The 113,834-nt window shown below is 66.6% G+C and carries 104 protein-coding genes, 1 tRNA gene and 2 pseudogenes (1 of these 107 running past the window's edge); 34 read left to right on the top strand and 73 right to left on the bottom strand.

The features are described 5' to 3' along the window. The 3 genes from carB to dapB form a co-directional block, all read right to left on the bottom strand. A protein-coding gene (gene carB / locus DFO63_RS00545; RefSeq protein ID WP_049444856.1) for a carbamoyl-phosphate synthase large subunit crosses the window boundary here: on the bottom strand, positions 1 to 2,104 show its 5' portion. The gene continues 1,139 nt to the left of window position 1, outside the view; 2,104 of the gene's 3,243 nt are visible here — the first part of the coding sequence; the start codon lies at positions 2,102 to 2,104; its stop codon lies beyond the left edge, outside the window. 148 nt (positions 2,105 to 2,252) lie between these two features. Then, positions 2,253 to 3,380, bottom strand: a complete 1,128-nt coding sequence (gene carA, locus DFO63_RS00540; RefSeq protein ID WP_042358678.1) for a glutamine-hydrolyzing carbamoyl-phosphate synthase small subunit — start codon at positions 3,378 to 3,380, stop codon at positions 2,253 to 2,255. Between the two features lie 335 nt (positions 3,381 to 3,715). Further along, a complete protein-coding gene (gene dapB / locus DFO63_RS00535) occupies positions 3,716 to 4,435 on the bottom strand; it encodes a 4-hydroxy-tetrahydrodipicolinate reductase (RefSeq protein ID WP_119006195.1) in 720 nt (239 codons plus the stop codon). 72 nt (positions 4,436 to 4,507) lie between these two features. Between dapB and DFO63_RS00530 the strand changes: the two genes are divergently transcribed. The 4 genes from DFO63_RS00530 to DFO63_RS00515 all read left to right on the top strand — a co-directional run bounded on the left by DFO63_RS00530 (position 4,508) and on the right by DFO63_RS00515 (position 6,901). Next, positions 4,508 to 5,287 carry a 3-oxoacyl-ACP reductase gene (locus DFO63_RS00530; protein WP_014037054.1) on the top strand — a complete coding sequence of 260 codons (780 nt, stop codon included), beginning with the start codon at positions 4,508 to 4,510 and terminating at the stop codon, positions 5,285 to 5,287. 4 nt (positions 5,288 to 5,291) lie between these two features. Continuing rightward, complete coding sequence (locus tag DFO63_RS00525; protein ID WP_119006194.1) at positions 5,292 to 5,687, top strand: MerR family transcriptional regulator; 396 nt, start codon at positions 5,292 to 5,294, stop codon at positions 5,685 to 5,687. A 55-nt stretch (positions 5,688 to 5,742) separates the two neighbouring features. Further along, positions 5,743 to 6,324 carry an NAD(P)H-dependent oxidoreductase gene (locus DFO63_RS00520; protein ID WP_049444870.1) on the top strand — a complete coding sequence of 194 codons (582 nt, stop codon included), beginning with the start codon at positions 5,743 to 5,745 and terminating at the stop codon, positions 6,322 to 6,324. 115 nt (positions 6,325 to 6,439) lie between these two features. Continuing rightward, positions 6,440 to 6,901 carry a DUF4304 domain-containing protein gene (locus DFO63_RS00515; RefSeq protein WP_049444848.1) on the top strand — a complete coding sequence of 154 codons (462 nt, stop codon included), beginning with the start codon at positions 6,440 to 6,442 and terminating at the stop codon, positions 6,899 to 6,901. Between the two features lie 64 nt (positions 6,902 to 6,965). On the opposite strand, the gene DFO63_RS00510 is transcribed toward DFO63_RS00515, so the two are convergent. Genes DFO63_RS00510 through DFO63_RS00500 form a run of 3 tightly spaced genes read right to left on the bottom strand, consistent with a single transcriptional unit; the run spans position 6,966 to position 9,336 of the window. Beyond that, positions 6,966 to 7,220 (bottom strand): DUF6587 family protein, encoded by a 255-nt coding sequence (locus tag DFO63_RS00510; RefSeq protein WP_101765381.1) that lies wholly within the window; start codon positions 7,218 to 7,220, stop codon positions 6,966 to 6,968. Further along, entirely contained in the window at positions 7,220 to 9,085 is a 1,866-nt protein-coding gene (feoB, locus tag DFO63_RS00505; protein ID WP_049444844.1) for a ferrous iron transport protein B, read from the bottom strand. The genes DFO63_RS00510 and feoB overlap by 1 nt, the downstream gene beginning before the upstream one ends. Continuing rightward, the gene (locus DFO63_RS00500; protein ID WP_005409473.1) at positions 9,082 to 9,336 is read right to left on the bottom strand and encodes a FeoA family protein; all 255 of its coding nucleotides are present in this window, start codon (positions 9,334 to 9,336) and stop codon (positions 9,082 to 9,084) included. Before DFO63_RS00500 ends, feoB begins: the two co-directional genes overlap by 4 nt. Positions 9,337 to 9,455: 119 nt before the next feature. Between DFO63_RS00500 and DFO63_RS00495 the strand changes: the two genes are divergently transcribed. From DFO63_RS00495 to DFO63_RS00470, 6 genes are all read left to right on the top strand, one after another. Then, positions 9,456 to 10,244, top strand: a complete 789-nt coding sequence (locus DFO63_RS00495; RefSeq protein ID WP_049444841.1) for an enoyl-CoA hydratase/isomerase family protein — start codon at positions 9,456 to 9,458, stop codon at positions 10,242 to 10,244. A gap of 2 nt (positions 10,245 to 10,246) precedes the next feature. After that, entirely contained in the window at positions 10,247 to 10,648 is a 402-nt protein-coding gene (locus DFO63_RS00490; RefSeq protein ID WP_101765378.1) for a VOC family protein, read from the top strand. Then, complete coding sequence (locus DFO63_RS00485) at positions 10,645 to 11,541, top strand: hydroxymethylglutaryl-CoA lyase (RefSeq protein WP_049444837.1); 897 nt, start codon at positions 10,645 to 10,647, stop codon at positions 11,539 to 11,541. Before DFO63_RS00490 ends, DFO63_RS00485 begins: the two co-directional genes overlap by 4 nt. 100 nt (positions 11,542 to 11,641) lie before the next feature. Continuing rightward, positions 11,642 to 12,412, top strand: coding sequence for an SDR family oxidoreductase (locus DFO63_RS00480; RefSeq protein WP_119006193.1), 771 nt, complete (start codon positions 11,642 to 11,644; stop codon positions 12,410 to 12,412). Positions 12,413 to 12,461: 49 nt separating this feature from the next. After that, positions 12,462 to 13,028 carry an elongation factor P-like protein YeiP gene (gene yeiP, locus DFO63_RS00475; RefSeq protein WP_005409468.1) on the top strand — a complete coding sequence of 189 codons (567 nt, stop codon included), beginning with the start codon at positions 12,462 to 12,464 and terminating at the stop codon, positions 13,026 to 13,028. Next, positions 13,018 to 13,554, top strand: a complete 537-nt coding sequence (locus DFO63_RS00470) for a hypothetical protein (RefSeq protein WP_101765377.1) — start codon at positions 13,018 to 13,020, stop codon at positions 13,552 to 13,554. The genes yeiP and DFO63_RS00470 overlap by 11 nt, the downstream gene beginning before the upstream one ends. A gap of 47 nt (positions 13,555 to 13,601) precedes the next feature. Here DFO63_RS00470 and DFO63_RS00465 read toward each other — a convergent pair whose 3' ends face one another. The 4 genes from DFO63_RS00465 to DFO63_RS00450 all read right to left on the bottom strand — a co-directional run bounded on the left by DFO63_RS00465 (position 13,602) and on the right by DFO63_RS00450 (position 19,088). Continuing rightward, a complete protein-coding gene (locus DFO63_RS00465; protein WP_119006192.1) occupies positions 13,602 to 14,297 on the bottom strand; it encodes an MliC family protein in 696 nt (231 codons plus the stop codon). An 83-nt stretch (positions 14,298 to 14,380) separates the two neighbouring features. Continuing rightward, on the bottom strand, positions 14,381 to 14,773 hold the full coding sequence (locus DFO63_RS00460; protein ID WP_119006191.1) for a nuclear transport factor 2 family protein: 393 nt from the start codon (positions 14,771 to 14,773) through the stop codon (positions 14,381 to 14,383). Continuing rightward, a complete protein-coding gene (locus DFO63_RS00455) occupies positions 14,754 to 17,903 on the bottom strand; it encodes a multidrug efflux RND transporter permease subunit (RefSeq protein ID WP_119006190.1) in 3,150 nt (1,049 codons plus the stop codon). Before DFO63_RS00455 ends, DFO63_RS00460 begins: the two co-directional genes overlap by 20 nt. 36 nt (positions 17,904 to 17,939) lie before the next feature. After that, a complete protein-coding gene (locus DFO63_RS00450) occupies positions 17,940 to 19,088 on the bottom strand; it encodes an efflux RND transporter periplasmic adaptor subunit (RefSeq protein ID WP_119006189.1) in 1,149 nt (382 codons plus the stop codon). Positions 19,089 to 19,217: 129 nt separating this feature from the next. Here DFO63_RS00450 and DFO63_RS00445 point away from each other — a divergent pair, with 129 nt between their 5' ends. Further along, on the top strand, positions 19,218 to 19,934 hold the full coding sequence (locus DFO63_RS00445) for a response regulator (protein WP_170871718.1): 717 nt from the start codon (positions 19,218 to 19,220) through the stop codon (positions 19,932 to 19,934). Then, the gene (locus DFO63_RS00440) at positions 19,934 to 21,010 is read left to right on the top strand and encodes an ATP-binding protein (RefSeq protein WP_075674586.1); all 1,077 of its coding nucleotides are present in this window, start codon (positions 19,934 to 19,936) and stop codon (positions 21,008 to 21,010) included. The genes DFO63_RS00445 and DFO63_RS00440 overlap by 1 nt, the downstream gene beginning before the upstream one ends. Here DFO63_RS00440 and DFO63_RS00435 read toward each other — a convergent pair. From DFO63_RS00435 to DFO63_RS00425, 3 genes are all read right to left on the bottom strand, one after another. Further along, the gene (locus DFO63_RS00435; RefSeq protein WP_119006188.1) at positions 20,988 to 22,784 is read right to left on the bottom strand and encodes a DUF4105 domain-containing protein; all 1,797 of its coding nucleotides are present in this window, start codon (positions 22,782 to 22,784) and stop codon (positions 20,988 to 20,990) included. The two genes, DFO63_RS00440 and DFO63_RS00435, sit on opposite strands and share 23 nt — an antisense overlap. A gap of 40 nt (positions 22,785 to 22,824) precedes the next feature. Beyond that, entirely contained in the window at positions 22,825 to 23,124 is a 300-nt protein-coding gene (locus DFO63_RS00430; RefSeq protein ID WP_049408767.1) for a DUF2388 domain-containing protein, read from the bottom strand. 62 nt (positions 23,125 to 23,186) lie between these two features. Next, the gene (locus tag DFO63_RS00425; protein ID WP_119006187.1) at positions 23,187 to 24,575 is read right to left on the bottom strand and encodes an FAD-binding oxidoreductase; all 1,389 of its coding nucleotides are present in this window, start codon (positions 24,573 to 24,575) and stop codon (positions 23,187 to 23,189) included. A gap of 176 nt (positions 24,576 to 24,751) precedes the next feature. Between DFO63_RS00425 and serA the strand changes: the two genes are divergently transcribed. Then, the gene (gene serA, locus DFO63_RS00420; protein ID WP_049444818.1) at positions 24,752 to 25,993 is read left to right on the top strand and encodes a phosphoglycerate dehydrogenase; all 1,242 of its coding nucleotides are present in this window, start codon (positions 24,752 to 24,754) and stop codon (positions 25,991 to 25,993) included. Positions 25,994 to 26,071: 78 nt separating this feature from the next. Here serA and DFO63_RS00415 read toward each other — a convergent pair whose 3' ends face one another. Beyond that, on the bottom strand, positions 26,072 to 26,686 hold the full coding sequence (locus DFO63_RS00415) for an NUDIX hydrolase (protein ID WP_024958329.1): 615 nt from the start codon (positions 26,684 to 26,686) through the stop codon (positions 26,072 to 26,074). Positions 26,687 to 26,819: 133 nt separating this feature from the next. On the opposite strand from DFO63_RS00415, the gene DFO63_RS00410 reads away from it, so the two are divergent. From DFO63_RS00410 to mtnC, 5 genes are all read left to right on the top strand, one after another. Beyond that, positions 26,820 to 28,295: an amino acid permease gene (locus tag DFO63_RS00410; protein WP_119006186.1), complete on the top strand. Its 1,476-nt coding sequence runs from the start codon at positions 26,820 to 26,822 to the stop codon at positions 28,293 to 28,295. An 82-nt stretch (positions 28,296 to 28,377) separates the two neighbouring features. Next, positions 28,378 to 29,805, top strand: coding sequence for an amino acid permease (locus tag DFO63_RS00405; protein WP_119006185.1), 1,428 nt, complete (start codon positions 28,378 to 28,380; stop codon positions 29,803 to 29,805). Positions 29,806 to 30,435: 630 nt separating this feature from the next. Further along, complete coding sequence (locus DFO63_RS00400; RefSeq protein ID WP_119006184.1) at positions 30,436 to 31,077, top strand: methylthioribulose 1-phosphate dehydratase; 642 nt, start codon at positions 30,436 to 30,438, stop codon at positions 31,075 to 31,077. Positions 31,078 to 31,169: 92 nt separating this feature from the next. Then, positions 31,170 to 31,727, top strand: a complete 558-nt coding sequence (locus DFO63_RS00395; RefSeq protein ID WP_005409451.1) for an acireductone dioxygenase — start codon at positions 31,170 to 31,172, stop codon at positions 31,725 to 31,727. A 3-nt stretch (positions 31,728 to 31,730) separates the two neighbouring features. Continuing rightward, entirely contained in the window at positions 31,731 to 32,426 is a 696-nt protein-coding gene (gene mtnC / locus DFO63_RS00390; protein WP_049444925.1) for an acireductone synthase, read from the top strand. 86 nt (positions 32,427 to 32,512) lie between these two features. On the opposite strand, the gene DFO63_RS00385 is transcribed toward mtnC, so the two are convergent. From DFO63_RS00385 to DFO63_RS00360, 6 genes are all read right to left on the bottom strand, one after another. After that, positions 32,513 to 35,131: a glycoside hydrolase family 2 protein gene (locus DFO63_RS00385; protein WP_119006183.1), complete on the bottom strand. Its 2,619-nt coding sequence runs from the start codon at positions 35,129 to 35,131 to the stop codon at positions 32,513 to 32,515. A gap of 91 nt (positions 35,132 to 35,222) precedes the next feature. Then, positions 35,223 to 36,449, bottom strand: a complete 1,227-nt coding sequence (locus DFO63_RS00380; protein WP_049444923.1) for an AGE family epimerase/isomerase — start codon at positions 36,447 to 36,449, stop codon at positions 35,223 to 35,225. Next, positions 36,446 to 37,441, bottom strand: a complete 996-nt coding sequence (locus DFO63_RS00375; protein ID WP_049444921.1) for a carbohydrate kinase — start codon at positions 37,439 to 37,441, stop codon at positions 36,446 to 36,448. Before DFO63_RS00375 ends, DFO63_RS00380 begins: the two co-directional genes overlap by 4 nt. A gap of 7 nt (positions 37,442 to 37,448) precedes the next feature. Continuing rightward, the gene (gene fucP, locus DFO63_RS00370) at positions 37,449 to 38,762 is read right to left on the bottom strand and encodes an L-fucose:H+ symporter permease (protein ID WP_049444919.1); all 1,314 of its coding nucleotides are present in this window, start codon (positions 38,760 to 38,762) and stop codon (positions 37,449 to 37,451) included. 60 nt (positions 38,763 to 38,822) lie between these two features. Further along, entirely contained in the window at positions 38,823 to 39,872 is a 1,050-nt protein-coding gene (locus tag DFO63_RS00365) for a LacI family DNA-binding transcriptional regulator (RefSeq protein WP_014037023.1), read from the bottom strand. Between the two features lie 96 nt (positions 39,873 to 39,968). After that, the gene (locus DFO63_RS00360) at positions 39,969 to 42,350 is read right to left on the bottom strand and encodes a GH92 family glycosyl hydrolase (RefSeq protein WP_259337421.1); all 2,382 of its coding nucleotides are present in this window, start codon (positions 42,348 to 42,350) and stop codon (positions 39,969 to 39,971) included. Positions 42,351 to 43,464: 1,114 nt separating this feature from the next. Here DFO63_RS00360 and DFO63_RS00350 point away from each other — a divergent pair. Next, positions 43,465 to 46,539: a TonB-dependent receptor gene (locus DFO63_RS00350; protein WP_049444913.1), complete on the top strand. Its 3,075-nt coding sequence runs from the start codon at positions 43,465 to 43,467 to the stop codon at positions 46,537 to 46,539. 201 nt (positions 46,540 to 46,740) lie between these two features. Continuing rightward, positions 46,741 to 46,935, top strand: a complete 195-nt coding sequence (locus DFO63_RS00345) for a heavy-metal-associated domain-containing protein (protein ID WP_049444910.1) — start codon at positions 46,741 to 46,743, stop codon at positions 46,933 to 46,935. Positions 46,936 to 47,013: 78 nt separating this feature from the next. Here DFO63_RS00345 and cueR read toward each other — a convergent pair whose 3' ends face one another. The 5 genes and pseudogenes from cueR to DFO63_RS22410 all read right to left on the bottom strand — a co-directional run. Beyond that, on the bottom strand, positions 47,014 to 47,469 hold the full coding sequence (gene cueR / locus DFO63_RS00340) for a Cu(I)-responsive transcriptional regulator (RefSeq protein ID WP_049444908.1): 456 nt from the start codon (positions 47,467 to 47,469) through the stop codon (positions 47,014 to 47,016). Positions 47,470 to 47,480: 11 nt separating this feature from the next. Next, positions 47,481 to 49,982 carry a heavy metal translocating P-type ATPase gene (locus tag DFO63_RS00335; RefSeq protein ID WP_119006181.1) on the bottom strand — a complete coding sequence of 834 codons (2,502 nt, stop codon included), beginning with the start codon at positions 49,980 to 49,982 and terminating at the stop codon, positions 47,481 to 47,483. Positions 49,983 to 50,133: 151 nt separating this feature from the next. Further along, a complete protein-coding gene (locus DFO63_RS00330; protein ID WP_119006180.1) occupies positions 50,134 to 53,091 on the bottom strand; it encodes a TonB-dependent receptor in 2,958 nt (985 codons plus the stop codon). Between the two features lie 296 nt (positions 53,092 to 53,387). Next, positions 53,388 to 53,855 carry a hypothetical protein gene (locus DFO63_RS00325; RefSeq protein WP_119006962.1) on the bottom strand — a complete coding sequence of 156 codons (468 nt, stop codon included), beginning with the start codon at positions 53,853 to 53,855 and terminating at the stop codon, positions 53,388 to 53,390. Between the two features lie 287 nt (positions 53,856 to 54,142). After that, positions 54,143 to 54,241, bottom strand: a pseudogene (locus DFO63_RS22410) (copper homeostasis protein CutC); the annotation flags it as partial. A 251-nt stretch (positions 54,242 to 54,492) separates the two neighbouring features. Here DFO63_RS22410 and DFO63_RS00315 point away from each other — a divergent pair. Beyond that, entirely contained in the window at positions 54,493 to 54,702 is a 210-nt protein-coding gene (locus DFO63_RS00315) for a hypothetical protein (protein WP_197621925.1), read from the top strand. Positions 54,703 to 54,829: 127 nt separating this feature from the next. Here the strand turns inward: DFO63_RS00315 and DFO63_RS00310 are convergent, their stop codons facing one another. The 16 genes from DFO63_RS00310 to hisS all read right to left on the bottom strand — a co-directional run bounded on the left by DFO63_RS00310 (position 54,830) and on the right by hisS (position 69,247). After that, a complete protein-coding gene (locus tag DFO63_RS00310) occupies positions 54,830 to 55,567 on the bottom strand; it encodes a copper homeostasis protein CutC (RefSeq protein WP_119006179.1) in 738 nt (245 codons plus the stop codon). Beyond that, positions 55,564 to 56,562 (bottom strand): N(4)-(beta-N-acetylglucosaminyl)-L-asparaginase, encoded by a 999-nt coding sequence (locus tag DFO63_RS00305; protein ID WP_119006178.1) that lies wholly within the window; start codon positions 56,560 to 56,562, stop codon positions 55,564 to 55,566. The genes DFO63_RS00310 and DFO63_RS00305 overlap by 4 nt, the downstream gene beginning before the upstream one ends. A 51-nt stretch (positions 56,563 to 56,613) precedes the next feature. Beyond that, positions 56,614 to 57,636, bottom strand: a complete 1,023-nt coding sequence (locus tag DFO63_RS00300; protein WP_049444897.1) for a glucokinase — start codon at positions 57,634 to 57,636, stop codon at positions 56,614 to 56,616. An 84-nt stretch (positions 57,637 to 57,720) separates the two neighbouring features. Continuing rightward, entirely contained in the window at positions 57,721 to 58,005 is a 285-nt protein-coding gene (locus DFO63_RS00295) for a hypothetical protein (RefSeq protein WP_005409434.1), read from the bottom strand. Between the two features lie 35 nt (positions 58,006 to 58,040). Then, positions 58,041 to 59,630 (bottom strand): calcineurin-like phosphoesterase family protein, encoded by a 1,590-nt coding sequence (locus tag DFO63_RS00290; protein ID WP_119006177.1) that lies wholly within the window; start codon positions 59,628 to 59,630, stop codon positions 58,041 to 58,043. 98 nt (positions 59,631 to 59,728) lie between these two features. Beyond that, positions 59,729 to 60,349: a bifunctional phosphoribosyl-AMP cyclohydrolase/phosphoribosyl-ATP diphosphatase HisIE gene (gene hisIE, locus DFO63_RS00285; RefSeq protein WP_119006176.1), complete on the bottom strand. Its 621-nt coding sequence runs from the start codon at positions 60,347 to 60,349 to the stop codon at positions 59,729 to 59,731. Continuing rightward, positions 60,339 to 61,115 carry an imidazole glycerol phosphate synthase subunit HisF gene (gene hisF / locus DFO63_RS00280; protein WP_119006175.1) on the bottom strand — a complete coding sequence of 259 codons (777 nt, stop codon included), beginning with the start codon at positions 61,113 to 61,115 and terminating at the stop codon, positions 60,339 to 60,341. Before hisF ends, hisIE begins: the two co-directional genes overlap by 11 nt. After that, positions 61,109 to 61,843 carry a 1-(5-phosphoribosyl)-5-[(5-phosphoribosylamino)methylideneamino]imidazole-4-carboxamide isomerase gene (gene hisA, locus DFO63_RS00275; RefSeq protein ID WP_119006174.1) on the bottom strand — a complete coding sequence of 245 codons (735 nt, stop codon included), beginning with the start codon at positions 61,841 to 61,843 and terminating at the stop codon, positions 61,109 to 61,111. Before hisA ends, hisF begins: the two co-directional genes overlap by 7 nt. Further along, the gene (gene hisH, locus DFO63_RS00270) at positions 61,840 to 62,442 is read right to left on the bottom strand and encodes an imidazole glycerol phosphate synthase subunit HisH (RefSeq protein WP_024956882.1); all 603 of its coding nucleotides are present in this window, start codon (positions 62,440 to 62,442) and stop codon (positions 61,840 to 61,842) included. Before hisH ends, hisA begins: the two co-directional genes overlap by 4 nt. After that, on the bottom strand, positions 62,439 to 63,512 hold the full coding sequence (gene hisB, locus DFO63_RS00265) for a bifunctional histidinol-phosphatase/imidazoleglycerol-phosphate dehydratase HisB (protein ID WP_119006173.1): 1,074 nt from the start codon (positions 63,510 to 63,512) through the stop codon (positions 62,439 to 62,441). The genes hisH and hisB overlap by 4 nt, the downstream gene beginning before the upstream one ends. Continuing rightward, on the bottom strand, positions 63,509 to 64,603 hold the full coding sequence (hisC, locus tag DFO63_RS00260; RefSeq protein ID WP_119006172.1) for a histidinol-phosphate transaminase: 1,095 nt from the start codon (positions 64,601 to 64,603) through the stop codon (positions 63,509 to 63,511). Before hisC ends, hisB begins: the two co-directional genes overlap by 4 nt. Then, positions 64,600 to 65,895, bottom strand: coding sequence for a histidinol dehydrogenase (gene hisD / locus DFO63_RS00255; protein ID WP_119006171.1), 1,296 nt, complete (start codon positions 65,893 to 65,895; stop codon positions 64,600 to 64,602). The genes hisC and hisD overlap by 4 nt, the downstream gene beginning before the upstream one ends. Then, positions 65,892 to 66,803, bottom strand: coding sequence for an ATP phosphoribosyltransferase (hisG, locus tag DFO63_RS00250; protein ID WP_010482592.1), 912 nt, complete (start codon positions 66,801 to 66,803; stop codon positions 65,892 to 65,894). Before hisG ends, hisD begins: the two co-directional genes overlap by 4 nt. Before the next feature lie 34 nt (positions 66,804 to 66,837). Continuing rightward, positions 66,838 to 67,146 carry a YerC/YecD family TrpR-related protein gene (locus DFO63_RS00245; RefSeq protein ID WP_005416326.1) on the bottom strand — a complete coding sequence of 103 codons (309 nt, stop codon included), beginning with the start codon at positions 67,144 to 67,146 and terminating at the stop codon, positions 66,838 to 66,840. A gap of 410 nt (positions 67,147 to 67,556) precedes the next feature. After that, entirely contained in the window at positions 67,557 to 67,853 is a 297-nt protein-coding gene (locus DFO63_RS00240) for a hypothetical protein (protein ID WP_049444884.1), read from the bottom strand. After that, a complete protein-coding gene (gene hisS / locus DFO63_RS00235) occupies positions 67,850 to 69,247 on the bottom strand; it encodes a histidine--tRNA ligase (RefSeq protein ID WP_032958002.1) in 1,398 nt (465 codons plus the stop codon). The genes DFO63_RS00240 and hisS overlap by 4 nt, the downstream gene beginning before the upstream one ends. Positions 69,248 to 69,374: 127 nt before the next feature. Between hisS and DFO63_RS00230 the strand changes: the two genes are divergently transcribed. Further along, positions 69,375 to 70,127, top strand: coding sequence for a helix-turn-helix domain-containing protein (locus DFO63_RS00230; protein WP_010482595.1), 753 nt, complete (start codon positions 69,375 to 69,377; stop codon positions 70,125 to 70,127). Positions 70,128 to 70,228: 101 nt separating this feature from the next. Here the strand turns inward: DFO63_RS00230 and thrC are convergent, their stop codons facing one another. The 6 genes from thrC to DFO63_RS00205 form a co-directional block, all read right to left on the bottom strand. After that, complete coding sequence (gene thrC / locus DFO63_RS00225) at positions 70,229 to 71,515, bottom strand: threonine synthase (RefSeq protein ID WP_119006170.1); 1,287 nt, start codon at positions 71,513 to 71,515, stop codon at positions 70,229 to 70,231. 29 nt (positions 71,516 to 71,544) lie between these two features. Then, complete coding sequence (locus tag DFO63_RS00220) at positions 71,545 to 72,459, bottom strand: homoserine kinase (RefSeq protein WP_049445881.1); 915 nt, start codon at positions 72,457 to 72,459, stop codon at positions 71,545 to 71,547. Then, positions 72,456 to 74,960 carry a bifunctional aspartate kinase/homoserine dehydrogenase I gene (gene thrA, locus DFO63_RS00215; RefSeq protein ID WP_119006169.1) on the bottom strand — a complete coding sequence of 835 codons (2,505 nt, stop codon included), beginning with the start codon at positions 74,958 to 74,960 and terminating at the stop codon, positions 72,456 to 72,458. Before thrA ends, DFO63_RS00220 begins: the two co-directional genes overlap by 4 nt. An 84-nt stretch (positions 74,961 to 75,044) precedes the next feature. Then, a complete protein-coding gene (locus tag DFO63_RS22245; protein ID WP_005413160.1) occupies positions 75,045 to 75,179 on the bottom strand; it encodes a hypothetical protein in 135 nt (44 codons plus the stop codon). Between the two features lie 138 nt (positions 75,180 to 75,317). Continuing rightward, entirely contained in the window at positions 75,318 to 76,268 is a 951-nt protein-coding gene (locus DFO63_RS00210) for a DMT family transporter (protein ID WP_014036998.1), read from the bottom strand. Positions 76,269 to 76,429: 161 nt separating this feature from the next. Beyond that, positions 76,430 to 77,128, bottom strand: coding sequence for an AraC family transcriptional regulator (locus DFO63_RS00205; RefSeq protein WP_014036997.1), 699 nt, complete (start codon positions 77,126 to 77,128; stop codon positions 76,430 to 76,432). Positions 77,129 to 77,231: 103 nt separating this feature from the next. Between DFO63_RS00205 and DFO63_RS00200 the strand changes: the two genes are divergently transcribed. Continuing rightward, positions 77,232 to 78,038: a DUF6491 family protein gene (locus DFO63_RS00200; protein ID WP_259337329.1), complete on the top strand. Its 807-nt coding sequence runs from the start codon at positions 77,232 to 77,234 to the stop codon at positions 78,036 to 78,038. On the opposite strand, the gene DFO63_RS00195 is transcribed toward DFO63_RS00200, so the two are convergent. From DFO63_RS00195 to DFO63_RS00185, 3 genes are all read right to left on the bottom strand, one after another. Then, positions 78,035 to 79,087 (bottom strand): linear amide C-N hydrolase, encoded by a 1,053-nt coding sequence (locus DFO63_RS00195; protein WP_119006167.1) that lies wholly within the window; start codon positions 79,085 to 79,087, stop codon positions 78,035 to 78,037. The two genes, DFO63_RS00200 and DFO63_RS00195, sit on opposite strands and share 4 nt — an antisense overlap. Positions 79,088 to 79,154: 67 nt before the next feature. After that, positions 79,155 to 79,568: a DUF6691 family protein gene (locus tag DFO63_RS00190; protein WP_119006166.1), complete on the bottom strand. Its 414-nt coding sequence runs from the start codon at positions 79,566 to 79,568 to the stop codon at positions 79,155 to 79,157. Then, complete coding sequence (locus DFO63_RS00185; RefSeq protein WP_049445875.1) at positions 79,565 to 80,002, bottom strand: YeeE/YedE thiosulfate transporter family protein; 438 nt, start codon at positions 80,000 to 80,002, stop codon at positions 79,565 to 79,567. Before DFO63_RS00185 ends, DFO63_RS00190 begins: the two co-directional genes overlap by 4 nt. Before the next feature lie 86 nt (positions 80,003 to 80,088). Between DFO63_RS00185 and DFO63_RS00180 the strand changes: the two genes are divergently transcribed. Then, a complete protein-coding gene (locus DFO63_RS00180; RefSeq protein WP_049445873.1) occupies positions 80,089 to 80,412 on the top strand; it encodes a metalloregulator ArsR/SmtB family transcription factor in 324 nt (107 codons plus the stop codon). A 3-nt stretch (positions 80,413 to 80,415) separates the two neighbouring features. On the opposite strand, the gene DFO63_RS00175 is transcribed toward DFO63_RS00180, so the two are convergent. From DFO63_RS00175 to DFO63_RS00155, 5 genes are all read right to left on the bottom strand, one after another. Beyond that, the gene (locus DFO63_RS00175) at positions 80,416 to 80,844 is read right to left on the bottom strand and encodes a BLUF domain-containing protein (RefSeq protein WP_049445870.1); all 429 of its coding nucleotides are present in this window, start codon (positions 80,842 to 80,844) and stop codon (positions 80,416 to 80,418) included. Positions 80,845 to 80,927: 83 nt separating this feature from the next. After that, positions 80,928 to 82,061, bottom strand: coding sequence for a hybrid sensor histidine kinase/response regulator (locus DFO63_RS00170; protein WP_049445868.1), 1,134 nt, complete (start codon positions 82,059 to 82,061; stop codon positions 80,928 to 80,930). Further along, the gene (locus DFO63_RS00165; protein ID WP_119006165.1) at positions 82,058 to 82,633 is read right to left on the bottom strand and encodes a chemotaxis protein CheB; all 576 of its coding nucleotides are present in this window, start codon (positions 82,631 to 82,633) and stop codon (positions 82,058 to 82,060) included. Before DFO63_RS00165 ends, DFO63_RS00170 begins: the two co-directional genes overlap by 4 nt. Continuing rightward, on the bottom strand, positions 82,633 to 83,457 hold the full coding sequence (locus DFO63_RS00160; protein ID WP_119006164.1) for a CheR family methyltransferase: 825 nt from the start codon (positions 83,455 to 83,457) through the stop codon (positions 82,633 to 82,635). Before DFO63_RS00160 ends, DFO63_RS00165 begins: the two co-directional genes overlap by 1 nt. Continuing rightward, positions 83,454 to 86,558, bottom strand: coding sequence for a response regulator (locus DFO63_RS00155; RefSeq protein ID WP_119006163.1), 3,105 nt, complete (start codon positions 86,556 to 86,558; stop codon positions 83,454 to 83,456). The genes DFO63_RS00160 and DFO63_RS00155 overlap by 4 nt, the downstream gene beginning before the upstream one ends. A 178-nt stretch (positions 86,559 to 86,736) precedes the next feature. Here DFO63_RS00155 and DFO63_RS00150 point away from each other — a divergent pair, with 178 nt between their 5' ends. Together DFO63_RS00150 and DFO63_RS00145 are read left to right on the top strand one after the other, a co-directional pair. Continuing rightward, positions 86,737 to 87,873 (top strand): PAS domain-containing sensor histidine kinase, encoded by a 1,137-nt coding sequence (locus DFO63_RS00150; RefSeq protein ID WP_049445863.1) that lies wholly within the window; start codon positions 86,737 to 86,739, stop codon positions 87,871 to 87,873. Then, complete coding sequence (locus tag DFO63_RS00145; RefSeq protein ID WP_014036985.1) at positions 87,863 to 88,222, top strand: response regulator; 360 nt, start codon at positions 87,863 to 87,865, stop codon at positions 88,220 to 88,222. The genes DFO63_RS00150 and DFO63_RS00145 overlap by 11 nt, the downstream gene beginning before the upstream one ends. A 66-nt stretch (positions 88,223 to 88,288) precedes the next feature. Here DFO63_RS00145 and DFO63_RS00140 read toward each other — a convergent pair whose 3' ends face one another. The 4 genes from DFO63_RS00140 to DFO63_RS00130 all read right to left on the bottom strand — a co-directional run bounded on the left by DFO63_RS00140 (position 88,289) and on the right by DFO63_RS00130 (position 99,086). Then, positions 88,289 to 91,978: a TonB-dependent receptor gene (locus tag DFO63_RS00140; protein ID WP_119006162.1), complete on the bottom strand. Its 3,690-nt coding sequence runs from the start codon at positions 91,976 to 91,978 to the stop codon at positions 88,289 to 88,291. Continuing rightward, positions 91,975 to 93,429: an OmpA family protein gene (locus DFO63_RS22240; RefSeq protein ID WP_259337328.1), complete on the bottom strand. Its 1,455-nt coding sequence runs from the start codon at positions 93,427 to 93,429 to the stop codon at positions 91,975 to 91,977. Before DFO63_RS22240 ends, DFO63_RS00140 begins: the two co-directional genes overlap by 4 nt. After that, positions 93,408 to 98,057, bottom strand: coding sequence for a CshA/CshB family fibrillar adhesin-related protein (locus tag DFO63_RS00135; RefSeq protein ID WP_259337327.1), 4,650 nt, complete (start codon positions 98,055 to 98,057; stop codon positions 93,408 to 93,410). The genes DFO63_RS22240 and DFO63_RS00135 overlap by 22 nt, the downstream gene beginning before the upstream one ends. A gap of 462 nt (positions 98,058 to 98,519) precedes the next feature. Then, complete coding sequence (locus DFO63_RS00130) at positions 98,520 to 99,086, bottom strand: transcriptional regulator (protein WP_101765357.1); 567 nt, start codon at positions 99,084 to 99,086, stop codon at positions 98,520 to 98,522. Positions 99,087 to 99,256: 170 nt separating this feature from the next. On the opposite strand from DFO63_RS00130, the gene DFO63_RS00125 reads away from it, so the two are divergent. Beyond that, entirely contained in the window at positions 99,257 to 100,087 is an 831-nt protein-coding gene (locus DFO63_RS00125; protein WP_119006961.1) for a universal stress protein, read from the top strand. Here the strand turns inward: DFO63_RS00125 and DFO63_RS00120 are convergent. Next, the gene (locus tag DFO63_RS00120; RefSeq protein WP_119006161.1) at positions 100,035 to 100,928 is read right to left on the bottom strand and encodes a helix-turn-helix domain-containing protein; all 894 of its coding nucleotides are present in this window, start codon (positions 100,926 to 100,928) and stop codon (positions 100,035 to 100,037) included. The genes DFO63_RS00125 and DFO63_RS00120 overlap by 53 nt on opposite strands. A 145-nt stretch (positions 100,929 to 101,073) precedes the next feature. Here DFO63_RS00120 and DFO63_RS00115 point away from each other — a divergent pair, with 145 nt between their 5' ends. Then, the gene (locus DFO63_RS00115) at positions 101,074 to 101,634 is read left to right on the top strand and encodes a GNAT family N-acetyltransferase (RefSeq protein WP_119006160.1); all 561 of its coding nucleotides are present in this window, start codon (positions 101,074 to 101,076) and stop codon (positions 101,632 to 101,634) included. Positions 101,635 to 101,641: 7 nt separating this feature from the next. Here DFO63_RS00115 and DFO63_RS00110 read toward each other — a convergent pair whose 3' ends face one another. Then, on the bottom strand, positions 101,642 to 102,106 hold the full coding sequence (locus DFO63_RS00110; protein WP_119006159.1) for a GNAT family N-acetyltransferase: 465 nt from the start codon (positions 102,104 to 102,106) through the stop codon (positions 101,642 to 101,644). Between the two features lie 164 nt (positions 102,107 to 102,270). Here DFO63_RS00110 and DFO63_RS00105 point away from each other — a divergent pair, with 164 nt between their 5' ends. The 4 genes from DFO63_RS00105 (at position 102,271) to DFO63_RS00090 (ending at position 105,271) form a co-directional block, all read left to right on the top strand. Continuing rightward, positions 102,271 to 103,161, top strand: coding sequence for a dihydrodipicolinate synthase family protein (locus DFO63_RS00105; protein ID WP_119006158.1), 891 nt, complete (start codon positions 102,271 to 102,273; stop codon positions 103,159 to 103,161). Positions 103,162 to 103,402: 241 nt separating this feature from the next. Then, a complete protein-coding gene (locus tag DFO63_RS00100; protein WP_119006157.1) occupies positions 103,403 to 103,753 on the top strand; it encodes a hypothetical protein in 351 nt (116 codons plus the stop codon). A gap of 444 nt (positions 103,754 to 104,197) precedes the next feature. Then, positions 104,198 to 104,683, top strand: a complete 486-nt coding sequence (locus DFO63_RS00095; protein ID WP_259337326.1) for a hypothetical protein — start codon at positions 104,198 to 104,200, stop codon at positions 104,681 to 104,683. 417 nt (positions 104,684 to 105,100) lie between these two features. Beyond that, a complete protein-coding gene (locus DFO63_RS00090) occupies positions 105,101 to 105,271 on the top strand; it encodes a hypothetical protein (protein WP_235434938.1) in 171 nt (56 codons plus the stop codon). 101 nt (positions 105,272 to 105,372) lie between these two features. On the opposite strand, the gene DFO63_RS22075 is transcribed toward DFO63_RS00090, so the two are convergent. The 4 genes from DFO63_RS22075 to DFO63_RS00070 all read right to left on the bottom strand — a co-directional run bounded on the left by DFO63_RS22075 (position 105,373) and on the right by DFO63_RS00070 (position 107,724). Further along, positions 105,373 to 105,466 (bottom strand) — tRNA-Arg (locus DFO63_RS22075). Next, positions 105,448 to 105,990, bottom strand: coding sequence for a hypothetical protein (locus DFO63_RS00085; protein ID WP_119006155.1), 543 nt, complete (start codon positions 105,988 to 105,990; stop codon positions 105,448 to 105,450). Before DFO63_RS00085 ends, DFO63_RS22075 begins: the two co-directional genes overlap by 19 nt. A gap of 520 nt (positions 105,991 to 106,510) precedes the next feature. Next, positions 106,511 to 106,939 (bottom strand): BLUF domain-containing protein, encoded by a 429-nt coding sequence (locus DFO63_RS00075; RefSeq protein WP_119006153.1) that lies wholly within the window; start codon positions 106,937 to 106,939, stop codon positions 106,511 to 106,513. A gap of 170 nt (positions 106,940 to 107,109) precedes the next feature. Beyond that, positions 107,110 to 107,724 (bottom strand): hypothetical protein, encoded by a 615-nt coding sequence (locus DFO63_RS00070; protein WP_119006152.1) that lies wholly within the window; start codon positions 107,722 to 107,724, stop codon positions 107,110 to 107,112. Between the two features lie 62 nt (positions 107,725 to 107,786). Here DFO63_RS00070 and DFO63_RS00065 point away from each other — a divergent pair, with 62 nt between their 5' ends. Beyond that, positions 107,787 to 108,062, top strand: a complete 276-nt coding sequence (locus DFO63_RS00065) for a hypothetical protein (RefSeq protein ID WP_119006151.1) — start codon at positions 107,787 to 107,789, stop codon at positions 108,060 to 108,062. Positions 108,063 to 108,225: 163 nt separating this feature from the next. Here the strand turns inward: DFO63_RS00065 and DFO63_RS22235 are convergent, their stop codons facing one another. The 6 genes from DFO63_RS22235 to DFO63_RS22070 form a co-directional block, all read right to left on the bottom strand. Further along, a complete protein-coding gene (locus DFO63_RS22235) occupies positions 108,226 to 108,525 on the bottom strand; it encodes a hypothetical protein (RefSeq protein ID WP_119006150.1) in 300 nt (99 codons plus the stop codon). A gap of 590 nt (positions 108,526 to 109,115) precedes the next feature. After that, positions 109,116 to 109,334, bottom strand: coding sequence for a hypothetical protein (locus tag DFO63_RS21905; RefSeq protein ID WP_147416370.1), 219 nt, complete (start codon positions 109,332 to 109,334; stop codon positions 109,116 to 109,118). Positions 109,335 to 109,761: 427 nt separating this feature from the next. After that, a complete protein-coding gene (locus DFO63_RS00040) occupies positions 109,762 to 110,133 on the bottom strand; it encodes a hypothetical protein (RefSeq protein ID WP_259337325.1) in 372 nt (123 codons plus the stop codon). A 301-nt stretch (positions 110,134 to 110,434) separates the two neighbouring features. Continuing rightward, positions 110,435 to 110,659: a hypothetical protein gene (locus DFO63_RS00035; protein ID WP_119006148.1), complete on the bottom strand. Its 225-nt coding sequence runs from the start codon at positions 110,657 to 110,659 to the stop codon at positions 110,435 to 110,437. Between the two features lie 181 nt (positions 110,660 to 110,840). Continuing rightward, positions 110,841 to 111,302, bottom strand: coding sequence for a PA2169 family four-helix-bundle protein (locus DFO63_RS00030; RefSeq protein WP_119006147.1), 462 nt, complete (start codon positions 111,300 to 111,302; stop codon positions 110,841 to 110,843). A 435-nt stretch (positions 111,303 to 111,737) separates the two neighbouring features. Continuing rightward, positions 111,738 to 111,899 (bottom strand): hypothetical protein, encoded by a 162-nt coding sequence (locus DFO63_RS22070; protein ID WP_019658981.1) that lies wholly within the window; start codon positions 111,897 to 111,899, stop codon positions 111,738 to 111,740. Between the two features lie 100 nt (positions 111,900 to 111,999). Between DFO63_RS22070 and DFO63_RS00025 the strand changes: the two genes are divergently transcribed. Then, positions 112,000 to 112,332, top strand: coding sequence for a hypothetical protein (locus DFO63_RS00025; protein ID WP_119006146.1), 333 nt, complete (start codon positions 112,000 to 112,002; stop codon positions 112,330 to 112,332). 578 nt (positions 112,333 to 112,910) lie between these two features. Here DFO63_RS00025 and DFO63_RS21900 read toward each other — a convergent pair. Continuing rightward, positions 112,911 to 113,654 (bottom strand): hypothetical protein, encoded by a 744-nt coding sequence (locus DFO63_RS21900; RefSeq protein WP_147416367.1) that lies wholly within the window; start codon positions 113,652 to 113,654, stop codon positions 112,911 to 112,913. Continuing rightward, positions 113,654 to 113,834, bottom strand: a pseudogene (locus tag DFO63_RS22205) (hypothetical protein); the annotation flags it as partial. The pseudogene DFO63_RS22205 and the gene DFO63_RS21900, both read right to left, overlap by 1 nt.

Raw genomic sequence — 113,834 nt, 5'->3', positions numbered from 1 at the left:
GGGCTTCCTGGTCGTTGCGGGCGATGCGGTTCGGCGGCTGCTTCAGGCCCAGCTTGTCGACCAGCTGCTGGAAGCGCTCGCGGTCTTCGGCCAGGTCGATCGAGTCCGGGCTGGTGCCGATCACCGGCACGCCGTTGGCTTCCAGCGCGCGCGCCAGCTTCAGCGGGGTCTGCCCGCCGTACTGCACGATCACGCCCTTCGGCTGTTCCAGTTCGACGATTTCCAGCACGTCTTCCAGGGTCAGCGGTTCGAAGTACAGGCGGTCGGAGGTGTCGTAGTCGGTCGACACGGTTTCCGGGTTGCAGTTGACCATGATGGTTTCATAGCCATCCTCGCGCAGCGCCAGTGCCGCGTGCACGCAGCAATAGTCGAACTCGATGCCCTGGCCGATGCGGTTCGGGCCACCGCCCAGGATCATGATCTTGTCGCGGTTGCTCGGCGCAGCCTCGCACTCGTCCTCGTAGGTCGAGTACAGGTAGGCGGTACCGGTGGAGAATTCACCGGCACAGGAGTCCACGCGCTTGTAGACCGGGCGCACCTTGTGCGCACGACGCAGCGCGCGGATGGCGGCTTCGTTGGTTCCGGTCAGCTGCGCCAGGCGCGCGTCGGAGAAGCCAGCGCGCTTCAGCTTGCGCAGGCGTGCGGCGTCCAGCGCGTCGATGCCACCGGCGGCGACGTCAGCTTCCGCAGCGATGATTTCCTCGATCTGGTCCAGGAACCAGTGATCGATGAACGACAGCGCGTAGATCTCTTCCACGCTCATGCCGGCGCGGAACGCATCGGCGACGAAGAACAGGCGCTCCGGGCCCGGCGCCTTCAGCTCGCGACGCAGGGTCTGCAGGTCTTCCTCGTTGCTCAGGTCCAGGCCGGTCGGGTCGAAGCCGACCTTGCCGGTTTCCAGGCCACGCAGCGCCTTCTGCACCGACTCCTGGAAGGTACGGCCCATTGCCATCACCTCGCCCACCGACTTCATCTGGGTGGTCAGGCGCGCATCGGCGGCCGGGAACTTCTCGAAGGCGAAGCGCGGGATCTTGGTGACGACGTAGTCGATCGACGGCTCGAACGAGGCCGGGGTCAGGCCACCGGTGATTTCGTTCTTCAGTTCGTCCAGGGTGTAACCCACGGCCAGCTTGGCGGCGACCTTGGCAATCGGGAAGCCGGTGGCCTTGGAGGCCAGCGCCGAGGAACGCGACACGCGCGGGTTCATCTCGATGACGACCACGCGGCCGGTCTTCGGGTTGATGCCGAACTGCACGTTCGAGCCACCGGTATCGACGCCGATCTTGCGCAGCACGGCGATGGAGGCGTCGCGCAGGCGCTGGTATTCCTTGTCGGTCAGGGTCTGCGCCGGCGCCACGGTGATCGAGTCACCGGTGTGCACGCCCATCGGGTCCAGGTTTTCGATCGAGCAGACGATGATGCAGTTGTCCGCGGTATCGCGGACCACTTCCATCTCGAACTCCTTCCAGCCCAGCACCGACTCTTCCACCAGCACTTCGGTGGTCGGCGACAGTTCCAGGCCGCGGCTGACGATCTCGACCAGCTCTTCGCGGTTGTAGGCGATGCCACCACCGCTGCCGCCCAGGGTGAAGCTGGGGCGGATGATGGTCGGGTAGCCGACGCGGGTCTGGATTTCCAGCGCTTCGTCCAGCGTGTGGGCGACGGCGGCGGTCGGGCATTCCAGGCCGATCTCACCCATGGCGACGCGGAACAGCTCGCGGTCTTCGGCCATGCGGATCGCTTCGCGCTTGGCGCCGATCAGTTCGACGTTGTACTTCTCCAGCACGCCGTGGTCGGCCAGGTCCAGCGCGCAGTTCAGCGCGGTCTGGCCACCCATGGTCGGCAGCAGCGCATCGGGCTTCTCCTTGGCGATGATCTTCTCGACCGTCTGCCAGTTGATCGGCTCGATGTAGACGGCGTCGGCCATCTCCGGGTCGGTCATGATCGTGGCCGGGTTGCTGTTGACCAGCACCACGCGGTAACCCTCGTCACGCAGGGCCTTGCAGGCCTGGGCGCCGGAGTAGTCGAACTCGCAGGCCTGGCCGATGACGATCGGGCCAGCACCGATGATGAGGATGGTCTTGAGGTCAGTGCGCTTGGGCATTTTCTTCTCTAAGTCAGTACAGCGTGACAAGGGGGGTGATCGCACGCTGTCGATCAGGAATCTTGATCCGCAGCGCCGCGCCAGCGGCAGCAGCGATGCGGGGTTTACGGTCCATCGCGACGCCACCGGCGGGCCGGCGGCGTACTGATCACGCCTTGGCCTGCTCCATCAGCACCACGAAGCGGTCGAACAGCGGACCGACATCGGTCGGGCCGGGCGACGCTTCCGGATGGCCCTGGAACGAGAACGCTGGCACGTCGGTGCGGGCCACGCCCTGGTTGGTGCCGTCGAACAGCGAGCGGTGGGTCACGCGCAGGGTCGCCGGCAGGGTCGCTTCATCGATCGCGAAGCCGTGGTTCTGCGAGGTGATCATCACCCGGCCGCTGTCCAGGTCCTGCACCGGGTGGTTGGCACCGTGGTGGCCGTGGCCCATCTTCATGGTCTGTGCGCCCGAGGCCAGGCCCAGCAGCTGGTGGCCCAGGCAGATGCCGAAGGTCGGGATCTTCACGTCGATGAAGGTCTTGATCGCTTCGATCGCGTAGTCGCACGGTTCCGGGTCACCCGGGCCGTTGGACAGGAACACGCCGTCCGGCTTCAGCGCCAGCACTTCGGCGGCCGGGGTCTGCGCCGGCACCACGGTCACTTCGCAGCCGCGCTCGGCCAGCATGCGCAGGATGTTGGTCTTCACGCCGAAATCGTAGGCCACGACCTTGAACTTCGCCGGCACGCTGACAAAGGCATTGGCATCCAGGTCCAGCTGGCCCTCGGTCCAGGTGTAGGTCTTCTCGGTAGTGACGACCTTGGCCAGATCCATGCCCTTCAGCCCCGGGAACTTGCGGGCGGCTTCCAGTGCCTTTTCCACGTCGATGTCACCGGCCATCAGCGCACCGTTCTGCGCGCCCTTCTCGCGCAGGATGCGGGTCAGCTTGCGGGTGTCGATGCCAGCGATGGCGACCACGCCACGCTGGATCAGCCAGTCCTGCAGCGACACCTGGCTGCGCCAGTTGCTGGGACGGCGCGGAACGTCGCGCACGATGAGGCCGGCCGACCACACCTTGGACGCTTCATTGTCCTGGTCGGTCATGCCGGTGTTACCGATATGCGGATAGGTCAGCGTGACCATCTGCCGGGCGTAGGACGGGTCGGTCAGCACTTCCTGGTAGCCGGTCATGGCGGTGTTGAACACCACCTCACCGACGGACAGGCCGGGCGCGCCTACGGATTCGCCCTCGAATACGGTGCCGTCTTCGAGGACGAGGATTGCGGCTTGGGTCACGGGAATCTCACTTTGGCTACCGAGGGGGCTGCCGAAGTCACGCCTGCGCTTCACGGAAATCCGGTTGCAAAAAAGCGCGGACGTACGGTCTGGGACCGGTCCGGCTTTCGTGATTCGGCGAGTGCGAATTGTAGCGCTGCCGGGGCGCTCGCGCCAGCGGTTATCGCGCATTGTGAACAGGCGATTGCGCATTCATTTCAATCCGGCGGCGTATGCGGGCCGGAGGCGGGGTCGGATCCTTTCCCGGATGGGAAAGGCTCTGACCCCAGGCGCCCTCGGATGGGGTCAGAGCCCTTTCCGCTGGAAAGGGATCCGACCCCAGGAATCAGCCCGCCTTACTGCAGCAGGTCCCGCACCCGATAGCTGCCCGGGGCCCGGCCCTGCAGCTGGCGGGCGGCGAACAGGGCGCCGCGGGCGAAGATGTCGCGGTTGGTGGCCCGGTGCACCAGCTCGATGCGCTCGCCCGGGCCGGTGAACTGCACCAGATGCTCGCCGACAATGTCGCCGGCACGCAGGCTGGCGTAATGCGGCTTCGCCCCGCCCCGCTGCGCGGCCGCGCCCAGGGTCAGCGCGGTGCCCGACGGCGCGTCCTTCTTCTGCGTGTGGTGCGATTCGACGATGTCACAGTCCCAGCCGGCCAGCGCCTGCGCCGCACGCTCGACCAGCTCGTCCAGCACCGCCACGCCCAGGCTGAAATTCGACGCCCAGACCAACGGGATGGACGCCGCCGCTGCCTCCAGCGCTTGCCGCTGCGTGCTGGAGATGCCGGTGGTGCCCGACACCAGGCCCGCGCCCCGTTCCACGCACAGCGCCAGCATCGGGTCGAAGCCCTCTGGCAGGCTGAAGTCGATCGCCACGTCGAACACCGGCGCACCGGGCAGCTCGCTGGCCGCGAAGAACGGCACGCCGTCGACCACGCGCTGGGCCGGCGCACGGCCGGTCACTGCAGCCACGATCTGCAGGGTATCGGGATGTTCGGCGGCCAGCCGCAGCAGGGCCTGGCCCATGCGCCCGGAGGCACCGTGAATGAGCAATCGCAGGGGAGTCTGGTTCATGCCTGCAGGCTAGCGGCAGCACGCCTGCTCCGGCAAGCGCCATCACTGCTACGCTGCATGCCCTTTCATGCAATGGATGGCAGCCCCCTCATGCAGATCAGCGAACAGCTGGTGCTGGTCACCGGTGCCGGCCGCGGCCTTGGCCAGCACATCGCCCGCGCGTTCGCGGCGCAGGGCGCGCGCGTCATCGTCAACTATCACCGCAGCGAAGGCGCCGCACGTGCGCTGGCCGCCGAGCTGGGCGGACAGGCGATCGCGCTGCCGGCCGACGTCACCGACCGCGGCCAGGTCGATGCGATGCTGCAGCAGGCGCTGGGGCACTTCGGCCAGGGCGTCACCACGGTGGTCAACAACGCACTCGCTGCGTTCTCGTTCAATGGCGATGCCCGCGACGCCGCCGCCGATATCGGCTGGCCGGCGTTCCAGGCGCAGTTCGAGGGCAGCGTGCGTGGCGCGCTGAACACCGTGCAGGCCGCCCTGCCCGGCATGCAGGCCCGTCGCTTCGGCCGGGTCATCAACATCGGCACCAACCTGTTCCAGAACCCGGTCGTGCCCTACCACGACTACACCGCCGCCAAGGCCGCGCTGCTGTCGCTGACCCGCACCCTGGCCGGCGACCTCGGCCCGCATGGCATCACCGTGAACATGCTGTCCGGTGGCCTGCTGCGCACTACCGATGCCAGCGCCGCCACGCCCGAAGCGGTGTTCGACTACATCGCCGCAAACACGCCACTGCGCAGCGTCACCACCCCGGCCGAGTTCGCCGATGCCGCGCTGTTCTTCGCCAGCCCCTGGTCACGCGCGGTGACCGGGCAGAACCTGGTGGTCGATGGCGGTCTGGTGCGGGACTGAGCCAATGCGCATTTCCGAGGTCAGCCGCCTGACCGGGGCCAGCGCCAAGGCCATCCGCCTGTACGAGGCGCGCGGACTGCTGCCACCGGTGCCACGACTGAACCGCTATCGCGACTACAGCGAACAGGATGTGGCCTGGGTGCAATTGATCCGCCAGGCGTTGGCGCTGGGCATCACCCTGGCCGCAGTATCCCGCCTGCAGGGCCGCGACGGACGGCTCGACTGGCCGGCGGTGCTGGCCTTGCTGGAACAGCAGCGCTGCCGCATTGCCAGCGAGCGGGCACGGCTGGCGCAGGTCGAGCTCCACCTGCAGCAGGTCAGCGACGAACTGCGGCAGTGGCTGCACTCCGGCAATGGTGACTGCACCCTGCAACCCAGCGGCTGCACCACTGGCGTTTGACTCTGCCCCTGGGGCATAGCCCAACCTCGCGCACATTCCATTGCCCGAGGTTGCCGTGTCCCGTTCCATCCTGATCCTGCTTGGCCATCCCGACCGCGACAGCCTGTGCGGCGCCCTCGCCCAGCGCTACGCCACGGCTGCCGAGAATGCCGGCCATCGGGTGCGCCTGATCGCATTGGGTGACCTCGAGTTCGATCCGGTGCTGCGCCATGGCTACCGCCAGATCCAGCCACTGGAAGCCGGCCTGCAGGACGCGGCGGATGCGATCGAGGCCTGCGATCATCTGGTGCTGGTCTATCCCACCTGGTGGGGTGCGATGCCGGCGCTGCTGAAGGGCTTCTTCGATCGCGTGCTGCTGCCGGGGTACGCTTTCCGCTACCGGCGCGATTCGGTGTGGTGGGACCGGTTGCTGGCTGGCCGCAGCGCGCGGGTGATCACCACGCTGGATACGCCGCCCTGGTATTACCGCTGGATCTACCGCGACCCGGGCATCACCCAGATCCGCGCCACCATCCTGGAATTCTGCGGCATCCGCCCGGTGCGGGTCAGCCGACTCGGTGCGGTACGCAGCAGCAGCCCGGCGCAGCGGGAACGATGGCTGGCGTTGGCAGCAGAGCTGGGTTCACGCGCCAGGTAGATCCACGCCATGCGTGGATGAAATACGGGCCACGTTCCAGTGTCGCGTTTGCCAATTGACCGCCAGGCACTGCGCCTCAAGGCTGTGGGCCCCGCTTCCGGCCCAGGCAAAGCCCATGAAATCCTCGACCGTCTTCAGCAAGTGCGCCCGGAAGACCGGCTTTGCCGGCACGTCGACGACCCGCTACCGCTTGCTGGATGCCGCCCTGCTTGTCGTGAATCACCAACGCGCCAGCGAAAGCCGGGGTTTCTATGTGAATGCCGGGCTCTACTTTCCAGAGCTGCTCGAGTACCCCCTCGCGCCTGACGATCTTGAAACGGCTTTCAGGTACCGCTCCAGCATCCCCACGCCCCATGTCGACTGGCGGATCGAAGAAACGCCGGGCCTGCGCCGGGCGTTCATCCAGCAGGACCTTGACGACCTGTTGGAGGCCGGAAACCGTGACGGACTGAAAGGCCTGCTGCTTGATGCCCTGGCCGACGTGGCGGGCTTCGCGGCAGCCCATGGAAACCGCGAATCGGTGCGGCGACTGAATCAGGACGGAAACTTCCGCGCGCTCATCCGCAGAGAGGTCTAGTAGATCCACGCCATGCGTGGATGCGGGAGCGTGCGAACCAAGGTTCGCACCTACCAAGGCAGAGTCAGTGCTGTTTGGGCGGCGTCGGTCCGCAGCTGTCGCAACCGCCACAGGCACCACCGCCGCCCGTGGCCGGCGGCGCGATTTTCCGCCCCAGCGCCTGCGCCCAGGCCGCGCGGCCCGGCTTCAGCAGGGCCAGCGCCAACGCCCCGCGCAGCTTGCGCACCGTGCCGGGGAACTGCTTCTTCAGCACCACCCAGGCACTGACCAGCACGGCCACCGCGATGATCAGGTACTGCAGCAGCAGGCCGGTATCCATCAGCCGCCTCCCAGCGCCCTGGTCACCTGGTAGGTGATCAGCGCCGCCACGTAGGCCGCAGCAAACAGGTAGAACGCCGAGAAGGCCATCGTCTTCCACGAATTGGTCTCGCGCTTGATGGTGGCCAGCGTCGAGATGCACATCGGGGCGTAGATGTACCAGACCAGCAGCGACAGCGCGGTGGCCAGCGACCAGCCGTCGCTGATCAGCGGGGTTAGCGCCTGGCTGGCGGCATCGTCATCGGCCGCCGACAGCGCGTACACGGTCGCCAGCGAGGACACCGCCACTTCGCGCGCAGCCAGGCCCGGAATCAGCGCGATGCAGATCTGCCAGTTGAAGCCCAGCGGCGCGAAGAACACCGCCATCGCATGGCCGATCTGGCCGGCGTAGCTGTAGTCGATCGCCGGCATCGTGGCGCCAGCCGGAGCGGCCGGGAACGACAGCAGCACCCACAGCAGGATGGTCAGCGCCAGGATGATGCCGCCGACGCGCTTGAGGAAGATCATGCCGCGCTCGTACAGGCCGACCGTCAGGTCACGCACATGCGGCAGCCGGTACGACGGCAGCTCCAGCATCAACGGATGCTCGCTCTTGTCGCGGCGCCACTTCTTCATGATCCACGACATCGCCAGCGCGCTGAGGATGCCGGCCGCGTACAGGCCGAACAGCACCAGGCCCTGCTGGTTGAACACGCCCCACACCGTCTTCTGCGGAATGAACGCACCGATCAGCAGCGCGTACACCGGCAGGCGTGCGGAACAGGTCATCAGCGGCGCCACCAGGATCGTGGCAAGGCGGTCACGCGGGTCCTGGATGCTGCGCGTGGACATGATGCCCGGCACCGCGCAGGCGAAGCTGGACAGCAGCGGGATGAACGAACGGCCGGACAGGCCGGCGGCCGCCATCATGCGGTCGAGCAGGAATGCCGCACGCGGCAGGTAGCCGGATTCCTCCAACACCAGGATGAAGAAGAACAGGATCAGGATCTGCGGCAGGAACACCACCACGCCACCGACGCCGGCGATGATGCCGTCGGTCAGCAGGCTGGCCAGCGGGCCTTCCGGCAGCACGCTGCCGACGAAGGCGCCGAGCCAGGCGAAACCGGCCTCGATGGCGTCCATCAGCGGCGTCGCCCAGGCGTACACCGCCTGGAAGATCAGGAACATCACCACCGCCAGGCTGATCAGGCCGAACACCGGGTGCAGCAGCCAGCGGTCCAGCGCGTCGTCGATCTTCGCGGTCCGCGCCGGCATCCGCACGGCCACCGACAGGATCTGGCGCACCTTGGCGTGGTAATCGATGCCACCTTCCGGGCCCGGCACCGGCGCATCCAGGTGCGGCACCATGGCATCCAAGCGCTCGACCAGCGCCTTGGCACCCTGCTTGCGCACCGCCACGGTCTCCACCACCGGCACGCCCAGCTCGCGCTCCAGCGCCGCCACGTCCACCTGGATGCCGCGGCGCTGGGCCGCATCGACCATGTTCAGGGCCACCACCATCGGCTTGCCCAGTTCGCGCAGTTCCAGCGCGAAACGCAGGTGCAGGCGCAGGTTGGTGGCATCGATCACGCACAGCAGCACGTCCGGCGCGGCTTCGCCCGGGTAGAAGCCCCGGCACAGGTCGCGGGTGATCGCCTCGTCCAGGCTGGCCGGCTGCAGGCTGTAGGCGCCCGGCAGGTCAAGCACGGCGAATTCACGGCCGGACGGCGCGCGCAGGCGGCCTTCCTTGCGCTCGACGGTGACGCCGGTGTAGTTGGCGACCTTCTGGCGGCTGCCGGTCAGCTGGTTGAACAGCGCGGTCTTGCCACTGTTGGGGTTACCGACCAGCGCGATGCGCAGGGGGGCGGTGGCGGTGGTAGCGGTCATGCACGTCGTTCCTGGCTGGCGGCGTCGACCACGACGCGCTTGGCTTCACTGATCCGCAGCGCGAACCGGGTGAACCCGACCTGCACCAGCAGCGGTTCGCCCCCCACCGGGCCCTTGGCCACCAGGCGCACCTCCTCGCCCTTCACGAAACCCAGCTCGCGCAGGCGACGGGCAATGGCATCGTTGGCATGCAGGTCCTGCACGGACTCGACCACGGCCGAGGTGTGCAGCGGCAGTTCGGACAGCGTCATCTAGCGTGTTCTCTGCTGGATGTAAATGGTTCTCGATTCTAACATTCCCGCGTCGCGTCATGGCCCATGACCAATGGCCCGCTATGATCCATACAGGTATGGAGTGACCCTGGAATCCCATGAACGATGCTTTGCAGATCGAGCGCAGCGGCGCCACCCTCACTCTCTGGCTGAACCGGCCGGAGCTGCACAACGCCTTTGACGCCAGCCTGATCGCCCGGCTGACCGCCGCACTGGAAGCCGCCGGCCGCGACGATTCGGTCCGGGCCGTGGTGGTCGCCGGCCACGGCGCCTCCTTCTCGGCCGGTGCCGACATGCAGTGGATGCGCGGCATGGCCGCCGCCAGCGAGGCCGACAACCGCGAGGACTCGCTGGCCCTGGCGCGGCTGATGCGCACCCTGGACGAGCTGCCCAAGCCGACCCTGGCCCGGGTCCACGGCGCGGCCTTCGGTGGCGGCGTCGGCCTGGTCGCCTGCTGCGACATCGCCATCGCCAGCACCTCGGCCCGCTTCGGCCTGACCGAAAGCCGCCTCGGCCTGCTGCCGGCGGTGATCTCGCCCTACGTGATCGAGGCCATCGGCCCGCGCCAGGCGCGGCGCTGGTTCGCCACCGGCGAGCACTTCGACGCCGATACCGCACTGCGCATCGGCCTGGTCCACCAGCTGGTCGAGCCCGAGCGCCTGGACGAGGCGCTGGAGCGGCAGCTGGCCCTGCTCGACAAGGCCGGCCCGATCGCCTCGTCCACCGCCAAGCAGCTGGTCCGGCAGGTCCGCGACAGCCATGACCGCGACGCGCTGGATCGGGATAATGCCGCCCTGATCGCGCGCCTGCGGGTGTCCGCCGAGGGCCAGGAAGGCCTGGGCGCCTTCCTCGACAAGCGCGCGCCCCACTGGGTCACGGAAGCCTGAACATGCTCGATCATCTTGGTTTGACCAGCGCCGACCTGGCGCGCAGCAAGACCTTCTTCCTGCAGGCACTGGCGCCGCTGCAGATCGGCGTGATGATGGAAGTGACCGCCGAACAGACCGGCGCGCACGACCACATCGGCTTCGGCAGCGACGGCAAGCCGTTCTTCTGGCTCGGCAATGGCGGCACCGCCAGCCACGGCGTGCACGTGGCCTTCGCCTGCACCAGCCGCGACCAGGTGGACGCCTTCCATGCCGCCGCCCTCGCCGCCGGCGGCCGCGACAACGGCGCGCCGGGCCTGCGCCCGTGGTACCACCCCGACTACTACGGCGCCTTCGTGCTCGACCCGGACGGCAACAACATCGAGGCGGTCTGCCATCGCCCCGTCAGCGAGGTGGCCGCATGAGCGACTACGTCCGCATCGTCGAGGTCGGCCCGCGTGACGGCCTGCAGAACGAAAAGCAGTCGGTGGCCACCGCCGACAAGATCGAACTGATCAACCGCCTGTCGGCCACCGGCCTGCGCAGCATCGAGGCGACCAGCTTCGTCAGCCCGAAGTGGATCCCGCAGTTGGCCGACGCCGCCGAGGTCTACGCCGGCATCCAGCGCCGGCCCGGCATCCACTACCCGGTGCTGGTACCGAACGAACAGGGCTACGACCGCGCCCGTGCGGTGGGCGTGGAGGAAGTGGCGGTGTTCACCGCCGCCTCCGAGGCATTCAACCGTACCAACACCAATGCCGGCATCGACGAATCGCTGGCCCGGTTCGAGCCGATCCTGCGCCGCGCCGCCGCCGATGGCGTGCGCGTGCGCGGCTACGTCTCCACCGTGCTCGGCTGCCCCTACCAGGGCGAGGTGCCACTGGCCGACGTGGTGCGGGTGGCGCGTGCCCTGCACCAGATGGGCTGTTACGAAATCTCGCTGGGCGACACCATCGGCGTCGGCACCCCGCGCAAGGCACGGGCGATGCTGCAGGCGGTTGCCGCCGAGATTCCGATGGCGGCACTGGCCGTGCACTTCCACGACACCTACGGCCAGGCCATCGCCAACATCGCCACCTGCCTGGAAGAAGGCGTGCGCGTGGTCGACAGCGCGGTGTCCGGCGCCGGTGGCTGCCCGTATGCCAAGGGCGCCAGCGGCAACGTCGCCAGCGAGGATGTGGTCTACCTGCTGCAGGGCCTGGGCCTGGACAGCGGCGTGGACCTGCCGGCACTGGCCGAGACCGGCCGCTGGCTGGCCGGCCTGCTCGGCCGCGCCACCGCCAGCCGCACCGGGCAGGCGCTGGCCGCCGCCGGCTGACCGTTGCGCTGCGCCGCCCCGTAAAGGCGGCGCAGTGCACAACAGCGGCGGTCGCGGCTTCCGTTAGAATCGGCGGTTCTCGAACCTGCAGGACCGTTCAATGCAGCTGTCTTCCGTACGTGCCGTGATCACTGGCGGCGTTTCCGGCCTCGGCCTGGCCGTGGCCCAGCACCTCGTCGCCCAGGGCGGCAAGGTGGCCCTGTTCGACCTCAACGACGACAAGGGCGCCTGCGCCGTTGCCGGGCTGGGTACCGACAAGGCCCGCTATTTCAACGTCAACGTCAGCGATGAAGCGGCCGTCTCGGCAGCCATCGACCAGGCCCACGATTTCCTCGGCGGCCTGAACGTGGCGATGAACTGCGCCGGCATCCTCGGCGCCGGCCGCGTGCTGGGCAAGGAAGGCCCGATGCCGCTGGCCGGCTTCCAGGGCACGGTGATGGTCAACCTGGTCGGCAGCTTCAACGTGGCCAAGGCCGCGGCCAACCGCATGCAGCACAACGAAGCCGGCACCGATGGCGAGCGCGGCGTGATCATCAACACCGCCAGCATCGCCGCCTATGAAGGCCAGATCGGCCAGGCCGCCTATGCAGCCAGCAAGGGCGGCGTGGTGTCGATGACGCTGCCGATGGCGCGCGAACTGTCGCGCTTCGGCATCCGCGTCAACACCATCGCCCCGGGCGTGTTCTGGACGCCGATGGTGGATGGCATGCCCGAGGCGGTGCAGCAGTCGCTGGCCGCGTCGATCCCGTTCCCGTCGCGCCTGGGCAAGCCGGAAGACTTCGCCAGCCTGGTCGGCTTCATCCTCGGCAACACCTACCTCAACGGCGAGACCATCCGCCTGGACGGCGCTACCCGCCTCGCTCCGAAGTGATTCCCCCCGGGCGCCGGGACGGCGCCCTCCCCCAACGACCTAGATCACCATGAAAGCCAACGACATCAAGAAGGGCAACGTCGTCGAGTACAACAACGGCGTGTACCAGATCCGCGACATCGAGCGCAGCTCGCCGCAGGGTCGCGGCGGCAACGTCCGCTTCCGCTTCATCATGTACAGCGTGCCGGGCGGCAACAAGCTCGATGCCAGCTTCGATGCCGACGACAACCTGGTCGAGGTCGAACTGCTGCGCCGCCAGTCCACCTATTCGTACAAGGATGGCGATGCGTTCGTGTTCCTCGATGACGAGGACTACACCCCGTACACCCTGGACGCGGACGTGATCGGCGACGACGCCGGCTACATCACCGACGGCCTGACCGGCATCTACGTGCAGGTGATCGACGAGCAGCCGGTGGCGATCCAGCTGCCGGCCTCGGTGGTGCTGGAAGTGATCGAAACCCCGCCGGAACTGAAGGGCGGCACCGCCACCAAGCGCCCGAAGCCGGCCAAGCTCAACACCGGCATCGAGATCATGGTGCCGGAGTACATCGTCAACGGCGAACGCGTGCTGGTGAACACCGCCACCGGCGAATTCGCTGGCCGTGCCGACTAAGCGCCTTGCGCTGATCGGCTGCCTGTCCCTGCTTGCGGCGTGCTCGCCGCAGGCAGCGGACAACGCTGCCGACGCCACGCCGAAGGCCACTCCGGCCGTGACGGCCGCACCTGCGGTGGAGGCACCGGCCGCCGTCGAGGCCACCGCCAAAGCGGAGCCCGCTACCGACCTGACCTCAGGCGATGAAGAGCTGGACAAGGCACGTGCGGCTGCCGGTTGCCCGGTCCCAGGCGATGTGTACGACGCCGATGACGTGCGCATCTACTGCGCGATGCCGGCCGACGTGCAGGCCTTCCTCGCGCGCGAGAACACCTGCCAGCATTTCGCCGGCGAAGAGCCGTACGACGACGAGCGTCGCCGCGAACTGGAAGAGGCCAGCGTGAAGTACTGCGAGGGCCGCGAGAAGATCTTCACCGATCTGGTCGCGCGTCATCGCGGTGACTGCGCTGTCCGCGCAGCGCTGATCGGAATCAACACACGCTATGACCTGGACTTCGATCTCGACCTGAAGCCCTGCGGGGGCTGACCCCTCGATGATGTAGAGCCGAGCGTGGGCTCGGCTCTACAGATGGCTTACGGCTGCTTCGCGCCGAAATTGCCACAACCGTGGTACTGGCGGGTGCCGATGGTCAGGTTCACCTTGGCATCGAATGCCTCGCCACTCATGTCGTCCTGGCAGGTGGTGCGCTGGAAGCTGAGCTTGACGTCGGTGCCATCAGACGCCTTGCCGCTCCAGCCGTCAGCGCCTTCGGTGGGTTTGGCCACATCGAAGCGACGCTCGCCATAATCGACTTCCACCTGCAGGCCCGGCGCATCGCCATCAACGACTGCAAGCCAGCCGGGTTCATTGCCGGTGGCACGGAACGCGGCATTGCCGGCGCTGCCATCGCCTTCGGTGGCTTCGACCGCATGGCACTCGCGATCGGCTTCGCCCTTCAGGCTCAACAGGCCGTCATCGCTGCCCTTGGTCCAGAAGCTGTTGCCCTTGCCATCGCCGTACTTGGCACCCGACGCCGCACGCTCGGAGGTCATGGCGAAGGTGCGTTCGCCAATCACCACCGTGGCCGCATCCTCGCCGTTGAAGGTCGCGCGCACGCTCAGATCACCACACTGGTAAGTGGTCTCGCTGCCGGTACCGGCGCCGGCGGCCGGTTCGGGCGCGGCCGGCGGCGCGGCATCATTGCCGCTCGCGGCGGGCGGCTGTGCCGGCTGGCACGCGGCCAGCACGAACCCGAGGGAGGCTGCCAAAAGACTGGGAACTACACGCATGGCTCGACTCCTTGTCGACACTACAGGGATCTTCGACCCTACCACCTGCCGGTGAGCGCGGCCTGAAAGCGGCCTGAGCGCGCTCATGCGGCCAGCACCGCCATCGACAACAGCTGCGCACCGCTGCCGCCGGAACTGCAGGTCCAGACCCGCAGCAGGCGCAGCTTCAGCTCATGCTCCCGGCCCTGCCGGCACACCGCCAAGCGCACATCGCTGGACAGCAGCGCCAGACGGCCACACAGCAGCGTTTCCGCCGCGCGCAGCTGCAGGCTGCGCACCTGCAGGCTGCCGGCCAGCCAGTCACCCAGCCACGGCAGGTCGAGCATGCGCCCGCCCTGCCCGTCCATCATGAACAAGGCTGGCGATACCAGCGCGGTCAGCGCATCGTGATCATTCTCCAGCAACGCCGTGCACAGGCGCTGCTCCAGCGCCAGCAACTGCCGCTCGTGCAGATCTTCAACGATGTCCCGTTCCATCCACGGTTCCTTCCGGCATCGGCCGGCGCCTGCGCAGGCGCTGCGCGATCCACTGCCGCGCGCCCTGCACCACTACATAGAAGACCGGCACGAAGAACACCGCCAGCACGGTCGCACTGACCATGCCGCCGAACACGCCGGTTCCGATCGCCTGTTGTGTTTCCTTCGACGCACCCTGCGCCAGCATCAGCGGCACCACCCCCAGCGCGAACGCCAGTGAGGTCATCACGATCGGCCGCAGGCGCAGGCGCGCCGCCTCCAGTGCCGCCTCGACCAGTCCGCGCCCCTGCTGCTGCAGCTGCCGCGCGAACTCGACGATGAGGATCGCGTTCTTGGCCGACAGCCCGATCACGGTGATCATGCCGACCTTGAAGAACACGTCGTTGGGCATGCCGCGCAACAACACGGCGGCGACCGCGCCGAGCAGGCCCAACGGCACCACCAGCATCACCGCCAGCGGAATCGACCAGCTCTCGTACAGCGCCGCCAGCACCAGGAACACCACCAGCATCGACAACAGCAGCAGCCACGGCGCCTGCGCCCCCGACTCACGCTCCTGCAGCGACTGGCTGGTCCACTGCAGGGCGAAGCCGGACGGCAGCTTTTCGGCCAGCCGTTCCATCTCCGCCATGGCCTGGCCGGTCGACACGCTGGAGGCCGGGGCGCCGGACAGGTTCAGCGCCGGGAAGCCGAGATAGCGCTGCAGCTGCAGCGGCGCCTCGGTCCAGTGCGGGGTCACCAGTTCGGACAGCGCCACCATGCCGCCCTCGCTGTTGCGCACATAAAGCTTCAGCACATCCTCCAGTTCCATGCGATGCGGCGCATCGGCCTGCAGGATCACCTGCTGCAACCGGCCCTTGTTGGGGAAATCATTGACGTACTGCGAGCCCATTGCCGCCGACAGCGTGCTGCTGATGTGTTCGAAGCCCACGCCCATCGCCTCGGCCTTGGCCCGGTCGATGTCCAGCCGCACGCTGGTGCCGGCCGGCAGGCCATCGGCATGCACCTCCGACAGCAGCGGGCTGGCCTCGGCCAGCTTCAGCAGCTGCTGCAGGGCCGCGCGCAGTTCGGCCTGGCTCTGCCCGGTGCGCGCCTGCAGGGCGAGCGAGAAGCCGGACGAACGGCCCAGGCTGTCGATCGCCGGGGGCATCACACTCATCACTTCGCCCTCGGCAATCGCGGCCATCGCCTTCTGCGCAGCCTCCACCTCGCCGGCCGCGGTGGCGCCTGCGCGCTCGCCCCAGTCCTTGAGCATGGTGTAGGTCAGCGCCGCGCTCGGGCCGGAACCGGAGAAGCTGTAGCCGAGGATCGACTGGTTGGAGCCGATGCCCGGGCGCGACGCCACATGCCGCTCGTAGGCTTCGACCACCGCCAGCGTGCGTTCGGCAGTGGCTTCTGCCGGCAGCTGGATCGAGGTCATGAAATAGCCCTGGTCCTCTTCCGGCAGGAATGCGCCCGGCAACCAGTGCAGGCCCAGCAGCAGCGCCGCCACCAGTGCGGCGAAGACTCCCATCACCCGCCCGCTCCGTTGCAGCACCGAGGCCACGCCACGCTGGTAGCGCCCGGTCATCTTCTCGAAGCCACGATTGAAGGCACCGAACAGCCCGCCACGACCATGGTGGCCATGGGTGTTCGGGCGCAGCAGGGTCGCGCACAGCGCCGGCGTCAGGCTCAACGCCAGCAGCGCCGAGAACAGGATCGACACCGCCATCGCCACGGTGAACTGGCGGTAGATCGCGCCCACCGAGCCGCTGGCCAGGGCCATTGGAATGAACACCGCGGTCAGCACCAGGGTGATGCCGATCACCGCACCGGTCAGCTCGCGCATCGCCTTGATGGTCGCCTCGCGCGGCGGCAGGCCCTCCTCGGCCATGATCCGTTCCACGCCCTCGACCACCACGATCGCGTCGTCGACGATGATGCCGATCGCCAGCACCATGCCGAACATGGTCAGCACGTTGATCGAAAAGCCCAGCGCCAGCATCACCGCAAAGGTTCCGAGCAGCGCGATCGGTGCGACCAGCGCTGGAATCAGCGTGTAGCGCCAGTTCTGCAGGAACAGGTACATCACCGCGAACACCAGCAGCATCGCCTCCAGCAACGTCTGCACCACCTTCTGGATCGAGATCTTCACGAACGGTGCGGTGTCGAACGGGATGCTCGCCTCCACGCCGCGCGGCAACAGTGGCGCCAGTTCGGCCATGCGCTCACGGACCGCCGATGCGGTACGCACCGCATTCGCACCCGGGCGCAGCTGCACGCCGGCGGCGGTGGCCGGATGGCCGTCCTCGCGGGTGCCCCAGGCATAGCTCTGCGCGCCCAGTTCAACGCGGGCGACATCACCCAGCACCACCCGCGAACCGTCGGCCCCGGCACGCAACACGATCGCCGCGAACTGTTCCGGCGTGGACAACTGGCCGTCGGCGCTGAGCGGCACGGTGATGCGCTGGCCCGGAACACCCGGCGAATCACCGATGCGTCCGGGCGAGATCTCCAGGTTCTGCTGCTCGATGGCGGTCGCCACATCGCCCATGGTCAGGCCGTAGCCGGTCAACCGGGTCGGGTCCAGCCACACGCGCATCGCCTGCTCGGCACCAAACAACTGCACGCGGCCGACGCCATCGATGCGACGCAGCTCTTCGATGATGTTGCGCGCCATGAAATCGCCCAGCGCCGCCTCGCTGACGCTGGCATCCGGCGAACGCAGGCCAACCAGCATCAGGAAGCCGGAATCGGCGGCCTCCACGAACAGGCCGTTCTGGCGCACGCTGCGCGGCAGGCGCGGCTCGATCGCCTTGATCCGGTTCTGCACGTCCACCTGCGCCAGCTCCGGATTGGTGCCGGGCTTGAAGGTGGCGGTGATCGAGGCTTCGCCGGAGGTGTCCACCGACGACTCGAAGTACAGCAGGTGCTTGACGCTGGACAGCTCGCGCTCGATCAGGCCGACCACCGCATCATTCAACGTCTGTGGGCTGGCACCCGGGTAGCTGGCATAGATGCTGACGCTGGGCGGCGCGACCGCCGGATAGCGCTCCACGGCCAAGCGCGGAATCGCCAGCACGCCGGCCAGGATGATGAAGATCGCCAGCACCCAGGCGAACACCGGGCGATCGATGAAGAAACGTGCCATGTTGGATTTTCCTGGAGGGGCTGGCCCGGGAAAGGCTCAGCCCTTGCTGCCGGCCTGCACCGCACCGGCGCTGGCGACCGGCTTCTGCCAGTCGCGCGCATCGACCACCACGCCTTCCTGCAGGCGCTCCTGGCCCTCGACCACCACCTTCTCACCGGCCTTCAGGCCGGTGCGCACCAGCCACTGGCGATCAACACTGCCGTCCACCTCCAGCGTGCGGATCACCGCCTTGCCATCGGCACCGACCACCCAGGCATAGGCCTGGCCACCGGCGCTGCGCAGCACCGCCTGCTGCGGCACGGTCAACGCACTGGCCGGGGCACCCCGCGGTACCCTCGCGCGCACATACATGCCAGGCAGCAGCTGGCGCTGCGGGTTGTCGACCAGGATGCGCAGGATCACATCACCGGTACGTGCATCGACGTTGATGCCGGAGAACAGCAGCTGGCCACGCTCGGGCAGCGGCTTGCCGGCGGCACCGATGATCGTCACCGGCAGCTCGCCACCACCGGCGGCACTGCGCTGCAGCGACTCCAGCTGCGCCGCCGGCTGGCGCACATCCACGTAGACCTGGTCGATCTGCTGCACTACCGCCATCGGCTCGGCATCGGCCACGCCGACCAGCGCACCTTCGGTCACCAATGCCTGATCGATACGGCCGGCAATCGGTGCGCTGACCGTCGCATAGCGCAGGTCGAGCTGGCGACGGGACAGGATCGCGCGCGCTTCATTCACCGCCGCACGGGCTTGTTCGTACTCGGCACTCGCGTCGTCGCGATGCTGCTGGCTGACCGCCTGCGCGGCGGCCAGGGCGTGCAGGCGCTGCGATTGCACGCGGCTGCGGCCCAACGCCGCCTCGCTGCGCTGCAGTGCGGCCAGCGCCGAATCGACGTCGGCCCGGAACGCTGCCGGGTCAATCTGGAACAGGGCTTGGCCGGCACTGACTTCCGCCCCCTGGTCGAACAGGCGTCGCTGCACGATGCCGCCCACCTGTGCGCGGATCTGCGCGGTGCGCACCGCAGCGACGCGGCCGGGCAGTTCGTCGTCACGCTGCACTACCTGCGGGCCAACGCTGATCACGCTGACGCGCGGCGCCGCTTCGGGGGTGGCTTCGGGGGTGGAACAGGCCGTCACGGCCAGGGTGAGGGCCGCGATCAACGCGACCGGCGTCCTGAAGGTTCTCATTGCTGTGCACAATGCCGCGCAGGCGGCGGATAGGTTCTGAAGCGCGCAGTCTGCGTGGCGATGATGGGGTTTCGATGGAGGAACTGTGGAGATACGATGGAGGCAAGCACCTTATGGCCCCGCCCCTGCATGCATGCCTCCCCCGCCCTCGCCGCCCTCGTCCTGATCGTCGAGGATGAGGCCGAGATCGCCGACATTCTCTGCGCCTACCTGGAACGCGAAGGACTGCGCACGCTGCGCGCCGCCGATGGCCATAGCGCATTGGACCTGCACCGCAGCGCCCGCCCCGACCTGGTCCTGCTCGATGTGCAGCTGCCGCGCCTTGACGGCTGGAGCGTGCTGACCCAGCTGCGCCAGCGCGGCGAGACACCGGTGATCATGCTGACCGCACTGGACCAGGACCTGGACAAGCTGACCGCGCTGCGGATGGGCGCTGATGACTACGTGGTCAAGCCGTTCAACCCGGCCGAGGTCGCTGCGCGCGTGCGCGCCGTGCTGCGGCGTACGCTGCGCGCCTCACGCGTGGACGCGCCCACCGCGCTGCGCGTCGGCCCGTTGCTGATCGACTCAGCCACCCACGCCGTGCATGTGGAGGGCGAAGGCTACAGCCACGAAGTGCTGCTCACCCTCACCGAGTTCAAGCTGCTGCACTGCATGGCGCTGGCGCCGACCCGCATCTTCAGCCGCAGCGAACTGATGCACGAATGCCTGCCGGAAAGCGAAGCACTGGAGCGCACCGTCGACAGCCATGTCAGCAAGCTGCGCCGCAAGCTGGACGAAGTGGGCATGGTCAACGTCCCAGCCAGCGTGCGTGGCGTCGGCTACCGGTTGATGGCCGACCGCTGATGGCCCCCCTGCGCCGTTCCGGGCTGAGCCGCCACATCATTGTTTCGATGTCGCTGATGGTGATCGGCGTCATCGTGATGATGATCCTGTCATCGTGGCTGCTGTACGCGGTGCTGGTCGAGTTCTTCCCCGGCAGTGCCGAGGAGCCGGAAAGCTGGCTGCCGACCGGGCCGGAACTGGCATGGATGGTGGGCGTGATCCTGACCGGGCTGGCGCTGGCCATCGCCGCCTCGTTCCGCCTCGCCCACCGCATCCTGTCGCCGTTGAATTCGCTGGTGGACAGCGTGCGTGCGCTCGCGGGCGGCGACCTTGGTGCACGCGCCAGCGTCGAGGAAAATTCGCCCGGCGAAGTGGCGACCCTGGTCGAGGACTTCAATGCGATGGCGCGCCGCCTGCAGCACATGGAGAGCGAGCGCGCGATGTGGCACGCCGCCATCGCCCATGAGCTGCGCACGCCGGTGACGATCCTGCGCGGCCGCCTGCAGGGGCTGGCCGAGGGCGTGTTCCAGCCCGACGAATCCCAGTTCCGCAGCCTGCTGGCCCAAGTCGAAGGGCTGTCACGGCTGATCGAGGATCTGCGCGTGCTGAGCCTGTCCGACAATGCGCGGCTGGACGTGCGCCGCGCGCGCACCGACGTGGTGGCCGAGGTGCATTCGGTGATGACCCTGGTCGACCCGCAGTTCCGTGCCGCCGGCTTCGTGCTGGAGCTGGAAACCAGCCGCGAGGAACACAACGCGCACTGCGACCCGACCCGCCTGCGCCAGGCGTTGCTGGCGCTGCTGGAAAACGCGCGTCGCTACGCCAGCCCGGGCAAGGTACGGATCGCCGTGCACGACACGCCCGGCCACGTGCAGGTCTCGATCGAAGACGAGGGCCCGGGCATCGACCCGGAACTGCACACGGATATCTTCACCCCGTTCATGCGTGCCGATGGCTCGCGTTCGCGCCAGGGCGGCGGCAGCGGGCTCGGCCTGGCGGTGGTCAAGGCCATTGCCGATGCACACGGTGGCCGCGTCTACTGCATCCCGGGCAGCGCCGGCGGCAGCCGCTTCGTCATCGAACTGCCGCGCCAGTAGCCGTACCGGCTGCCTGCATGCGCAGGTGTGCACCGAGTGCGGCCAGATTGGCGTCGATCGCATCCATTTCCTCGCGCTGACGGATCGGCAGCTGCTGGCGCAGCTGCACGCGCAGTGCCTGCCACGCCGGGACCGCCTGCGCGCTGGCAGTGGCCACGGCCTCGGACAGCAGCGCCCGCTCGTCACCCAGCGGCAATCCATAGCCGCCGTCCTGCAGCAGCGTCCCCGGGCGCAGCCACTGCCCGCTCTGCTCCAGCAAGCCCCGCAGGCTGCGCGTTTCAGCGCTGTCCGGTGCGGCCAGCAGCTGCCGCTTGAGCACATCGCGTGCGCGCAGCTCGGCGCGCCGCTGCGCTGCCTGTTCCAGCAGCAACAGGCCGGCACTGGCACGCAGGTCACCCTGCAGCAGCCACGGTGCCCGCCGCTGCGCAGGCAGCTTCAACCAGCCGCGCACATCACGCGCGGGCAAGGCCAGCTGGGCCGCGGCCACTGCGAACAACTGCTGGTAGTGGTCGCGCGCCGAGGCGAAGTAGTAGCCCTGCGCCTGCGCTGCATTGCGGTCCGTCAGCACCCCCTCGTCGAGCACGCCCAGCCGCACCAGTCGCCGCTTCAAACCACGCGGGCTCAACTGGGCCAGCCCGGCCTCGCCCAGCCGCGGCACACCGGCCTGCAGCAGCTTGGCGGTTTCCACCGCGCAGTTGTTGCTGACGAAGTAATAGCGCCCGTCATAGCTCCAGTGCACCTGCGCGGTGCGCTCGAGCAGGCTGGCGATTTCGCCGCGGTCCAGCTGCAGCGGCAGCGACTGCAGCCCGCGCAGCTCGACCTTGGTGTACTCGTCCACCACCTGCTGCAGGGGCAGCACGAACAGCCGCGACGGATAGCCACCGGTCAGCCCGCGCCAGTTGGAAATCTGCACGTCACCCACGAAGGCGCGGAACGACAGCACGCGGTGGTACTCCAGGTCCAGGCGGCAGTCAGGCCCAGGTGCGCGGCCCGGTTTGCAGATCACCAGCCGCAGCATGCTGTGGCCCCAGCGACTCATCGGCTGCGCACTGCCTTCGGCGAACAGGTAGTCCACCGCGTAGACGCGCGCCGGGTCGAGCTGCAGCAGCGATGCAGCACCCTCCTCCGATTCGGCCTGCAGCAAGGGCAGCGTCGTGGAGCACTGCGGCTGTGGCAGCGACGGCGGTGTTCCGAAATGCGTCTGGTACCACTGCGCCAACGCCGGACGCCGGCAGGCGAACTCGCTGTCGAGCACGAAATGCTCGGCGTTCACGGCCAGGTACTCGGCCGGGTTCGTCAGCTCATAGACATCCGGGCTGCGGTCATGGAAATCGTTGCCGCCACGGCCGAGGTGCCAGGGCTTTCGCTGCCAGCCCGCGAGATCACGCCAACGCATGCTCTGCGACCAGTTCGCACCACCACGGTCTGCAACGTGGGTCAGCTCGTGCACCAGCGCGCTGCGGCGCGCACGGCGGGCGCCGGGCATGCCGTCATCCAGCAGATCGCGGCGCAACGTGATGCGGCCGCCGAACGCGCGGCCGTGCACCTTGGCGGGAAGGTCATCACTCCAGTGCACCTGCACCTGAGCCGGCAAAGCGCGCAGCAGGCCCTCCGGCAGCAGTGACTGCACGTCGGCGAGGGTCTGGCTGGCGAGCTGCTGCTGTGCAGGATCGAGACCAGACGGGTCGAGCTGCAGGCGATCAGCTGCATGCGCGACGTGGGCGATCAGCAGTAGAGCCACGCCATGCGTGGCTGCGTTCCGTGCAGATGTCATGGCGTTGCCGGCCAGCGGCCGGCACTACCCGAAGGCGAGATCAACGCGCCAGCAGCGCGCGGGCCAGTTCCAGGTCGCTCTGCTGCTGTGCGGCGGCGCTCTGCTCACGCAGGTGGACCAGCGCGGCCTGCAGGCGGGCGCCACGGATCTGGCCATCGCTGGCAACGAATGCAGCCGCATCATCGCGCGCAGCCTGCACCACCTTGTCGTCACCCGAGCTGCTGCCCGAGGAACCGGAGGAGGCACCGGTCGCCGAACCGGCCGAGGTGCCAGCGAAGCTGGAAGCGAAGCCGGCCAGCGGCAGGGACAGCAGGGCAAGCAGCAGAAGCGGACGGGTCATCGGTTCGAAGCCGGTTGTGAGAATGCGTGGAGCGTAACGGGTACGTGAAGGATTTGCCCGGTTCAGGCGTCGAACAGCTTGCCGGGATTCAGCCGCGCTTGGGGATCGAACGCGCGTTTGACCGCCTTCATCAGCGCGATCTCGGCCGGGCCGCGGGTGCTGTCCAGGTAGCCCTTCTTGACCAGGCCGATGCCGTGCTCGGCCGAGATGCTGCCATCGAAGCGGGCCAGCACCTGTGCCAGCAGCTTGGTCACGTGTTCGCACTGCGCCACGAAATCGGCGTCGCTGGTGTCGTCCGGCTTGAGCACGTTGATGTGCAGGTTGCCATCGCCGATATGGCCGAACCAGACCACGTCGAAGTGCGGGTAGGCCTGCCCGATCAGCGCCTGGGTCTCGGCCAGGAACGCCGGCATCGCCGAGATCCGTACCGAGACGTCATTCTTGTAGGGCGTGTAGCGCGCCAGCGATTCGGTGATGCCTTCGCGCAGGCGCCACAGCTGGGCAGCCTGGGCATCGCTGGCGCTGATCACACCGTCGCTGACCCAGCCGTTGCCCATGCAGTCCTCGAAGGCCGCCATCGCCGCGGCTTCCTGTGCCTCGTCGTTGGCCGCGAATTCGGTGACCACGTAATACGGGTGCACCTCGTCGAACGGCGCCTGCGCACCGTGCGCCAGCACGTGTTCCAGCGCGCGGTCGGTGAAGAACTCGAAGGCCTGCAGCTGCAGGCGCGCGCGGAACGCGGCAAACACCTGCATCAGCACTTCGAAGCTGGGCAGTGCCAGCAGCATCACATTGCTGGCCGGCGGCGGATCGGTCAGCTTCACCGTCGCCTCGACGATCACGCCCAACGTGCCTTCCGAGCCGATCAGCAGCTGGCGGAAGTCATAGCCGCTGGAGTTCTTGATCAGGCCCTTGTTGAGTTCCAGCAGCTGGCCATCGGCCGTGACCACCTTCAGCCCGGCGATCCACTCGCGGGTGTTGCCGTAGCGGATCACGCGGATGCCACCGGCATTGGTAGCGATGTTGCCGCCGATCGTGCAGGACCCGCGCGCTGCGAAATCCACCGGGTAGATCAGGCCGTGGTCCAGCGCGGCGTTGTGCACAGCTTCCAGCGGCATGCCGGCCTGCACCACCAGGGTGCGATCGACCGCGTCGTAGGCCAGCGCCTTGTTCATCCGTTCCAGGCAGAGCACCAGCTCGCCGTTGGCAGCCACCGCGCCACCCGAGAGACCGGTGCGGCCACCGGACGGCACCACGGCCACGCCCTCGCCTGCGCTCCAGCGCATCACCGCCTGTACTTCCTCGACCGTGGCCGGCAGTGCGATCGCCAGCGGCGCCGGCGTCCAGCGCCGGGTCCAGTCGCGCCCGTAATGCTCCAGGTCGGCCGGGTCGGTCTTCAGCTTCAGGCCGGGACAGGCCTGCTGCAGCGAGGCAATGCGGGAATCGGTCATGACGGTCCAGCGCGGTGCGTGAAGAACGGGCAAGCGTGCCAGCGGCACGCGCCAGCGTCCAGCCCTGCGGCCGTGCAGCGTGCAGATAGCTACGGATGCAACCAATTGCGCACTGCACCATGGGCGGCACGATCTGGCATAGTGGTCAGCCCCTGTCCCACTGGCCGTGTTGTCCCATGTCGCCGAAGAAGACCTCGTTCCCGAAGCAGGATATCCGCGTGCTGTTGCTGGAGGGGGTCAGCCAGACCGCCGTGGAGGTGTTCAGCGCCGCCGGCTACAGCCAGATCGAAGCGCACACCAAGGCGCTGCCCGAGGACGAACTGAAGGCCCGCATCGCCGAGGCGCACATCGTCGGCATCCGTTCGCGCACCCAGCTCAGCGCCGAGGTGCTGGCCGAGGCCAAGCGCCTGATCGCGGTCGGCTGCTTCTGCATCGGCACCAACCAGGTCGACCTGGACGCGGCCGAACTGGCCGGCATCCCGGTGTTCAACGCGCCCTATTCCAACACCCGCAGCGTGGCCGAGCTGGTGATCGCCGAGGCGATCATGCTGACCCGCGGCATCCCGCAGAAGAACGCCGAATGCCATCGCGGCGGCTGGTCGAAGTCGGCCAGCGGCAGCCATGAAGTGCGCGGCAAGACGCTGGGCATCATCGGTTACGGCCACATCGGTACCCAGGTCGGCGTACTGGCCGAATCGCTGGGCATGCAGGTGATCTTCCACGACGTGGAAACCAAGCTGGCACTGGGCAATGCCCGTGCAGCGGCCAGCCTGGACGACCTGCTGGCACGCGCCGACATCGTCACCCTGCACGTGCCGGAGACCCCGTCCACGCAGTGGATGATCGGCAGCACCGAGCTGGCGAAGATGCGCAAGGGCGCGCACCTGATCAACGCCGCGCGCGGCACCGTGGTGGACATCGCCGCGCTGGATGCCGCGCTGGCCAGCGAACACCTGGGTGGCGCCGCGCTGGACGTGTTCCCGGTCGAGCCGAAGGGCAACGGCGATATCTTCGAATCGCCACTGACCCGCCATGACAACGTGATCCTGACCCCGCACGTCGGCGGCAGCACGCTGGAAGCGCAGGACAACATCGGCGTGGAAGTGGCGGCCAAGCTGGTGCGCTACAGCGACAACGGCAGCACCCTGTCGGCGGTCAATTTCCCGGAAGTGACGCTGCCCGAGCATGCCGACAGCCTGCGCCTGCTGCACATCCACCAGAACGTGCCGGGCGTGCTGTCCAAGGTCAACGAGATCTTCTCGCGCCACAACGTCAACATCGACGGCCAGTTCCTGCGCACCGACCCGAAGGTGGGTTACGTAGTGATCGACATCACCGCCAGCGAGGAACAGGCCGCCGCCGTGCGCGACGAGCTGGCCGCGATTCCGGGCACGCTGCGCACGCGCATCCTGTACTGAAAAAAGGGGACGGAGGGGATTAAGTCGTTTGCGGCACATGCGCCATGAACGACTTAATCCCCTCCGTCCCCTTTTACCTCAACGTGCCAGCCAGCGACGGGCCATGCGCTGCATGGACTCATCCGATTCCGGATCGGCCGCGACTTCGGTCACCGGCCGCCAGGCCAGGTCGAGTGACTCCTCGCTGAGCACGAAGGCTTCGCCACCCAGCGCCCGGATCACGAAACGCACGTCGTAGTGCCAGTGCCCCGGCACGTCCTTGCGCTCCGGAATCCAGTGCTTGTCCAGATCGAAGATGGCCGGGTCTTCCAGCACCAGGCCGCTCAGTCCCGATTCTTCCTCGGCCTCCTTCAGCGCCACCTGGGCCAAGTCACGGTCGCCGTCGGCGTGGCCGCCCAGCTGCAGCCAGCGCTGCAGCTTGCGGTGGTGGGTCAGCAGCAGGCGCTGGCCATCGGCGCTGACCAGCCAGCAGCTGGCGGTGAAGTGGCCGGCCAGCCGTTCACGCCGGAACGGATCTTCCGGATCGTCCAGCAATGTGCCGAATTCGGCAGCCAGTGCGTCGTGGGCAGGCTCACGGCGGGCGTAGTCCCGCAGCAGGTCGCGCAGGCGATCGTCAAGCACGGCAAGGGTTTCGGCGGTCTGGCGCATGAATGGGGGCGGTCTGGAAAAATACTGCTCATTATCGCCGTTCATTGTTGCGATTGCGCTTGTGCGTTGGCTTCAGCTTTGGCTAAGGTACAGCGGGCCGTTCGCGCGGCCTTCACCATTCCAGGGTTGCCGGCAACGTATCGGTGGCCCACCCAATCCGATCACTAGGAAGTACTGCATGCTGAAAGCTCTGTTGAGGGTCAAGCCGGTTGAACCGGCCGGGCACGTCGATGCTGGCGAACCCATCGAAGGCAGCCTGGACGGCGAAGCCACGTTGAAACGGACCCTCACGGCTAAACACCTCATCCTGCTTGGCGTGGGTGCGGTGATCGGCGCTGGTATCTTCGTGCTGACCGGCCAGGCCGCGGCCAACCACGCCGGCCCGGCGGTCATGCTGTCGTTCGTGATCGCCGGCTTCGCCTGCGCCCTGGCGGGCCTGTGCTATGCCGAGTTCGCGGCGATGATGCCGGTCTCCGGCAGCGCCTACTCCTACTCCTACGCCACCCTCGGCGAAGGCATGGCCTGGTTCATCGGCTGGTGCCTGGTGCTGGAATACCTGTTCGCCTCGGCTTCGGTCGCGGTGGGCTGGTCGGCGTACCTGATCAGCTTCATCACCACCACCCTGCACATGCCGTTCCCGGATGCCCTGAGCGCGGCCCCGATTGCCTGGACCGGCAGCGAGTTCATCGCCTCGGGCAAGCTGTTCAACCTGCCGGCAGTGCTGATCGTGGCGGCGGTATCCGGCCTGCTGTACGTGGGCGTGACCCAGTCGGCCTTCGTCAACGCGATCATCGTGGCGATCAAGGTCACCGTCATCTGCCTGTTCATCGGTATCGGCGCAGCCCACATCGACCCGGCCAACTGGCAGCCGTTCATCCCGGAAAACACCGGTGTGCCGGGTGAGTTCGGCTGGAGCGGCGTGTTCCGTGCGGCCACCATCGTGTTCTTCGCCTACATCGGTTTCGATGCGGTCTCCACCGCCGCCGGCGAAACCAAGGACCCGCAGCGCAACATGCCGATCGGCCTGCTCGGCTCGCTGGCCGTGTGCACCATCGTCTACATCATCGTCTGTGCGGTGCTGACCGGCATGATGCCGTACCACCTGCTGGGCACCGACAAGCCGGTGGCCACCGCGCTGGAACCCTACCCGACCCTGTCGTGGCTGAAGACCCTGGTCGAGATCGGCGCCATCGCCGGCCTGTCCTCGGTGGTGCTGGTGATGATGATGGGCCAGACCCGCATCGCCTACACCATCTCCCGCGACGGCCTGCTGCCGAAATTCTTCGGCAAGGTCCACGCCCGCTTCCGCACCCCGTACGTCGCCACCATCGTGGTCGGCGTGATCGCCGCCGCACTGGCCGGCCTGGTACCGCTGAACGTGCTGGGCGAACTGGTCTCGATGGGCACCCTGCTGGCCTTCGCCACGGTCTGCATCGGCGTTCTGGTGCTGCGCTATACCAAGCCGGACATCCACCGCCCGTTCCGCGTGCCGGCGGTGTGGATCATCTGCCCGCTCGGCGCGGCGACCTGCCTGTTCCTGTTCTGGCAGGCGTTCGTGGTGCACTGGCACCTGTTCGTCGGCTGGACGCTGCTTGGCCTGCTGATCTACCTGGGCTACGGCATCCGCAACAGCAAGCTGGCCAAGTCGCCCTGATCCGCCTACGGGCCGGCCTCGTGCCGGCCCGTCCGTTTTCCCTGCGCGCCCCTGACGGCGCGCTTCGACAAGACCACCACACATGTTCAAGCAACTGTGGGCCACCAAGCACCCGCATGCCGCCCATGAAGACGCCAACGGCCTGAGCCTGCGCCGCCACCTCGGCCCCTGGGGGCTGACTGCCCTGGGTATCGGCGCGGTGATCGGCGGCGGCATCTTCGTCATCACCGGCCAGGCCGCCGCCAACCACGCCGGCCCGGCGATCATGCTGTCCTTCGTGCTGGCCGCCATCTGCTGCGCCTTCTGCGCCCTGGCCTACGCCGAATTCGCCTCGATGGTGCCGGTTTCCGGCAGTGCCTACACCTACACCTACGCCACCTTCGGCGAGCTCTCGGCCTGGTTCATCGGCTGGATGCTGGTGCTCGAATACGGCGTCTCCGCCTCGGCGGTCGCGGTCAGCTGGACCGGCTACTTCCTCAGCCTGCTCAGCCAGTTCGACATCCATCTACCGGCGGCACTGGTCAGCGCACCACTCGACGCGCAGCTGCGTCCGACCGGCGCGATCGCCAACCTGCCGGCTGCTGCGCTCGTGCTGCTGCTGACCTGGCTGTGCTACGTCGGCATCAGCAAGTCCTCGGCGATGAACATGGCGATGGTCGTGCTCAAGACCGGCCTGATCGTGCTGGTCATCGTGGTCGGCTGGAAATACGTGGACACCAGCAACTGGACTCCGTTCATTCCGGCCAATGAAGGCCCGGGCAAGTACGGCATGGAAGGCGTGCTGCGTGGCGCGGCGATGGTGTTCTTCGCCTACATCGGTTTCGAGGTGGTGTCGGTGGCGGCGCAGGAATCGAAGAACCCGCAGCGCGACATGCCGTTCGGCATGATGCTGTCGCTGGTGATCTGCACCGTGCTGTACATCGCCATGGCCGCAGTGATGACCGGCCTGGTGCCGTTCCAGCTGCTGGGTACCGACGAGCCGGTGGTGACTGCCGTGGCTGCGCATCCGCAGCTGGGCTGGCTGCGCTGGGTGGTCGAGGTCGGCGCACTGGTCGGCCTGTCTTCGGTGGTGCTAGTGATGATCATCGGCCAGCCGCGCATCTTCATGATCATGGGGCGCGACGGCCTGCTGCCGCCGGTGTTCACCAAGATCCACCCGAAGTACCGCACCCCGCACATCAACACCGTGATCACCGGTATCGGCATCGCGCTGCTGGCGGCGCTGTTCCCGCTGGATATCCTCGGCGAGCTGACCTCGATGGGCACGCTGATCGCGTTCGCGGCAGTGTGCGCGGGCGTGCTGATCCTGCGCCGCACCCAGCCGGACCTGCCGCGTCCGTTCCGCATGCCGATGGCATGGCTGATCTGCAGCCTGGGCGTGCTGAGTTGCCTTGCCCTGCTGTCGGCGATGACGATGCACAACTGGATGCTGATGGGTGTCTGGACGTTCGTCGGATTCGTGATCTATTTCTGCTACGGGTTCAGGCACAGCCGCCTGCGGGTGAAGTAGGGTTTTTGCATTGCAGGGCCTGCGGCCCTGCACCCGCCTTTGAAGCCAGAGCAACGGCAATGGCAACAGCTGGGTTGAGGGTTTGGCGGGGCGGGTTGGGTTCGCGGGGGACGCCGTGAACCCGTCCCTGGGGGCTTGGCCGCGGCTTGCTCGCGTGCGCTGTCCTGCGCACACGGCAAGACCGGGGTTGGGCCTCCTGCCCAACCCGCCCGAGGCATGCCTCGGGCCCATGCCGCGGACACCCCCGCGCCCCCCCCCCACCTCCGACAGTCCGCTGGCGCGTCCGGTAGATCCACGCCATGCGTGGATGAAGCGTTCCCGGAAGCGAATGTTCCGGAATGAATGTTTCTGTAGAGCGGAGCCATGCTCCGCTCCGAGCAAGCACAGCGAAGCGACCCGCTTTTGCCTTTCCTTCTTCACTCCGTGGCTGGCCGTACGCCGGAACCTGTCAGAGGCGGGGCGGGTGGGCCGTGCAGGGGCGTTGGCGCCATGGATGGCGCTATCGAGCTTACATGGACGTACTTGCAGCGTCCCCTGCACGGCCCACCCGCCCCGCCCCGCCCATGAACCGCTCTACACGACCCGCCACGAGGGGCTCAGCCGTTGGCCGAATCCAGTAAAATCGCCGGTATGACCACCCCCACCTTCCCCTACGACACCGCGCGCCTGAGCGAACTGGCCCAGCTGCTGATCGACAACGTCCGCGAACTGGCCCATGCCGGCTGGACCCCGGCCACCAGCAGCAACTTCTCCCACCGCCTGGACGACCGCCACGCCGCGATCACCGTCTCCGGCAAGGACAAAGGCCGCCTGATCGAGGACGACATCATGGTGGTGGACTTCGACGGCCTGGCCGTCGGCCGCCCGCTGCGCCCGTCCGCCGAGACACTGCTGCACACCCAGCTGTATCGCCGCTTCCCGGAGATCGGCTGCGTGCTGCACACCCACTCGCCGGTGCAGACCGTCGCCTCGCGCCTGTACGCGCCGCAGGGTCACATCCGCCTGGAAGGCTACGAGCTGCTGAAGGCCTTCGCCGGCAACAGCACCCACGAGATGGCCATCGACGTGCCGGTGTTCGCCAACACACAGGACATGAACGTGCTTTCGAAGCAGGTCGATGACCTGCTCGACCGGCAGAACCTGTGGGGCTACCTGATCGACGGCCACGGCCTGTATGCCTGGGGCCGCGACATGGCCGAGGCACGCCGCCACCTGGAAGCGTTCGAGTTCCTGTTCCACTGCGAGCTGGAACTGCGCAAGCTGCGCGGCTGAACCCGCACGCAGGTGCAGATGCCGATCCGGAATCTGCACCTCGTGCCCACCCTGCTACCCTGTCTTCCCCCCGAGACGTTCAAGCTGCCGCCATGAGCCGACTGCGCATCTACGACGACACCCGCCCCGAATCGCCGCTGCTGGACACCCAGGACGGCGCGGTCATCGCTGCCGAGCTGCAGAAGATCGGCGTCACCTTCGAGCGCTGGCAGGCCACCGCACCGGTCGCGCCGGGCGCCAGCCAGGAGGAAGTGTTCGCCGCCTACCGCGCCGACATCGACCGCCTGGTTGCCGAGCGCGGCTTCAAGAGCGTGGACGTGGCCTCGATCGCCCCGGACAACCCGAACCGCGCCGAGCTGCGCAAGAAGTTCCTCGACGAACACTTCCACAAGGAAGACGAGGTGCGCTTCTTCGTCGCAGGTTCCGGCCTGTTCACCCTGCACGTGGGTGACAAGGTCTATGAGATCGAGTGCGTGAAGGACGACCTGATCGCCGTACCCGATGGCACCACCCACTGGTTCGACATGGGCGACGAGCCCAGCTTCGTGGCGATCCGCTTCTTCACCGAGCCGGATGGCTGGGTCGGTCACTTCACCGGCACCGACATCGCGCAGAAGTTCCCCCGTTACGTACCCACCCAGGCGTCCTGATCCATGCAGCCCCGCGTCATCCTGACCGACATCGAAGGCACCACCAGCAGCATCTCGTTCGTCAAGAACGTGCTGTTCCCTTATGCGCGCAAGGCGTTGCCCGCGTTCGTCGCCGAGCATGGCCAGCAGCCGGAGGTCCGCCGCTGGCTGGATGCCGTGGCTACCGAGATCGGTGGCGCCTGCCAGGACAGCTTGGTGGCCGAGACGCTGCAGGGCTGGATCGACCAGGACCGCAAGCACACCGCACTGAAGGCACTGCAGGGGCTGATCTGGGACGAAGGCTACCGCCGTGGCGACTACACCGCGCACTTCTACCCGGAAGTAGCGCCGGTACTGAGCGGCTGGCACGCCTCCGGCCTGCCGCTGTACGTGTATTCCTCCGGCTCGGTGCCGGCGCAGAAGCTGTTCTTCGGCTTCAGCGATGCCGGTGACCTCAGCCCGCTGGTGTCGGGCTGGTTCGATACCGAGATCGGTGGCAAGCGTGAGGCCGACAGCTACCGCCGCATCGTGCAGGCCATCGGCGTACCGGCCGGCGAGATCCTGTTCCTGTCGGATGTGGTGGAAGAACTGGATGCTGCCCGCGAAGCCGGCCTGCAGACCCGGCTGATCGATCGCCTGGACGACTACCCGCTGCCGCGCACCGGCCAGGCCGCCAACGGCCACGAGCGGGTCGAGAATTTCCAGCAGATCCAGCTGTAAGCAAGAAAAAGGGGACGGAGGGGATTAAGTCGTTTGTGGCACACATGGGCCACAAACGACTTAATCCCCTCCGTCCCCTTTTTTGCTCAACGGTCGTTGAGGGTCTTCACCTTCAGCGCTTCGCGCAGGGTAACCAGATCCACCGGGCCGCGCACCGCGATATCGCGGGTTTCGCCCGGCAGCAGGTCCAGCAGGTTGTCTTCGACCTGCACGTCCAGCGCACCGAAATCGATCCACGTCGCGCGCACATACGCCGCGCTTTCCAGCCGCAGGCGATAGTGGTCGCCCTCGATGCTCAGGGCAGCCTTCAGCGTCTGTCGCGGCAATACCTGGTCCTTCGCCTCGACGAAACCAACCACCTGGCGCGCACGGACCTTGCCATCCTGCAGCAGCTCGAACACCGCCATGGTGCGCTTCGGGTCGGCACCGGCCAACAATTCGGCATCGCGGAAATCACCGATCGAGGTCACTCCGGCCGCCGCCAGCGTCACCGCTTCCTCACGACGGCGCAGCACCTTCCCTTCCACGTCCATCACCCGCAGCCGCCAGCGTGCATCCAGTGCGGCACCGTCGTTGAGCAGCCTCACCCGCGTGCTGCCCTCGTCGCGCAGCGCGGCCACCGTCACTGGCGCAAAGAAGCGCCGCGCGGCGAAGTGCAGCGCCTTCCAGCGGCCGAAGTAATCCACGCTGGACCACGAGGCGCCCGGCCAGACATCGTTGAGCTGCCAGTACAGCGAGCCCATCGTGTATGGCCGCGAGGCGCGATGATGCAGCGCCGCCAGTGCGATGCCATCGGCCTGCATCACCTGGCTGAGGTAGACGAAGTCCTCGAAGTCCTTCGGCGTGCCATAGCCCAGTTCAATGTAATGCAGCAGGCGGCTGTTGCCCTCGCCGGCCATGAACTTCTGGTGCGCGCGGATCACCGGGCTGTCGATGCGCTGCTCGGCGTGGGTGGCGATCTGGTCCACCGTCGCCACCGACGGCCACGCCTGCAGCCCGTACTCGGACATGAAGCGCGGGGTCTCGCGCAGATAGGCCTGCACCGGCAACGCCGGATTGCCCCAGACCTGCCAGTAGTGCTTGTCGCCACGCATTGAATCGTTGGCCTTCTCGTCAAGGTCGTTGCTGGGCGAGCTGGACCAGTACGGCACGCCCAGCCCTTCCTCGCCCACCACCTGGCGCAGGTCGTTGCCGAACAGGTCGACGTAGCCCTGCCAGACCTTCGCCGCAAATGCCGGGTCGGCCGCCTTCAGGTCGCGGCCGTGCCCCCAGTCCTTCCAGGCGGTTTCTTCCTCGTTGTTGCCACACCACAGCACGATGCTGGGGTGATGGCGCAGCCGGCGCACGTTGTCGCGTGCTTCGGCCACCACGCTTGCCCGGAAGGCCGGATCGTAGCCCGGCTGCATGCCGCCGCCGAACATGAAGTCCTGCCAGACCAGCAGGCCCATCTCATCGGCGATGTCGAAGAACGCATCGTCCTCGTAGTAGCCGCCGCCCCAGTTGCGCAGCATGTTCATGTTGGCGTCGCGCGCGGCGGTCAGCACCTGGCGCAGGCGTGCGGCATCGACGCGTGCGGGGAAGACATCGAACGGAATGACGTTGGCGCCCTTGGCGAAGATCTCCACGCCGTTGATGACGAAGGCAAAGCCCTGCCCGCCCTTGCGGTCTTCCTCGCGGCGCAGTTCGACCGTGCGCAGGCCGATGCGCTGCTCGCGCGCCAGTGCTGCATCGGCGCCATCATCCAGGCGAGCCCGCACGGTATAGCGATCCTGCGCACCCTGGCCCACCGGCCACCAGCGCCGCGGCGTGGCCAGCTCAACCGGCAGCTCAACCGTGTTCTGGCCGGGCTTCAGCAACACCGTGCGTTGCACCTGGGCCACGTTGCGGCCTTCCGGATCACGCACATCCACATTCACCAAGGCCGAACCCGCAGCAGCACCCTGCTCCACCTGCAGCAGCACCGCCAGCTTCGCCTGCTCTGCACTCAATGCATCGGTTCGCACGGCAAGATCGGTCAGACGGTGCGCGTCCCAGGCCTGCAGGTCGACCCCGCGCCAGACCCCGGCGGTGACATAACGCGGGCCCCAGTCCCAGCCGAAGTGGTAGGCCGGCTTGCGCGCGAAGTTGCCGACCATCGCGTCCTTCGGCTCATCGCCATACGGCGACGGATAATTGCCAGCGATCTTGTGCGGCATTGCCTGCACACCCGGCAGCAGGGTGCGGATCGGCGAACGGAACACGATCTGCAGTTCATTGTCCCTGGCACGCAACCGCCCGTCCACGCGTGCACGCCAGGTACGGTGTGCATTGTCCGCACGCAGCAGCGGCTTGCCGTTGAGGCTGACCTCGGCATACGTATCCAGCCCGTCGAAGCGTAGCTCGGCATTCGGCTTGGCCAGCGTCGTGGCGTCCACGTCGAAGCGGGCACGGTACTCCCAGTCGGCGAGGCCGATCCATTGCAGCTCGGCCTCGGGTGCACCGACATACGGATCGCGGATCAGCCCATGCGCCAACAGGTCGGTGTGCACGCTGCCCGGCACCTTGGCGGCACGCCATTGCTGCAGGCCCGGATGGGCTGCGCCTTCGGCGTCGCCGGGCAGCATGCGGAACTGCCACTGTGCCTGCAGCGGCGCTGCGGTTGCCGGGAAGGCGGAGGCTGCGATCAGCAGCAGGAGCAGACGGACAACGAGGGAAAGACGATGCACGCGGAGCTCCTGTTTTTCCGCCGGACGTGATCCGGCGCTACCGATTTCGGATCGCCAGGCATGGCCTGGCACTACTGCATTCGAACGATCTTCAACGCACCACGTTCAACACTTCGTAGCACGCGCCCATGGTGTGGTAATCCACCTTCCCGGCCGGGCTCTTCTCGTCGCTGTACTTGCGGTTGTCGGCATCGAGGATGCGGAACCAGGCGCCGTACTGGTGGTCGACGAAGTGCTCCCACGAATACGCCCAGATGCGCTCGTACCACTGCCAGTAGTGGTCGTCGCCGGTGCGCTTGGCCATCAGCGCGGCGGTCGCCAGCGTTTCGGCCTGCACCCAGAAGTACTTGTCGTCGTCGCAGACGAAGCTGTCGCCGCCGATCGGGGCGCCGTCCATGCCGGGCTGCCGGCGCGATTCCGGTGCGAAGCCGTAGTACAGGCCGCCCCGGGCGTCGTCCCAGCTGCACGCGATGGCCACGTCGAACAGGTGCTGCGCGGTCGGCACCAGCCAGTCGGCCTGCACGTGACGATCGAGGATCAGCAGCAGCTTGGCCCACTCGGTCTGGTGGCCAGGCTGGAAGCCCCACGGGCGGAACAGATGCTTGGGATCGTCCAGGTTGTAGTCCCAGTCGATCTCCCAGTTGGAATCGTAATGTTCCCAGACCAGGCCACCAGCCTTGGCGGCCTGGCGGCGGGTCATGTTGTCGGCCAGCTGCAGCGCACGCTCGACATAGCGCTGCTCGCCACTGGCTTCGAACGCGGCCAGCATCGCCTCGCACATGTGCATGTTGGCGTTCTGGCCGCGGTAGCCGGTGAAGTTCCACTGGCCGTCAGCCTCGTCCTTGTACAGGCCGTGCTGCGGCTCCCAGAAGCGCGCTTCCAGCAGCTGCCAGGTCTCGTCCATCCAGTCGCGCGCCTGCTCGATGCCGGCTTTCAGCGCACAACTGTAGGCCAGCAGCACGAAGGCCACGCCGTAGCAGTGGTTCATGTCATCCTCGACCTTGCCGTCGCGCAGGGTCCAGGCATAGCCGCCGGTGGCCGGGTTGCGGTGCACCTCCCGCAGGTAGCGCACGCCGTGCTCGACCGCCTCGCGGTACTCGGCGTTGCCGAATTCGCGGTAGGCCATCGCATAGTTGAAGACGAAGCGGGTGCTGCTTACCAGGTGGCGATGGCTGGCATCGTAGATGCTGCCGTCATCGCGGAAGTAGTGGAAAAAGCCGCCGTCCGGATCGATGCAGCGCGGATGGTAGAACGCCATCGTATCGGCGATATGCGCGCGCAGGAACGCGGGCGAACGGAAATCGGGCGAGGTGCTCATGCGGTAATGTCCTGTGCCTGCAGCAGCTGCTGCACTTCATCGAGCGAGGGCATCGCGGCGAACGCGCCCTTGCGGGTAACAGCCAGCGCACCGACCGCAGCACCGAAGCGCAGCGTCGCGGTGATCGCCTCCGGGTCCTGGCAGAACGCAGCGAAACCAGCGCCTGCCCCACCCCGCTCCAGCAGGCCCACCAGCACGCCACCGACGAAGGCATCGCCAGCGGCCGTGGTATCGACCGTGGCCACGCGGAAACTGGTTACCGTGCCGTGGTTGTCGCGGGTGTACCAGTGCAGCGTGGCTGCACCGTCGGTGACGATCACCCAGCGTGCCTGCGCGGCCAGCAGGCGCCGCAGCACCGCCGCCTCGCCATCGGCGCCCATCGGCGCGGCCAGGTAATCCAGTTCCTCGCGTGACAGCTTGACCAGGTCGGCGCGCTCCAGCGCCTGCCACAGGCGCGGCGTCGGATCGACGTCGGCGGGCCACAGTGCCGGGCGCAGATTCAGATCGAGGCTGACCACCGCACCGGCCGCGCGCGCGCGGTCCATGCCGGCGAAGGTCGCCTCGGCGATGGCCGGCTCGGTCAGGCTGTTGGAGCAGACGTGGAAGCACTGCGCGCTGTCGAGGCACTCCGCCTGGAAGTCACTGTCACGGAACAGCAGGTCAGCCGCCGGCGGGCGGTAGAAACTGAAGCTGCGCTCGCCACTGGCATCCAGCGCGACGAAGGCCAGCGCAGTCTTGGCGGCGTCGGTGCGCACGATGTAATCCGTGCCCACGCCGTGCTCGACCAGACTGTCGGCCAGGAAGTCACCGAACATGTCGCGGCCGAGCATGCCGACGAACTGGGTCTTCGCACCCAGCCGCGCAGCCGCCACCGCGACGTTGGCCGGCGCACCGCCGGCGTACTGCAGGAACGCGCGCGGGGTGTCGGCCGAGGCCGGCGGCTGCGCTAGTAGATCGATCAAAATTTCGCCGAAGCAAACGATGGCACCCATTCCGGACTCAGCCTCCCTGCGTTGCGGAGGCCGGCGTACGCGCACCGACCAGTCCGTAGAAAATGATGTAGCCGTAGCACAGCAGCGGCAGGATGAAGCTGGCCTGCACACCGATGTGGTCGGCCAGCACGCCCTGCAGGTACGGCACCACGGCACCGCCGACGATGGCCATGATCAGCAGGCTGGAGCCCTTGTTGGTCAGCGGGCCCAGGCGCTCGATGCTCAGCGCGAAGATGGTCGGGAACATGATCGAGTTGAACAGGCCGATGGCCACCACCGAGTAGAGCGCGACGTTGCCGGAGCTCAGCATGGTTGTGACCAGCAGCCCCACGTTGACCAGCGCGAAGATCGCCAGCAGGCGGCTGGGCGAGAAGCGTGCCAGCAGCGCCGAACCGGCGAAGCGGCCGATCATCGCCATCGTCCAGTAGGCCGACACGTAATGCGTGGCCTGCTGTTCGCTGAAGCCGCCGATGTTCGGCATCGACAGGTAGTTGACCAGGAAGCTGCCGATCGACACTTCGGCGCCGACATAGAAGAAGATGCCCATCACGCCCAGCAGCAGGTGGCGCTTGCGCAGCGCATCCAGGTAGCTGTGGTGGTGGCCCTGGTCGGCCTGCTCGGTGGCATCACTCAGCGCCGGCAGGCGGAACAGGAACACGAACAGCGCCAGCAACACCAGCGCCACCGCCAGGCCCACGTACGGGCCCTGCACGGCCTGCGCCTCGGCGGCACGGTAGGCCAGCTGCTCGGCGGCCGGCAGCGCCGCGATGTCATCGGCACTCTTGACCGTGTTGGACAGGATCAGCATGCCGCCGAAGATCGGCGCGATGGCCGTGCCCAGCGAGTTCAGCGCCTGCGCCAGGGTCAGGCGGCTGGAACTGGTCTGCTCCGGACCCAACAGCGCCACGTAGGGGTTGGCAGCGACCTGCAGCACGGTGATGCCGCTGGCCAGCACGAACAGCGCACCGAGGAAGGCGCCATACACACGCAGCTCGGCCGCCGGCCAGAAGCCCAGCGCGCCGATGCCGGCAATCACCAGGCCCGCCACGATGCCCTTCTTGTAGCCCAGCGCCGCCACCAGCCGACCCGCCGGCAGCGACATCAGGAAATAGGTGCCGAAGAAAGTGAACTGCACCAGCATCGCCTTGGCGTAGTTCAGCTCGAACACTGCCTTCAGGTGCGGGATCAGGATGTCATTGAGGCAGGTCAGGAAGCCCCACATGAAGAAGATCGTGGTGACGACAGCCAGCGCCTTGCCGTTGGTGACGGCGGGTGCGTTGCCCGAAGAACCCGATGGACGGGGCGTTGCGGAGATCGGCATGCGGTACGCGCCTCGATGCGCGGAAGGTCGTTGTTGCGTGGAAGGGGTGTATGGAAGGAATCAGTTCGGTCGTGCGGCACTGCTTTCGCGGATGCGCAGCTGCACCGGCGCGACCGTGCGCCGTGGCGGCGCATCCGGTTCGTCCAGTCGTTGCAGCAGCAGCGCGGCAGCTTGCCGGCCCCGCTCGCGCGGGTCGGCGGTGAGCGTGGTCAACGGCGGCACCGCGACCGACGCCTCGGAAATATCATCGAAGCCGGTAACGGCGAAGTCGCCACCCGGACGGATGCCACGCGAATTCAAGCCCAGCATCAGGCCCAGCGCGACGGTGTCGTTGTAGCAGACCGCCGCACTCGGGCGATGGCCGTCGGCAAACAGCTCATCGGTGCGCGCCGCGGCTTCCAGGCGGTTCGGTGCGGACTCGATCATCCAGCCCGGCGGCAGCGACAGGCCGGCCTCGGCCAGCGCCTGCTGGAAACCGGCACGGCGCTGGTGGCACGAACTGGATGCGGCGTGGCCACCGAAGAAGGCGATCTGGCGATGGCCGCGCTCGATCAGGTGGCGCGTGGCCAGATAAGCACCGTGCTGGTTGTCCAGGGTCAGGAAGTCCCAGTCGGCCCCTTCCAGCTCGCGGTTGAACAGCAGCACGTTGGCATTGGCGCCCAGCGCCTGCCGCAGCAGCGCGGTGTCACTGCCCTCGGCTGGCGACAGGATCAGGCCGGCCGGCGTGTGCTCCATCAACGTGGACAGCACCGCCTGCTGCCGCTCCGGCGATTCACCGGTGCTGCCGAGCAGGGTCACGTAACCGCGCCCGCCCAGCGCCTCGTCCACGCCGGACGCGAATTCCGCGAAGAACGGGTTGGACAAATCGTTGATCACCAGCGCGATGCTCGACGAGGTCCGCCGGCGCAGATTGGCCGCCGCACGGTTGTAGACATAGCGCTGGCGACGCAGCTCGGCCTCGACCTTGGCCCGGGTATCGACGTTGACCAGCGGGCTGCCGCGCAGCACCAGCGACACGGTTGCCCGTGACACGCCGATGGCACGCGCGATGTCGGTCACCGTCACCGCTTTGCCGGCGCGCTTGCTGGGACTGCTGCCGTTGTCGTTCATCGTCTTCCCGGACTCCGCTGGATGCTCAAGCCTAATGGATCAGGGCCCCGTCGTGCCGTGCCGTTCGCTGGGTCACCGCGAACGGCACAGTCCGGCTCAGCGCAGCTGGCTGCCCGGTGCCGCGCACCAGGACACCGGCAGGTCCTTCACCGCCGTACCCCAGCCCTGCTCCGGCGCCTTCGCGTCGAGCGCGAACTGCAGGCGCGGGCCCTGCTGCAGCTGGTTCCAGTCCAGCCACACCGGCGCATGCGCCTGGCCATCGACCTTCACGCCCTGCACGTACTGCAGGCGGCGGCCATCGGCGCCCGGCGCGTCGATGCGCAGCGTGCGGCCGTTGCCCAGGTCCACTTCCACCTTGCTGAAGCGCGGCGTGTGCAGCAGGAACTGGCCGCTGCCCGGCACCGCCGGGTACACGCCGATGGCGCTGAACAGGTACCAGGCCGACATCGTGCCGAGGTCATCGTTGCCGGTCACGCCGTTCGGCGCATTGGTGAACAACTGCTGCGCGGCACGCACCACCGCTGCGGTCTTCCACGGCTGGCCGATCAGCGTGTACAGCCACGGCGAGTGCAGGTCCGGCTCGTTGTTCGGGTTGTAGCGGAACTGGTTGTAGTAGCTGTACGGCCCGACCACCCACTCCTTGCGGGCGGCATTGAGCGGATCGGCCTGCAGCGCGTCCATCGCGAAGAACGCGTCGAGGCGGCGGCCGGCCTGTTCGCGGCCATCCATCGCTTCGACCAGGCCCGGCACGTCCTGCTGCGCCAGCCACTGGTACTGCCACGCCGTACCTTCATGGAAACCATGGTGCGAGCGCGGGCTGTAGTGGCCATCGGCCGGCGTGTACCACTGGCCGTCCTCGGTACGCGGGCGCGGGAAACCGGTGAAGCCAGTCTCGGCGTCGCGCACCTGCGGGTCCCACACCTTGCGCCAGTTGCGGCCGCGCTCACGCAGCGTCGCCGCGTCCTGCGCGTGGCCCAGGCCATCGGCCATCTGCGAAAGCGCACAGTCGGCCAGCGCATACTCCAGCGTCGCCGAACCACCGTGGTGCGGATCAACGTCCATGCCCTTGGATGGGAACGCACGGTCGTAGACCACGTAGCCCTTGTCCAGGTAGGTCGGGTTGCCGGAACGGCCGGCCATCCGCGAGTTCAGCGGCGGCGTACCGAACGCATTGCGGCGCAGCGCATCCCACGCCTGCGATTCACGGCCCTTGAGCGCGCCGAAGCGCCACAGGTCGACCATGAACGGCGTGACCGGATCGCCGGTCATGATGTTGGTCTCGAAGTTGGCATAGCCCCAGCGCGGCAGCCAGCCACCCTGCTCGTCGATCGCCAGCAGGGTGCGGCCGATGTCACGCGCCACGTCCGGGCGGGTCAGCGCCAGCCACTGGTTCTGCGCGCGATAGGTATCCCACAGCGAGAAGTACTCGTAGTACGTCCAGCCATCGGCGCGGTGGATGCCATCGTCATAGCCGCGGTAGCGGCCGTCGGCGTCGTTGCCGGTCATCGGCTGCAGCAGCGCGTGGTAGACCGCGCTGTAGAACACGGTGCGGTCGTCGGCGTTGCCACCCTGCACGCGGACACGGCCCAGCTGCTCACGCCAGGACTGCTGCGACAGCGCACGCATGCGGTCGAAACCGAGCAGCGACCCACCCTGCATGCCCTCGGCGCGCAGGTTGGTGCGCGCGCCTTCGGCATCCACGTGCGAGATCGCACTGACCGCCGTCACCGACTGGCCCTTGGCCAGGTCGAAGCTGAGCCAGGCACCGTTCGGCTTCTGCTCGCCTTCCATGCTGTGGCGCGCACCCGGCAGGCCACCGCCCTCGCCCCAGGTGCCATGCGCCTTGAACGGACGGTCGAACTCGATACGGAACCAGGTGGTGTACTGATGACCGCCACAGAAGCTCTTGGTGACCAGCTTGCCTTCGACCACGCGGTCGCCGACCACATCAACCACGCTGCCGATCACCGAGTGGCGCTCGTTGGCCTGGCCGACATTGACCAGCACGTGGCCCTCGCCCTGGCGCTGGCTGAAGGTGTAGCGCTCGGCCGCGGCGCGCGTACGCGCGGTCGCCTCGGCGTCGATGCCACCGTAACTGGTCAGCCGCACCTTGTAATAGCCGGCCTGGCCGACCTCGCCGTCGTGGGTGTAGGACGCGGCATAGGCCTTGTGATCGAACTGCTTGGCGTTGCCGGTATCGAAATCGCCGCCCGGGCCGATCGAGCCCGTGACCGGCAGCACCGACACCTGGCCGCCCTGTTCCCAGCAGCCGGCGCCGGAGATGAAGGAGTGGCCGAAGCCGCGGATCTTGTCGTCGTCATAGCGCCAGCCCGAATAGTGGCTGCCGATCGGGCTGACCTGGATCAGGCCGAACGGTGCCGACGCGCCCGGGAACGTATTGCCGTCGTCCTTGCTGCCGATGAAGGTGTTGACCTCGCGCTCCAGCGCAGCCGGCGCCGCCTGCAGCAGCATCGGCATCGCCGACAGCGCGAGCAGGCAGGCCAGGCGCGCCAGCGGGCGCGGAGACAATGGGACGGCGGGAGCGGACGGCACTGGACGCATGTCGGGTTCCTGTAGTCGATGACGCGGAGGCAGGCGGCCGGGGCCATCCGGCACCGTTCCGCTGAGCCCCGCCTCGACTGGCAGAGAGCTCCCCCTGGAATGACGCCCGACCCACCAGACCGTGAATTTAGATCGATTCAAGTAGAGCATGCAGGTTCAGCCGAATGCATTCTGCGGCGCAGCATGAGAGGGGGTGTTCGGCAGGGCTGCGCCCTGCACCTGCCGAAGCCGAAGCAACAGCAAAAGCCGGTTTCCTGTGGGGAGTCGGGGTGGGTCCGGTTGCGGGGGACGCCGTAAATACGTCCATGTAGGCTCGGTCGCGCCATCCATGGCGCTCACGCCCCCGCAACCGGACCCATCCCGCCTTCGACAGATTTCCGCGATCTGTGAATCCACGCCATGCGTGGATGAATCTCTGTCAGATAACGAAATCAATTGGGGTCAGATCCGTTTTCCAAAGGAAAACGGATCTGACCCCATGACCCCGCGTAATTCCAGGACCTATCCAACCGTCACCGGGAAACTGTCAAAGGCGGGGCGGTGTCGGATTGCGGGGTGTCCGCGGCATGGATGCCGCGGCCAAGCCCCCATGGACGGGTTTACGGCGTCCCCGCAATCCGACACCGCCCCGCCCAACACACAGACAACCCAGAGCCGCTTTGGCTTTGGCTTTGGCCGTTGCCCTGGCTTCGGCAGGTGCAGGGCGCAGCCCTGCCGACCCACCCTCCCCTGCGCACGAAAACGATTTCACTGATTTCAGCAAACCGTCATCCCTTCGCCACGCCAGTACCATATTGCGGAGCAGCATGCGCCCACGGGCGACCCATGCTAAAAATCGCCCGCCCATCGCTTAGATCGATCCAAGACGACGCTGCGATGGCCGGGAGTTGGGGGAGCAGCAACAGGACGTACCAGGCCACGTGCGCGGTGCTACTGCCACTGCATGGCGACAGCGACAAAGTCACTTCAAATTAGATCGATTCAAGTTGTCCGTGCCACGTCACCGGATCAATCCAGGAGAGAGGGAGAGATGGGAATGAAGCATTCAACACGTACGCACGGCCAGGACGCATTGTCACTGGCCATCGCGCTGGCCCTGGTCGCCGCCGTCATTCCGGCTGGCGCCGCCGCGCAGCAGGCCACCTCCACCGGCTCGCAGGAGGCCACCAACCTGGACAGCGTCCAGGTCACCGGCTACCGCTACGCCATTGAGAAGAGCCTGTCACAGAAGCGCGATGCCAACGCGGTGGTCGAAGTGATCACCGCCGAGGACGTCGGCAAGTTCCCCGACAAGAACGTCGCCGACGCACTGCAGCGCGTGCCCGGCGTCGTCATCACCCGCAGCGGTGGTGAGGGCAAGAGTGTCAGCGTGCGCGGCCTTGCGCCGGACCTGACCCTGACCCAGTTGAACGGCAACTTCGTCGCCTCCTCGGAAACCAACAACGAAGCGACCCGCTCCTTCAACTACACCCTGCTGCCGTCGAACATGCTGTCCAGCGCCGAGCTGTTCAAGTCGCCGGAAGCGCGCATCGACGAAGGCGGCATCGGCGGCACGGTCATCCTGCATACCCGGCGCCCGCTCGACATGGAATCCAACTCCGGCTACGTGAACCTGGAGGGCACCACCTCCGACACCAGCCACGATGTCGATCCGCAGGTGTCGGCGCTGTACTCATGGCACAGCAAGGATGAGCGCTTCGGCGTGCTGGTCGGCGTGACCCAGCAGAACCGCACCACCCGCACCATGGAAGCCAGCACCGAGGACTACCAGTGGTACGGCAACGGCACCACGGCCCGCGATGCCAACGGCAATCTGCTGGAACAGGATGGCATTCACTACTGGTGGGGCCAGTCCGGCTTCAACAACCAGGCCGGCAAGAACTACAGCGAGTTCTTCATGCCGACCTCGGTGAACTTCGCAGTGAAGGAAGAGAAGCGCGAGCGCAAGGGCGGGCAGCTGACCTTCCAGTTCAAGCCGGTCGACAACGTTACGATGACGGCCAACTACTTCCGCTTCGAACTGCAGGGCGACTACACGCAGAACATGCTGAAGGTGCCGGAGTGGAACCTGGCCCGTTACAACCAGGACGGCAACTGGGCCGGCGGCCGCCTGCTCAACGGCCTGGACTTCGACCCGAGTGGCAGCATCGTTACTGGCGCGCAGTACCAGAAGCTGGCGGGAAAGACCTACTACTGCAGCGAGGATGAAGCGGCGGCCGCCGGCCTCAAGCCCGGCGGCTGGGGCCCGGACGACTGCACCATCCCCACCCCGCAGCTCACCGGCGGCTACAGCAAGGAGAAGGCGCTGTCGCAGACCGCTGACCTGACCATCGACTGGGACATCAGCCCGCTGTGGAAGGCCTCGTTCACCGGTGGCCGCACTTGGTCCGAAGGTGGCCCGTCGATGAACTTCCGCATGTCGGCCAAGCCGCGCCGCAAGGTCGGCAACCAGTGGCAGTCCGGCAACCAGTACACCGCGTGGGACCTGACCGGCACGCCGTCGGTGCAGTTCTCGCCGGACCTGCAGCAGCAGTTGATGGCTGGCGTCGCGGAAGTCGATACCGGCTCGACCGACTCGTCGTGGATGCAGACGGAGGTCAAGCAGAACTACTTCCAGGCAGACGTCACCAAACTGTTCGAGGCTGGCTGGCTGGACTCGATCCAGTTCGGCGCCAAGTACCGCGATGGCAAGGTCCACCGCAATACCGGCAACACCTACTGGGTATGCCCGGGGCTGGACCCGTCCGACTATGACAACAATCGCTACCAGGCCGGTTGCGATCCGACCGCAGGCGATGCGCAGCCGGGCTTCTTCCTGTCCAACCCGATCAGCAACATCACCGGCGCCTTCAACGCCAACGTGTTCCCGGGCATCAACTACCCGGCCTACATCGATTACCTGAACAAGACCTACGGCGGCTCGCACAATCGTACCGAGGAAGACTTCGTCTACGACGTCAACGAAAAGATCTACTCCGGATACTTCCAGGCCAACTTCCGCACCGAGCGCGTCCGCGGCAACATCGGCGTGCGCGTGGTGCGCACCAAGCAGTTCGCCCAGTCCAGCGATTCGGTCGAGCGCTTCAACGATTACTTCGTCGACAACGCCAGCGGCGCGCCGATGAGCTGCGATGATCCGGCCGCCGATCCGAACCTGCGCTGCCAGGGTGGCTTCGTCCGCCTCCCTGACCCCCAGGTGCGCGACAAGGTGTACGCCCTGTCGTCGCTGGAAAAGACCTATACCGACGTGCTGCCCAGCTTCAACATCGCCTGGGACATCACCGATAACCTGGTGCTGCGCGGCGCGGCATCGAAGGTGGTCGCGCGCCCGAGCTACACCAGCATCGCCTACCCTGGCGGCCTGCGTTACATCAGCGAGGAGTACGCCAACGATCGCCGTGTCACCGGCGGCACCGACACGCCCGGCTGGTACGGCTCGGGCAGCAACAAGGCGCTGGAGCCCTTCAAGGCGGTCCAGTTCGACCTTGGCCTGGAGTGGTACTTCAAGCCGGGCGCGGTCGCAGGTGTTTCGCTGTTCCGCAAGAACGTGGACAACTTCACCGTGCCGGTGGTGCGCGACCAGCAGATGAATGTCGGTGGGCAGTCGGTGACCGTGCAGAAGTACGAGACCCAGGCCAATGGCCGCGATGGCGTGTCGCAGGGCGTGGAACTGTATGGCCAGTACACGTTCGACTTCGGTCTGGGTGTGCAGGCCAACTACACCTACAACGACACCAACCTGGCCTCGATCGTGCTGGACGGCGAGGAAATCGGCTCATCGCCGCTGGTCGGCAGTGCCAAGAACCAGGCCAACGTGACCGTGTTCTACGAGAACGACAAGTTCCTGGCACGTGCTTCGTACAACCGGCGTGGCGAAGTGGTCGGCGGACTGAACAATGGCATGACCACCTACACCAAGCCGTACAGCCAGCTTGACCTGAACGTGGCCTACAACCTCACCCCGGACTGGACGGTCACGGCTGCCGTGCTGAACGCCACCAAGTCCGAGCTGCGCAGCTACATCGGCAACGACAGCCAGGCCCGCCTGCTGTCCAACCTGTACGCCGGCCGCCAGCTGTATTTCGGCGTGAACTGGAAGTTCTAAGCCCGTACCGGGTTGCCCGGGCCCGCCCCGGCGCAACCCGCGCTCCGCCCTGGCGGGGACGATCCTCCACGGCAGCCGCGCTGGTACAGGTGGCTGCCGTTTTTTGTCCGCGCCTTGTCCGTCGTTCAGCCCGGCGCTTGACCCTGCCATCGTTGGAAGGTGCAAACTGACTCCACCCCAAGAGCACCCAAGGAGCTACAGATGGAATTCCATGTCGACGGCATGACCTGCGGCGGCTGCGCGCGCAGCGTGACCCGCGCGATCCAGCAGATCGATCCGAACGCCAGCGTGGTGGCCGACCCACCGACCGGCCTGGTCAAGGTGCAGACCACCGCGTCGCAGGAACAGGTGTTCGCCGCGGTGAACGATGCCGGTTTCCCGCCGCGCAGCGCCTGATCCCCTGCCCGGCATCCACAACGAAGCCCGCCCCGTGCTCTGTCACAGGGCGGGCTTTTCAGTGCATGCGATATCGATTCAATGCTTCTGTACGCGTCGCCGCACCGCGCCGGTCTTCGCGGTATCGACCGGCACCGGCGTCTCATCGTTCTCACCCAGCCGCTGCAGGATCGGGCATTCCGGGCGCTCGTCGCCCGCACAGCAACTGATCAGCGATTTCAGCGTGTCGGCCATCTGCCGCATGTGCTCGATGCGCTGTTCCAGATCGGCAATATGCTGTTCGGCCAGGTGCTTGACGTCGGCACTGTGCCGCGAGGTGTCGTTCCAGAGACCGAGCAGATCGGTGATCTCGGCCACCTGGAAGCCGAGATCGCGTGCGCGGCGGATGAAGCGCAGGCGGTGGATATCCGCCTGCGAATACGCGCGGTAACCCGATTCGGTGCGATCGGCCGCGGGGATCAGGCCGATCTGCTCGTAGTAGCGGATCATCTTCGCCGACACGCTGGAGGCCTTGGCGGCTTCACCGATGTTCATGCGGATCTCCTTCAGTGGGTGGCAACGGCGGCATCCGCCATCGGCGGCTGGAAGCGGCGCAGGCGCAGCGCGTTGCCCAGCACGAACACGCTGGACAGCGCCATCGCACCGGCCGCGAACACCGGCGACAGCAGTACGCCCCAGACCGGGTACAGCACGCCGGCCGCTACCGGGATCAACGCGGTGTTGTAGGCGAACGCCCAGAACAGGTTCTGCCGGATGTTGCCCAGCGTTGCCTTCGACAGCGCGATGGCATTCGGCACGCCCTGCAGGTTGCCCGACATCAGCACCACGTCGGCGGACTCCACCGCGATATCGGTGCCGGTGCCGATCGCCAGGCCGACATCGGCCTCGGCCAGTGCCGGCGCATCGTTGATGCCGTCACCAACGAAGGCGACGTGGCCGTGCGTGGCCTTCAGGCGGCGCACCGCTTCGACCTTGCCTTCCGGCAGCACCTCGGCCACGACTTCATCGATGCCGAGCTGGCGTGCGATCGCCTGCGCGGTGCCGGCATTGTCACCGGTGATCATCGCCACCTTCAGGCCCAACTGATGCAGTGCGGCGATCGCCGCCGGCGTGCTCGGCTTGATCGGATCGGACACCGCGATGATCGCGGCCAGGCGTCCATCGATGGCCGCGTACATCGGCGACTTGCCCTGCGTGCCAAGTTCCGCCGCCAATGCTGCGAATGCAGTGATGTCCACGCCCAGATCGCGCATGAAGCGATCGGCACCGACCTCCACGCGTGCACCCTCGACACCGGCGCGCACGCCCATGCCGGTGACCGATTCGAAGTCGACCATGGCCGGCAACGCGATGCCCTGCCCGGTCGCGGCATCAACAATCGCGCGGGCGATCGGATGCTCCGAGCGCGACTCCACCGCGGCAACTGCCGCCAGCACCGTGTTGCGATCGAAGCCGGCAGCAATCTCCAGATCGGTCAGGCGCGGGCGCCCTTGGGTCAGCGTGCCGGTCTTGTCCACCGCCACCACCTGCGCGTCCTTCAGCAGCTGCAGCGCCTCGCCCTTGCGGAACAGCACGCCCATTTCAGCACCACGACCGGTACCGACCATGATCGAGGTCGGCGTGGCCAGGCCCATCGCGCATGGGCAGGCAATGATCAGCACCGCCACCGCATTGACCAGCGCAAAGCTCAGCGCCGGCGAGGGCCCGAAGATCAACCAGACGGCGAAGGTCGCCAATGCAGCCAGCATCACCGCCGGCACGAACCACAGGGTGACCTTGTCGACCACCGCCTGGATCGGCAGTTTCGAACCCTGCGCCTGTTCGACCATGCGGATGATCTGCGCCAGCATCGTCTGCGCCCCCACCGCCGTCGCGCGTACCGTCAGCGCGCCCTTCTGGTTGACCGTGCCACCCACCACGCTGCTGCCCGGCTGCTTCTCGACCGGGATCGGCTCACCACTGATCATCGACTCATCGATGTAGCTGCGGCCTTCAACCACCTCGCCATCGACCGGCACGCGCTCGCCCGGACGCACTTCCACCACGTCGCCACTCAGCACTTCATTGACCGGGATATCGACCGTGCGGCCGTCACGGATCACATGGGCGACCTTGGCCTGCAGGTTGACCAGGCGTTTGATCGCCTCGGAGGTACGACCCTTGGCCCGCGCCTCAAGGAAGCGGCCGAGCAGGATCAGCGCGACGATCACCGCCGCGGCTTCGTAGTAGACGTTCACCGTGCCCGCCGGCAACAGCTTCGGCAGGAATGTCGCCACCACCGAGTAACCGAAGGCCGCGGCGGTACCCACCGCCACCAGCGAGTTCATGTCCGGCGCACGCCGCAGCAATGCGGGCACGCCCTTCTGGTAGAAACGGCGGCCCGGGATGGCCAGCACCAGCGCGGTCAGCACGAACTGCAGGTACCAGCTGGCCTGCATGCCGATCGTGGACATCACCCATTCGTGCATGCCAGGGATCAGGTGCGAGCCCATTTCCAGTACAAACACTGGCAGTGCCAGCGCGGTGGCCACGATCAGGTCGCGCTTCAGTTCGGCGCGCTCGGCATCCTTTTTTTCCGCGGCCTCGTCATCGGGCTGCACCCCCGTCTCGATCACGCGTGCGTCATAGCCGGCCTTGTCGATGGCGGCGACCAGCACTGCAACGTCGGCCACGCCACGCACCGTGGCGCGCTCGGTGGCAAGGTTGACGCTGGCCTGGCTGACGCCTGGCACGGCCAACAGTGCACGTTCGACGCGACCAACGCAGGACGCGCAGGTCATGCCTTCCACTGCCAGCTCGATGGTGGCGGCGGGCACGTCGTAGCCCACCCGCTCCACCGCCTGGATCAGCGCGGCGCGATCGACCGGACCGGACGCACGGATGTCCGCCCGTTCGGTGGCCAGGTTGACCGAAACACTGCCCACACCTTCGACCTTGGACAGCGCCGCTTCGACACGGCCGACGCAGCTGGCGCAGGTCATGCCCTCGATGGGCAGGCTGATGGCGGAGGGACTGGCGGGGATTGCAGTGGCGCGGGGCGTGTTCATGATCGGATTCCCGGGGATTCCTTCTGGATGCGGACAGGCTAAACCTTGCCATCGTGGGAAGGTCAAATCCAGCCTGTCCGCATTTCCTGAATGGGCATCCAGGTGTCCGCATCCACGCATGGCGTGGATCTACTGATGATGGGCTGTCTCGTTAGAAGGTGAACACATACTCCAACGCGAATTCGCGGCCGACCGCACCCAGCAACCGGGTCGGGGCGAAGTCGTAATCCAGCTTGTACGGGTCCTTGTGGTTCCAGCTGGCCGAATTGAACACGTTGTTGACGTAGACATTGACCTTGGCGTGCTCGGTCACCTGGTAGCCCACGTTGAAGTTCCAGGTGATGAACGGTCCGACCCGGCCGAAGTAGCGCGAGGTCTGCTGGCCGGCATTGGGGTTCGGGTTCACCGAACCATCCGGCAGCCGCGCCGGCTCCAGGCAGTTCAGCGACGGGCTGTCACTGGGCACGTAGCCATCGGCGAACGGCAGGCAGCCACCGGGGTTGTCCAGGCGGTCGGTGCCCCAGTGGTAGCGCACGCCCGGCACCGAACCGATGCGGTCGGCATAGACGTTGGCGTTCCAGTTGCCGCGCTGCCAGGCCAGGCTCGCGCGCAGCTTGCTGCGCAGGTCGCGATCGCGGCGTTCCGGATTCGGGTCGGCGGCGTAGCGCTGTTCCTTGGTCGAGATCTGGTTGGTGTAGTTCACCCCCAGCTGGAAGCTGCCCCACTGGGCGGTCTCCAGCCGGTAGCGTGCGGTCAGGTCGATGCCGCGCACCTCGCGGCTGGCCAGGTTGAACGGGCCGCGCTCGATCGAGACCAGGCGACCGTTGCTGTCACGGTTCACGCGGGCCAGGATGCCGGCGCAGTACTCGCCACCGGCCGGGTTGGCCCACGGCGTACCGTCCATGTTCTTGCCGGTCAGGCAGCCGGCTTCGCTGGCCAGCACCTCATCGGCGCCGACGTCGACGATCATGTCTTCCAGCTTGATCGCCCAGTAGTCGGCACTGACCGACAGATTGGGCATCACATCCCAGACGAAGCCGACCGTCCACGAATCACCGGTCTCCGAGCGCAGCAGCGGCGTGCCACGCCGGTTCACGTCGAACGTGTACCAGACATCGGTGTTGCCCACGCCACAGTTGTTGACCAGGTAGGCACCACTCTGGATGCAGCGCAGACGGTCATAGGTCTGTACTTCCGAACTGCTCGGCTGGCCCAGCAGGTAGTGCATGTCCGGCGCATGGAAGCTGGTGGCATAGGAGCCGCGCACCAGCAGCGCTTCGATCGGACGCCATTCCAGACCGACATTCCAGGTGGTTTCCTTCTGGCTGCCGATGTCCAGCGCTTCGCCGCTGTTGTCAGCCTTGTAGTTGCCATAGCGGTCGTAGCGCGCGGCCGCAGTGGCGGTCACGCTGTCCAGCAGCGGGATCTTGAACTCGACACCAGCCGAATAGCGGGTGCGCTCGCCGCCACCGCGATCGACGTTCTGCAGGTCGAAATCGATGCCAGCGCGCGGGTCGGGGCTGAGGTGATAGCCCTGCTGCGCGACTTCGGCCACGGCGGCGAACGAGATCGGACCGGCCCAACCCTGGAACAGTTCGCCGGTGATATCCGCCGAGGCCTGGTTGACCCAGGACGTTGCGCGATTCTTCGCGACGGTGCCCATCTGCCAGTACTGGTCCGGCGTCAGCGGGTTCCACCAGCGCGATTCGTTCAACGCGTAGATCGCCTCGCCGTCAGCGGTCGTACCCAGGCGCGGACCGAGGAAGTAGTCGTACGACTTCTGCTTGTCGACCACGTTCTGCCGCTCTTCCACGCGGTAGTAGGAGCGCCCCACCGTGGCGCTCCAGTCGAAGCGGTCGGCCAGGCGCCCGCGCAGACCCGCGCTCCAGTCCCAGGACAGTTCACGGTTGGTATTGCGCAGCGTACCCAGGCCGCCGACTTCGTTCGGGGTGAACTGGCGCACGCCGAGGATCGGGCGGTTGCGGTTGGCATCCCAGTAGTAGCCGTTGTCATCGTCGATCAGCGACACGCTGGGCGGATTGGTGCCCCAGATCGCTTCAGAGCGGTACACCGCCAGGTTGGTCCAGGCCTGCAGGTCATTGCTGAAATCGAAGGTGGCATACAGGTTGCCGGACACGTTCTCGGCACCGCCGGTGAGCAGCCAGTTGGTGTAGTCGGCGCTCATGCCACACAGGCGGCCGGTGTTGGTGATGGTGTTGGCGGCGTAGTTGTAGACCAGTCGATCAGCGGTGTAGTACTCGCCGTTGAACTTCTCGCAGGTGCCGGCGGGTGGCGCCAGGCGCTGGCCGGTGGTCGGATCGATCAGCGCCAGGCCTGCAGTGGGACGGAAGCCGACCTTGCGCTGCTCCATGTTCCAGGACGCGTACGGTGCATCGTCGGCATCGTCCATCTGCGGGCGATCACGCCCGAACAGCGGATCGCGCTTGGTGTACTGCAGCGCGTAGGTCACGCTCCAGTTGTCGCCGGTCTTGCCGCCGGCCCAGGACAGGTCCCAGGTATCGCGCCCACCCTCGGTGGAGGTACCACCACGCACGCGCACTTCGTCGCCGTCGTAGTTGGTTTTCAGGATGACGTTGACCACGCCGGCGATCGCATCGGAGCCATAGATGGCCGAGGCACCACCGGTCAGCACTTCGATGCGTTCCACCGCCGCGGCCGGAATGTTGCCGTAGTTGGAGAAGTTGGTTTCGCCGCCATAGGGCAGCGGGTAGTCGGCCACACGGCGCCCGTTGACCAGCAGCAGCGAGCGGTTCGGGCCCATCCCGCGCAGGTTCAGGCCACTGGCATTGGGCGTATGCGATCCCCACTGCGAGGCGGCTTCAACGGTGCCGGTGGCTTCGGTGAGGGTCTTCAGCGCGTCGTACACGCTGACAAAGCCTTCCTTCTGGATCTGCGCGGCGGTGATCACGTTGACCGGCGCCGGGCCTTCGACGCTGGCGCGCTTGATGCGCGAACCGGTGACGGTGACCGCGTCGAGATCCTTGGTGGACGAGTTGGCGGCCTCCTGCGCACTGGCCGCCAGGGGCAACAGGGCCAGGACCAGGGCCTGGGACAGCAGGTGACGACGCTTGCGAACGATCTGAGCCATGGGTGGTTGCTCTTCGAAAGTGTGGACGCACGGACGGGGGGTGGCGCGGCACTACGGCTGATCCGGGCACCTGGATCGGTTCAAGCCCGCCCCGACACCCCCCCTGTGGATCGATCCAAACTAAAGCACAGCTGAACCACGCCCGGCATGCGGCAACGCAGCAACACCCGGGGAAATGCTGCTACCGGCTGCCGGAATCCAGAATAATCAAAGGGTTGCGAAACATCGCTGAGAGAACTGCGCACACGTCAATGACACGATCGCGACAATCTCGCGCGGAACTGTTTTGTCCGCCCTCAGCGATTCCGCTCTCTTGGTTGAGTCGGGACGAAGTGGTCATTTCGGAGGGCGTAGTGGCTCGACGCATCGCCTCCGGGTCCGATACCCCACCACTTGATGGTGATCCCGTCGCCCTGCCAGATGACCGAGGAAAAGTCGGATTCACTGTGGGGTCGCCCTGAGTTCTGGCTGGCCAGAGACAGGGTCTCAAGGCAGCTGCTGATCAATACCCTGCCGCGCTCAATGGGCTTCGGCGGGGTCAATTCGTAGACGAATAGATGGATCTCGCGCCCCGCGCCACAGAGCCCCATGGGGTTGGAAGCGTTTGAATCGAACACCTGATAGAGCGCGCGAAAGCGCTTCTCCCCGATCCGATGTACCCGCGTGTCGACGAACGCGCCTGTAGCAGCGGGTGCCAGCGTCACGCCGCCCAGCACAGCGTCGATGCTGCCTCCCTCAAGGCCGATCGCCTTCCAGATCAGCATTGGTGGCTGCCCCTCCCCTGCAGCTATTGCGACGGCTGGCGGCAAGCAGAGAAGTAGCAGGAGCAATCGAGGCATGCGGAAGGAGGATCATTGCCACGGGGAGTTGGACCCCACTGTCAATAATCCTGGCTTGATCGTCTACCCGGAAACGCGCACGCCCCTGCGTTCCGCCGTTCGGCAGACGGACTGGCCATCCGCCCACGTCAGAAACGTCATTTTTCGGCAACGCGTGAGCATTCGGGTGGGGGCAGAGCCCTTCTGCGAAGGGATCCGACCCCGGGCGGCCCTCAGCCGTCCAGCGCCTGTCGTAGTGCGGCCACGGTCGCAGTGCTGGTCTGGCTCCAGTCTGGATCCAGTCAGCGCAGCGCCGGGTTCTGGAACCGCATGCAAGGGTTCCACCTGAAAAGCGGCCAAAAGCGCCAGTGCATGCACATCGCATCGAGATGTCATGCACTCTATCAAGGTAGGTCATTTGCTCACCGCACCAAGCACGATCACAGATGATCGAGAGAAGACGCCTCAGCACCGGTAACTGCAGCAATCAACAAGGTGAAGAATGCCAGCATTATCAGAGTTCTCAAATGTAACGAGCACTGCAATCAATGTAGTGATTAAAAAGGGGTATCGGGTATGGTTCATGAAAGAGACCGAGACCTATTGCGCCGAGAAGGATGGCTGGGATTTCATGGCCGACTCACCCTGTTCTTTGCTCGGCATCATCAGCATCTACGAGTTCAAGAACCCAAGCAGATACGAGGAGTACTGGTGGCTCGAGGAAGGCATTTCAGAATCCCAGCTAAGCTCTGCACCGCCTCGGTACACCTCGGTTGTGGATCGGCAACCATAGCTGGGCACTCGTCCGGCTCGCCGTAAGCGATGTGACACGACCACGTCACACGTGCGCTGAATGATATTCAGCGGTCAACAATGCGTCGTTGCAGAGCCGAGCACGGGCTCGGCTCTACATAAGCGGGTTACTCCACGCCGTCCAGCGCTTGCCGCAGGGCGGCCACGGTCGCGGTGGCGGTCTGGTTCCAGTCCGGGTCCAGGCCGCGCAGCGCCGGGTTCTGGAACTGCATCGCCGAGCGGCGCAGGCCCTTGGCCGAGGCGTGCAGTTCGGTGCAGCCGGTATGCCGTGCGACGGTTGCGATGTTGCCCGGGGCCAATCCGGCGCCGGCCATCACCGCGATACGCCCCGCCGCCTGGCTGACCAGGCGTGCCAGCACATCGGCACCGGCCTCCGCGCTGACCTGGCCACCCGAGGTCAGCACGCGCTGGCAACCCAGCCCGATCACCTGCTCCAGCGCCGCCGGCAGGTCGCGGGCGGCATCGAAGGCACGGTGGAAGGTCACCTGCAACGGCCCGGCAGCCTGCACCAGCTCGCGGCACAGCGCCAGATCGATGCCGCCCTGCACATCCAGCGCGCCGATCACTACGCCATCGCAGCCCAGCGCGCGGCACTGCGCGATGTCACGCAGCATCAGTTCGGTTTCCAGCGCGTCGTAGTGGAAGTCGCCCGGGCGAGGCCGCACCAGCACGAACAGCGGAATCGACAGGCGTTCGCGGGCGATCGCGATGCTGGCGAACGACGGCGTGGTGCCGCCCTCGGCCAGGTTGTCGAACAGCTCGATGCGATCGGCGCCGCCAGCCTGCGCGGCCAGCGCCGAGGCCAGCGAGTTGCTGGCGATCTCCAGGGTCCGCCGCGTGCTCACGCCTGGGTGCTCGTGTAGATCGACGGCGAATCACGCAGGTCATCCTGGCGCCGCGCATCGCACACCGCATAGACGAAGCCACGATGCAGCGCGTAGGCGCCCACCTCGCCCTGCTTGTTCATGGCCAGGAAGCACACCTGCAGTGTCTTGCTCGCTTCGGGGCGCTTGCGCACCACGCGGTCGATCGCTTCGCGGCAGGCTTGCGCCGGTGAGCGCCCCTGGCGCATCAGCTCGACCACCAGGAACGAGGCGGCGTTGCGGATCATCTCCTCGCCCACGCCCGAGGCAGTGGCCGCGCCCACTTCGTTGTCGACGTACAGGCCGGCACCGATGATCGGACTGTCGCCAACGCGACCGTGCAGTTTCCACGCCATGCCGCTGGTGGTGCAGGCACCGGCCAGATGGCCCTTGGCATCCAGTGCCAGCATGCCGATGGTGTCGTGGTTGTCGCTGTTGCCGGGAATACCACGGCGCTCGGCGTTGATCTGCGGCTGGTACTTCTCGGTCTTCAGCCACTCGCGCCAGGCGGCTTCAGCCTGCGGCGTCAGCAGGTGCCTGCGCTCGAAACCCTGCTGCACCGCGAACTGCTGCGCGCCCTCGCCCACCAGCAGCACGTGCGGGCTGTTCTCCATCACTTTGCGGGCCACCGACACCGGATGCAGGATGTCGACCAGCGCGGCAACTGCACCACAACGGCCATCGCCGTCCATGATGCTCGCGTCCAGGCTCAGCACGCCGTCGCGATCCGGGTTGCCGCAATGGCCGACGGTGGGGTTGCACAGCTCGCTCTCGGCCCAGCGTGCACCCGCCTCCACCGCATCCAGCGCGCTGCCACCCTGTGCCAGCACCTTCCATGCGGCCTGGTTGGCCGGTACGCCGAAGTCCCAGGTCGAAACCACCCTGGCCCCACCCTGCGTGCGCGCCTGCACGCCCGGCAATGCCGCCATGCCTGCAGCCAGTGCACCGGCCTGCAGGAACTGCCTGCGATCCACCATCTTCCCCTCCCAGTCTGCAATGCACGGCCGGCCCGATGCCGGCCCTGCCGATCAGTCGTGCGTGGGCTGCCGTGCGGCGTGCCAGACCGCTGCACCGAGCACGCCCAGCTGGCCGTGCTCCACGCGCCACACCGGCACCTGGCGCAGCACCTCGGTCAGCACGCCCTTGTTGAGGAAGCGCTCACGGAAGCGGCCATCGGCCAGGAAATCCTGCACATGCGCGGAAATGCCACCGGCCAGGTACACCGAGCGCGCGCCGACGGCGATCGCCGCGTCGCCGGCCAGGCTGCCCAGCCAGGCACAGAACACCTGCAGCGTTTCCACGGCCAGCGCGTCTTCTCCGCTGCGCGCCGCGCCGATCAGCGCCTCCGTACTGGTCCACACCGGGGTGACGCCGCGCAGTTCGCACAGGCACGGATACAGGTTCATCAGGCCACTACCGGACAGCACGCGCTCGTTGTCCACGTGCGCCCAGCGCTGCAGCAACTTGCCCAGCACCTGCAGTTCCAGCGCGTTGCCGGCGCCGAGCGCGGCATGGCCGATCTCGCTGGCCAACACCGGACGCTCGCCATCGGCGAAGCGCAACGCTGCGCCCAGGCCGGTACCGGCGCCCAGCACCAGTGCCGGGAACGCCTGCGCCGGATCGGCGTCGCCGTTCAGTGGCACCAGGGTTTCCGGCTGCAGGTACGGGATGGCCAGCGCCACCGCTTCGAAATCATTGATCAGCTGCAGCTCGTGCAGCCCGGACTGCGTGCGGGTGGCCGACAGCGTCACCGTCCACGGCAGGTTGGAATTGATCAGCACATCGCCATCGAGCAGGCCGGCGATGGCGACCACCGCGGTCTGCACCGGCTGGCCAAGGCCAGCGGTGAAATCGGCCAGGATCGCCGCCAGGCTGGGATGCTCTGCGCAGGCATAGGTGCGATGGCTGCCCAGCAGCGGCGCATGGCCAGGTCGGGTTTCTGCCAGCGCGAGGCGGGCAAAGGTGCCGCCGACGTCGGCGACGACCAGACGGCGCGGAAGACCGCCGCGGGCGGAGTCGGAGGAAACCGGGGACGCTGCTGCGATGGTCACGCTGGCCTGCTTGGATCGATTGAATCGCCCCGATTCTCAGGCATCGGGGCGGCTTTGCCTAGCGCGCCGATGGTTCAGGTTGGCCTACATGCCTTCCTGTTCGGCCACCTGCACCCCATCCACCAGCACGCGCAGGCGCTGCGGGCGGAAGCCGGCGAACAGCAGCGGCCGGGTGCGCTCGACCAGCACTTCGTGGCCGGCGATGTGGCGCAGCCACGACTGTACCAGCGAGAACGAGAAGTGGGTGCCCGGATGCAGCGGATGCTGCACCCAGACCTTCTCGGTGGCGCTCTGCAGCAGCATCGCGCCGGTGAACCAATGGCGGCTGAGGGTCACCGGCGTGGTGCCGGCCATGAAGCGGATATCCATGCGGGGTCCTTTCGCTGGAGCGCTGGTGCGCGGGGTCAGGGCTGGGCAGTCTGCAGGCTGTAGCTGGTGGTGGCGGTGAACACTGCACCATCAGGCTGGGTGGAGCGTACTTCGACCTTGTGGCTGCCTGTTGCCAGGTCGGTCGGCAGCGCGCCCCGCCACAGGTGCGGCGACGCGGTGGCCTCCGGCGAACGGTCGTAGCCGCGCAGGCTGTTGGCCAGATCATCGGCCACGTTCTCCACCATCAGGCGCGGATCGGGCTGGCTGACCTGCTTCATCGGCTGCCAGGCGCCGCCATCAACGCGGTACTCGACCACGCTGGCGTCCTCACCCATGTAGACGTTGGCGTAGACACCCCACGCCGGATAGGCCCCCTGGCGCAGTACCTTCGGCGCATGCAGGCCGATCTGCTCGCTGGCCGGCTTGCCGGCCACGCGGTACTGCAGGCGATAGCTGCCGTTGCCGGCCACGTCGAGCAATGCATAGCCCTTCGGCGTGCCGTCGCTCATGGTGCTGTCCGGCACGCCGGCGGCATTCTTCACCCCCGACCAGAACGCACCGCAGTTGGCACCGACGTTGTATTCGTGCAGCGGCTTGTCGCCGTTCCAGCCCTCGGCCTTGCCGTGGTAGACGTGCTGCTGGGTGTGGCTGTGGCCGCTGAGCACCAGCACGTTGCGGAAGTCCTTCAGCAGGTCGAACAGGCGCTGGCGATCGGCGTGGCGGAAGGTCTCGCGCCCCGGCGCGGCGTCGAACAGCGGGATGTGCATGCCCAGCACCAGCAGGCGGTCCTTGTGCAGGCCCTTCAGGTAGCTGGCGAGAAAAGCGAACTGGTCTTCGCGCAGGCCACCGACGTACTTCGGCTTGGGCTTGGGGTCGTACACCACGTCGTCCAGGAACACGAAACTGGCGCCGCCCTCTTCCACCGCGTAGGTGTCAGGGCCGTAGATGTTGCGCCAGCTGTCCAGCGAGTGTTCGTCGCTGGCCGCATCGAAGTCGAGATCGTGGTTGCCCGGCACGTGGAACCACGGCACGCCAAGCTGGGTAGTGACCTTGTTGATCGCCGGGTACAGGGCCAGGTCGTCGTTGACGATGTCGCCCAGGGTGGTGCCCATGCGCACCTTGGTCTGGCCGACCAGCGGCGCCACGATCGACTGCTGGTAGTAGCCGATGTCCTTCAGGCTGGCGGTCTGCGAATCGGTGAACACCAGCATCTGGAAACCATGGCGGCTGTCATGGCGATCCGCCTGCAGCGCGAAATCCCAGTTGCGGGTGATATCGCTGGTGGCGGCGATGCCACCGTACTTCAGCGCCGGCGAGCCGTTCGGGCGGTAGTGGCGCCAGAACGACGGCAGACCGTCGGTCGCCTTCGGGAAGGCGTAGGCATCGGGCTTGATCACGAACACGGTCTGGCCGTCGCGCACCGGCAGGCTGTAGCTGCCGTCGGCGGCGGTCTTGACGATGGTCTCGCCGTTGGAAACCTGCACCCCGGCCAGGCCCGGATCGGTCGCACCGCGCCCGGGCCGGCCGTCGCGCTCCAGATAGACCTTGCCGCTGACCACGGTGTCCGCGGCCCAGGCCGGCGAGGTCAGCAACAGGCAGCACAGCCAGGCGGCAGGCAGTTTCATGGGCGGTCCGGGAAAGAAGAAGACCCCCTATTGTAGAGCCGAGCCAAGCTCGGCTGCATTGCAGAGGTGGGTGCGGACCGTTGGTCCGCACGCCTTCCTCAACGATGACGCTTTTCCAGCACCGCCCGCGCATCATCCAGCGACAGCCCGCGCGCGCGCAGCAGCACCAGCAGGTGGTACAGCAGGTCCGAAGCCTCGCCGAGCAGCGCCTCATCATCCTGCGCCACGGCGGCCAATGCGGTCTCCACGCCCTCCTCGCCCACCTTCTGTGCGATGCGGCGGATGCCCCCCTCGAACAGGCTGGTGGTGTAGCTGCCCGGCGGACGCTGCGCCTCGCGCATCGCCACCAGCTGGCCCAGCCCGCCCAGGAAGTCCTTCGGTGCCTGGTCGAAACAGCTCTCGGCACCGGTATGGCAGGTCGGACCGGCCTGGCGCGCCATCACCAGCAGCGTATCGGCATCGCAATCGACACGGATCGACTGCACCACCAGCACGTTGCCGGACTGCTCGCCCTTGGTCCACAACCGCTGCTTGCTGCGGCTGAAGAAGGTCATGTGGCCGATGGCCAGCGTGGCCGCCAGCGATTCGGCGCTGACATAGCCCAGCATCAGCACCTGCAGGGTATCGGCATCCTGCACCACGGCCGGCAGCAGGCCGTCGCCCTTGCCCCAGTCCAGCGCCTGCAGCGCATCCAGCGACGGCCTCACTTCAATAGACATCCCGCACCTCGATCTGCTGTCCGCGCAGGTAGCGCTTCAATTCCGGAATGGCGATGGCGCCGCTGTGGAACACGCTGGCGGCCAACGCGCCGTCGACGTCGGCCTGGTCGAAGGCCTCGGCGAAGTGTTCCATTGCACCGGCACCGCCCGAGGCGATCAGCGGCACGTGGCACAGGGCCCGCGCCTGCTGCAGCTGCACGACATCGTAGCCACGGCGCACGCCGTCGCTGTCCATGCAGTTCAGCACGATCTCGCCAGCGCCACGCCGTTGCGCTTCGACGATCCAGTCCAGGGTCCGCAGCGGTACTGCCTGGGTCTTGTCCGGGTCGCCACTGAAACGGCGCACCCGCCACTGGCCGTCCGCTTCGCGTACCGAGTCCACACCCACCACCACGCACTGCACGCCGAACTCATCTGCCAGCTCGGTGATCAGCTCCGGGCGGCCCAGCGCCGGCGAGTTGATCGACACCTTGTCGGCACCGGCGAACAGCACGCGACGTGCGGTTTCCACGCTGTCGATGCCACCGGCCACGCAGAACGGAATGTCGATCAGGCGTGCGATGCGCTCGATCCAGGCGACGTCGACCGACCGTGCCTCGGGACTGGCACCGATGTCATAGAACACCAGCTCGTCGGCACCCTGGTCGCGGTAGCGCTGCGCCAGCTCGGCGATGTCGCCAATGTCGACGTGATCGCGGAAGCGCACGCCCTTGACCACGCGGCCATCGCGCACGTCCAGACACGGAATGATGCGGCGGCTCAACATGCCAGCGCCTCCACCAGATCCATGCGCTGCTCCAGCAGGGCCTTGCCGAGGATGGCACCGCCGCAGCCGGCAGCACGCGCCTCGGCCACATCGGCCACGTCACGGATGCCACCGGAGGCCTGCACCGCCACGCCCGGCAGCAGCGCCGACAGGTGCTGGTAGAGGCTGATGTTGGGCCCGGCCAGCATGCCGTCGCGGGCGATGTCGGTGCACAACAGGTGGCGCATGCCGGCACGCGCATAACGCTGGGCCAGGTCATCCAGGGTCACGCCGGCATTCTCTGTCCAGCCGTGCACCGGCAGCTGCCATTGGCCCTGGGCATCCTGGCGGGCATCCAGCGCGATGGTGATGCGCTCGGCGCCGAACTCTTCCAGCCAGCCGACCACTTCGTCGGGGCGGCGTACTGCCAGCGAACCCACCACCACGCGGCCGGCGCCGGCGTCGAGGATGCGCGCCACGTCGTCGCGGCCGCGCACGCCACCACCGGTCTGCACCTGCAGCGGGGACTGCGCACGAATGGATGCCAACAGCGGCGCCAGCGTGTAGCCACCTGCGCGTGCAGCATCCAGGTCAACCAGATGCATCCACTGCGCGCCCTGCGCGGCAAAGGCCTGTGCGCGCGGCAGCGGATCGTCGCCATACGAGGTTTCCTGCGCGTAGTCGCCCTGGCGCAGCCGCACCACGCGGCCGTCGCGGATATCCAGCGCGGGATAGACGATGAAACTCATGCAGCAGTGCCCTCGAGGAAGTTGCGCAGCATCAGCGAGCCGGTCTCGCCGGAGCGCTCGGGATGGAACTGTGCGCCGTAGTAGCGCCCCTGCTCCACCACCGCGGTGAACAGGCCACCGTGGTCGCAGGCAGCGACGGTGTGGGTATTGAGCGGCGCCGCATAGCTGTGCACGAAGTAGGCGCTGGCGCGCTCCGGCACGCCGCGCAGCAGCAGCGATTCACGCAGCGGGAGCAGGCGGTTCCAGCCCATGTGTGGCACGCGGATGCCGCATGCCGGCACCAGCTTGCGCACGACGCCGGGAATCAAGCCCAGTGTCTCGACGCCGGCCTCCTCGGAGCGCTCGAACAGCAGCTGCATGCCCAGGCAGATACCCATCAGCGGCACTTCCAGTCGTTGCAACGGCTCCACCAGGCCCTGTGCGTGCAGGCGCTGCATGCCGGGACCGGCGGCGCCGACGCCGGGCAGGATCACCCGCTGCGCACCGACCAGACCATCCGCATCGCGCACCAGCCGCACCGTCGCGCCCAGGCGCTCCAATGCGTAGCGCACCGAGCCCAGGTTGGCACCGCCGGCATCGATCAGCGCAACGTCGCTCACAACGCCCCCTTGGTACTCGGCAGTGCCGTGCCCTGGCGGGCCAATGCCGGGCGCAGCGCGCGCGCCAGTGCCTTGAAGCAGGCCTCGACCTTGTGGTGGTCGTTGTCGCCCCGTACCTGCAGGTTGAGGTTCAAACCGCTGGCATCGCACAGCGAACGGAAGAAGTGCGGCACCAGCTCGGTCGGCATGTCACCCACCCGCTCGCGCTTGAACTCACCCTCGAACACGAAATAGGGGCGGCCGCTGAAGTCCAGCGCAGCGCTGGCCAGGGTCTCGTCCATCGGCAGGGTGAAGCCGTAGCGGCCGATGCCGCGCTTGTCGCCCAGCGCCTCGCGCAGGGCCTGACCCAGCGCCAGCCCGGTGTCCTCGATGGTGTGGTGCTCGTCGATGTGCAGGTCGCCCTCGGCCTGGATGTCCAACGCGAACCCGCCGTGCTTGCCGATCTGTTCCAGCATGTGGTCGAAGAACGGCAGTCCTGTGGCGATGCGCGCATCACCGGCACGGTCCAGATCCAGTTCAACGCGGATCTTCGTCTCCTTGGTGTTGCGCTGGACCACGGCGGTACGCGGCGCATCGGCCAGCGCGTGGGCGATGCCCGGCCAGTCCCACTCGCCACCGAACTGTTCGGTGCGCAGCTGGAAGCCACGGATGTTGAGGTTGTCGGCGAACTGCAGGTCGGTGATGCGGTCGCCGACCATGCCCGAGCGCGCCCAGTCGATGCTGCGGTCCTGCAGGTAGGCGGTCATCAGGCCAATGCCCGGTTTGCGGGTCGGCGCATTGTCCTGCGGCCAGCTGCAGTCGATCAGCACGTCACGGAAGGTGATGCCCTGGCTCTCGAAGATCTGCAGCATCAGGTCGTTGGGGCCATCGAAGCTGGCGCGCGGGTAGCGGTCGCTGCCGAGGCCATCCTGGTTGGTGACGATCACGAACTGGTAGCCGGCATCACGCAGCTTCAGCAGCGCCGGGATCACCTGCGGCACGAAGCGCAGCTTCTCGTAGGCGTCGATCTGGAAATCGGACGGCTCCTCGATGAGGGTGCCGTCGCGGTCGATGAACAGGATCGGGGTCATGCTGCGGCCCTCCGCGCCGACAGGGCCGCAAGCACGCGGTCATTCTCTTCGGGGCTGCCGATACTGATGCGCAGTGCATCACCCAGCTGCGGCGCGGCGCGCTGGTCGCGCACCACCACGCCCGCAGCCAGCAGCGTATCGAACGCGGCCTGGGCATCGGCGAAGCGGACCAGCAGGTAGTTGCCGGACGAGCGGTACACGCGGCGAACGCCGGGCAGGCCCGGCAGCGCCGCGAACAGGCGTTCGCGCTCGGCGATGACCGTGGCCACGCGCTCGGTGGTGCGTGCCAACGCGGCCGGCTGCAGTGCCTGCACGGCCAGTACCGCGCACGGCGTCGGCACCGGGTACGGCGCCTGGCAGCGACGCAGCACGGCAATCAGCTCCGGGGCAGCGATCAGGGTGCCAACGCGGGCGGCCGCGAGCGCGTGCGCCTTCGACAGCGTGCGCAGCACCGCCAGGTTGGCGTGTGCGGCCAGCAACGTGGTCGCCGACGGGCGCTGCGCGTACTCGACATAGGCCTCGTCCACCACCACCAGCGCTTGCCCGCGCAACGCAACCGCTACGCGTTCGACCTCGTCCAGGGCGATGTCACTGCCAGTCGGGTTCGACGGTGCACACAGGAACACCAGCGTGGCATTGCGCGCCCTGGCGGCGTCGATCACCGCATCCAGATCGGCGCGCAGGCCATCTTCGCTGTCCACCAGGGGCACCTCAATCAGTGCGGCACCCTGCAGGCGTGCGCAGACCGCGTACATGCCGAACACCGGCGGCGTGACCAGCACACCATCGCGGCCCGGCACGCACAGGGCGCGCACCAGCAGATCGATGGCTTCGTCGCTGCCGCGGCCGATCAGCAGCTGCTGCGGCGTCACGCCGTACAGCGCCGCCAGGCTCTCACGCAACGCCAACGGCTGCGGTTCCGGATAGCGCCGGCTGTTGCCCGCCACGTCAGCCGGATTGGCCCAGGCCGACTCGTTGGCGTTCAACCAGATCTCGCCCTGCACCGCCGCGCTGCGCGCCGAACTGTAGCCGGCGAAGGCCTGCAGGTCCGGGCGCACCAGGGTCAGCACCTCATCGATAGACGCGTTCATGCCGCCGCCTCCATCCGCAGGGCCACTGCACGCTCATGCGCATCCAGGCCTTCGGCGCTGGCGATGATACGTGCGCAGCCGCCGATTGCCGCCAGTCCAGCAGCGCTGGCGCTCTGCACGCTGATCAGGTTCTGGAAGCTGGCCACGCTGACACCGCTGTAGGCACGTGCGGCACCGGCGGTGGGCAGTACGTGGTTGGTGCCGCTGCAATAGTCACCCAGTGCCTCGGGCGTGTAGTCGCCGAGGAACACCGAGCCGGCTGCCTGCACCTCTCCCAGCCACGCGCGCGGATCGCGCAGGGCCAGGATCAGGTGCTCGGGCGCGTAGCGGTTGCTGATCGCGAAGGCCTCGGCCAGCGAATCGACCTGGATCAGGCGCGACGCCGACAGCGCCTGGCGCGCGATCTGCTGGCGCGGCAGCAGGGCCACCTGGCGCTCCACCTCGGCTTCAACCGCCGCCAGCATCGCGGCATCATCGGTCAGCAGCAGCACCTGCGAATCCGGACCGTGCTCGGCCTGCGACAGCAGGTCGGCGGCGACGAAGGCCGGATTGGCGCCGGCATCGGCGATCACCAGTACTTCGGAGGGACCAGCCGGCATGTCGATGGCGGCGGCGCCGTCCTGTGCGACCTGCTGCTTGGCTTCGGTGACGAAGCTGTTGCCGGGCCCGAACAGCTTGTCGCAGGCCGGAATGCTGGCCGTGCCATAGGCCATCGCGGCGATCGCCTGCGCGCCGCCCAGCTTGAACACGCGCTGCACGCCGGTCAGCCGCGCGGCTACCAGCACTGCCGGATCGGCGCTGCCGTCGACGCGCGGCGGCGTGCACAGCACCACCTGCGGGCAACCGGCCAACTGCGCCGGAACGCCCAGCATCAATGCGGTGGACGGCAGTGGCGCGCTGCCAGCCGGAACGTACAGGCCCACCCGGCCGATCGGACGCAGCATGCGTTCGCAGACCACGCCCGGGGCGGTTTCAACTGCATAGCCTCTGCCCATGCCGGCGGCGTGGAAGCGCGCGATGCGTTCGGCGGCGTCCACCATCGCCTGGCGCAGCTCGGCGGGCACGGCCGCTTCAGCAGCGGCGAATTCGGCTTCGGAAACTTCAAACGAGGCCAGCTCGACACCATCGAAGCGCGCGGTGATCGCACGCAGCGCATCGTCGCCCTGTGCACGCACCTGCGCGATCAGCGCGGCCACGGCATCGCGGGTCTGCTGCGCCACGGTCTGCACCGGGCGGGTCAATGCCGCGCTGCGCGCAGCCTCATCAAGTCGGGACCAGATCAGACGGTTCATGCCAGCGACCGCTCCACGCTCAGTACCATCAGACCCTGCGCACCTGCGCGCTCGAGCTCCTCCATGCGCTGCCAGCTCAACGGCCCGGGGCACATGGTCTGCAGGCGCAGCGCGCCGCCATCGGCCGGCAACCGCACCAGCGGCTCGGCATCGGCCAGCAGCTGCGCCAGCGCGTCGACGCGATCTTCGCTGGCACGGAACATCAGGAGCTTGCGGTCCTGCCGCTGCACCACGCCGTCGAGGCGGCGCAGCAGCATCGCGCGCAGCGATGCACGTGCGTCATCCGGCACGCGCACCGCGCCGGCCAGCACCGCCTCGCTGTCGAGCAGGTTGTGCACCGGGGTCAACTGGTTGGCGCGCAGCGTGGCGCCGCTGGAAACAAGGTCACAGATCAGGTCGGCGGTGCCCAGGCGCGGGGCGATTTCCACCGAACCGGACAGCTCGACCACCTGTGCATCCACGCCCTGCTCGGCCAGCCACTGCTTGAGGATGGCCGGGTAGCTGGTGGCGATGCGGGTGCCGGCCAGCTGCGCCGGACCCTGCCACTGCCATTCCTCGGGCACCGCCAGCATCAGCCGGCACTGGCCGAAGCCCAGCCCGCGCAGCGCCTGGTAGGCGTCAGGCAGGCCGATCTGACGGCGTGCCGCGGCCTGTTCGTCCAGCTCGTTGCGGCCGACGATGCCGAGGTCGCAGACGCCGTCGGCGATCAGGCCAGGGATGTCGTCGTCGCGCACCAGCAGCAGGTCTACCGGCAGCGATTCGCCGTAGCAGAACAGCTTGTCGCGGCTCTCGCGCCAGCTCAGGCCGCAGGCGCTGAGCAGGTTGCGGGCGGGTTCGGCCAGCCGGCCACTCTTCTGGATGGCTATACGCAGCCGGTCTCGTGCCGGCGCTGCCTGGGTTGCACTCATGGGGGAGGTCTCGAAGTTCGGAACGGGGCGCGGATCAGCGCGAAGCAAGGCGGTCGATGGCGGCGGCATAGCCTCGATGGCCATGCTCGAGCGTGCGTGCCACCCGTCCGGTGGTGGTCACGCTGACGCCCGTGCGCTCGTGGATCTCGCGGTACGGCACGCCCTGCTGCAGCAGCGGCACCACCTTCCAGCGGTCAGCCATGGCTTCCAGCTCGGCCGGGGTGCACAGGTCACGCAGGAAGGCCTCCACCTGTTCCGGCTCGCGCAGGGCGGCAAAGGCCCGGGCCAGGGCTTCCAGGTCGGCCTTCGGGTCTTTGGCGGCAATCTCGGGGCGGGCTTTCACGGGGTCGTTTCCATGCATTAATGTAATAGCGCGTTAGTACATTAGCGCATTCTTGCGCAGTGCGTCAAATCGAGGCTTGAGGGGGCGGCAGGGCTGCTGCCCTGCACCCGCCAAGAGCCAGGGCAAAAGCAAATGCTGATTTCCTGAGCGTTGGCGGGGAGCGTCCGGTGGCAGGGGACGCCGTAAACCCATCCATGGGGGCTTGGTCGCGGCATCCATGCCGCTCACACCCCTGCCACCGAACCCTCCCCGCCTTCGACAGTTGGCCGCGATCTGCTGGATCTCGCTGGGAAAGTGATCGAGAACGGCTTTCGTAGAGTCGAGCCATGCTCGACTGCGCTTCGTCCAGAAACGCAGAACGCCCACCAAGGGGCGGGCGTTCTGCTTTCAAATCAACGACCTGGCCCGACTCAGGGCGGACAGCGCACCTCGGCCTGCAACGCCCCGCGCCGCAGGCATTCGCCGAACAGGCTGCCCTGCCGACTCGGCAGGGACTGGATGTTCTGCAACGCCCCTGCGCCCGCCGGGCACTTCCGCAAAGCCAAGGCCTGCAGGTCAGCCTCAAGCTGCGCACGGTCGATCACGTGGCAGCGGTCAACCTGCAGCCGGTACTGTGCCGGGCCCATCCGGGCACTGCGCAGCACAGGGTCACTCTGGCAGCCCGCCAGCAGGAGCACGGTGAGTACCCCTGCGGCAGCAGGCTTCACACCATCGCCCTGGACTGCTCCAGCTCCACCAGCAGGGTGCTGGCCAGCTCGTCGCGCGACACTTCGAACTGCTGTTCGCGCAGCAGGTCCTTCACCGCCACCACGCCGCGCGCCAGCTCGTCTTCACCGGCCAGCACCACGAAGCGGATACCGGCCTTGGCCGCGTACTGGAACTGCTTGCCGATCTTCTTCGGCTCCATCTGCACTTCGGTGTTGATGCCACCGGCGCGCAGGCGGCGCGCGATGTCCAGCGACTGCGGCATGCCCTGCTCGTCCATCAGCGCCACCAGCGCCTGCACGCTGCTGGCTTCGATGCCGTCGATCAGGCCGGCCTCGCGCAGCTGCCAGAACAGGCGCGACAGGCCGATGGAGATACCCACACCCGGCAGCTTCGACTTGCTGTAATGGCTGGCCAGGTCTTCGTAACGGCCGCCCGAGCAGATCGACCCGATCTGCGGGTGGTCGGTCAGCGTGGTCTCGTAGACGGTGCCGGTGTAGTAGTCCAGGCCGCGCGCAATGGAGAAGTTCAGGCAGTACGCGGTTTCCGGCACGCCCAGCGCCTGCACCAGCTGCAGCACTTCGCGCAGTTCGGCGACGCCGGTACGCAGGATCTCCGAAGAACCGGCGTCGGCTTCCAGCGTGGCCAGCTGCGCCAGCGCATCGGCATGGCCCTGCGAACGCACGGCGACGAACGCCAGGATCTTCTCGACCTGTTCGGCCGGGATGTTGAAGCCCTCGCCCACCAGCGTCTCGCGCACGTAATCGGCGCCGCGCTTGTCCAGCTTGTCCACTTCGCGCAGCACCGCCAGCTGGCGCTCGCCTTCGGCCACGCCCAGGCTCTCGAAGAAGCCGCGCATCAGCTTGCGGTTGTTCAACTGGATGCTGAAGTCACCGATGCGCAGTTCCGAGAACACCGCGTGGATGACCGCCAGCACTTCGGCGTCGTACCGCACGCTCAGGCTGTCCTTGCCGATCACGTCGATGTCGCACTGGTAGAACTCGCGGAAACGGCCGCGCTGGGCACGCTCGCCACGGTAGACGCGCTGCATCTGGTAACGGCGGAACGGGAAGGTCAGTTCGTGTTCGTGCTCGGCCACGTAGCGTGCCAGCGGCACGGTCAGGTCGAAGCGCAGCGCCATTTCCGGCAGCGAACGGTCGCCCGATTCGGCCGCGTTCGCCAGCGCGCCGGTGGACTGTACGAAGTACACCTGGCGCTCGGTCTCGCCGCCGGACTTGGTCAGCAGCACGTCGGACAGCTCGAACACCGGCGTCTCCACCGGCAGGAACCCGAAGCGCTCGTAGTTGCGGCGGATGACGTCCAGCATGCGCTGGAACGCAATCTGCTCGCGCGGCAGCAGTTCAAGGGTGCCGGGCGGGGTACGGGGCTTGATCACGGGCGGAACTCCTGCTGGAACGGGACGTGGGAGGGGGCGACATTCTAGCGCCCCCGCCTCGGGCAGGGTCGAACGGCCGCTTGAAGTATCATAAGGCCCTCCCCGCCCGCGATACGCCCCCCGCAACATGTCACGGCCTTCCGGCGCTCCGCCCGCCACCAACGATCCCGCCTCGCCGTCCTGCACCACGCTGGACTGCCTGCACTGCTCGGTTCGCCACCTTGCGGTGTGCTCGGCGCTGTCGCCCGATGAAGTGCAGGCGCTGGAACAGGTCACCGTCTCGCAGCAGGTCAGCATGGGCAGCACGCTGGCCCGCACCGGCGAAGAGCGTGACCATGTCTATACATTGACTGCCGGCGCACTGCGCCTGGTGCGCACCCTGGCCGACGGCCGCCGCCAGATCAACGGCTTCGTGCTGCCCGGCGACTACCTGGGCCTGAGCGGCAGCGACCACCACCGCTACGACATCGAGGCCATCGCCGACAGCCGCGTATGCCGCGTCGCGCTGCCACAGATGAAGGCCCTGCGCAGCCGTTTCCCGCACCTGGAGCGCAAGCTGCTGCAGCGCGCCTGCCAGGAACTGGATGCCGCACAGGATGCTGCGCTGGCACTGGCTCGCCTGCAGCCGGCCGAGAAGCTGGCCGATTTCCTGTTGCGCCTGGCCGCGCGCGAGGCCAAGCTGGGTGGCGACGGCCTGCGCGTATCGCTGCCGATGGGCCGCGGCGATATCGCCGACCATCTGGGCCTGACCATGGAAACGGTCAGCCGCACCTTCACCAAGCTGCGCCAGCAGGGGCTGATCGCCCTGCCCCACCTGAACGTGGTGGAGATCCTCGACGAGGACGGGCTGCGCACGTTGGCCGGTGAAGGATTGATCTGACCGCATCGCGGTCCGTGGGGTTGCCGGCCAGCGGCCGGCACTACCCGAATGCATATCCCTGGTAGTGCCGGCCGCTGGCCGGCAACCGCGTCCCTCTCCGATCAACGCAGCAGCACGTCGCGCAGCGCCGCATAGTCAGCCGCCAACGGTTCGGCGTGCGCCGGCCGCTGCAGCAACGCATCCAGCGCAGGCGGCACCGCCACCGCTTCGCCGATCAGCGGCTCGACCACGGCCTCGAACTTGGCCGGATGCGCCGTGGCCACCACTGCCCAGTCGCCCTTGGCACCGCGCGCACGCAGGTCCTGCAGCACCTTCACCGCCGTCGCCGTATGCGGGCAGAACAGCTCGTCGCGGCTGGCATGCGCTGCCGCAATCGTCGCGCGGATGGTCACGTCATCCACCGCGAACGCACGGAACGCAGCACGCAGTTCCGCGTCGTCGCCGTGGTAGAGCCAGCGCAGTCGCTCGAAGTTGCTCGGCGCACCCACGTCCATTGCATTGGCCACCGTCGCCACACTGGCCTGCGGCTGGTAGTCGCCACCATTGAAGTACGCCGGCAGCACCGCGTTGGCATTGGTGGCCAGCACGATCTGGCCGATCGGTACGCCCAGCGCGCGCGCCAGCACCGCCGCCATCGCATTGCCCAGGTTGCCGGTCGGCACCACCAGATTGAGCCGGCGACGATACGCGGCGTAGTGGGCCAACGCTGCATGGGCGTAGTAGCTCATCTGCGGCAGCAGTCGGCCCAGGCTGATGCTGTTGGCCGAGCTCAACGGCACCTGCGCCTGCAGTTCGCGGTCAGCCAGCGCCTGCTTGACCATCGCCTGGCAATCGTCGAACGCACCCGCCACACACAGGGCCTGGATGTTGTCGCCGAAACAACCGAGCTGGTGCGCCTGGCGCGGAGATACGCGGCCATCCGGATACAGCACCACCACGCGCACGCCGGGCTGGCGATGGAACGCCGCCGCAACGGCGGCACCGGTATCGCCGGACGTGGCGACGACGATCGTCAGATCGCGGTCCTTGCCGGCCTGCAGCCGCGACAGCGTACCGGCCAGGAAGCGCGCGCCGATATCCTTGAACGCCGCCGTCGGCCCATGAAACAGCTCCAGCACGTGGTCACCGTCACCGAGCGCACGCAGCGGCACCGGGAAGTCGAACGCTTCGCGGCAGATCGCCGGAAGCGCGGTCTCAAGCGCGTCGCCAGCAAAGAACGGTGACAGCAGATCGGCGGCGGTATCGGCCAGGCTCACCCCGGCCTGCAGTTCGCGGGCGGCCGGCAGAAGCGCGGGGACATACAGCCCGCCATCGGGCGCCAATCCGGCGGCGATCGCCGCGCTGAGGCCGACGGCCGGAGACTGGCCGCGGGTCGAAACAAATTGCATGGCTTCGGTATCCAGTAATGGGGAAGGATTCAGCACAAGCGGGCTCCCGGTGCATCCAGCGGCGATACCCAGGCGTCACTGTCGAAGCCGGCCGCAGCGAACGCTGCCTGCACCGGCGCCGCAGCGGCACGCGCCTGGTCGGCATCCTCGAACCAGGCGAACACACTGGGTCCGGCACCTGAGATGCCCGCGCCCATTGCATGGGACGACAGCGCCGCATCACGGGCGGCTTCGAAGCCGGCAATCAATCCGGCCCGTCGCGGTTCGACCAGCACATCGCGCAGGCCCGCGCGTACCAGCGCCGCGTCACTGCGATGGCAGCCACTGAGCACCAGCGCGAGGTTCGCGCTCTGTGCCACGAACTCGCCCAGCGCATAGCTGCCTTGCAGGGCCTGGCGGGCACGGCGCGTTTCCAGCACCGCGTGCGGATGCACCAGCAGGCTGTGCCAGCTGGCAGGCACCGGGATCGGCAACAGGCGATCGGCCGTACACAACGCCAGGCCACCCAACAGCAGCGGGCCGACGTTGTCACCGTGACGGCCACCACTGGCCACCGCCTCGCCGTCCAGCGCGTACGGGTACAGCGCCTCGCGCGGCAGCGGGGCCTGCAGCAGCGCATTGGCGGCGACCAGCGCCGCGACACTCGACGCGGCCGAACCGCCCATGCCGGAACCGAACGGAATGCCCTTGTCGATCTCGACCGCGAAACCGAAATCCAGGCCCAGGCCTTCGCGCAGCGACATCAGCGCGGCCCCCGCGGTGTTGCCGGCGGCGTCCAGCGGCAGCGCGACCGCACTGCCACGGATCGCATCGATCCGCACCACCGGCTCTTCGATGCGGCGCACGCTCACGGTATCGCCGATACCGGCAATGGCATGGCCGAGAATATCGAAGCCCACTGCCACGTTTGCCACCGAGGCGGGCGCGAACGCACGTGCGATCACAGCCGCGCTCCTTCACCGGCGGCGACCCGCAGCAGGTCCGCGAACACACCCGCTGCCGTCACTTCCGGACCCGCACCCGGCCCCTGCACCACCAACGGGTTGTCGCAGTAGCGACGGGTGCGGAACTGCACCACGTTGTCGGTCAGCCGCAGGTTGGCGAAGGCATGATCGGCCGGCAGTTCCTGCAGGCCGACCGAGGCGCCATCGGCACCCAGCCGTGCCACATAGCGCAGCACCGCCCCCCGCGCCCGCGCGTCCTGCAGGCGTTGCCGCAGGCTGGCGTCGGACTCACCCAGCCGCGCCATGAAGTCATCCACGCCACCCTCGCGCAGCAGCGCCGGCACCAGGCTTTCCACGTCCACCTGCTCAAGGCTGAGCGCGTGGCCGGCTTCGCGGGCCAGGATCACCAGCTTGCGCGCCACGTCCACGCCCGAAAGATCATCGCGCGGGTCCGGTTCGGTGTAGCCCATCGACCGCGCCTGCGCGACCAGCTGCGAGAACGGCTGGCTGCCATCGAAGCGGTTGAACAGCCAGGCCAGCGTGCCGGAGAAGATGCCTTCGATGGCCAGCACCTCGTCACCGGTGTCGACCAGGTCACGCAGCGTGGTGATCACCGGCAGGCCCGCGCCCACGGTGGCCTCGTAGCGGAAGCGCGCACCACTGGCCGCCGCAGCCGCGCGGATGCGCTGGTAGCGCGGCAGCGGCCCGGCACCAGCCTGTTTGTTCGGGGTCACCACGTGGATGCCGGCCGCCAGCCAGCCCTCATAGCGCTCGGCCACCTCGGCACTGCCACTGCAGTCGATCACCACCGCATGCGGCAGGTGCGCGGCCAGAAGGTGCTCGGTGAAGCGATCCAGATCGCTGGACTCGCCCGCTTGCTGAAGGGCTTCGCGCCAGTCGGCGTGCAGCCCATCCGCATCCAGGCGCATGCGCGAACGCGAGGCCAGTGCGCGCAGGCGCAGGTCGACATTGGCCTTGGCCAGCAGCTGCGGGCGCGCAGCCAGCAACTGGTCCAGCAGCGCGGCACCGACGTTGCCCGGCCCGATCACACCCACCGCGAAGGTCTGCGGCGACAGCCAGAACCCAGCATGGGCAGCGCGCAGCGCGCGGGTGGCATCGGCACTGTCCACCGCCACCGAGATGTTGCGTTCGGACGAACCCTGCGCGATCGCCAGGATGTTCACCTGCGCACGGCCCAGTGCCTCGAACAGGCGCGCCGCCACACCCGGTTGACCGGCCATGCCGTCACCCACCGCCGCCAGTACGCTGACGCCCTCGCTGACCTGCACGCGCTGCACCTGGCCCACCGACAGCTCATGCGCGAACGCATGCAGCAGTGCCTCGCGGCCACGCGCGGCTTCGGCGGCGCGTACCACGCAGCAGATCGAATGTTCCGACGAACCCTGCGAGATCATCACCACCGACACCTGCGCCTGCCGCAGGGCGGCGAATACGCGCTCTGCAGTGCCCGGCACGCCGATCAGACCGGTGCCTTCCAGGTTCAACAGGGCCAAGCCGGGGCTCAGGGTCAGGCCCTTCACCGGCCCGCGCGGCGAGCGCTCGGCACTGATGCGCGTACCCGGATGCGCCGGCTGGAACGTATTGCGGATGAAGATCGGCAGGCCGAGCCGGATCGCCGGCGACATCGTCTGCGGGTGCACCACCTTGGCGCCGAAGTAGGCCAGTTCGCAGGCCTCGTCGTAGCTGAGCGATTCGAGCTGCACGGCTTCGGGCACCAGCCGCGGGTCGGCTGACAGCACGCCGTCGACGTCGGTCCAGATATGCAGTTCATCGGCGTTGAACAGCGCGGCGAAGATCGCACCGGAGTAGTCGCTGCCGTTGCGGCCCAGGGTGGTGATGCGGTCATCGCGATCACGCGCGACGAAACCGGTGGCGACCAGGCGCGGCTGCGGATGCTGCAGCCGCCACTTGGCGAGGCGGTCGGCGCTGGCTTCCCAGTCGACATCGACGCCCAGTTCGCCATGCCCGACCACCAGCACCTCGCGCGCATCGAGCACAGCGCAGTCTTCGCCCAAGGCACGCAGGTGGGTGCCTAACAGCTGTGCGGAGAACACTTCGCCCAAGCCCTGCACGCGGTCCAGCACCTCGCGCGGCAGCTCGCCGATCACCGCCAGCGCCGCCAATACTTCGGCCAGCTGATCGAAGCGGGCGTCGATCCACTCGACGGTCTCGCCCACCTGCTCGCCCAGCAGCGCCACGGCGGCGCCGCGATGGCGCGCGCGCAGCGCATGCCAGGCCTCGCGCCAGCCTTCATCACCCTTGGCCGCCAGCTGCGCCAGCTCGATCAACGCATCGGTGACCCCCTTCATCGCGGAGACAACAGTGACCTGCAGCGATTCGGGGCGGGCCAGCAGCAGGCCGGCAACATGGCGATAGCGTTCGGCATCGGCCACCGAGGTGCCGCCGAACTTGTGCACGACAGTGGACGGCGCAGCCAGATCGGCCGGGGCAACGGGATGGGCGGGGGCGTGGGAAGACATGCAGACCTCGGTAGGAGGCCCCGTCGCATGCAGGTGTCGAGTTTCCCCGCCACCTGGATGGTGCGGGGCCGTGGTTTTCGGGAGTTACACGAAGACGACGGGCCGCACCAGGGCAGTGGTGACGGTGGTGGTGGTAATGGTGGTGGTGGCGACCGGCGCAGTCGAACGGCCCGCGGTGGCGGGGGCGATCAGGCTGGCGTGGGCGGCATCAAGGACCATGACGCACAGAAAACACCGTGCGCCGGGCCGCTGTCAAGTGCTGCGATGCAAAAAATCGTTGCCGCGATCATCGGCCAACGTGCTGGCATTTGGTTGCATCTGAGACCAAGCGGCCATCAGTACGCTTGACGGCCGCATTCAGCCGGCATGTTCGGCGATCGCCCGTGGCGTGCGATGCGCATGCGCGCACAGCATCACGCCGGCCACCAGGAACACGATCGCCAGCGCTTCCAGCAGCGAGGGCCACCGCCGCTGCCAGGCAAAGGCATACAGCAGCGCGAACAGGGTTTCGAACACGATCATCTGCCCGGTCAGGGTCAACGGCAGCAGGCGGCTGGCGCGGTTCCAGAACGCGTTGCCGAGGATCGAGGCCACCACAGCCACGCCCGCGCTGATCGCCCAGAAGCCCCCCCACTGCGCCGCCGTGTGGGTGCCGCTGTGGCCGATGAAGGCCATCGGCACCAGCAGCAGGGCCAGGCCGCCGGTGGTGACGCCGGTCAGCAACGACCAGTCGTGGCTGGACAGGTCCGGTCGGCGTGCCAGCCAACGACTGTTGCCGATCGAGTACAGCGCCCACGAAAACAGCGCACCGAATGCACAGAGCAGGCCGATCAGGCGCTGCCGCCACGGTGTTGCCAGATGCTCGGACATCAGGGCTTCCCAGCCCACCAGCGCCACGCCGAGCACGCACAGGCCCAGCGCCGGCAGCAGCTGCTTCAACGGCACCGCGCCCTGCTCGCGCACGCCGACCAGGGTGACCACCACCGGAATCAGGCCGACGATCAGCGATGCCGCCGCGCCACCGGCCCACTGCACGGCCGTGGCCAGCAGCAGGAAATACACCAGGTTGCCGGCCAGGCTCAGCCACAGCAGCCCGAACCATTCGGCACGGCCCAGCCGCGGTGCCAACCGCTTCCAGCGCGGCAGCAACAGAGCGACGGCAATCAGGCCATAGACCAGGTAGCGACCGGCCGACAGTTGCAACGCATTGAACGACTGCAGCACGGCGGGCGCGAGAAAGACCACGCCCCACAGCGCGCCAGCGGCAACGCCATTGGCGATGCCCAGGGCCATCGGGTTGTTGCGCATTCGGGTTCTTCGGGGGGAGAGAACAGGCCGCGCAGTGTAAGCGCTCGCCGGTGGGGCGCTCTTGACCGAGGCTACTGCCCTCCCGCCTTTGTAGAGTCGAGCCATGCTCGACTGCCGTTCGCGAGGTGGTCGGTGCAGAAGCAGTCGAGCGTGGCTCGACGCTACAGTCCGGCGCTCCTGCGCCAGGCGGCCGGCGTCTGCCCGCACTCACGACGCAGCGCGCGGGTCAGTGCACTCTGCTCGGAATAGCCTGCGGCCAGCGCGATATCGCTGATCGGCGCCGCACTGGTGCGCAGCTGGTGCTTGGCCCAACGCAACCGGCTGGCACTGAGCCAGGCCTGAGGACTCAGCCCGAACTCGCGTTGGAACAGCGCATGCAACCGGCTCTCGCTGACACCGACGAAGGCGGCCATGCGTGCTACCGGCCATGCCTGGCCCGGATCGACCTGCACCGCCGCGCACAGGCCCTGCATGCGCGCACCACTGCCCGCCGGTGCAAACACCTGGAGCAGCTGCGGCAGCAGGGGCGGCAACGGTTGACCCTCACGCACCTGCGCCAGGCGCTGCCGCAGCGCCAGTGGCAGATGCAGCCAGCGCTGGCGGCACAGGTGCTGCTGGGTATCGTCATCGAGCACACCGGGCGCGCAATCGACAATCACGAAACCATTGGGACCGTCGGCCATCTGGTCATGCGCTTCGCCGGCTGCAACGAACGCCCCCTGCAGCAGGTCCAAGCGCCCACCGCGCCCCTCCATCTCGAACTGCAGCTCGCCCTGCAGCGGCAGCACCCACTGCGCATAGTCGTGGCGGTCCAGGCCGGTGGCCTGGCCGTAGTGCCGCAGGTGGAAGATCGCGCCCATATGACGAGTGTGCGCGTGCTGACATTTCCCTGCAACGCGGCCCCGGCGCCGGCCATGCTATGTTCCAGACGGTTCCAGACGCAGGGATGGCAGGATGAACAGCATGATCCGATTGCTTCCGCTGGCACTGGCCAGCGTCTTTCCCCTGGCCGCCCAGGCCCAGGCCCCGGCCACGCCACCGGCCGCCGAGCGCATCGCACCCGCACCGCACTGCCTGGACGCACGTGACGTACGCCAGGTCGAGCAGGAGACGCCGACCGCCATCGCGGTCCGTGACGGCAAGGGCCAGGCCTACCGCATCGATTTCAACGCAGCCTGCCCGGGCGTCAACGAAGCCAGCGCACTGCGGCTGGAGGCACCTTCAGGCTGGGCCTGCGGCCGTCCCAGCGAACAGGTGATGGTGGATGGCCGCCGCTGCGGCGTCGGCAGTGTCACCCCCATCGACAACCGGGAATTCGCCAGCACCGCACGCCAGAGCAGCCGCCTGTACGCGGCCACCCTGCCGCGGGTGAACGTGACCGCCACGGGCAAAACCAGCCGTGGCGACAGCAGCCCGCGCCATACCTTCCAGGCCTCGCCTGCATTCTGCTTCGCCACCCGCCATGTGCGCAGCTGGAACGAGGATCCCCAGGGCGTGGTGGTGGAGACCAATCCGCGCCGCAATGGCGGCAACCGGTACTACCGCGTCGAACTTGCCGGCAGCTGCTCGATCCTGGCCGGGGCCACCTCGGTGGAATTCCAGTCCGGGTTCCAGAACGGCCTGATCTGTGGCAACCCGGGCGATCGCATCGTGGAGACGCCGTCCGGGATCCCCGGCGACATGCGCGCCAGCACGCCGCGCTTCGCCCGCCCGGGCTGCAGCGTGCTGGCGGTCTATCCGAAGGACGTGCCGGACCAGGCCGCGCGCTAGCCGTCGATGCCGAGGAAGGCGAACGGTGCACTGGGTACGAAGTGGCCCAGTGCATCGCCGGCGAACGTATTGCGCTGGTCCTTCCCAAGGTCGAGCTTGAGCACCTGGCCGCCGAAATCGACCTTGTTCAGATCGACCCAGAAGGTGTTGGGGGTCAGCGCCGATTCGAAGAAGTACAACCGCCGCTTGTGGTCGGCCACCGTGCGCCAGCGCGTCGATGAGATGTTCGGCTCGCCCGGCGTGGTGATGCCGTACGGCACCGACGCATTGCGGATCACGCTGAACACGCTGGCCAGCGCTTCCACCGGATCCTCGGCCTTGGGAATGGCGTTGATGTAGAACGACGCACGCGCGAATCGGTCGGACGAGCGGTTGGTACCCGGCAGCATCACCGTGCCACCGATCTGCTGCCAGTAGCTGTTGAGTGCCAGCTGCTGCTCGAAGATCGGCGAGTTGGTCATCACCTGGTAGCGGCGGTCATGGTGGATCACCTGGCGCCCGCCGATGTACTCGACGATGGCACTGTCGCCGGTCGCATCGGACAGCGACAGGTGCAGCGTTGCCTGGCGGTCCTCGCCCGGCACCTTGTCGGTGACGATCGAGTACGGCTCACGCTTCAGCGCCGCCACCGCCTCGTCCACGGTCGCGAAATTGTCCAGCACATACTGCGCCCACAGCGAGATCGCCAGGCCCGGCTTGTTGCCGCGCTGCTGCGGATACTCCGATTCGACCAGCCACAGCAGGTTGGCCACCAGGCCTTTCTCGTTCATACCATCGGTGGTCGATACGTCGTAGCCAGTGGCCACCACCGAACCGTAGCGTGCCGTCCAGGCCAGCGACTTCGGCCCGGCCTGGCCGGTGCGCGCGATGCCGCGCGGCAGTACATAGAGGTTGGTCGCCACGTCGACCTTCCAGTCCATCGAGCGCGCGGTGATCACATCGCCGTTGTCGCCCAGGTACACCGCGCGCGTGCAGGCCAGCGCCGGTGCCACCGCAGCGGCCAGTGCGACCGCCAGCATTGCCCTGCCCGTCCACTTCATCCGAACCATGTCGTTGCGCTCCTTTCCCCGTGAACCCTGGATCTGACCGCACGCAGGGTGACACAGGGGTGAAGCCTCAACGGACGACGCGATCGTGCAGCCAGAAACCTGCAAGCATCGCAGGCACGAACCACAGTGCTTCACGCGATGCGACTGCCAGCCCGGCGATGGCCGGTCCCGGGCAGTAGCCCGCCCATCCCCAGCCGATACCGAACAGTGCGGCACCCAGCAGCAGGCGGGCATCGACATCACGCGCACTGGGCAGCTGGAATCGCACCGCGAACCACGGCTGCGCGCGGCGCAGCGCCCAGCGCTGCCCGACCGCACTGACCAGCATCGCCGAGCCCAGCACCCACATCAGGGTGGGATCGAAATCACCCGCGATGTCGAGGAAGCCGATTGCACGGCGCGCATCGGTCATCCCCGAAAGCGCCAACCCCGCGCCGAACAGCGCACCTGCCGCTGCCGCGGCCCCTGTCGCGCGGCTCATGCCAGGCCTCCGCCGTGGCGGATGAGGAAGGTGGTGAGCATCGCGCAGGCCATGAACACCAGCACCGCCAGCAGCGAGCGCTTCGAGCCGCGCGCCATGCCACAGACGCCGTGGCCACTGGTACAGCCACTGCCCAAGCGGGTGCCGAAGCCCACCAGCAGGCCGGCGCCGATCAACTGCCAGGCAGGCAAGGCGTCGCGCAGCAGTACCCGCGGCGACGCGTCGGGCAGCGATTGCCACCACAGCACCAGCCCGGCCGCTGCAAGCAGGCCGGACAGGAAGGCCCAGCGCCATCCGCGCTCGCCATTCGCTGCGCGCAGGATGCCTGCGGCGATCCCGCTGATACCGGCCACGCGGCCGAGGGTGGCGAGCAACAGCACCGCGGCGGCGCCGATCAGCGCCCCGCCAGCCACCGCAGTCCAAGGCAGGTTCATGCCCTGCCCTCATTCACGCCATTCATGGGATTGCCCTTTTATTTAGATTTATCTAAATTAGACGCTTCTAAACAAAAAGGTCAACCATGCCCGGCACCCCGCTCGACAGCGCCGCGATGGCCGAGCACGCCGCACAGGCTGCTGCGCTGCTCAAGCGCCTGGCCCATCCTGCCCGCCTGCGCGTGCTGTGCCGCCTGGTCGAAGGCGAAGCCCCGGTACCGGAACTGCAGGCGCTGACCGGATTGAGCGCATCCGCGCTGTCGCAGCACCTGGCCGTGCTGCGCGAACTGGACATCGTGGCGACCCGGCGCGAAGCGCAGGCCATCCACTACCGCATGCAGGAAGGGCCCGCATTGGGCGTGCTGCAGGCGCTGCATGCCGCCTATTGCGGCGGCGGTACCTGGCGCTGACGCTCAGCCGGCGTGCAGCGCTGGCTGCACAACGTTGTCGAGCAGATCCACCGGCGTCGGTGCGGAGCGATCGCCCTGCAGGGTACGGGTAAAACCCGACCAGTCACTGGATGACAGCTGGCGCAACAGCGCCTCCTCCACCGGCAGCGCGCGCATCGACCAGTACGGAAACTGGCGCTGTCCCAGGCGGCCGCGCGCCAGTTCAATGATGTCGATATGGCTGCCGGCCTGCAGGATGCGTTCGTAGACCGAGTCGATGCCATCCGGCGGCCCTTCAATGTACTGCAGGAAACGCCTGCCGTCGTGCAGCAGCACGCCGGTCACCCCGGCCATCTTGTTGAAGCGGGCCGCATCGTCCACCAGCGCCTGCAGCCGTCCAGCGGAGAGATCCGGCAGCGCCCGGCTGACATAGGCGATCGCACGCAGTGGCATGGTGCTTCCTTGGCAATATGTACCGCAACGGTAGCAGTTGCGGACGAGCCCGTCTCAGATCCACGCCACGCTTGCTGAAGAATTCAGCTTGCCGCGGTTCCCGGGCTTTCAGAGCGCCGTGGCAGCGTCGCCTCGAACACCACCTGCCCGGCCTCGTTGCGCGCGCCGATGCGGCCGCCGTGGGCGCGGACGAACTGATCAACGATGTACAGGCCCAGCCCCAGGCCATTGCTGGGGTGGAAACTGGCCTTGAACGGCTCGAACAATCGCGGCAGCAGCGCGTCGTCGATCCGCCCGGCGTTGCTCACCCGCAGCAGCACGCTGCGCGGATCGCGGCCGTCCACCTCCACCCTCGCCTCGCTGCCATGGGTGAGCGCATTGCCGACCAGGTTCGCGGCGACCTGGCCGAGCCGATCCAGATCACCCTGCAGGCGGGTATCGCCCTGCATGTCGAGATGGACCCGCGCGTGGCCGTGGGCGCTGCCCGCTTCGGCCACCACTGCACGCGTCACCTCCGCAAGATCGCAGGCACTGGCCTGCAGGCGCAGTCCGCCGCTGCGGATCCGCGAAAAGTCCAGCAGCTGCTCGACCATCCGCGCCATGCGCAGGGTGCTGGCTTCCAGGTACTTCAGGGTCTGCTGCGCACCGGCATTGTCCCCGGGAAGCTCCAGCGCCAGCTTGTCGGCACACAGCAGGATCGCCGACAGCGGCGTGCGCAGGTCATGGGTAAGCACGGCCGCCATCGTCTCGTTGAGCTTGAGCGAACGTTCCAGCGCCTCGTTGCGCGCTTTCAGCAGCTGGCGCTGCTGGTAGAGCTCGATGAAGACGTTGACCTTGCTCAGGATCACCTGCGGGGCGACTGGCTTGTGCAGGAAATCGACCGCGCCGGTTTCGTAGCCCTTGAAGGCACGCACCGGGTCATCCGGCGAGGCGGTCAGGAAGATGATCGGCACATCGCGGCTGCGGTGCGAACCGCGCATCAGCTCGGCCAGGGTGAAGCCGTCGATCTCCGGCATGTGCACGTCCAGCAATGCCAACGCCACCTCGTGCTCCAGCAGCAGCTCCAGCGCCTGCGCACCGGAGCCCGCAAGCAGCAGGTTCACGCCCTCGCGCTGCAGCAGCGCCTGCATGGCTACCAGGTTCTGCGGCACGTCATCGACGATCAGCAGGTTGACCGGGGTCTGCGACTGCGCAGGGTCCGGTGGCAGCAGGTTCATGCAAACAACTCCTTCAGGCGACGGCACATCAGTTCAAGGGGCAGCACGGCATCAGCGCCAGCGTGCTGCAGGGCGGAGGCCGGCATCATCGATGCCTCGGCCTCCTCGGGACATTGCAGCCAGGCGCGGCCGCCAGCGGCGCGCACGGCGGCCACCCCTTCGCTGCCGTCACTGCTGGCACCGGTCAGCAGCAGGGCCAGCACCTGCACACCGAACACCGCCGCTGCCGACTCGAACAGCGGATCGATGGCCGGGCGCGAAAACAGCACCGGGGCGTCGACCGACAACGCCAGCGAACCGGCGTCTTCCACCAGCAGGTGATAGTCCGGTGGCGCGAAGGTCACCGTGCCGGGCTGCAGCGGCTGCTTGTCCTCGGCCTCGCGAACCGGCAGCGCGCAGTACGGCGCCAGCACTTCGGCGATGCGGCTGCTGCGGTCGCGTGGCAGGTGCAGCACGGCCAGCACCGGCGCGGGCAGCGCCGCCGGCAGCGCGCCGAGCACCGCCTGCAGAGCCGCGACCCCACCGGCAGAGGCGCCGATCACCAGCACGGCCGGGCGTGTCAGCGACGCCATCAGGCGACCTTCCGGTACAGGCGATGCTCGCGCGAGCAGACCTCGAACGCACCGTGGTGGCGACCGAACTGCAGCGATTCCTTGCTGCCCAGGCCAAGGAAGCCGCGATGCACCAGTGCTTCGCGGAACAGGCCCACCGCGCGATCCTGCAGGTCGCGGTTGAAATAGATCAGCACATTGCGGCACGACACCAGGTGCACTTCGGAGAACACAGTGTCGGTGGCCAGGCTGTGGTCGGCGAACACCACGTTGCGGCGCAGCTGGCGGTCGAACACCGCGCCATCGTAGGCCGTGGCGTAGTAGTCGGAGAGCGAAGCGGTACCGCTGGCCGCCAGGTAGTTGCGGCTGAACTGGGCCATGCGGTCGATGCCATAGGCACCGGCTTCGGCGGTGGCCAGCGCTGCCGGATTGATGTCGGTGGCATAGACGATGCTGCGCTCGAGCAGGCCTTCCTCGTGCAGCAGGATCGCCAGCGACCACACTTCTTCGCCCGTACTGCAACCGGCCACCCACAGCTTCACCGACGGATAGGTGCGCAGCACCGGCACCACCTGCTCGCGCAGCTCGCGGAAATAGGCCGGGTCACGGAACATCTCCGACACCTGCACGGTGAAGAACTGCATCGCCTGCGCGAACAGGTCCGGCTCGTGCAGCAGGCGGTGCTGCAGGTCGGCCAGCCGCTCGCACTCGTAGCGCTGCATCGCCTGGCGGATGCGCCGCCGCAGCGACGACACCGCGTAGCTGCGGAAGTCGTAGTGGTAGCGCTGGTACAGCGCTTCCAGCAGCACTTTCAACTCCAGGTCGAACAGGGCCTGCTCGTTCATTGCCGCGAGCACCAGACCCGGCACAGCGAGACCAGCTTGTCGACATCGATGGGCTTGGCGATGTAATCGTTGGCACCGGCCTGCAGGCAACGCTCACGGTCGTCCGGCATCGCCTTGGCGGTCAGCGCGATGATCGGCAGGTCCTGCAGGTGGCGCTGCGCGCGGATCTCGCGCATCGCGGCCAGGCCGTCCTTCTCCGGCATCATGATGTCCATCAGCACCAGATCGACTTCGCGCTCGGCCAGGCGATCGACCGCTTCCTGGCCATTGCGCGCGATCTCCAGCGTCACGCCGAGGGGTTCGAGCACGCTGGACAGCGCGAAGATGTTGCGGACATCGTCTTCTGCCAGCAACACGGTACGGCCGTCGAGCACGGTGTCGCGCCGGCGCGCCTCGCGCAGCAGGCGCTGCTGGTCGGTCGGCAGGCTGGCCTCGACGCTGTGCAGGAACAGGGTCACCTCGTCCAGCAGGCGTTCGGGCGAGCGCGCGCCCTTGATGATGATGCTCTTGGAATAGCGACGCAGGCGCTGCTCTTCCTCGCGGCTGAGCGCGCGGCCGGTGTAGACGATCACCGGCGGGAAGCCGACGTCATCGTTGCCGGCCATGTGCTCGAGCAGGTCGTAGCCACTGCCATCCGGCAGCGACAGGTCCATCACCATGCAGTCGAAGGTAACCGTGCTGAGCTGTTCCAGCGCGCCGGCCAGGGTACCCACTGCAACGATCTGCAGCTGATCGCGGCCCAGCAGCAGTTCCAGGTTGTGGCGCAGCTCGCTGTCGTCCTCGACGATCAACAGGCGCCGCATGTCGCGCTGGCTGGTCTGTTCCAGCTGCTCGATGGCCGTCACCAACCGCTCGCGCGTGGTCGGCTTGATCGCGAAGCCGATCGCACCCAGCTCGCGTGCGACCTGGCCGCGCTCCATCGCCGAAACCACGTGGACCGGGATGTGGCGGGTGTCCGGATTTCGCTTCAGGCGCTCCAGCACGCTCAGGCCGGACACATCGGGCAGGCCGATATCGAGCAGGATGCCGTTCGGGCGCAGCTCGCTGGCCAGTGCCAGCGCTTCTTCCGCCGTGCTGGCCACCACGCAGTCGAAGTCCAGCTCGTGGGCCAGCACCACCAGCGCTTCGGCGAAGGTGGCATCGTCTTCCACGGCCAGGATCAGCCGGCCTGCGCGCTGGCGCCGGCCACGGTCGTCGGCCACGCTGGCCTCCGCCGTGACCGCGCCGGATGCAATCACCGGCGCAGCGGGCGCGGGTACATGCACAGGCGCAACCGCTGGCGCCGCGACGGCAGCAGCGGGCGCCGCATCCGCTTCAAGCGCAGGCGCCCCCTGCAGCGGCAGCTCCAGGATGAAGCAGCTGCCGCGGCCAGGCTCACTGTCGACCTGGATGGTGCCGCCCATGCGTTCGGCCAGATCGCGCGAGATCGACAGGCCCAGGCCGGTGCCACCGTAGCGACGCCGGGTGCTGCCGTCGGCCTGGCGGAAGGCCTCGAAGATCACCTGCAGCTGCTCGTGGGCGATGCCGATACCGGTATCGCAGACTTCGAAGCGGACACGGCCATTACCCCCTGCACGGACCTGCAGGCTGACCTTGCCGTGTTCGGTGAACTTCAGCGCATTGGCAAGCAGGTTCTTCAGGATCTGCTGCAGGCGCTGGTTGTCGGCCACCAGCTGGCTTGGCGCCAGCGCATCGGCCTCGATCTGCAGGGCCAGGCCCTTCTGCCGCGCCATCGGCTCGAACGTCTCGCGCAGGCGCTGCAGCACGCTGTCCACCACCACGACTTCGTCGGCCAGCTCGACATGGCCGGCCTCGATGCGCGACAGGTCCAGGATGTCGTTGATCAACGCCAGCAGGTCGTTGTTGGACGACAGGATCGCGCGTGCGTACTTCACCTGCTCTGCGGTGAGCGTGCCGTCCTTGTTGTCGGCCAGCAGCTTGGCCAGGATCAACGAACTGTTCAGCGGCGTGCGCAGCTCGTGCGACATGTTGGCCAGGAACTCGGACTTGTAGCGCGAGGTGGCAGCCAGCTCGTTGCTGTTGCGTACCAGCTGGCTCTGCGCGACCAGCAGTGCCTGCTTCTGCGCTTCCAGCTCGTGGGTGCGCTCTTCCAGCTGCACGTTGCTCTGTTCCAGCTCGGCCTGCTGCTGCTCCAGGTGTCCCTGCGACTGCATCAGGCTGCGGCTCTGCTCTTCCAGTTCCTCGTTGGCCACGCGCAGTTCTTCCTGCTGGGCCTGCAGCTCCTCGCCCTGGCGCTGCGATTCCTCCAGCAGCACCACCAGCTGCGCGCGCAGCAGCGAGGCGCGCAGCGCCATGCCGATCGTTTCGGCGCAGCGCTCCAGCAGTTCGTCGTCGAGGTCGCGCTGCCCGCCGATGCGTGCGCGGCCCAGTTCGATCACGCCGACCACGGCGCCGTCGCTGCTGATCGGCGCCAGGATCCGCTCGCGCACCGGCACACGCCCGAGGCTGGTCTGCAGGTCGAGTACCGCGGCGTCATCGCCATACAGGTGGCGGATCCGCTCGTCACGCGCCACCTGCCCGGCCAGGCCTTCCTGCAGGGCCAGCGACGCTGGCGTGCCAGAAGGCAGCGCCATGCCACCGGTCAACTGCAGTCGCCCACCTTCCAGGCGATAGACCGCGCCCACATCGGCATCCAGCTGGCCGGCCAGGTGCGTTGCCGCCGCTTCTGCGATCTGCTCCGGCCCGAGGTCGCCGCGCAGGCTCATCGCCACCGCATTCTCGGCCTCCTGCAGCCAGAGCGCACGCATCGCCTGGCGCCGGGCCTGGATCGCGCGCGAGACGATCAGCGCGATCATCAGGAAGGCGCAGCCACCGATGGTGCGGTTGACGAACGAGAACGACGAGTTGTTGCTGGCTGGCGCCACGTTGAAGCCGATCACCAGCAGGACACAGGCGATCATCGCGACCACGAACGGCGCGCGCGCACTGCGCTGGAACACCGTGACGCCCACGGCGAGGAAGTAGGCCAGCCAGACCGCGTATCCCAGCGGCACCACCAGTTCCAGCGCGATGGTCGCCGACAGCAGTACGGCAGAGGTCATCCAGATCCAGCGGTCACGCGTAGTCGCACCAGGACGCATGCAGGTCGGTTCCAGAAGACAAAGGGTGGGTGATGGTACTCCCTGTCGCATTCAGCCGCACAGGACCAATGGCACGTGCCTGCCGTGCACGCATCCTTCACACTGCACTGCCTAGCTTCACGTCCCTCTCAGGGGTAACACTTATTTCCACGTGGACGCTGCCGCTTCTACGACGTCCGTGCTGACGGACCCTTCCCGACAACTGCGACTGTTGATCGACAGCGTGCGCGACCATGCGCTGTACCTGCTTGATCCCGAAGGCATCGTCTGCAGCTGGAACCCGGGCGCGGAGCGCATCAAGGGCTATTCAGCCGATGAAGTGGTGGGTACGCACTTCGGTCGTTTCTACCTGGCCACCGACCGCGAGGCCGGCGAACCGCAGCGCCTGCTCCGCCTCGCGGCGCAGCAGGGCCATGTTGCCAGTGAAGGCTGGCGGGTACGCCGTGATGGCTCGTCGTTCCGTGCCAGCGTGGTCATCGAGCCGGTCGTCGAAGCCGGCGAACTGCTTGGCTTCGTCAAGATCACCCGCGACATCACCGAGCAATGGCAGGCACAGCGACTGCTGCGGGATGCCCAGCGCGCGCTGCGCAACACCCAGCAGTTCGAGACGGTTGGCCGGCTCAGCCGCGGCCTGTCGCACGAGTTCAACAACCTGCTGACCACCATCGGCAACGCACTGGACCTGCTGTCGCTGCGCGTCAGCGGTGACGATGCCCGCGCCGCCGAGCTGCTGGACGCTGCGCAGGCGGCCACCGACCGCGGCGCCCTGCTGACCCGCCAGCTGCTGGCCTTCAGCACGGGCCAGACCTTGATCCGCGAACCGCTGGACATCAACACGCTGGTACGGCAATGGCTGCCGGGCCTGCAGCGCGCCTGCCCGCCCACGGTGACGCTGGACGCCTGCCTCACGCCGGGCCTGCCGCAGGTGTGCACCGACGCGATGCAGCTGCAGGCTGCCCTGGCCAATCTGGTGGCAAATGCCGTGGAGGCCACCATCGATGGCGGGCGCATCCTGATCGGAACCGCGCTGGAACATCGGCTCGACCCGGATGCGGACACGACGCTGCAACGCGGCTATGTCACCCTCAGCGTCTGTGACGAAGGCCATGGCATGGCCGCTGACATCGCCGAGCGCGCCAGCGAACCCTTCTTCACCACCAAGGACATCGGCAAGGGCAGCGGCCTGGGCCTGAGCCAGGTGTTCGGATTCACTACCCAGAGCGGCGGCTTCGTCGATGTGTCCACCACGCCCGGTGTCGGCACCACGGTCAGCCTGCTGCTACCCGCAACGGAGGACCCAGCCCATGACCGATGAACCGATCCGCGTACTGATGGTGGAGGACCAGAACGATCTGCGCGAGATGATCGGCCTGGCCCTGCGCGATTTCGGCATCGAGGTGGCCACCACCGCCGATGGCCACGAGGCGGCGGAGCTGCTCAAGGGCGAAGCGCGCTTCGACGTGGTGTTCAGCGATATCAGCATGCCCAACGGCATGTCCGGCATCGAACTGAGCGAGCACGTCGCCCGAGAGCAGCCGCAGGCACGCATGATCCTGTCTTCCGGCTATGCGCGCTCGCAGCTGCCGCCGCTGCCGGAGCAGGTGGAGTTCCTGCCCAAGCCCTATCGCCTGCGCCAGCTGGTCGAGCTGTTGAAGCAGGACTGACGGCTCGCCGGGCATCGCCCGGCGGTGCGGTTCCTGTAGAGCCGAGCCTGCGCTCGGCTGCTTTCCTCAATACCGCCCCACCAGGTTCAGGTACCAGCCGCGGTGGGTGTAGTCGAATTTCGTCAGGTCATCGCTGAAGTCGGTGAAGTTGTAGCCCACGCCGACGCGGAAATTGCGCCCGATATCGCGGTCGACACCGGCCAGCCACCCCTGCCGGGCGCCGCCGTCACGCACATCCAGCAGGCGGTACTCCAGCAGGCCATGCCACTGGTAGGACAGGTCGTAGCGCAGCTGCCCCGCAGCGAAGTTCGTGGCTGAATCGAACCACGGTCCGCTGCCGCGCCCGTAGCGCACCTCGCCTTCGCGGCGTGCCAGCTTGCCGGCCACTTCCCAGCGCAGGTCGATGCGGTAGACGCCTTCCAGCGAAAGCACCTGGGTGCGCTGGTCATAGTCCACGCCGTTGACCTGGCCCATGCTCGACAGGTCATACAGATAGCTGTAGCGGCCGAACAACGCCCAGCGATCGTTGTCCCACGGACGGTAGGCGAAGCCCAGGTTGCCCTCGATGAAACGCGCGCCGGCCACCGGATTGATCGCATCATCGGTGTCGGCATAGTTGAAGCGCGCGGCAATACGCCAGCTGTCGTTGAGCCGATGACTCAGGCGATTGGTACTCACCCACTGCGTGCGCCGCTCCGCGCCGGTATCGCGACGCCACTCCAGCTTGCTCTGCCACTCAGTGCCCGGCGAGGTGCGACCACCGGACAGGCTCACCGCCTTGCGGTCGACCTGGCCACTGCTGGCGTCGAGCTTGCCGTTGCTCAGCGTGAAGCCGGCATTCCAGCCCACCGCCGGATAGAAGTCCATGCCGAAGGTGTGCGCCAGCCCGGAGTCCTGCCCGGATTTGAGGAACTGGCTTTCATTGAACACGTTGACCTGGTCGGACAGGCGCCAGCGCTGGCCCAGCGTCCACCCATCCTGCGCATTGGGGCTGAACAGAGGGTCGTACTCGCTGCGGTCGGTGGACTGGGTGAACGCACCATAGAAGCTGTGCTGTGGGGTCAGCCGGTACTCGGCATTGACCTGTGCGGCACTGCCGCGATCGCCGTCACTGACTTCGGCGCCGATCGTGGACAGATTGGCGAAGGTCCAGGTGCCACCCGCCACCACCGCGTCATTGTCGGCATAGCGGCCATGGTCGTCATCCACCGTCAGCTGGCCTCCACCGTACACATCCAGCGAGGTTCCGATGCGATGGGTATAGCGTGCAGCAGCCAGTACACCTGCGACGTTGCTACCGCTGCCCCGGTCCTCCTGCACCCGACGCAGTTCGGCTGACAGGCGATCGTTCTCGCCGATCCGCCATTCGGCGGTGGCCTGCGCCTGGATCAGCGACTCCGCGCCCCGCCGTGCCTCGCTGTAGCGGGCATACACACTGAAATCGTCGGTCATATAGCCGAGCAGTTCGGCACCCTGCTCGCGCACGCGTTGGCCGGTGTCGAAACGCCCGACCGAATAGCCGCCATCAACCTGGCGCCACCAGGCACCGGCACTCCAGTCACGCCGGGTCCAGCCCAGCTCGCGCAGATTGACGCGGGCCTCGACGGCGGTCGCCTCGCCTTCGCGCGGGCCTTCAGGATTGAGGCGACTGAAGCTGAGGCCGCCGTTGTCGGAGAAGAACACGGGCGCACTGGTGGCCTCGCTGCGGCTGTGCTCGACCTTCAGGTAGGTGCCTCGCCCGGCCTGCAGGGTCAGGTCCGCCCCCTTCAGCGAGTAGTCCTGGCCGGCGCGCTGCTCGTCCACATAGGTCGCACCCACTGCCACGTGATCACCGAACCAGTGCTTGCCACGTACGCCTGCAGTGATGTCGTCGCTGTCGAACCCGGTTGGCACCCATTCGTAGTCGACGATCAGGCGCTGCTCGTAACCGTCCAGTGGCACGTCGCGACTGATCCGGCGCAGGTTCTCGCGACTGAGCTGGGCCAGCGGCCGGGTCAGCAGGATGCGGCCCTGCAATGCGTCGATCTCGTAGTCGGCGCCGCGCACCATCGGCACGCGCTGCTCGACGCGGCCGGTGGTACGGTCACGGATCTCCAGCACCACCTGGTCCGAGCCACTGAGGATGCTGGCATGGCGCAGGTAGTACAGGCTGCCGCCGGTACCGATGAACTCGCTATGGCCGGGCGCGGTTTCGGCCTGCGAACCGAACAGGCGCAGCTCGCTGCGCGCATCGCCCCAGGCATTGGCACCACGGGATCGCCACGACAATGCCGCCCCGTACAGCGAACGCACGTACTGCGCGTACTCGGTGCCGCTCAGGCCGGTGTTGTAGTTGCCCCACAGCGCCTGGTTCTTGTCCCAATCCATGCGCAGGTAGAAGCGCCCCATGCTGTCGACATCACGCTGGGTCAGCGAATCATCGCCATAGGTCGGGTAATACAGGTCCGGGTCGAGGCTGCGGAACAGATCGCGCGGATCGGCGGTGGTGAAACCAGTAAACAGGTCGTCCAGCGGACGGTTCTGGGTGTCGGCCTGCGCGGTCAGCAGGTAGCGGCCAAGGGTCTTGGCCTTCAGGTAGAAAGCCAGGCGGCCGTCACTGAGCACGTCATCGTTGCGCCCCCCCCTGGCCAGGTCCTGCCCTGCCCCACTGGCCTTGTTCTGGTACACGGTGATATCGGCCAGGCCGACACCGAACAGGTACTGGCCACTGACATCCACCTCCAGCGTGCGCGCGATGGCCGGTGCATCCGGTCGTTCAACGCGCACATCGAAGGCGTGGCGGCCGATCGGCATCAGGTACTCGGCGGCGAACTTGCGGTCCTGGTCCAGCGGATAGCTGTCGCCGTTGATCTTCAGCGCCGCGCCCAGCGGCAGGTCACGTCCGCGCAGGCGCACGCGTGAACCGTACACCGGGATGTTCTGCTGGCGCAGGCCATTGCTGTCGAACACCTGCTGCAGCAGCGACAACGACGCTGCCTGGTTGGCATCCACCGCGGTCCCGCGGCGGTCCTCCAGCGCGTCACGCAACTGCTGGTTGCCGCGCTCGAACTCCGCCGGGGTCACCAGCTGCATCGACTGCGCGGTGGTTTCATCGACATTGCCCTCCGCATCGAAGGCACGCAGCACGTAGACCAGGCGGTCGCCGCGACGCAGTGGCGTCGATGCCGGCAGCGTGCCATCCCAGCTGCCCTGCGCGACCGCAGCCACCGGCAACTCGAACTGCGCCAGTGGCGCGACCCGGTCGGTATCGCTGCCACGGTAGAGGCTCACTTCCAGGCGCTTGATGAAGGCGGTGTAATTGCCACGCACGTAGAACTCGACCGGCCGCACGATCCGGCCTTCGTCAAAGGCAACCATGCCCGGCGCCGACACCGACAGCTCGGGCTCGCCCATCGCCGGGTCTTCAGTGGCCCAGATCGCGCCCCCTTCCGGCAGGCGGATCATGAACTCGCCGCGGACCGTCGCTTTGCCGGGTTCATCGATCGCCAGGCTGACCCGGCGGTCCGGCTGCAGCACCTGCGACGACGACCGCGTCGAGGTGCCTTCGGTCACCGGCTCGTCGTAGCTGCGCGAACGCAGGCGGAACAGCAGTTCGCCTTCAGCGTTGCACTGGCTGCCATCGCAGCGGATCGGTGCCGGCTCGGCGGCAGGCGGCGCGGCCTGGACGGCGCCGGCAAGCCCGAGCAGCATTGCCTGGTACAGGGCCGCACGCGGCAGGCAGGCCGCACGGCGGGCAGCGGTGTGATGCGCGCTCATCGGCGGGCCTCCTGTTGGCGGGCCGCCGCACGGGTGGCGGCGCTCTCCTCGTTGCGGACGCGCAGGCGCTGCTGCACGGCGGGGCTGAGCTGGCTGCGCAATGCCTCGAACACGGCATCGGCACGACGCAGGCCCAGCGCCTGGTTGTAGGCATGGCTGCCGCGCACATCGGTGTGCCCGACCAGGCTGACCTGGCCACCACCCATCTTCTCCAGGCGCGCAGCGATCGCCGCCAGCAGCGGCTTGAATTCCTCACGCACGATCGCCTTGTCGGTGTCGAACAACACGTTGCCCAGCAGCGCGCCACCGGCATCAACACCCGCCAGCAGGGAATGCGGGTCCTGCACATCGGTGCGCAGCTGCACGGTCAGGCCAGCGCGTGCACGCTCGGTCACCTCGGCCTGCAGGGCATCGCGCACCACTGCGGCGCGGGCAAAGGCCAGCACCTGGCTTTCGCCATTGGCGGCAATCACCACGTCACCGCCCTGGTAGCGGTCCACCACTTCGGCCATCTTCACCAGCACCGGGCGATAACTGGCGCGCAGCTCGCTGCTGCCCGGGGCAAACAGCACCTCGCCCAATGCCAGTTCCATGCGTTCGGCCGCTGCCTGTGGCGATGGCGGCAGGCGCACGCCGAAGCTGAAGCGCGTCGGCACACCCTGGGTCACCCGCCGCAACAGCGGATTCTCGGTGGTCAGCTCGGCACCGGCCGGTATCGTGGCCGGGTCCAGCTTGATGATGAAGTTGCGGCCCAGCCGCGCATCGCCGCCGTGCACGTCGGCCAGGTGGTAGCGGCCGAACGGATCGGTCTCCACCAGCAGGCCTTCCACCGTGGCCAGGCGTACCCCGGGAATGCCCTGCTCCTGGATGCCCTCGTTGCCGATCACATAGGCCACCTCGTAGCCGTCGGCCACGCGTGCGACCTCACGGCGCACGGTCGGCGCGGCGGCGGTCAGGCCCTTGCCGGCATCGCCACTGCGCTGCACCCGCGTGGCGCCCTGCGCATCCATCCGCAGGCGATGCCCCTGCGCGCTTTCCAGCACGAAGTCATCGCTGAAGGCCAGCTCGCGCAGGCGCTGGCGCAACACCACCTGGTGCGCTTCGGTGGTATCGGAGGTCGACGCACGTCCATGCACCACGCCGATCTGCACGCCGTGCAGCAGGGGCGCACTGGCATCGGCCAGCGGTTGCGGGCCATCGCCCCGATCCAGCGTGGTCGAGCCCGCCACATATACGGAGGCCGCGAAACCGCCCTGCGCGCGTACACCGGTCAGCTCGGCGCTGTCCTGCCAACCGTCACCATCGCGGTCATCGAACACGGTGCCGAACACCAGGCTGTCTTCCAGCAGCGGGTCGGCATCCATCGCCACTTCGGCAGTCGCCACGTTCGACAACGGGCTGCCGTCATCGGCCGTCGCCACCGCCTGGTTCACATGGTTGCCGGCGCGCACGCCGGCGCCCACCCGCGCAGGTAGGTGATGGTGGCACTGCGGCCAACCGCGATATCCACCGCACCGATGCGCAGCGGCGACTGGCTGCTGGCCAGCGCGAACGCACCGTCATCGTCGGCCACGCGCATCGAGCCATCCACGTAACTGAAGCCCGGCGGCGGCGTATCGACCACCACGCCATCGCGCCAGTGACTGCCCCCCACGTTCTCCACCACCAGCTGGTAGCGCACCAGGTCGCCCACCTTCACCCGGCGCGGGCTGGCGGTCTTGGTGATGCGCAGCGAGAAATCAGAGATCACCTTGTGGTGCGTTTCGCAGGTCGTGCACTCCGGTGGCGGCGAACCGTCCGGGTACTGACCGCGCAGGCGGTTCAGCACCTGGGTACGCGCCTCCTGGTTGACGATCGCCTGGTAGACATACTCGTGGCGGCCAACTGCGGTACCTGCCGGCACCGTGCATACGATGTCAGTGCCCTGCTGCATGCACCCGGCAGGCAGGCTTTCGATGCTCAACCCTGCATCCGGTGTATCCACCAGCTGCAGCGGCTGCCGCAGGGCGGCGCGTTCAACGGTCGCAACCAGGGTGTAGCGCAGGCGGTCGCCCGGGCGCACGTCGGTGCCGCTGGCCGGGCCGGACTGCTTCTCCAGCACCACGCGCGGGTCGGCCAACGCATGTTCGGTGCTGCAGTCGCCGCTGCAGGTGGGCGTATCACCGCCACTGCCGAGCACCGCATTGCGCACGCTGCCAGTGGCCTGTGCATTGACCCGCGCGCGATAGCCCAGCGTATAGGTGCCCGGCACGGTACCGGCCGGCAGCGTGCACACCAGCGGATTGCTGCTGTTGCAGGTGAACGGACCGGGCTGGGTGATCGACTGCAGGTCCAGGCCGCGGCCCAGGGTGTCGGTCAGGGTCACCACATCCAGCGTCTGCGAATTGGCGACCGTCACCTCGACGGTGTAGTCCACTGCATCGCCGATATCGATCGGCGCCGCCGTGCTGGACTGCTTGTGGTAGGTCACCACCGCCGACAGCACCGGCGTGGTGGTACCGCAGTTGCTAGTACAGGTATTGGTGCCGGTGCCACTGCCCAGCACCGCGTTGCTGACACTGCCCTTGGCCTGTGCGTTCACCTTCGCGGTGTAATCCACCGTATAGGTGCCCGGCGCGGTACCGGCCGGCAAAGTACACACCAGCGGGTTGGCCGCATTGCAGCTGAAACCCTGGCTGGCAGTCACCGCGCCGAAGTCCAGGCCCGGGCCCATGGTATCGGTCAGCGTGAGCACCGCAGTGCTGCGCGACCGGCTGACCACGGCAGTCAGCGTGTAGGCGATGCTGTCACCCACTTTCACCGCACCGGCCGCGGCCGAGGTTTTCCGGTAGTCGATCTCACTGCCGGCTACCGGCGTGGTGGTATCGCAGTTGGCCGCGCACGACGGATTGTCACCACCGCTGCCCAGCACCGCGTTGGTGACCTGGCCACTGGCCTGCGCGTTCACCACGGCGGTGTAGGACAGGCTGTAGCTGCCCGGCACGGTGCCGGCAGGCAAGGTGCATACCAGCGGGTTGGCGGCATTGCAGCTGTAGGCACCAGCGCTGGTCACCGCGCCGAAGTCCAGCCCGGTACCCAGGGTGTCGGTCAACGTCACCACGGCGGTGGTGCGCGAATTGGCCACCACCGTGGTCAGGGTATAGGTCAGTCGATCGCCCACGGAAACCGGACCGGTGCTGCTCACCGATTTGGCATAGCTCACCCCCGGCGTTGCGACCGGCGTGGTGGTATCGCAGTTCACGCTGCACGACGGGGTGTCGGTGCCGCTGCCGAGCACCGCATTGCGCACGCTGCCACTGGCCTGTGCGTTGACGGTGGCGCCGTAGGTGAGGCTGTAGGTACCCGGCACGGTGCCCGCTGGCAGCGTGCAGACCAGCGGATTGGCGGCATTGCAGGTGAAGGCTCCCGCACTGCTCACGCCCGCAAAGTCGAGGCCGTTGCCCAGGGTATCGGTGAGGGTGACCACGCCGGTGGTACGCGCACGGCTCACGGTTACGCTCAGTGTGTAATCGATGCGGTCGCCGACCCGCACCGGGCCGCCGGTGGATGCCTGCTTGGCATACACCACCTGCGGCGCCGCCATCGGCGTCGTGGTATCGCAGCTGCCCACGCAGGACGGGTTGTCGGTGCCACTCGGCACCACCGCATTGCGCACCTGGCCGCTGGCCTGCGCATTGACGATGCCGGTATAGGAGAACGCATAGCTGCCCGGCACGGTGCCCGCCGGCAGCGTACACACCAGCGGATTGCCCGGCGTGCAGGTGAACCCACCCGCGTTGGTCACGCTGCCGAAATCCAGGCCGGTGCCCAGCGTATCGGTCAGCGTGGTCACCGCCCGGGTACGCGCATCGGCCACCACCACGGTAACGGTATAGGCGACGCTGTCGCCCACCGCGACCGGACCGGTCGTACTGCTTGCCTTGGATACCGAGATCTTCGGCGCCGCCACCGGCGTGGTGGTGGTGCAGGTGCTGCTGCAGGTCGGCGTATCGGTGCCGGTGCCAACCACGGTGTTGACCACCTGGCCGCTGGCCTGGGCGTTGACGGTAGCCGCATAGCTCAGGCTGTAGGTGCCCGGCACGGTGCCGGCCGGCAGCGTGCACACCAGCGGATTGGCGGCGTTGCAGGTGAACGAACCGGCGTTGCTGACACTGGCGAAATCCAGGCCGGTACCCAGCGTATCGGTCAGGGTCAGCACAGCGCGGGTATTGCCATCGGCCACGGTGACGTCGACGGTGTAGCTCACCGTGGCACCCACCGCGACCGGGCCAGCCGTATTGGAACGCTTGGCATAGCTGACGCGCGTCACCGGCACGGTCACGTCACTGCGCGTGCAGTGGTCGGCGTCGGTGCAGCTGCTGCCCGGCGTCGGCGGCGTGCCGTTGTTGAACGGATCGTGGCCACCGCCCACGCTGGCGTGGTTGGTCAGCACGCCCGACGCCGAGGCGGTCACGGTGACCGGCAGCGTGAACACCGAGCTCGAACCGGCACTGCCCGCCGCGGCCAGCACCTGGTTGCTGGTGCAGGTGATGTCCTGGCCGCTTGCCGTGCAGCTCCAGTTGCCGCTCACATGCGCGCCCGTCCAGTTCGGCACGATACCCGCCGGCAGCTGGTCGCGCACGATGATCGGGCCGGCGGGCACATTCGGTGGATTGCCGGTCGGCACATCGCTGGTGTTGCTCACCGTCAGCGTGTACTCGGTGCCGGCCTGACCGTAGTTCCAGACACCCCCGGTGGCGTTGTTGGTCTTCACCACCTTCAGTGCGGGTGCGGTGATGGTGATGCGGTGATCTTCCACTTCGCCGTCGTCGGCCACGCCGGTCGGGCTCTGGATCTGCGTCGCGTTGGTGGCGTAGCGCAGCCGCACATAGCTGGTACCTGCGCTGACCGAAGTGGGCACGGTCCAAGCCAGGTTGGCCTGGCCACCACTGCAGGCAGCGGTCGTGCTGCGTTCGCTGGCGTCGAACGTGCCATTGCGGTTGAAGTCGATCCAGCCCGCCACGCTGCCATTGCCCACGCAGGCCACCGGCTGGTTGATCTGGGTACCGGCCTGCATCACCGTCAACCGGTAGCTGGTCGGCCACGCATCTTCTTCGCGGCTTCCCACCTGCGGGAAGTTGTCATCGCCCAGTGCATCAGCGCTGTAGCTGCTTTTCTGCTCGGTATCCGGGCCCAGGCTGCCGAGGAAATCGGTCAGCGGCGGCGCCAGGCCACCCGGCGTATAGGCGGCGGTGTTGATGTTGAAGTTGCTGCTGCCCTGCGGAATACCGTCGGAGCGGAACTGCAGATCGTCCACCACGTGCATGGCGTCGCCGTAGCTCTGCGGTGCATCGCCGAAGTCGGCATACGGCACCAGCAGGCCGATGGCGATGGCGGTGGTGCCGCCGCCGCGCATCGAAAAGCCCATGTTCACTGCCAGGTTGCCTGGCGCATGCGCGGCGTTGTCAAAACTGAGGAAGGTAACCGCGGCCGTGTTGTCGTCGTTGCCCGGACCGAAGCGGATGACCTGGTTGCCGCCGCTGGTCGACTTGTTCACCAGGTAGGGAGTGCTGTTGGCCAGGTTCTTGCGGACCTCCACCACGTTCCACGTGCCCTGCGCGCTGGCTTCGACGAACTCGCCGCTGTTGTTGATCGACTCGGCGTCGGCCATCACCACGCCACGCAGGCGGTACGGCGCACCGCCCATGGTCGAGGTGCAGGTGATGCTGAAGCTGGACGTGCCGGCCGTGCGCGCGATGCCCGCGATCAGCTGGTTGGCGGTGCCGGTGCCACCGATGTTGTACAGGTCGTCGAGGCTGTCGCCACGCCAGTTGCCCGGGCGATAGCTGCGCAGCACGTTGGTCTCGGCGGTATTCAACCGGCAGTCCACGCGCAGGTTCACCCCGGCAGCGATCGGCATGTCGATGGACGAGGTGGCACCGTCGTTGAGCACGATGTTGTCGACGCCATTCGCGCCGCCGCCCCAGGTCAGCCACAGCACCGTATTGCGGTAGGGGCTGCTGCCGCCGGTCGCATAGGCCGCCGCCGACGCCAGCGATGGCAGTGCCATCGCCAGCAGCATCAGCACGACGATCGCCATCCAGCGGCGAGGGTGCAGGTGCTGCAGGTTTTTTTCAGGATGAACGCATCCACCGCCCGCGCGAATGCGCGACGTCGTCGACTGCCACATGGTGATTTCCCCGGTCGGCCCGCACGGGGCCGCAGTTCGGTGGGTAACCTGGGACGAACTCATGCGCCTGGCGACACGCGCGAACGCGCGTTCTGCCGGCTCCATGGCCACTACAACCGTCCCTGTACCCCGTTGGTCAGGTGTAAAGTTCTACGATTACGATACCGCACTGCAACAATAGCGTGATGAACGTCTCATTTAGTTTTGCAAAATCGAGCACGCTTTCACGACCACAGTTGTAGCAACCCGATGGCGGCACGCAGTGCACCATTCCGGCAGTACGAATGCCCTTTCCGGCAAGACGCCACGCAAATTCGGCGCACGTTGCAGTGCCCATCCATCACGACGCGATACGCGCCGCGGGCATCGCACTCAGGCCTTCATCGCCCCATGACGGAACGACGCCAGCAACGTTGATGCCGCCATCGCCGGTGCCAGCCGACCGCGCGCCAGTGACCAGGTGATGCCGTAGAAACAGGTCCAGTAGAAGTCCGCCAGCCACACTGCACTGAATCCGACGTTGAACACGCCAGCGTGCTGGCCGCGCAGGAAAAACGCCTCGAAACGCTCGCCGATCGGCGCCCAGCGCTCGGGCAACAGGTGCAGGTCGCCCTGCCGCTGCTGCTCTTCCATCATGCGCGCGAACAGCAGCGTCACCAGTTCCCAGTCCGCCAGCAGGGCGTGGGTGACCTGCTCCAGCACCTGCATCGCATCGGCATCCCCGTCGAACCACGTGGCTGCGGCTTCCAGGCGCTCGAAGCCCGCAGCAAACAACGCCTCGTCGATCGCTTCGCGGGTGGGTGCGAAGCGATACAGCGTGGCCCGGCTGATACCGGCGCCACTGGCCAGCTCGCTGAGTGTGCAGCGCGGATGGCTGACCAGGGTGGCAGCAAGGGCGTGGTGCAGGTCGCGGCGTGTACGTGCTGCGGCAGGTCGCATGGAGGGGCCTGGAGGCGGGGTCCACTCACGCTAGCATGAATCATCAATTAATAAACTGAATCACAAATGATTCATCCGAATCATGGATGCGCTACAACGAAGGCGCGTCCGGTGCACCCGGGTCGGTGCATGGCAGGGAACGCGTCACAGGCATCGAAGGAGACAACGCCATGCTGCATCCACTACGCGACATCGCTGTGCTGTTCGATGCCAGCGACACCGGGGAGCGCGTACTGAACATCGCCGCCCATCTGGCGCAGGCCCAGCAGGCGCACCTGGTTGCAGTATCCACCGCCCAGCACCCCACCGACATCGCCAACGGTTTCGCCCGCGGCGCAGGCATCGCCGCCGCACTCGACCACGAAGCACGCACCGACGCCGCCTGCACCGCGCAGCTCATGCAGAACCTGCGCGCGGCCTGCGAGCCACTGCAGATCAGCACCGAACTGCGCATCGTTTCGGACTATCTCGGTGGCGCCGATCTGGCCCTGCAATCGCTGTACTGCGACCTGATCATCGCCGGCTATCCGCACACGCCCGGCGCGCCCTCCGGCTGGCGTCCGCTGGGCACGCTGCGCCAGACCGGCGTGCCGATGCTGCTGGTGCCGCCACACTGGCAAGGCGAACAGGTCGGCCGGCGCATCGTGGTGGCCTGGAATGCCAGCAAACAGGCCCGTCGCGCCGTGGCCGATGCCCTGCCGTTGCTGGCGCGCGCGCAGGCGGTTCACCTGCTGATGGTCGACACGCCCAAGGCCGAGGCCACGCCCGGTGCCGAGATGGCCCAGCACCTGGCCCGGCACGGTGTCGAAGTCGAGATCCAGGCGATCAGTTCCACACAGGGCGGTGTTGCCGCAACCATCCGCCAGCATGTCCTCGATGCCGAGGCCGACCTGCTGGTGCTGGGCCCCTACAGTCGCAGCCGGGTGGTCGAGCGCGTGCTCGGCGGGGTTACCGAGGATCTGCTGTCCGAAGTTCCGGCACCGCTGTTCGTATCCCACTAGCACCGCCCTGCCCCGCACGGCGGTAGCCGGTCAGCGACTGCCCGGTGTGCCGCCGGAAGTAGCGGCACAGGTAGGACGCATCCTCGAAGCACAACCGCTCGGCGATGCGCCCGATCGGCAGCTCGCTGTAGCTCAGCAGCGCCTTGATCTCCAATACCACCTGGCGGTCGATCAACGCCTTGGGCGTTTCATCGAAGCACTCGCGGGTGAGCTGGGAAAGATAGAACGGCGTGATGCACAACGCGTCGGCGTAGGACTGCACGTCGCGCTGGCGGGTGCTGCGCTGGCCGACCAGCTCCCAGAAACTCCAGGCCAGGCGCTCGCGCCGGCTGACCGGCGCTGCCGCCACTTTCTGCACTGGCAGCAGCGTGGCGAACTTCAGGAAAAACGTCTGCAACAGGTTGCGCAGCATCACGTGCCGATAGCGGCCACCCGTGTGCTGCGCATCCATCAGCTGCTGCAGCCAGCCCTGCAGCAGCGGCACCTCCAGCGGCGACGGCACGCAATGCGGATGCTCGTGCAGGAACTTGAACAGTGCGTTGGGCAGCACATAGGCCACCTCCGACGCCAGCGCCTTCGGCATCAGGCAGACCACCGCCAGGAAGCCGCGCGATCGCTGCCGCAGCAGCGCCAGCGTGTCCTCGGCCAGCACCAGCACGTCGTGCCGCTGCACCGCCACCTCACGGAAGTTCAGTGCGAAGCGCGCACGCCCGGACACGCACACCAGAACCGCCAGATACGCGTGCCCGAATGACAGCGGAATGCCCTGCCCCTCGGCCAGCGTGCTGACCTCCAGGCGCATCGATTCGTCCTGATCCAGAAGCTGGGGTATGCGGTCCATGGGCCGATCCGGCTGGATTCCGGGGCACAGCATACCCGCGCCAACGAGGCAGTTGTGAAAAGTACCGAAAGCATCAAGGTCCCGCCCTGTGCCCTTCGCCCGGCGCGGCCTAGCCTGTGCGCTCTCTTCCTGCCCCTGAATGGCCATGCCCCTGCACACCGAACGCCTGATCCTGCGCCCCTGGCGCGACACCGACGCCGCCGACCTGTACGAATACGCCCGCGACCCGCGCGTCGGGCCCATCGCCGGATGGCCGGTGCACACCAGCGTAGAGGAAAGTGCCCACATCATCGGCACCGTCTTCAACCGGCCCGAGGTCTACGCGATGCAGAGCCGCGAGGACGGCCACGCCATCGGCTGCGTCGGTATCCTGATCGGTGCCGACAGCAACTTCGAGATCGGCGAGCGCGAAGGTGAGATCGCCTACTGGATCGGCGTGCCGTACTGGGGCCGCGGCCTGGTACCCGAAGCGGTGCGCGAAGTGATGCAGCATGCCTTCCTCGACCTGCACCTGGACGCACTGTGGTGCGGCTACTTCGCCGACAACCTGCAATCACTGAGCGCACAGAGCAAATGCGGTTTCCAGCATCACCATACCGACGTGAACAAGTTCAACAGCTTCCTCGGCGACTACCGCACCGAACACATCAGCCGCATCACCCGCGAGCAATGGCAGGCGCAACAGGCTGCCGTGCTGCGCGCGTGATCACGACTCAGCCGGCACGGCGCTGCATGAACAGAAGTTCCGGCGTCGAAGCGTCTTCCATCGCCTGGAAGCCCAGGTCGCGGTACAGGGTCACCGCGGCGACGTTGTCACGATAGACACGCAGGGTCAGCCGCTCCACCCCGGCCGACTGCAACGCCTGCGCCATCAGCGCCTGCATCAGTACACGTCCCAGTCCACGCCCGCGTGCCTGCGGCGAAACGATGATGCGGCCCAGGTGCAGCGTGCCGGCGGTCGTTGGCCAGTACTGGCCAAAACCAACGCACTGGTCACGCGCATCCAGCAGCACACACCCCGGGCGCTGCGACAGCTGCAGCGCCTGCGCGAACGCCTCCGGCGCGAGCGGATACGCCACGCCGGGACCGGCCCAGCGCTGGGTTGCGCTGGCCGAATCCAGCCACGCGCCGATGGCGGCGTAGTGCGGAGGCTGCACGGGGCGAAGGAACTCAGTCATGGCGTGCGCGCAAGGAAGGATGGCCGCCATGGTGCGCGATCCTCGCGGCCGAATCACGCTGCAGGGCAGCGCTTGAATTTTGTCCTAGGACAATAAACAATGCCGATCGTCCACGGTCGCCACACCTGGCGATCTCTCTTTTCCTTCTGCCCTCGAGGTTCGCCATGATTCACGGCCTGAGCGCCTTTCCTCTTACGCCGATGACCGAATCGAGCATCGACCTGCGCGCCTTCGCCGGGCTGGTCGAGCGCCTCGCAGCGGCCGGCGTGGACTCCATGGGCGTGCTCGGCTCCACCGGCAGCTACGCCTACCTGGAAAAAGCCGAGCGCATGCGTGTCCTGCGCGAAGCCTTGGCCCACGCAGGCACCGTCCCGGTCATCGTCGGTATCGGAGCGCTGCGCACTCGCGATGTGCTGGCTCTGGCAAAGGATGCCGAGGATGCCGGTGCGGCCGGCCTGCTGCTGGCACCCGTGTCCTACCAGCCATTGAAGGACCATGAGGTCTTCACGCTCTTCGAATCGGTGTGCATGGCAGTGCACACCCCGATCTGCGTCTACGACAATCCCGGCACCACCCACTTCCGGTTCAGCGATGAACTGCATGGGCGGATCGCCGCCCTGCCCAACATCGCCTCGATCAAGCTTCCACGCCTGTCCGACCATCCTGCCGAAGCCGCAGCGCGCGTCGCGGCACTGCGTGCCCATCTTCCTGCGCATGTCACGCTGGGCATCAGCGGCGACGCGGCCGCCGTACATGGACTGGCCGCCGGCTGCGATGGCTGGTATTCGGTAACCGGCGGGCTGTTCCCGGAGGCGGTGCAGCAGATCACCTGCGCGGCCGGCAACGGCGACATGGCGACGGCCCAGGCCATGTCGGCGAGGCTGGCGCCGCTCTGGGCGCTGTACGACCGCTTCGGCGGCATCCGCGTGATGGCATGCGCGGCGGCGCTGATGGGCCTGTGTGCCGAGGACTGCCTGCCACGGCCGCTGCTTGGGCTGCACGGTGAAGAGCGGGCGCGTGTGGCGGAGGTGCTGCGCGGCCTGGAGCTGCTGTAGTCGTCCTGGAGCGAACAGCCTTTCACGCGAGAAACCCGAGAATGTCCCGGTGCCTTCTGGAACCCACCGGGTCTGAACCCTTCTGGTTCTGCGTCGCTCTCCAGTTCAGTAGAGTGGACCCCGGCCAACCGCGCTCAGGTCTGGATGAGCGCAGGCTTGCCAAGCAAAGTGTGACCCGGAATGTCCCCACTTTGCGGCGCATTTGAACACGGCCCTTGATCACTGGTCCAAAGGAGGACGCATGATGTCAATCCTGGGTGTTCTTGCGCTTGGCGTGATGGTGCTATGCATCTGCCTCCCCTTCGCCGCGACGGCGATACAGCTGTTCCGCCTCGTCTGGTTCCTGACGGGCGAGAAGAAAGAACGCGGCAAGCGGCCGCGCTTTACCGGCCTCGTGCTGGCGATGCTTTTCAGCTCACTCGCTGCGACTGAAATCCTGGACGTCGAGCCATTCCTGTCGTTGCGCTACCTCAATCCAGTGCCGCCCGAGCACAGGGACGCGTTCGTGATCGGCATGCTTGTGCTTGCGCTGGTGGCTTGGATATCGGGCGGATTGCTATGGAAGATTGCGCGCCGGCAGCCCGGAGCCTGAGCTGATCGTGCCTCCAGGCGCAGGCCATCTCCAGTTGTACAGGCATTTGTGTCCGGAAGATGGACACTGCGCTTGCCTGTGCGGGGCCCCCGCAGGTCGCCCTCTCGGCGACGCAACTACTTTCCTGCGGTGCGTCCTCAATGTGCGGACAGCGGTAGGTGGCGGAGATCATGGCCGGAAGAGGACGCCCAGGCGTCTCAATAACTGCAAACCTCCCGAATACCGGCCTTAGCTGCTCAGAATCAGCCACGTGACGCACCTTGCGTCGCGCCATAGGGCTTCTCCTACAGCCATCGTGGTGGTTTTCCGATTGCATCACTGCAGGACTGTTGCGACCGTGCGCGGGCAGTGCAGCACTACCCTACTCATGGAGAGACGGAAGTGAACTCAATGCAAAACGACTGCAGGACTGCCCGCTCAACCCCTCGTCGCCTGATGTTGGGCATGTCACTTGCTCTGTTGTCAGCCGGCTTCGCCCAGAGCGCCTTCGCCGGCCAATGGGTGCCGACGGGCCGCGTGCTTTGGGTGGATTCGGAAACCATCCAGCCTTACCCAGTGGCCTATACCAACTTCTGCCAGGGCGGCGTGGATGGGCCAAGCGGTGTCTACCTGTACGGCGACTGGGGTTCGGAAGGGCTGGGCTCGTGCCCCACCGACGCATACACCGGTTTTCAAGAGATGAAGGGCTCTGGCGGTAACTGCAGACCGGATCCCCAAGGCGTTGGTGGCGGCTATTCCTGCGAGGAGAACCACCACACTTTCAGCGGTCAGACCTACCAGGGCCCAATGCCGGCGACCTGCAGCTCACCAGGCGTGTATGGCGTCAGCCACCTCTACCGTAGAGAGCTGGTGTACTTCGGCTCCGGCCACATGCCCGATGACTTCTACGACCGATTCTACGAAAGCTCTGCTGAGTACGTTTGCCAGTAATCGGCAACCGAATACCAAGTTCTCATGCGCTGGACTTGAAGCGCTTTTGATCCGCACCTCATGACGAGCACGAACGTCCCCGCGCGAGCGGGGACACTACTTCATGTCGCCCCCGGATTCTTTCTGCTCATTGAGGTAGCGGGCCTGGAGCCGTAGCCATGGCGGCGGCGATCTCTTCGCCGCTGCCTTTCAGCAATTTCCATCAGTTCTGACCGAGCAGATCGGCGAAGTCCAGGGACGCCAGACCACTTTGCAGAACCGGCGCGTCGCTGCTCACGCGCCCAGGGTTGAGCTGCCTGCGATCCCGTATCCGGAACGCCACGACGCGCACGAAGACCGAGTAGCGAGCCGGCGACCCTGCCCGACCTGTTGGTGCAGGCGACTGGTTCAAGGACGATGCAACGTCGGCAGGGCTGGGTGGAAGTCTTCACCGCCTGGGGCGCATGTTCTGCGCCCATCCATGTCATGGCCGGAGTGCTGTTGCGTCAAGTACAGATCCTGGCCGGGCACGCGATTTACGCCACCGCAGAGAAGTTCTACGTCCATCTGACGCCCAAGCGCGACGACGGCGCCCAGGGGGCGGGCTAACTTATTGATTCGCCATTGTGACCACTGTGACCAAAGCATTGAGAAATGCTGAGAAATACAGAAAACCAGTGTGTCGCGATTCGGCGTAAGTATCTGATTTATGGTGACCCCGGCCCGATTCGAACGGGCGACCTTCCCCTTAGGAGGGGGCTTCTACTGCGCGTTAGATCAATGGCTTACGAAGTAAATGGGACCGGCGCGGGTCCATTGTCGCTCGCACACCGCCGCGCCTGCTGCAGCCCTGCCCTCACCCACGCCTTACGCGCGTCCCGAGGCCGCGGCTTGGTCGTCTGCGGCTTGCCCGGCTGCAACGCTTCCTTGACTCGCGCTGTGGCGAGCGCGGTCGCCTCGGCCAGGCGCCGGGCCTGATCCTGCTGCTTGCGGGTCGGCGGCAGGCCGGGCAGCGGTTCAAGCGATTCGGCTGGGGTGGTATCCAGTAGCCGCGCCACAGCCGCGCGCAGACGCAACTCTGGGTAGAGCCTGGCCGCACACCAGCGCTCGGCGTAGCGCTTGCCCTGGGCGATGCTGGCGGCACGCACGTCCTTGGTATCCCACATCTTCCGAGCATTGAGGCGGACGCGGACGCCGCCATCTTTGGCGGCAGAGACGTTGACTATCTGCCGTCCGTTCCACCACAGCACCCAGGTGTCGCCCAGCTGGACCCAGCCGGTGGGGGTCGGGGCGGCGCGGAAGCCTTGGTAGCCGTGCGAGGGAAGCATGGCCGGAAGGATATGACCGACGGTCTCACACTCTGCGATAGCGGTCGACGCTTCAGCTCGCTGTGATGAAGGGTTCACTTTGGGCGGCGCACACTGCGGACTCGTGGCTCTTCTCCGGTGCAGAATCCTTTGCTCCCGTGTCCAGCCCTCAAATGGCACGGCTATGCACCCTCCCAACGCCTTCAGGATCCATACGATCCTGCCTCTACTTGCGCTCAATGGGGCGATCATCCGCTTGGAACAGGTGCGGACAACATGTAAAAATTGCGGATTGAGGTCCTCAATGGCCGAGGACGCAGGCTTTCAAACCGATCCCAAGGGCACCACGCTTACATGCCCGGCTTGCGGAGCCACAGGGTTGATGGACGAAATGGAGATCTGGCACCACTGGCTTGAACAGTGTCGCCGCGCGCGATTGCTGGCGCTCTTCGATCCAAAGCCGGATGACCCACTCGAAATTGAGGGCCCAAAATGAACGATGGCATCTCCAGTACGCCATTCGATGCAGGCGCAGCGCTGCTTATGCAACCTCGGCGAATGATTCGACCAGTGCCACCAGCATCTCCATCGCGGTGGCTGGGCCATCTTGATTGCCTTCCCGCTGCAGGAAGGAAGTCCAGTCGGCCCGCACCAACTGCACCAGCTCCGGCGGCGACAGGGGGATGCAACGCATCGGCCAGTACGGAAGCCTGCGCTGCCCCAGCCTCCCCCTAGCCAGTTCGATCAACTCGCCATGGCTCGACGCGCCCGCCGCTCTGGAGAACGAGACGTCCAAACCATCCGGCGGCCCCTCCATGTACGCGAGAAATCGCCTACCGTCGTACAGAGTGACGCCGCTGACACCTGCGTTTCTGTTGAAACGAGCAGCGTCCGCCATGATTGAGGCCAAATGCTCCGCAGCCAGGTGTGGTGAGGCCTCACTGACGAAAACAACAGCCCTGTTGGGCATGGCACTCTCCAGGCTCCTCGGGGAGACCGAGCGTAGAGGCAACCTCGTAAGCACCGCGTAGAGGGCGCAGGATCTACGTCACAGTTCGGTCTACATACCCCGGCCAGGGCAGGCGGGACTACCCTCCGGCCATGTGCGGCCGGTTCGTCTGTCTACCTAGCCTCTAATCGTCATATCGGCCCCAGGTCCTTCACGACCGCCTGCCCCTTCTGCAGGAACCCGGCCAGCAGCTGGCCGCCGGCTACTTTCCGCCCCATCCGCTCGTTGAGGTAGCCGGACTGCAGGCGCGCGTGAGCCATGAGCTCGGCCTGCGCCATGCTCGGCGTTACCGCCTGTAGCGGTTCGCCTGGCGACGCCAGCTGGCCGCCGATCGGCTGCACCCGGGTCGGGCGCTGACTGTCGCTCTTGGCATACGCCGTAGCCATCATTCGACCGTTCTTCGGCGACCAGCCGCCCAGTACCAACTCGGTCCCGAGCTGCTCTAGCGGCAGGCCAGCCTCGGCCGCTGCCTTCTCGTAGTTCGGCCATAATTGGTCCACCACCAACCCCAGCTCGGCGGAAAGCTGCTCCATCGTGAAGTCAGCGCGGAAACTGGCTTGCAGCGCTAGCTCGTAGATGCGGAGGAAGAACTGCGTGGAGCCGCGAGTGGCCAGTGCCAGGTTGTGCTGAGGGATCAGAAGCAGCTTCGCCCCCGCGGAATGCGCCCCTGTTCGGGCATCCTCTGCCAAGGTATCCACGGCGACGACAAGGTGGTCACGAGTGAGCAGAACGTTGAGGATGCTCATAGGGGGCTCGTATAGGTGTCCGCGAACTATCCCCTGCCCGCCCCCCGCCTGTCGAGACTGCCATGTCGACCGAAATCACGGAAATCCTCGATCGCCTCCACGCCTGCGAGGCAGGACTTGAGATGCACCGCGGCTACCTAAAGGCGATGGAGTATGCATTGCGAATCTGCGTACTGACCCACCCTACACCCAACGACCTCTCCGACGCATGGCATCAGCTACTGCCCAGCATTGTGGCCAAACACCGGGGCGACAGCAGCGATCTCTTCGCCGCAGCCTTCGAACAATCGTTGACGGTTCTGACCGAGCAAATTGGTGCGCCAGATAGTCCTTCATAGGCTACGAGCACATTGTCTGAGACGATAGCTTGGCGCTGCTTGCCGCGTAGTCAGGGTTCTTCAATAGCCTGGATAGGCGCAGGCATGCATCCGAAGACGGCAGCGAATCCAAGAAAAATGGCTCGGCTCGGATGATGGTCCTTCAGCTTTGGAAGCGGCGCCCTCAGCCGTCGGCCGGGTGTTTCCCAGCCAAGCTCCCCATCGTGAAGGCATACCCGGCTTCTTCCAGAAGTGCTCTCATGCGCAGCTCCACACGTCGGGGGGAACGCAGTCCATTTGGTGCATAGAGAGCATATACGTAGCCAGCGCCGTCAATGATTTCGCGGCGGACTGCGCACTCGGTTGATTCAGTAGCTTCGCACCAGACAGACATTAGCCTAGCCGGGCTGATCGACTGCCCATTGCGAAGTCGGAAGAAGAGCCAGCGCACACCTGGCGGTTGAGCTGAATCTACTCTAGCCATTGCGAGCCCCGGATTCGTCTGGACAGATCACTGAGAACTTCCGGATCCAGGCGAGGGCGCTCATCTTTCGAAGAACGTGGTAGATCTATGCGCTCACTACCGTTCACTAGAGCGGGGAGATCTGACTGCAGATCAATCCACCACTCGGAAGGAAGCCGGAGCCCAGTACCCGTTCGATCGTAGATGCATATCGGGAAATTCATAGCGTTGCTCCTAGATGTACCGAGCATACGCTTGCGCAATGTCAGGTCGGAATGCGACTGCTACATGGCTGACGCATCAACTCTCTTTGCACATATGAACACGTGTGCTTCGTCTCGCTGAACTTTCAGGAACGACTCAAGCCAGCAAAGAGCAGCGCCTCTATTCGCAATCACCCTTCCCAACTTTTCAGTCAAACACCGCGCACACTCCAATCCACCAGGACTTTGCCCTTGGCAGGTACGGCACTGAGCCATCGTCGTCGTGGTCGCCGGGCGCGATTGACACATGATCTTCGTCATCAAGTTCACAGCTTGAGCGTGGGACGACATTTTGGCGATCCTGTTGATACGGAAGGAGCCGCGCTTGGCGCGGCCACTCCTTATGCATCAACGACGATTGTCGCGATCGACACCGACCTTTGGGGCCTGGCCGGGGCTTGGCTGAGCAGGATCAGTGCTGTTCGGCTGCTGCTGTTGCTGCCCTTGCTTTCCGGCCAAATCCTCACCGCCGAGGTTCTTCCCGTCTGTTTGGCCCTGCTGACCCGGGTGCTTCTTATCGGCATCCGAGTTGCGATTGTCGTTCTGCTGCTGGGAAGTGTTGTTCATGTCTTACTCCGATGCAGCCATCTGCTGCCACCCCACAATGGCCCCCAGCGTGTTACGCAGCCGTGCCCGATTGGCGCCAGTATGAACAAGCGCCATGAACAGGCCGCCGATTCTAAGGGTGTACAGTGCAGCTCTAACAGGAGAAGAACATGGAACGCAAGAGGAACAAGGATTTCGTTGACGTCGAACGTGAACTCACGCATTGGGGATTGGCATTCAACTCTGGTGCGCTACCGGCCATTAGCTTCCGCCATGAAGTTGACCCGGTCATCCGGCTCGCATGTGACATCTACATCAGAGACCCGCACGGAACGCGCGCAGAATGGCTGGGTGACCTCGAGGGCAGACTTGCGGCCCGATCCAGTCTGCGCGGTCACCCTGGCGCAGCGGAGATCGCAGGTCAATGCTGGTCGCGCCTCTCTTGCTCCTAGGAGTTTTCTTCGCGCGAGGCTGCGTTGTTCCCTTCTCGCATGAGCTGATCATTCAGCACGTGAACGATGGACATGACCGCATCGGCGAGCGCTCTTGAGTCGCTGATTGACCCGTAAAAGTAGATCTTGCAGCCTTCAACCCGGACTTCTGCCAAGGAGAGCTGAGACGCCAGGGCCTCGCACTTCCTCACGAAGAGTTCAGTCCAGCGGGCACCCGGCGCAAGATCCAACAACGCAATGATGGCCTCATCAGTAGAGGAATCGACGCGCTCATGTAGCTGCGGCACATCGAAACCGACAATTCTCGGAAGCATGGAAGCGCTCAACGGTTGATCCTCTTGCTTATAGTCGGTTTGATTGTCCTCCACGATACTCGGATCCACCATCTGGCAAAGCCCCACAGCCTTACGCCAAACCCGCTCCCGTGTCTCAATAGCCGGCCATATCTAAGATGGCCCATGCCGTCCTAAAGGGAGGCGGCGGTGATCCGGGCGGGATAGCACATGGACGCCATCTGGCCGCAGCGGCTGTTGTGGCGATGTAACGGGCCGGCACTCCCCAAACCCCAGCGGCACCTCGGCCAGGTCCACGGTGAAGATCGCAGCTCTCTGAAGCACCGAATCGCCCCCACGATCTGACAGCGGATTCCAACTGACCACGGCCAGTCCCTTAGCCGGCCAAATCGGGCTCCACCTTAGGCTGCGAGGCCACGCCTGCTGCTGGCTGCAGGTTCGCAAGATAGACGGTGTCTGTCGCCGCCTTGATCATCGCCATCAACTTGCAACCAGGCTCGAAACTCTCTTCGCCGGTCACCGGGTTGGTAATGACGTAGGTTTTTGCCAACAGGTCACTGATCTTTGCGGGGAGGACGCCCGGGAAGGTGCGCTCCAACACCGTGCTGTCTGCCTGGGAATCGTTCGGAATCGGTCTAGGCACTGCGCTGCTTAGCGATGGTGCCAAGCAATTGACTGAACTTGGTCAACAAGTTAGCCAGACAAGCCAGGGCAACGACTCTGCAATCAGACCTACGCGCATGGCATCTACGGCGTATCAGTTTGCTGCGAAAAGTTCGACTTCAGTGCGGATGCATCGATTGCAGCCGATTCACCATCACGGAATGGCATTCACTGACCCTGGGGATCATCCGCGCAACCTCCCTCTTCACGTCCTGAGATAGGTCTGGATCATTGAGAACTTCGTTGAATGTCTGAACGAGACGCTCTTCAGACTTCTCCAACTGTTTCACATATTGGTACTGGGTCTCGCCAAACGCCGCGAGCATCTTCCCATAGTACTGATGCATTGCACCCACGAATGTGCCCCGCTCTGCGGGGCGACCACCACTTGTGGAAACAATTTTACTGATCTCTTCGACCAGCTCGCCTTTAACCCCTGCAATGCCCATGAAGAGATCGGAAAGCTCCGAGCTCTCTATTCGATTCGAGGCTTCCTCATAGAACGCCTTCCCGTCTCGCGATATCTCTATCAAGTCATTGAGGCGACTCTCAATTCTAAACTGCATGGTTTGAAGGCCCATGGCACTTCTCCCTAATTGGTTCAATCTCAAATTTCAAAGCCATTTCAGTCACGCTGCCGACTTGCAGGCGGAGGAGAAAAAATCTATTTGGATGCAGCCTTCCTCGCATATCGAAGGACAGTCTCTTCATCCTGGATCGCGATCTTTACTGAGGAAAGCCATCTACTTGCAGCCCCCGAGTTCTCAATCAGAACCGCGAGGTCGTCGCATAGACAATTGGCACATAGATAGCCGCCAGGACTTGGCCTTCGGCACCTCTTACATGGCAGCAACGTGGTCTCAGACGGGCTCCGAAGCTGATATGCCACCCGCACCATCAAAGCCTCTGCGTCTGTGCTCCTGTCTCTCAAGTTGTTCACGCACTTCGCTCCTTCTACAGAAAGGGGCAGCGCAAACCTGCGCCACCCTCTTTCAACTACTCACAGTCGATCTTACTTACTTGTTCGACTTATGAGCTCCGCCTTCATTGGCATTACGCTCTTTGGACTCCTTGTCCTGGCGCTCTTGCTCCTGTTGCTGCTGCTTCTGCTTCCCTGCATCCGGTTCCGCCACAGCGGGCTTGTTGGTATTGGATGCATCACGTTTGAAGTCATTCATAGCTTTACTCCATCGCGGTGGATTCACCGCACTGGAAGCATGCGCGCCGCCCCGTTAGCTGCAGGTCGCTTTCCAAGAGAAGACTGAACCGAGCACATGAATGAGCCCATTCGACCAACAGGCGTACACTGACCTTGGCACATTCGAGGGAAATGCCATGAGCAGGGATACAAGCTTCGTTGATGTCGAACGAGAGATCATCTATTGGCGCATGCACTTCGGCTCTGGTGCATTTCCTGGAGCCAGCTTCGGCCTAGATATCCAACCGATCATCAAAATCGCATGCGACATCTACACAAGAGATCCACATGGAAGCCGCAAAGCCTGGCTTGACGATCTAGTGAAGAGGCTCGAGATGCGATCAGGCGGCATGAGCAATGAGATCGCCGCCAGAGAATTTGCTTCTCGTTGCTGGGACCACCTGCTTCACTGATGAAGGCCCCGATTTCACTCACACGGCATCTCTCAAGCAAGAGCGCGCCAAGCCGCCTGCGAGCAAATAGAATGATGATGGACGGCGCATTTCTACGCCGCCCACTCAAGTTTTACGCTAATTGCTCCCGCTTGCATTTGTGAAACTTCAGCACTCTAGATCATGTCCCACTAGACTCGCGCACGGGCCTCACTGAACATCCTGAGCTGGATTTGCTGCTCGCAAGAAGCCAGCCTCAATGGAACGGTCGCTCCTGCGCCGAGCATGTACCCGTATCGCTTGAAGCCTTTCACTCCGATACTTGACCCGTATCCATATCGCTCGCAGCCCTTCAAGTTGGTGCTGGATGCGTACCTGTAGCCCTCGACGTCGTTCATACATAAATCACTCCATCGCGATGAATTCACCGCCTGAAGATGGTGCACCCTTTCCCGTTACTACCCTGCGATACGGCATGAGAAAGATGAACGGACAGCGTAGCAAGCCGCCGGCGATGGAGGCCTACCAAGTCAGCCGCGCGGTGAAAACGCCGCGGAACAACCACGAGGATCTGCTGCAGCAGATCGCGTAGTCTCGCATCATCCGAATCCCAGCGGAACCTCGGTCAGGTCCACGATGAAGATCGTGGCGTTCTGCGGCCCCATCGTCACGCCGCCCACCGGGAACGTGTTGGTGATGAGAATCTGTGAAAACGTCTCGTACTTTGACATGAAGATTCTATTGTCACTCGTCATATGGAAAGCGTCGGCGTAGGCCGTACACCGATCCTGAGACACCGATGAGTAGTAGAACCTAGGCGATGGAATAGCGATGCCAATTCTCGTGCCGGGGAAGAACTGGCCGACCTCAACGTACGGGGTATTGAACGGCGGCGGTGGGAGCGGCACAACCTGCAGCACGCGCACCCCCTTCCGCCTCGAGTCATAGAAGACTGATCCGTCCTCCCCGCGCATGCGCAGCCCGACCGGTCCTGAAGCTGCACGCTCGGAGGCATCGAACGTGTAGTACTCCAACGTCTTGTTCGGAGCATTGTTCGATGCAAACACTGAGCAGGTCACACCAGACTGGACGATAGAGAACCCCGTGATGTACGCGACGCTGTCATTGATGTACCTGATTACATGAAGGTTCGTTGTTCCGGCAGTTGACGCCAGCAACCCACGTGGAGACCAGCTTGCGAAAGGCGGTGAGCCAGCCGTCGCGCTGCCTGAGAAGGTTCCTGTGTTCAACGTTCCCGACTTGGCCAGCTGTAGGTTTCGATAGCCGAGGCCGATCTGGATCTGCCCGGTGCCCTGGTTTCGTATGCGTAGCCCGACGGCCATCAGCTGTAGATCCCGTAATGAAGGGTGATGCCGCCCACTGTGTCGGTGGTGGGCCGGCTCGGGAACATCTCCATCCTGACGTGGAAGTTCACCACGTCAGGGTCCCAGCTCCAGTTGATGCTGTTCCCCGAGATGGTCACCGAAGGGACCAGCATCCCGTACACAGATCGTTGCCCCTCG

The organism is Stenotrophomonas sp. AG209 (assembly GCF_003550055.1).
Taxonomy (GTDB): domain Bacteria; phylum Pseudomonadota; class Gammaproteobacteria; order Xanthomonadales; family Xanthomonadaceae; genus Stenotrophomonas.
The sequence above is the reverse complement of the archived record's forward strand: the minus strand, read 5'-3'. Positions and strand labels throughout refer to the sequence as shown.

Bases quoted from the DNA above. Each gene is read 5' to 3' on its own strand.
- dapB (WP_119006195.1), bottom strand. From the start codon at position 4,435: ATGAACCAGACTCCCCTGCGATTGCTCATTCACGGTGCCTCCGGGCGC.
- DFO63_RS00530 (WP_014037054.1), top strand. From the start codon at position 4,508: ATGGATGGCAGCCCCCTCATGCAGATCAGCGAACAGCTGGTGCTGGTC.
- DFO63_RS00525 (WP_119006194.1), top strand. From the start codon at position 5,292: ATGCGCATTTCCGAGGTCAGCCGCCTGACCGGGGCCAGCGCCAAGGCC.
- DFO63_RS00515 (WP_049444848.1), top strand. From the start codon at position 6,440: ATGAAATCCTCGACCGTCTTCAGCAAGTGCGCCCGGAAGACCGGCTTT.
- DFO63_RS00510 (WP_101765381.1), bottom strand. From the start codon at position 7,220: ATGGATACCGGCCTGCTGCTGCAGTACCTGATCATCGCGGTGGCCGTG.
- feoB (WP_049444844.1), bottom strand. From the start codon at position 9,085: ATGACCGCTACCACCGCCACCGCCCCCCTGCGCATCGCGCTGGTCGGT.
- DFO63_RS00500 (WP_005409473.1), bottom strand. From the start codon at position 9,336: ATGACGCTGTCCGAACTGCCGCTGCACACCTCGGCCGTGGTCGAGTCC.
- DFO63_RS00495 (WP_049444841.1), top strand. From the start codon at position 9,456: ATGAACGATGCTTTGCAGATCGAGCGCAGCGGCGCCACCCTCACTCTC.
- DFO63_RS00490 (WP_101765378.1), top strand. From the start codon at position 10,247: ATGCTCGATCATCTTGGTTTGACCAGCGCCGACCTGGCGCGCAGCAAG.
- DFO63_RS00485 (WP_049444837.1), top strand. From the start codon at position 10,645: ATGAGCGACTACGTCCGCATCGTCGAGGTCGGCCCGCGTGACGGCCTG.
- DFO63_RS00480 (WP_119006193.1), top strand. From the start codon at position 11,642: ATGCAGCTGTCTTCCGTACGTGCCGTGATCACTGGCGGCGTTTCCGGC.
- yeiP (WP_005409468.1), top strand. From the start codon at position 12,462: ATGAAAGCCAACGACATCAAGAAGGGCAACGTCGTCGAGTACAACAAC.
- DFO63_RS00465 (WP_119006192.1), bottom strand. From the start codon at position 14,297: ATGCGTGTAGTTCCCAGTCTTTTGGCAGCCTCCCTCGGGTTCGTGCTG.
- DFO63_RS00460 (WP_119006191.1), bottom strand. From the start codon at position 14,773: ATGGAACGGGACATCGTTGAAGATCTGCACGAGCGGCAGTTGCTGGCG.
- DFO63_RS00455 (WP_119006190.1), bottom strand. From the start codon at position 17,903: ATGGCACGTTTCTTCATCGATCGCCCGGTGTTCGCCTGGGTGCTGGCG.
- DFO63_RS00450 (WP_119006189.1), bottom strand. From the start codon at position 19,088: ATGAGAACCTTCAGGACGCCGGTCGCGTTGATCGCGGCCCTCACCCTG.
- DFO63_RS00445 (WP_170871718.1), top strand. From the start codon at position 19,218: ATGCATGCCTCCCCCGCCCTCGCCGCCCTCGTCCTGATCGTCGAGGAT.
- DFO63_RS00440 (WP_075674586.1), top strand. From the start codon at position 19,934: ATGGCCCCCCTGCGCCGTTCCGGGCTGAGCCGCCACATCATTGTTTCG.
- DFO63_RS00435 (WP_119006188.1), bottom strand. From the start codon at position 22,784: ATGACATCTGCACGGAACGCAGCCACGCATGGCGTGGCTCTACTGCTG.
- DFO63_RS00430 (WP_049408767.1), bottom strand. From the start codon at position 23,124: ATGACCCGTCCGCTTCTGCTGCTTGCCCTGCTGTCCCTGCCGCTGGCC.
- DFO63_RS00425 (WP_119006187.1), bottom strand. From the start codon at position 24,575: ATGACCGATTCCCGCATTGCCTCGCTGCAGCAGGCCTGTCCCGGCCTG.
- serA (WP_049444818.1), top strand. From the start codon at position 24,752: ATGTCGCCGAAGAAGACCTCGTTCCCGAAGCAGGATATCCGCGTGCTG.
- DFO63_RS00415 (WP_024958329.1), bottom strand. From the start codon at position 26,686: ATGAACGGCGATAATGAGCAGTATTTTTCCAGACCGCCCCCATTCATG.
- DFO63_RS00410 (WP_119006186.1), top strand. From the start codon at position 26,820: ATGCTGAAAGCTCTGTTGAGGGTCAAGCCGGTTGAACCGGCCGGGCAC.
- DFO63_RS00405 (WP_119006185.1), top strand. From the start codon at position 28,378: ATGTTCAAGCAACTGTGGGCCACCAAGCACCCGCATGCCGCCCATGAA.
- DFO63_RS00400 (WP_119006184.1), top strand. From the start codon at position 30,436: ATGACCACCCCCACCTTCCCCTACGACACCGCGCGCCTGAGCGAACTG.
- DFO63_RS00395 (WP_005409451.1), top strand. From the start codon at position 31,170: ATGAGCCGACTGCGCATCTACGACGACACCCGCCCCGAATCGCCGCTG.
- mtnC (WP_049444925.1), top strand. From the start codon at position 31,731: ATGCAGCCCCGCGTCATCCTGACCGACATCGAAGGCACCACCAGCAGC.
- DFO63_RS00380 (WP_049444923.1), bottom strand. From the start codon at position 36,449: ATGAGCACCTCGCCCGATTTCCGTTCGCCCGCGTTCCTGCGCGCGCAT.
- DFO63_RS00375 (WP_049444921.1), bottom strand. From the start codon at position 37,441: ATGGGTGCCATCGTTTGCTTCGGCGAAATTTTGATCGATCTACTAGCG.
- fucP (WP_049444919.1), bottom strand. From the start codon at position 38,762: ATGCCGATCTCCGCAACGCCCCGTCCATCGGGTTCTTCGGGCAACGCA.
- DFO63_RS00365 (WP_014037023.1), bottom strand. From the start codon at position 39,872: ATGAACGACAACGGCAGCAGTCCCAGCAAGCGCGCCGGCAAAGCGGTG.
- DFO63_RS00360 (WP_259337421.1), bottom strand. From the start codon at position 42,350: ATGCCGATGCTGCTGCAGGCGGCGCCGGCTGCGCTGGAGCGCGAGGTC.
- DFO63_RS00350 (WP_049444913.1), top strand. From the start codon at position 43,465: ATGGGAATGAAGCATTCAACACGTACGCACGGCCAGGACGCATTGTCA.
- DFO63_RS00345 (WP_049444910.1), top strand. From the start codon at position 46,741: ATGGAATTCCATGTCGACGGCATGACCTGCGGCGGCTGCGCGCGCAGC.
- cueR (WP_049444908.1), bottom strand. From the start codon at position 47,469: ATGAACATCGGTGAAGCCGCCAAGGCCTCCAGCGTGTCGGCGAAGATG.
- DFO63_RS00335 (WP_119006181.1), bottom strand. From the start codon at position 49,982: ATGAACACGCCCCGCGCCACTGCAATCCCCGCCAGTCCCTCCGCCATC.
- DFO63_RS00330 (WP_119006180.1), bottom strand. From the start codon at position 53,091: ATGGCTCAGATCGTTCGCAAGCGTCGTCACCTGCTGTCCCAGGCCCTG.
- DFO63_RS00325 (WP_119006962.1), bottom strand. From the start codon at position 53,855: ATGCTGATCTGGAAGGCGATCGGCCTTGAGGGAGGCAGCATCGACGCT.
- DFO63_RS00315 (WP_197621925.1), top strand. From the start codon at position 54,493: ATGAAAGAGACCGAGACCTATTGCGCCGAGAAGGATGGCTGGGATTTC.
- DFO63_RS00305 (WP_119006178.1), bottom strand. From the start codon at position 56,562: ATGGTGGATCGCAGGCAGTTCCTGCAGGCCGGTGCACTGGCTGCAGGC.
- DFO63_RS00295 (WP_005409434.1), bottom strand. From the start codon at position 58,005: ATGGATATCCGCTTCATGGCCGGCACCACGCCGGTGACCCTCAGCCGC.
- DFO63_RS00290 (WP_119006177.1), bottom strand. From the start codon at position 59,630: ATGAAACTGCCTGCCGCCTGGCTGTGCTGCCTGTTGCTGACCTCGCCG.
- hisIE (WP_119006176.1), bottom strand. From the start codon at position 60,349: ATGTCTATTGAAGTGAGGCCGTCGCTGGATGCGCTGCAGGCGCTGGAC.
- hisF (WP_119006175.1), bottom strand. From the start codon at position 61,115: ATGTTGAGCCGCCGCATCATTCCGTGTCTGGACGTGCGCGATGGCCGC.
- hisA (WP_119006174.1), bottom strand. From the start codon at position 61,843: ATGAGTTTCATCGTCTATCCCGCGCTGGATATCCGCGACGGCCGCGTG.
- hisB (WP_119006173.1), bottom strand. From the start codon at position 63,512: ATGACCCCGATCCTGTTCATCGACCGCGACGGCACCCTCATCGAGGAG.
- hisC (WP_119006172.1), bottom strand. From the start codon at position 64,603: ATGAACGCGTCTATCGATGAGGTGCTGACCCTGGTGCGCCCGGACCTG.
- hisD (WP_119006171.1), bottom strand. From the start codon at position 65,895: ATGAACCGTCTGATCTGGTCCCGACTTGATGAGGCTGCGCGCAGCGCG.
- hisG (WP_010482592.1), bottom strand. From the start codon at position 66,803: ATGAGTGCAACCCAGGCAGCGCCGGCACGAGACCGGCTGCGTATAGCC.
- DFO63_RS00230 (WP_010482595.1), top strand. From the start codon at position 69,375: ATGTCACGGCCTTCCGGCGCTCCGCCCGCCACCAACGATCCCGCCTCG.
- thrC (WP_119006170.1), bottom strand. From the start codon at position 71,515: ATGCAATTTGTTTCGACCCGCGGCCAGTCTCCGGCCGTCGGCCTCAGC.
- thrA (WP_119006169.1), bottom strand. From the start codon at position 74,960: ATGTCTTCCCACGCCCCCGCCCATCCCGTTGCCCCGGCCGATCTGGCT.
- DFO63_RS22245 (WP_005413160.1), bottom strand. From the start codon at position 75,179: ATGGTCCTTGATGCCGCCCACGCCAGCCTGATCGCCCCCGCCACCGCG.
- DFO63_RS00210 (WP_014036998.1), bottom strand. From the start codon at position 76,268: ATGCGCAACAACCCGATGGCCCTGGGCATCGCCAATGGCGTTGCCGCT.
- DFO63_RS00205 (WP_014036997.1), bottom strand. From the start codon at position 77,128: ATGGGCGCGATCTTCCACCTGCGGCACTACGGCCAGGCCACCGGCCTG.
- DFO63_RS00200 (WP_259337329.1), top strand. From the start codon at position 77,232: ATGATCCGATTGCTTCCGCTGGCACTGGCCAGCGTCTTTCCCCTGGCC.
- DFO63_RS00195 (WP_119006167.1), bottom strand. From the start codon at position 79,087: ATGGTTCGGATGAAGTGGACGGGCAGGGCAATGCTGGCGGTCGCACTG.
- DFO63_RS00190 (WP_119006166.1), bottom strand. From the start codon at position 79,568: ATGAGCCGCGCGACAGGGGCCGCGGCAGCGGCAGGTGCGCTGTTCGGC.
- DFO63_RS00185 (WP_049445875.1), bottom strand. From the start codon at position 80,002: ATGAACCTGCCTTGGACTGCGGTGGCTGGCGGGGCGCTGATCGGCGCC.
- DFO63_RS00180 (WP_049445873.1), top strand. From the start codon at position 80,089: ATGCCCGGCACCCCGCTCGACAGCGCCGCGATGGCCGAGCACGCCGCA.
- DFO63_RS00175 (WP_049445870.1), bottom strand. From the start codon at position 80,844: ATGCCACTGCGTGCGATCGCCTATGTCAGCCGGGCGCTGCCGGATCTC.
- DFO63_RS00170 (WP_049445868.1), bottom strand. From the start codon at position 82,061: ATGAACCTGCTGCCACCGGACCCTGCGCAGTCGCAGACCCCGGTCAAC.
- DFO63_RS00165 (WP_119006165.1), bottom strand. From the start codon at position 82,633: ATGGCGTCGCTGACACGCCCGGCCGTGCTGGTGATCGGCGCCTCTGCC.
- DFO63_RS00160 (WP_119006164.1), bottom strand. From the start codon at position 83,457: ATGAACGAGCAGGCCCTGTTCGACCTGGAGTTGAAAGTGCTGCTGGAA.
- DFO63_RS00155 (WP_119006163.1), bottom strand. From the start codon at position 86,558: ATGCGTCCTGGTGCGACTACGCGTGACCGCTGGATCTGGATGACCTCT.
- DFO63_RS00145 (WP_014036985.1), top strand. From the start codon at position 87,863: ATGACCGATGAACCGATCCGCGTACTGATGGTGGAGGACCAGAACGAT.
- DFO63_RS00140 (WP_119006162.1), bottom strand. From the start codon at position 91,978: ATGAGCGCGCATCACACCGCTGCCCGCCGTGCGGCCTGCCTGCCGCGT.
- DFO63_RS00135 (WP_259337327.1), bottom strand. From the start codon at position 98,057: ATGGCGATCGTCGTGCTGATGCTGCTGGCGATGGCACTGCCATCGCTG.
- DFO63_RS00130 (WP_101765357.1), bottom strand. From the start codon at position 99,086: ATGCGACCTGCCGCAGCACGTACACGCCGCGACCTGCACCACGCCCTT.
- DFO63_RS00125 (WP_119006961.1), top strand. From the start codon at position 99,257: ATGCTGCATCCACTACGCGACATCGCTGTGCTGTTCGATGCCAGCGAC.
- DFO63_RS00120 (WP_119006161.1), bottom strand. From the start codon at position 100,928: ATGGACCGCATACCCCAGCTTCTGGATCAGGACGAATCGATGCGCCTG.
- DFO63_RS00115 (WP_119006160.1), top strand. From the start codon at position 101,074: ATGCCCCTGCACACCGAACGCCTGATCCTGCGCCCCTGGCGCGACACC.
- DFO63_RS00110 (WP_119006159.1), bottom strand. From the start codon at position 102,106: ATGACTGAGTTCCTTCGCCCCGTGCAGCCTCCGCACTACGCCGCCATC.
- DFO63_RS00105 (WP_119006158.1), top strand. From the start codon at position 102,271: ATGATTCACGGCCTGAGCGCCTTTCCTCTTACGCCGATGACCGAATCG.
- DFO63_RS00100 (WP_119006157.1), top strand. From the start codon at position 103,403: ATGATGTCAATCCTGGGTGTTCTTGCGCTTGGCGTGATGGTGCTATGC.
- DFO63_RS00095 (WP_259337326.1), top strand. From the start codon at position 104,198: ATGTCACTTGCTCTGTTGTCAGCCGGCTTCGCCCAGAGCGCCTTCGCC.
- DFO63_RS00085 (WP_119006155.1), bottom strand. From the start codon at position 105,990: ATGCTTCCCTCGCACGGCTACCAAGGCTTCCGCGCCGCCCCGACCCCC.
- DFO63_RS00075 (WP_119006153.1), bottom strand. From the start codon at position 106,939: ATGCCCAACAGGGCTGTTGTTTTCGTCAGTGAGGCCTCACCACACCTG.
- DFO63_RS00070 (WP_119006152.1), bottom strand. From the start codon at position 107,724: ATGAGCATCCTCAACGTTCTGCTCACTCGTGACCACCTTGTCGTCGCC.
- DFO63_RS00065 (WP_119006151.1), top strand. From the start codon at position 107,787: ATGTCGACCGAAATCACGGAAATCCTCGATCGCCTCCACGCCTGCGAG.
- DFO63_RS22235 (WP_119006150.1), bottom strand. From the start codon at position 108,525: ATGGCTAGAGTAGATTCAGCTCAACCGCCAGGTGTGCGCTGGCTCTTC.
- DFO63_RS21905 (WP_147416370.1), bottom strand. From the start codon at position 109,334: ATGAACAACACTTCCCAGCAGCAGAACGACAATCGCAACTCGGATGCC.
- DFO63_RS00030 (WP_119006147.1), bottom strand. From the start codon at position 111,302: ATGGGCCTTCAAACCATGCAGTTTAGAATTGAGAGTCGCCTCAATGAC.
- DFO63_RS22070 (WP_019658981.1), bottom strand. From the start codon at position 111,899: ATGAATGACTTCAAACGTGATGCATCCAATACCAACAAGCCCGCTGTG.
- DFO63_RS00025 (WP_119006146.1), top strand. From the start codon at position 112,000: ATGAGCCCATTCGACCAACAGGCGTACACTGACCTTGGCACATTCGAG.
- DFO63_RS21900 (WP_147416367.1), bottom strand. From the start codon at position 113,654: ATGGCCGTCGGGCTACGCATACGAAACCAGGGCACCGGGCAGATCCAG.